Origin of the sequence: Pseudoruegeria sp. HB172150, assembly GCF_013184805.1 — a bacterium.
GTDB lineage: Bacteria > Pseudomonadota > Alphaproteobacteria > Rhodobacterales > Rhodobacteraceae > Psychromarinibacter.
Window position 1 is genome coordinate 110,394 of the sequence record NZ_JAATNG010000005.1, and the last position, 111,725, is coordinate 222,118.

The 111,725-nt window shown below is 61.9% G+C and carries 116 protein-coding genes and 2 tRNA genes (1 of these 118 only partly in view); 64 read left to right on the forward strand and 54 right to left on the reverse strand.

The window, feature by feature from the left end:
- On the forward strand, positions 1-440 hold the 3' portion of the coding sequence (locus HCO70_RS19200; protein WP_172299214.1) for a hypothetical protein. It extends 298 nt beyond the left edge of the window; 440 of the gene's 738 nt are visible here — the last part of the coding sequence; its start codon lies beyond the left edge, outside the window; it ends in the stop codon at positions 438-440.
- A 10-nt stretch (positions 441-450) separates the two neighbouring features.
- Here HCO70_RS19200 and HCO70_RS19205 read toward each other — a convergent pair whose 3' ends face one another.
- Positions 451-1,248: an MBL fold metallo-hydrolase gene (locus tag HCO70_RS19205; protein ID WP_172299216.1), complete on the reverse strand. Its 798-nt coding sequence runs from the start codon at positions 1,246-1,248 to the stop codon at positions 451-453.
- Positions 1,249-1,449: 201 nt separating this feature from the next.
- On the opposite strand from HCO70_RS19205, the gene HCO70_RS19210 reads away from it, so the two are divergent.
- The gene (locus HCO70_RS19210; RefSeq protein ID WP_172299218.1) at positions 1,450-2,379 is read left to right on the forward strand and encodes a LysR family transcriptional regulator; all 930 of its coding nucleotides are present in this window, start codon (positions 1,450-1,452) and stop codon (positions 2,377-2,379) included.
- Between the two features lie 25 nt (positions 2,380-2,404).
- Here the strand turns inward: HCO70_RS19210 and HCO70_RS19215 are convergent, their stop codons facing one another.
- The 13 genes from HCO70_RS19215 to HCO70_RS19270 form a co-directional block, all read right to left on the reverse strand.
- Positions 2,405-3,286, reverse strand: a complete 882-nt coding sequence (locus tag HCO70_RS19215) for a TauD/TfdA family dioxygenase (protein WP_172299220.1) — start codon at positions 3,284-3,286, stop codon at positions 2,405-2,407.
- A gap of 19 nt (positions 3,287-3,305) precedes the next feature.
- Positions 3,306-3,779, reverse strand: coding sequence for an FAD-dependent oxidoreductase (locus HCO70_RS24645; RefSeq protein ID WP_371742271.1), 474 nt, complete (start codon positions 3,777-3,779; stop codon positions 3,306-3,308).
- Positions 3,776-4,621, reverse strand: a complete 846-nt coding sequence (locus HCO70_RS24650; protein WP_216665522.1) for an FAD-dependent oxidoreductase — start codon at positions 4,619-4,621, stop codon at positions 3,776-3,778. The genes HCO70_RS24645 and HCO70_RS24650 overlap by 4 nt, the downstream gene beginning before the upstream one ends.
- Before the next feature lie 52 nt (positions 4,622-4,673).
- Positions 4,674-6,557 carry a TRAP transporter fused permease subunit gene (locus HCO70_RS19225; protein ID WP_172299222.1) on the reverse strand — a complete coding sequence of 628 codons (1,884 nt, stop codon included), beginning with the start codon at positions 6,555-6,557 and terminating at the stop codon, positions 4,674-4,676.
- A 197-nt stretch (positions 6,558-6,754) separates the two neighbouring features.
- The gene (locus tag HCO70_RS19230) at positions 6,755-7,960 is read right to left on the reverse strand and encodes a TAXI family TRAP transporter solute-binding subunit (RefSeq protein ID WP_172299224.1); all 1,206 of its coding nucleotides are present in this window, start codon (positions 7,958-7,960) and stop codon (positions 6,755-6,757) included.
- Positions 7,961-8,056: 96 nt separating this feature from the next.
- Positions 8,057-8,497 (reverse strand): aconitase X swivel domain-containing protein, encoded by a 441-nt coding sequence (locus HCO70_RS19235; protein WP_371742272.1) that lies wholly within the window; start codon positions 8,495-8,497, stop codon positions 8,057-8,059.
- A complete protein-coding gene (locus HCO70_RS19240; RefSeq protein WP_172299228.1) occupies positions 8,494-9,768 on the reverse strand; it encodes an aconitase X catalytic domain-containing protein in 1,275 nt (424 codons plus the stop codon). The genes HCO70_RS19235 and HCO70_RS19240 overlap by 4 nt, the downstream gene beginning before the upstream one ends.
- A gap of 151 nt (positions 9,769-9,919) precedes the next feature.
- The gene (locus HCO70_RS19245; RefSeq protein WP_172299230.1) at positions 9,920-10,672 is read right to left on the reverse strand and encodes an ATP-binding cassette domain-containing protein; all 753 of its coding nucleotides are present in this window, start codon (positions 10,670-10,672) and stop codon (positions 9,920-9,922) included.
- Entirely contained in the window at positions 10,669-11,532 is an 864-nt protein-coding gene (locus tag HCO70_RS19250; RefSeq protein WP_172298995.1) for an ATP-binding cassette domain-containing protein, read from the reverse strand. Before HCO70_RS19250 ends, HCO70_RS19245 begins: the two co-directional genes overlap by 4 nt.
- Positions 11,529-12,461 (reverse strand): ABC transporter permease, encoded by a 933-nt coding sequence (locus HCO70_RS19255; protein ID WP_172299232.1) that lies wholly within the window; start codon positions 12,459-12,461, stop codon positions 11,529-11,531. The genes HCO70_RS19250 and HCO70_RS19255 overlap by 4 nt, the downstream gene beginning before the upstream one ends.
- On the reverse strand, positions 12,458-13,480 hold the full coding sequence (locus HCO70_RS19260; protein ID WP_172299670.1) for an ABC transporter permease: 1,023 nt from the start codon (positions 13,478-13,480) through the stop codon (positions 12,458-12,460). The genes HCO70_RS19255 and HCO70_RS19260 overlap by 4 nt, the downstream gene beginning before the upstream one ends.
- 36 nt (positions 13,481-13,516) lie before the next feature.
- A complete protein-coding gene (locus tag HCO70_RS19265; RefSeq protein WP_172299234.1) occupies positions 13,517-15,118 on the reverse strand; it encodes an ABC transporter substrate-binding protein in 1,602 nt (533 codons plus the stop codon).
- Between the two features lie 69 nt (positions 15,119-15,187).
- Positions 15,188-16,258 carry a dipeptidase gene (locus HCO70_RS19270; protein WP_172299236.1) on the reverse strand — a complete coding sequence of 357 codons (1,071 nt, stop codon included), beginning with the start codon at positions 16,256-16,258 and terminating at the stop codon, positions 15,188-15,190.
- 407 nt (positions 16,259-16,665) lie between these two features.
- Between HCO70_RS19270 and dctP the strand changes: the two genes are divergently transcribed.
- The 8 genes from dctP to HCO70_RS19310 all read left to right on the forward strand — a co-directional run bounded on the left by dctP (position 16,666) and on the right by HCO70_RS19310 (position 26,256).
- The gene (dctP, locus tag HCO70_RS19275; RefSeq protein ID WP_172299238.1) at positions 16,666-17,763 is read left to right on the forward strand and encodes a TRAP transporter substrate-binding protein DctP; all 1,098 of its coding nucleotides are present in this window, start codon (positions 16,666-16,668) and stop codon (positions 17,761-17,763) included.
- Between the two features lie 95 nt (positions 17,764-17,858).
- A complete protein-coding gene (locus HCO70_RS19280) occupies positions 17,859-19,253 on the forward strand; it encodes a TRAP transporter small permease subunit (protein WP_172299240.1) in 1,395 nt (464 codons plus the stop codon).
- A gap of 1 nt (position 19,254) precedes the next feature.
- Positions 19,255-20,610 (forward strand): TRAP transporter large permease subunit, encoded by a 1,356-nt coding sequence (locus HCO70_RS19285; RefSeq protein ID WP_172299242.1) that lies wholly within the window; start codon positions 19,255-19,257, stop codon positions 20,608-20,610.
- A gap of 152 nt (positions 20,611-20,762) precedes the next feature.
- On the forward strand, positions 20,763-21,674 hold the full coding sequence (locus tag HCO70_RS19290; RefSeq protein WP_216665523.1) for a GlxA family transcriptional regulator: 912 nt from the start codon (positions 20,763-20,765) through the stop codon (positions 21,672-21,674).
- Between the two features lie 85 nt (positions 21,675-21,759).
- Positions 21,760-23,067, forward strand: a complete 1,308-nt coding sequence (locus HCO70_RS19295; protein WP_172299246.1) for a Xaa-Pro peptidase family protein — start codon at positions 21,760-21,762, stop codon at positions 23,065-23,067.
- A gap of 41 nt (positions 23,068-23,108) precedes the next feature.
- Positions 23,109-23,750, forward strand: a complete 642-nt coding sequence (locus HCO70_RS19300; protein WP_216665524.1) for an isochorismatase family protein — start codon at positions 23,109-23,111, stop codon at positions 23,748-23,750.
- A 45-nt stretch (positions 23,751-23,795) separates the two neighbouring features.
- On the forward strand, positions 23,796-25,436 hold the full coding sequence (locus HCO70_RS19305; RefSeq protein WP_172299250.1) for an ABC transporter substrate-binding protein: 1,641 nt from the start codon (positions 23,796-23,798) through the stop codon (positions 25,434-25,436).
- A gap of 4 nt (positions 25,437-25,440) precedes the next feature.
- Positions 25,441-26,256: an alpha/beta hydrolase gene (locus tag HCO70_RS19310; protein WP_172299252.1), complete on the forward strand. Its 816-nt coding sequence runs from the start codon at positions 25,441-25,443 to the stop codon at positions 26,254-26,256.
- Positions 26,257-26,280: 24 nt separating this feature from the next.
- On the opposite strand, the gene rfbA is transcribed toward HCO70_RS19310, so the two are convergent.
- From rfbA to HCO70_RS19325, 3 genes are all read right to left on the reverse strand, one after another.
- Positions 26,281-27,150: a glucose-1-phosphate thymidylyltransferase RfbA gene (gene rfbA / locus HCO70_RS19315; protein ID WP_172299254.1), complete on the reverse strand. Its 870-nt coding sequence runs from the start codon at positions 27,148-27,150 to the stop codon at positions 26,281-26,283.
- A gap of 290 nt (positions 27,151-27,440) precedes the next feature.
- The gene (locus tag HCO70_RS19320) at positions 27,441-27,581 is read right to left on the reverse strand and encodes a hypothetical protein (protein ID WP_172299256.1); all 141 of its coding nucleotides are present in this window, start codon (positions 27,579-27,581) and stop codon (positions 27,441-27,443) included.
- A gap of 483 nt (positions 27,582-28,064) precedes the next feature.
- A complete protein-coding gene (locus tag HCO70_RS19325) occupies positions 28,065-28,862 on the reverse strand; it encodes an alpha/beta hydrolase (protein ID WP_172299258.1) in 798 nt (265 codons plus the stop codon).
- A gap of 221 nt (positions 28,863-29,083) precedes the next feature.
- Here HCO70_RS19325 and HCO70_RS19330 point away from each other — a divergent pair, with 221 nt between their 5' ends.
- From HCO70_RS19330 to HCO70_RS19350, 5 genes are read left to right on the forward strand one after another with little or no spacing between them, the layout of a single operon-like run.
- Complete coding sequence (locus tag HCO70_RS19330) at positions 29,084-30,217, forward strand: ABC transporter substrate-binding protein (protein WP_172299260.1); 1,134 nt, start codon at positions 29,084-29,086, stop codon at positions 30,215-30,217.
- A 48-nt stretch (positions 30,218-30,265) separates the two neighbouring features.
- Complete coding sequence (locus HCO70_RS19335; protein WP_172299262.1) at positions 30,266-31,186, forward strand: branched-chain amino acid ABC transporter permease; 921 nt, start codon at positions 30,266-30,268, stop codon at positions 31,184-31,186.
- Positions 31,183-32,166 (forward strand): branched-chain amino acid ABC transporter permease, encoded by a 984-nt coding sequence (locus HCO70_RS19340; protein ID WP_172299264.1) that lies wholly within the window; start codon positions 31,183-31,185, stop codon positions 32,164-32,166. Before HCO70_RS19335 ends, HCO70_RS19340 begins: the two co-directional genes overlap by 4 nt.
- A complete protein-coding gene (locus HCO70_RS19345; protein ID WP_172299266.1) occupies positions 32,159-32,908 on the forward strand; it encodes an ABC transporter ATP-binding protein in 750 nt (249 codons plus the stop codon). The genes HCO70_RS19340 and HCO70_RS19345 overlap by 8 nt, the downstream gene beginning before the upstream one ends.
- A complete protein-coding gene (locus tag HCO70_RS19350) occupies positions 32,905-33,591 on the forward strand; it encodes an ABC transporter ATP-binding protein (RefSeq protein WP_172299268.1) in 687 nt (228 codons plus the stop codon). The genes HCO70_RS19345 and HCO70_RS19350 overlap by 4 nt, the downstream gene beginning before the upstream one ends.
- A gap of 10 nt (positions 33,592-33,601) precedes the next feature.
- Here HCO70_RS19350 and HCO70_RS19355 read toward each other — a convergent pair whose 3' ends face one another.
- Positions 33,602-33,976, reverse strand: coding sequence for a glycine zipper family protein (locus tag HCO70_RS19355; RefSeq protein ID WP_172299270.1), 375 nt, complete (start codon positions 33,974-33,976; stop codon positions 33,602-33,604).
- A 529-nt stretch (positions 33,977-34,505) separates the two neighbouring features.
- On the opposite strand from HCO70_RS19355, the gene HCO70_RS19360 reads away from it, so the two are divergent.
- From HCO70_RS19360 to HCO70_RS19370, 3 genes are all read left to right on the forward strand, one after another.
- Positions 34,506-37,442: a PKD domain-containing protein gene (locus tag HCO70_RS19360; RefSeq protein WP_172299271.1), complete on the forward strand. Its 2,937-nt coding sequence runs from the start codon at positions 34,506-34,508 to the stop codon at positions 37,440-37,442.
- A 327-nt stretch (positions 37,443-37,769) separates the two neighbouring features.
- Positions 37,770-38,777 (forward strand): SGNH/GDSL hydrolase family protein, encoded by a 1,008-nt coding sequence (locus tag HCO70_RS19365; protein ID WP_172299273.1) that lies wholly within the window; start codon positions 37,770-37,772, stop codon positions 38,775-38,777.
- Positions 38,774-39,844 (forward strand): acyltransferase, encoded by a 1,071-nt coding sequence (locus tag HCO70_RS19370; RefSeq protein ID WP_172299275.1) that lies wholly within the window; start codon positions 38,774-38,776, stop codon positions 39,842-39,844. Before HCO70_RS19365 ends, HCO70_RS19370 begins: the two co-directional genes overlap by 4 nt.
- 165 nt (positions 39,845-40,009) lie before the next feature.
- Here the strand turns inward: HCO70_RS19370 and HCO70_RS19375 are convergent.
- Positions 40,010-40,085 (reverse strand) — tRNA-Ala (locus tag HCO70_RS19375).
- A 75-nt stretch (positions 40,086-40,160) separates the two neighbouring features.
- Complete coding sequence (locus HCO70_RS19380) at positions 40,161-40,484, reverse strand: TIGR02300 family protein (RefSeq protein WP_172299277.1); 324 nt, start codon at positions 40,482-40,484, stop codon at positions 40,161-40,163.
- A gap of 157 nt (positions 40,485-40,641) precedes the next feature.
- On the opposite strand from HCO70_RS19380, the gene HCO70_RS19385 reads away from it, so the two are divergent.
- Genes HCO70_RS19385 through HCO70_RS19395 form a run of 3 tightly spaced genes read left to right on the forward strand, consistent with a single transcriptional unit; the run spans position 40,642 to position 42,564 of the window.
- Positions 40,642-41,334 (forward strand): M48 family metallopeptidase, encoded by a 693-nt coding sequence (locus HCO70_RS19385; RefSeq protein ID WP_172299279.1) that lies wholly within the window; start codon positions 40,642-40,644, stop codon positions 41,332-41,334.
- Positions 41,335-41,365: 31 nt separating this feature from the next.
- Positions 41,366-42,019, forward strand: a complete 654-nt coding sequence (locus HCO70_RS19390; RefSeq protein ID WP_172299281.1) for a GntR family transcriptional regulator — start codon at positions 41,366-41,368, stop codon at positions 42,017-42,019.
- Positions 42,016-42,564, forward strand: coding sequence for a dihydrofolate reductase family protein (locus tag HCO70_RS19395; protein WP_172299283.1), 549 nt, complete (start codon positions 42,016-42,018; stop codon positions 42,562-42,564). The genes HCO70_RS19390 and HCO70_RS19395 overlap by 4 nt, the downstream gene beginning before the upstream one ends.
- Here HCO70_RS19395 and HCO70_RS19400 read toward each other — a convergent pair.
- The 15 genes from HCO70_RS19400 to sucC all read right to left on the reverse strand — a co-directional run bounded on the left by HCO70_RS19400 (position 42,549) and on the right by sucC (position 55,446).
- Positions 42,549-43,244 (reverse strand): DUF4336 domain-containing protein, encoded by a 696-nt coding sequence (locus HCO70_RS19400; RefSeq protein ID WP_172299285.1) that lies wholly within the window; start codon positions 43,242-43,244, stop codon positions 42,549-42,551. The genes HCO70_RS19395 and HCO70_RS19400 overlap by 16 nt on opposite strands.
- Positions 43,241-43,585 carry an SH3 domain-containing protein gene (locus HCO70_RS19405; protein ID WP_172299287.1) on the reverse strand — a complete coding sequence of 115 codons (345 nt, stop codon included), beginning with the start codon at positions 43,583-43,585 and terminating at the stop codon, positions 43,241-43,243. Before HCO70_RS19405 ends, HCO70_RS19400 begins: the two co-directional genes overlap by 4 nt.
- Complete coding sequence (lpdA, locus tag HCO70_RS19410) at positions 43,585-44,973, reverse strand: dihydrolipoyl dehydrogenase (RefSeq protein ID WP_172299289.1); 1,389 nt, start codon at positions 44,971-44,973, stop codon at positions 43,585-43,587. Before lpdA ends, HCO70_RS19405 begins: the two co-directional genes overlap by 1 nt.
- Before the next feature lie 127 nt (positions 44,974-45,100).
- The gene (locus HCO70_RS19415) at positions 45,101-45,511 is read right to left on the reverse strand and encodes an MAPEG family protein (protein ID WP_172299291.1); all 411 of its coding nucleotides are present in this window, start codon (positions 45,509-45,511) and stop codon (positions 45,101-45,103) included.
- 40 nt (positions 45,512-45,551) lie between these two features.
- Positions 45,552-45,941, reverse strand: a complete 390-nt coding sequence (locus HCO70_RS19420) for an MAPEG family protein (RefSeq protein WP_172299293.1) — start codon at positions 45,939-45,941, stop codon at positions 45,552-45,554.
- Between the two features lie 104 nt (positions 45,942-46,045).
- Entirely contained in the window at positions 46,046-46,309 is a 264-nt protein-coding gene (locus HCO70_RS19425; protein WP_172299295.1) for a hypothetical protein, read from the reverse strand.
- Between the two features lie 48 nt (positions 46,310-46,357).
- Positions 46,358-46,714, reverse strand: coding sequence for a hypothetical protein (locus HCO70_RS19430; RefSeq protein ID WP_172299297.1), 357 nt, complete (start codon positions 46,712-46,714; stop codon positions 46,358-46,360).
- A 12-nt stretch (positions 46,715-46,726) separates the two neighbouring features.
- Positions 46,727-48,280, reverse strand: a complete 1,554-nt coding sequence (gene odhB, locus HCO70_RS19435) for a 2-oxoglutarate dehydrogenase complex dihydrolipoyllysine-residue succinyltransferase (protein WP_172299299.1) — start codon at positions 48,278-48,280, stop codon at positions 46,727-46,729.
- 9 nt (positions 48,281-48,289) lie between these two features.
- Positions 48,290-51,244 (reverse strand): 2-oxoglutarate dehydrogenase E1 component, encoded by a 2,955-nt coding sequence (locus HCO70_RS19440; protein WP_172299301.1) that lies wholly within the window; start codon positions 51,242-51,244, stop codon positions 48,290-48,292.
- Positions 51,245-51,354: 110 nt separating this feature from the next.
- The gene (locus HCO70_RS19445; protein ID WP_172299303.1) at positions 51,355-51,885 is read right to left on the reverse strand and encodes a DUF805 domain-containing protein; all 531 of its coding nucleotides are present in this window, start codon (positions 51,883-51,885) and stop codon (positions 51,355-51,357) included.
- Entirely contained in the window at positions 51,882-52,397 is a 516-nt protein-coding gene (locus HCO70_RS19450; protein ID WP_172299305.1) for a DUF805 domain-containing protein, read from the reverse strand. Before HCO70_RS19450 ends, HCO70_RS19445 begins: the two co-directional genes overlap by 4 nt.
- Before the next feature lie 4 nt (positions 52,398-52,401).
- On the reverse strand, positions 52,402-53,283 hold the full coding sequence (gene sucD / locus HCO70_RS19455) for a succinate--CoA ligase subunit alpha (RefSeq protein ID WP_172299307.1): 882 nt from the start codon (positions 53,281-53,283) through the stop codon (positions 52,402-52,404).
- Between the two features lie 15 nt (positions 53,284-53,298).
- The gene (locus tag HCO70_RS19460; protein WP_172299309.1) at positions 53,299-53,784 is read right to left on the reverse strand and encodes a hypothetical protein; all 486 of its coding nucleotides are present in this window, start codon (positions 53,782-53,784) and stop codon (positions 53,299-53,301) included.
- Positions 53,785-53,819: 35 nt separating this feature from the next.
- Positions 53,820-54,155 (reverse strand): hypothetical protein, encoded by a 336-nt coding sequence (locus tag HCO70_RS19465; protein WP_172299311.1) that lies wholly within the window; start codon positions 54,153-54,155, stop codon positions 53,820-53,822.
- 97 nt (positions 54,156-54,252) lie between these two features.
- Positions 54,253-55,446 carry an ADP-forming succinate--CoA ligase subunit beta gene (gene sucC, locus HCO70_RS19470; protein WP_172299313.1) on the reverse strand — a complete coding sequence of 398 codons (1,194 nt, stop codon included), beginning with the start codon at positions 55,444-55,446 and terminating at the stop codon, positions 54,253-54,255.
- A gap of 321 nt (positions 55,447-55,767) precedes the next feature.
- On the opposite strand from sucC, the gene HCO70_RS19475 reads away from it, so the two are divergent.
- Entirely contained in the window at positions 55,768-57,135 is a 1,368-nt protein-coding gene (locus tag HCO70_RS19475; protein WP_172299315.1) for an alpha/beta hydrolase, read from the forward strand.
- 10 nt (positions 57,136-57,145) lie between these two features.
- On the opposite strand, the gene HCO70_RS19480 is transcribed toward HCO70_RS19475, so the two are convergent.
- Entirely contained in the window at positions 57,146-57,940 is a 795-nt protein-coding gene (locus tag HCO70_RS19480) for an alpha/beta fold hydrolase (RefSeq protein ID WP_216665525.1), read from the reverse strand.
- 61 nt (positions 57,941-58,001) lie between these two features.
- The gene (gene mdh / locus HCO70_RS19485) at positions 58,002-58,964 is read right to left on the reverse strand and encodes a malate dehydrogenase (RefSeq protein ID WP_172299317.1); all 963 of its coding nucleotides are present in this window, start codon (positions 58,962-58,964) and stop codon (positions 58,002-58,004) included.
- A gap of 165 nt (positions 58,965-59,129) precedes the next feature.
- Between mdh and HCO70_RS19490 the strand changes: the two genes are divergently transcribed.
- Positions 59,130-59,882 (forward strand): sulfite exporter TauE/SafE family protein, encoded by a 753-nt coding sequence (locus HCO70_RS19490; RefSeq protein ID WP_172299319.1) that lies wholly within the window; start codon positions 59,130-59,132, stop codon positions 59,880-59,882.
- Between the two features lie 7 nt (positions 59,883-59,889).
- Here the strand turns inward: HCO70_RS19490 and HCO70_RS19495 are convergent, their stop codons facing one another.
- The gene (locus HCO70_RS19495) at positions 59,890-60,204 is read right to left on the reverse strand and encodes a hypothetical protein (RefSeq protein ID WP_172299321.1); all 315 of its coding nucleotides are present in this window, start codon (positions 60,202-60,204) and stop codon (positions 59,890-59,892) included.
- A gap of 320 nt (positions 60,205-60,524) precedes the next feature.
- On the opposite strand from HCO70_RS19495, the gene HCO70_RS19500 reads away from it, so the two are divergent.
- The 15 genes from HCO70_RS19500 (at position 60,525) to HCO70_RS19570 (ending at position 71,184) form a co-directional block, all read left to right on the forward strand.
- Positions 60,525-61,385: a CoA ester lyase gene (locus HCO70_RS19500; protein WP_172299323.1), complete on the forward strand. Its 861-nt coding sequence runs from the start codon at positions 60,525-60,527 to the stop codon at positions 61,383-61,385.
- Positions 61,382-61,942 (forward strand): NnrU family protein, encoded by a 561-nt coding sequence (locus tag HCO70_RS19505; RefSeq protein ID WP_172299325.1) that lies wholly within the window; start codon positions 61,382-61,384, stop codon positions 61,940-61,942. The genes HCO70_RS19500 and HCO70_RS19505 overlap by 4 nt, the downstream gene beginning before the upstream one ends.
- 8 nt (positions 61,943-61,950) lie before the next feature.
- The gene (locus HCO70_RS19510) at positions 61,951-62,154 is read left to right on the forward strand and encodes a DUF1737 domain-containing protein (protein ID WP_172299327.1); all 204 of its coding nucleotides are present in this window, start codon (positions 61,951-61,953) and stop codon (positions 62,152-62,154) included.
- A 2-nt stretch (positions 62,155-62,156) separates the two neighbouring features.
- Positions 62,157-63,185 carry a MaoC family dehydratase gene (locus HCO70_RS19515; protein ID WP_172299329.1) on the forward strand — a complete coding sequence of 343 codons (1,029 nt, stop codon included), beginning with the start codon at positions 62,157-62,159 and terminating at the stop codon, positions 63,183-63,185.
- A gap of 154 nt (positions 63,186-63,339) precedes the next feature.
- Complete coding sequence (locus tag HCO70_RS19520; RefSeq protein WP_172299331.1) at positions 63,340-64,083, forward strand: DUF4344 domain-containing metallopeptidase; 744 nt, start codon at positions 63,340-63,342, stop codon at positions 64,081-64,083.
- A gap of 210 nt (positions 64,084-64,293) precedes the next feature.
- A complete protein-coding gene (gene sdhC, locus HCO70_RS19525) occupies positions 64,294-64,683 on the forward strand; it encodes a succinate dehydrogenase, cytochrome b556 subunit (protein ID WP_172299333.1) in 390 nt (129 codons plus the stop codon).
- A gap of 11 nt (positions 64,684-64,694) precedes the next feature.
- Positions 64,695-65,066 (forward strand): succinate dehydrogenase, hydrophobic membrane anchor protein, encoded by a 372-nt coding sequence (gene sdhD, locus HCO70_RS19530; RefSeq protein ID WP_172299335.1) that lies wholly within the window; start codon positions 64,695-64,697, stop codon positions 65,064-65,066.
- A 10-nt stretch (positions 65,067-65,076) separates the two neighbouring features.
- Positions 65,077-66,885: a succinate dehydrogenase flavoprotein subunit gene (gene sdhA / locus HCO70_RS19535; protein ID WP_172299337.1), complete on the forward strand. Its 1,809-nt coding sequence runs from the start codon at positions 65,077-65,079 to the stop codon at positions 66,883-66,885.
- Positions 66,886-66,972: 87 nt separating this feature from the next.
- Positions 66,973-67,677, forward strand: coding sequence for an FkbM family methyltransferase (locus HCO70_RS19540; RefSeq protein ID WP_172299339.1), 705 nt, complete (start codon positions 66,973-66,975; stop codon positions 67,675-67,677).
- On the forward strand, positions 67,674-67,994 hold the full coding sequence (locus HCO70_RS19545) for a hypothetical protein (RefSeq protein WP_172299341.1): 321 nt from the start codon (positions 67,674-67,676) through the stop codon (positions 67,992-67,994). The genes HCO70_RS19540 and HCO70_RS19545 overlap by 4 nt, the downstream gene beginning before the upstream one ends.
- Positions 67,991-68,800, forward strand: coding sequence for a hypothetical protein (locus HCO70_RS19550; protein ID WP_172299343.1), 810 nt, complete (start codon positions 67,991-67,993; stop codon positions 68,798-68,800). Before HCO70_RS19545 ends, HCO70_RS19550 begins: the two co-directional genes overlap by 4 nt.
- Positions 68,801-68,899: 99 nt before the next feature.
- Positions 68,900-69,682: a succinate dehydrogenase iron-sulfur subunit gene (locus tag HCO70_RS19555; RefSeq protein ID WP_172299345.1), complete on the forward strand. Its 783-nt coding sequence runs from the start codon at positions 68,900-68,902 to the stop codon at positions 69,680-69,682.
- A gap of 7 nt (positions 69,683-69,689) precedes the next feature.
- Positions 69,690-69,881: a hypothetical protein gene (locus tag HCO70_RS19560; RefSeq protein ID WP_172299347.1), complete on the forward strand. Its 192-nt coding sequence runs from the start codon at positions 69,690-69,692 to the stop codon at positions 69,879-69,881.
- Between the two features lie 163 nt (positions 69,882-70,044).
- Positions 70,045-70,269: a hypothetical protein gene (locus HCO70_RS19565; protein ID WP_216665526.1), complete on the forward strand. Its 225-nt coding sequence runs from the start codon at positions 70,045-70,047 to the stop codon at positions 70,267-70,269.
- Between the two features lie 72 nt (positions 70,270-70,341).
- Positions 70,342-71,184, forward strand: coding sequence for a DUF1989 domain-containing protein (locus HCO70_RS19570; RefSeq protein ID WP_172299351.1), 843 nt, complete (start codon positions 70,342-70,344; stop codon positions 71,182-71,184).
- Positions 71,185-71,199: 15 nt separating this feature from the next.
- On the opposite strand, the gene HCO70_RS19575 is transcribed toward HCO70_RS19570, so the two are convergent.
- The 3 genes from HCO70_RS19575 to deoD form a co-directional block, all read right to left on the reverse strand.
- The gene (locus tag HCO70_RS19575) at positions 71,200-72,318 is read right to left on the reverse strand and encodes a PAS domain-containing protein (RefSeq protein WP_172299353.1); all 1,119 of its coding nucleotides are present in this window, start codon (positions 72,316-72,318) and stop codon (positions 71,200-71,202) included.
- 113 nt (positions 72,319-72,431) lie between these two features.
- Positions 72,432-73,145, reverse strand: coding sequence for a Crp/Fnr family transcriptional regulator (locus tag HCO70_RS19580; protein ID WP_216665527.1), 714 nt, complete (start codon positions 73,143-73,145; stop codon positions 72,432-72,434).
- A gap of 204 nt (positions 73,146-73,349) precedes the next feature.
- A complete protein-coding gene (deoD, locus tag HCO70_RS19585; RefSeq protein ID WP_172299357.1) occupies positions 73,350-74,054 on the reverse strand; it encodes a purine-nucleoside phosphorylase in 705 nt (234 codons plus the stop codon).
- A 77-nt stretch (positions 74,055-74,131) separates the two neighbouring features.
- Between deoD and HCO70_RS19590 the strand changes: the two genes are divergently transcribed.
- Together HCO70_RS19590 and HCO70_RS19595 are read left to right on the forward strand one after the other, a co-directional pair.
- Positions 74,132-74,545: an excalibur calcium-binding domain-containing protein gene (locus HCO70_RS19590; protein ID WP_216665528.1), complete on the forward strand. Its 414-nt coding sequence runs from the start codon at positions 74,132-74,134 to the stop codon at positions 74,543-74,545.
- 177 nt (positions 74,546-74,722) lie between these two features.
- Positions 74,723-75,661 (forward strand): hypothetical protein, encoded by a 939-nt coding sequence (locus tag HCO70_RS19595; protein ID WP_172299361.1) that lies wholly within the window; start codon positions 74,723-74,725, stop codon positions 75,659-75,661.
- Between the two features lie 152 nt (positions 75,662-75,813).
- Here HCO70_RS19595 and HCO70_RS19600 read toward each other — a convergent pair whose 3' ends face one another.
- Complete coding sequence (locus HCO70_RS19600; RefSeq protein WP_172299363.1) at positions 75,814-76,152, reverse strand: hypothetical protein; 339 nt, start codon at positions 76,150-76,152, stop codon at positions 75,814-75,816.
- Positions 76,153-76,370: 218 nt separating this feature from the next.
- Between HCO70_RS19600 and HCO70_RS19605 the strand changes: the two genes are divergently transcribed.
- Complete coding sequence (locus tag HCO70_RS19605) at positions 76,371-76,643, forward strand: GlsB/YeaQ/YmgE family stress response membrane protein (protein ID WP_172299365.1); 273 nt, start codon at positions 76,371-76,373, stop codon at positions 76,641-76,643.
- Positions 76,644-76,683: 40 nt separating this feature from the next.
- Here the strand turns inward: HCO70_RS19605 and HCO70_RS19610 are convergent, their stop codons facing one another.
- Positions 76,684-76,956 (reverse strand): hypothetical protein, encoded by a 273-nt coding sequence (locus HCO70_RS19610; protein WP_172299366.1) that lies wholly within the window; start codon positions 76,954-76,956, stop codon positions 76,684-76,686.
- Positions 76,957-77,820: 864 nt separating this feature from the next.
- On the opposite strand from HCO70_RS19610, the gene HCO70_RS24655 reads away from it, so the two are divergent.
- Complete coding sequence (locus HCO70_RS24655) at positions 77,821-78,093, forward strand: hypothetical protein (protein WP_216665529.1); 273 nt, start codon at positions 77,821-77,823, stop codon at positions 78,091-78,093.
- A 6-nt stretch (positions 78,094-78,099) separates the two neighbouring features.
- Here the strand turns inward: HCO70_RS24655 and uvrB are convergent, their stop codons facing one another.
- Entirely contained in the window at positions 78,100-80,295 is a 2,196-nt protein-coding gene (uvrB, locus tag HCO70_RS19615) for an excinuclease ABC subunit UvrB (RefSeq protein ID WP_172299368.1), read from the reverse strand.
- 412 nt (positions 80,296-80,707) lie between these two features.
- Here uvrB and HCO70_RS19620 point away from each other — a divergent pair, with 412 nt between their 5' ends.
- Together HCO70_RS19620 and HCO70_RS19625 are read left to right on the forward strand one after the other, a co-directional pair.
- Entirely contained in the window at positions 80,708-81,019 is a 312-nt protein-coding gene (locus tag HCO70_RS19620; protein ID WP_172299370.1) for an ETC complex I subunit, read from the forward strand.
- A gap of 55 nt (positions 81,020-81,074) precedes the next feature.
- A tRNA-Arg gene (locus HCO70_RS19625) sits at positions 81,075-81,151 on the forward strand.
- A 38-nt stretch (positions 81,152-81,189) separates the two neighbouring features.
- On the opposite strand, the gene HCO70_RS19630 is transcribed toward HCO70_RS19625, so the two are convergent.
- The 6 genes from HCO70_RS19630 to HCO70_RS19655 form a co-directional block, all read right to left on the reverse strand.
- Complete coding sequence (locus HCO70_RS19630) at positions 81,190-81,750, reverse strand: DUF3833 domain-containing protein (RefSeq protein WP_172299372.1); 561 nt, start codon at positions 81,748-81,750, stop codon at positions 81,190-81,192.
- Between the two features lie 3 nt (positions 81,751-81,753).
- Positions 81,754-82,971 (reverse strand): MFS transporter, encoded by a 1,218-nt coding sequence (locus tag HCO70_RS19635; protein WP_172299674.1) that lies wholly within the window; start codon positions 82,969-82,971, stop codon positions 81,754-81,756.
- A gap of 81 nt (positions 82,972-83,052) precedes the next feature.
- A complete protein-coding gene (locus HCO70_RS19640; protein ID WP_172299374.1) occupies positions 83,053-84,213 on the reverse strand; it encodes a cyclopropane-fatty-acyl-phospholipid synthase family protein in 1,161 nt (386 codons plus the stop codon).
- Complete coding sequence (locus HCO70_RS19645) at positions 84,161-85,489, reverse strand: NAD(P)/FAD-dependent oxidoreductase (RefSeq protein WP_172299376.1); 1,329 nt, start codon at positions 85,487-85,489, stop codon at positions 84,161-84,163. The genes HCO70_RS19640 and HCO70_RS19645 overlap by 53 nt, the downstream gene beginning before the upstream one ends.
- Positions 85,490-85,566: 77 nt before the next feature.
- Complete coding sequence (locus HCO70_RS19650; RefSeq protein ID WP_172299378.1) at positions 85,567-86,202, reverse strand: ChrR family anti-sigma-E factor; 636 nt, start codon at positions 86,200-86,202, stop codon at positions 85,567-85,569.
- Entirely contained in the window at positions 86,199-86,831 is a 633-nt protein-coding gene (locus HCO70_RS19655; protein ID WP_172299380.1) for a sigma-70 family RNA polymerase sigma factor, read from the reverse strand. The genes HCO70_RS19650 and HCO70_RS19655 overlap by 4 nt, the downstream gene beginning before the upstream one ends.
- Before the next feature lie 86 nt (positions 86,832-86,917).
- Between HCO70_RS19655 and HCO70_RS19660 the strand changes: the two genes are divergently transcribed.
- The 5 genes from HCO70_RS19660 (at position 86,918) to HCO70_RS19680 (ending at position 91,422) form a co-directional block, all read left to right on the forward strand.
- Positions 86,918-87,685 carry a DUF1365 domain-containing protein gene (locus HCO70_RS19660; protein ID WP_172299382.1) on the forward strand — a complete coding sequence of 256 codons (768 nt, stop codon included), beginning with the start codon at positions 86,918-86,920 and terminating at the stop codon, positions 87,683-87,685.
- The gene (locus tag HCO70_RS19665; protein WP_172299384.1) at positions 87,682-88,416 is read left to right on the forward strand and encodes an SDR family oxidoreductase; all 735 of its coding nucleotides are present in this window, start codon (positions 87,682-87,684) and stop codon (positions 88,414-88,416) included. The genes HCO70_RS19660 and HCO70_RS19665 overlap by 4 nt, the downstream gene beginning before the upstream one ends.
- 331 nt (positions 88,417-88,747) lie before the next feature.
- A complete protein-coding gene (locus HCO70_RS19670; RefSeq protein ID WP_216665530.1) occupies positions 88,748-89,146 on the forward strand; it encodes a TadE/TadG family type IV pilus assembly protein in 399 nt (132 codons plus the stop codon).
- A 9-nt stretch (positions 89,147-89,155) separates the two neighbouring features.
- Positions 89,156-90,472 (forward strand): pilus assembly protein TadG-related protein, encoded by a 1,317-nt coding sequence (locus tag HCO70_RS19675; RefSeq protein WP_172299388.1) that lies wholly within the window; start codon positions 89,156-89,158, stop codon positions 90,470-90,472.
- A gap of 242 nt (positions 90,473-90,714) precedes the next feature.
- Positions 90,715-91,422 carry a hypothetical protein gene (locus HCO70_RS19680; RefSeq protein WP_216665531.1) on the forward strand — a complete coding sequence of 236 codons (708 nt, stop codon included), beginning with the start codon at positions 90,715-90,717 and terminating at the stop codon, positions 91,420-91,422.
- Here the strand turns inward: HCO70_RS19680 and HCO70_RS19685 are convergent.
- Positions 91,401-91,697, reverse strand: a complete 297-nt coding sequence (locus tag HCO70_RS19685) for a hypothetical protein (RefSeq protein WP_172299390.1) — start codon at positions 91,695-91,697, stop codon at positions 91,401-91,403. The two genes, HCO70_RS19680 and HCO70_RS19685, sit on opposite strands and share 22 nt — an antisense overlap.
- A 4-nt stretch (positions 91,698-91,701) precedes the next feature.
- Here HCO70_RS19685 and HCO70_RS19690 point away from each other — a divergent pair, with 4 nt between their 5' ends.
- The 14 genes from HCO70_RS19690 (at position 91,702) to HCO70_RS19755 (ending at position 106,977) form a co-directional block, all read left to right on the forward strand.
- The gene (locus HCO70_RS19690; RefSeq protein ID WP_172299392.1) at positions 91,702-92,490 is read left to right on the forward strand and encodes a creatininase family protein; all 789 of its coding nucleotides are present in this window, start codon (positions 91,702-91,704) and stop codon (positions 92,488-92,490) included.
- Entirely contained in the window at positions 92,487-93,776 is a 1,290-nt protein-coding gene (locus HCO70_RS19695; protein ID WP_253913387.1) for an amidohydrolase family protein, read from the forward strand. Before HCO70_RS19690 ends, HCO70_RS19695 begins: the two co-directional genes overlap by 4 nt.
- Complete coding sequence (locus HCO70_RS19700; protein ID WP_172299394.1) at positions 93,773-95,158, forward strand: FAD-binding oxidoreductase; 1,386 nt, start codon at positions 93,773-93,775, stop codon at positions 95,156-95,158. Before HCO70_RS19695 ends, HCO70_RS19700 begins: the two co-directional genes overlap by 4 nt.
- Before the next feature lie 13 nt (positions 95,159-95,171).
- Positions 95,172-95,753: an NAD(P)H-dependent oxidoreductase gene (locus tag HCO70_RS19705; protein WP_172299396.1), complete on the forward strand. Its 582-nt coding sequence runs from the start codon at positions 95,172-95,174 to the stop codon at positions 95,751-95,753.
- 22 nt (positions 95,754-95,775) lie between these two features.
- Positions 95,776-96,546 carry an ABC transporter ATP-binding protein gene (locus HCO70_RS19710; protein ID WP_253913388.1) on the forward strand — a complete coding sequence of 257 codons (771 nt, stop codon included), beginning with the start codon at positions 95,776-95,778 and terminating at the stop codon, positions 96,544-96,546.
- 3 nt (positions 96,547-96,549) lie between these two features.
- A complete protein-coding gene (locus HCO70_RS19715; RefSeq protein WP_172299398.1) occupies positions 96,550-97,416 on the forward strand; it encodes an ABC transporter permease in 867 nt (288 codons plus the stop codon).
- 54 nt (positions 97,417-97,470) lie between these two features.
- Complete coding sequence (locus HCO70_RS19720; RefSeq protein WP_253913389.1) at positions 97,471-98,628, forward strand: hypothetical protein; 1,158 nt, start codon at positions 97,471-97,473, stop codon at positions 98,626-98,628.
- Between the two features lie 8 nt (positions 98,629-98,636).
- Positions 98,637-99,497, forward strand: coding sequence for a bifunctional 5,10-methylenetetrahydrofolate dehydrogenase/5,10-methenyltetrahydrofolate cyclohydrolase (locus HCO70_RS19725; RefSeq protein WP_172299400.1), 861 nt, complete (start codon positions 98,637-98,639; stop codon positions 99,495-99,497).
- Positions 99,490-100,272, forward strand: a complete 783-nt coding sequence (locus HCO70_RS19730; protein WP_172299402.1) for an IclR family transcriptional regulator — start codon at positions 99,490-99,492, stop codon at positions 100,270-100,272. The genes HCO70_RS19725 and HCO70_RS19730 overlap by 8 nt, the downstream gene beginning before the upstream one ends.
- Complete coding sequence (locus HCO70_RS19735) at positions 100,269-101,171, forward strand: bifunctional 5,10-methylenetetrahydrofolate dehydrogenase/5,10-methenyltetrahydrofolate cyclohydrolase (protein WP_172299404.1); 903 nt, start codon at positions 100,269-100,271, stop codon at positions 101,169-101,171. Before HCO70_RS19730 ends, HCO70_RS19735 begins: the two co-directional genes overlap by 4 nt.
- A complete protein-coding gene (locus HCO70_RS19740) occupies positions 101,168-101,782 on the forward strand; it encodes a nuclear transport factor 2 family protein (protein WP_172299406.1) in 615 nt (204 codons plus the stop codon). The genes HCO70_RS19735 and HCO70_RS19740 overlap by 4 nt, the downstream gene beginning before the upstream one ends.
- 678 nt (positions 101,783-102,460) lie before the next feature.
- Complete coding sequence (locus HCO70_RS19745; protein ID WP_172299408.1) at positions 102,461-104,785, forward strand: ATP-binding protein; 2,325 nt, start codon at positions 102,461-102,463, stop codon at positions 104,783-104,785.
- Between the two features lie 129 nt (positions 104,786-104,914).
- Entirely contained in the window at positions 104,915-106,582 is a 1,668-nt protein-coding gene (locus HCO70_RS19750) for an ATP-binding protein (RefSeq protein ID WP_172299410.1), read from the forward strand.
- A gap of 20 nt (positions 106,583-106,602) precedes the next feature.
- A complete protein-coding gene (locus HCO70_RS19755) occupies positions 106,603-106,977 on the forward strand; it encodes a response regulator (protein ID WP_216665532.1) in 375 nt (124 codons plus the stop codon).
- Positions 106,978-106,982: 5 nt separating this feature from the next.
- Here HCO70_RS19755 and HCO70_RS19760 read toward each other — a convergent pair whose 3' ends face one another.
- Positions 106,983-107,339 carry an Hpt domain-containing protein gene (locus HCO70_RS19760; RefSeq protein ID WP_172299412.1) on the reverse strand — a complete coding sequence of 119 codons (357 nt, stop codon included), beginning with the start codon at positions 107,337-107,339 and terminating at the stop codon, positions 106,983-106,985.
- A 10-nt stretch (positions 107,340-107,349) separates the two neighbouring features.
- Entirely contained in the window at positions 107,350-108,330 is a 981-nt protein-coding gene (locus HCO70_RS19765) for a response regulator (protein WP_172299414.1), read from the reverse strand.
- Between the two features lie 294 nt (positions 108,331-108,624).
- On the opposite strand from HCO70_RS19765, the gene HCO70_RS19770 reads away from it, so the two are divergent.
- Entirely contained in the window at positions 108,625-109,440 is an 816-nt protein-coding gene (locus HCO70_RS19770; RefSeq protein ID WP_216665533.1) for a hypothetical protein, read from the forward strand.
- 282 nt (positions 109,441-109,722) lie between these two features.
- Here HCO70_RS19770 and HCO70_RS19775 read toward each other — a convergent pair whose 3' ends face one another.
- Complete coding sequence (locus tag HCO70_RS19775; protein WP_253913390.1) at positions 109,723-111,582, reverse strand: ABC transporter ATP-binding protein; 1,860 nt, start codon at positions 111,580-111,582, stop codon at positions 109,723-109,725.
- Positions 111,583-111,725: the final 143 nt, after the last annotated feature.

Here is a 111,725-nt window from a genome sequence, read left to right on the forward strand (position 1 = left end):
ATATTGGCATTTTGCGGCATGGCCCGGGTGGGCGGATGATCGAGGACGGTGCCGAAGGTGCCTATCGCGAGGTCTGGGCGCTGGAGGGGCGCGGTCCTTACGAGCACGGCACCTGGTCCAACGGTGAACGGGCCTGCCGGATCACCTGGGGACCATCAGATTTCCTGCTAGCCTTCGGGACAATCGGAGCGCCAGACAGCCTGCCGTTGCGGCAGGCGTTGGAGGCGGGCGAACGGCCGGAGGCAGAGCTCGCTGCGTTTTTCGATGCGGAGTACACGCTGGGGTACTGGGACGGGGATGTCGGTGTGGCGCAGCTGTCGACCAACCCATTGCGGGAGGGCCATGCGGTGCTGTCGCGTAGGGATCTGAATGGCGCGCGGATGGTGCTAGGCCGCCGCGATTTCTTCGGCGTGGAGGTGGGGGACGTCTGGATGCGGTAACACATCCCGGTCAGATCAGCCCGCGGGTATCCCAGAGCGACAGGTAGTCGTCGCAGATCTCGATCATGCGCTTGCGCCCGAAGGCGTCGTCATGGCCGCCGTGAACCACCTGGACCGGCATCTCGCGCAGGCGGCGGAGCGTGTCGGCATATGCAGGGAGGTCGAAATTCCGACCCTCCCACAAAAGAGGGCCATCGTAGATCGCGTCGGCACTGAACAGAGTTCCGCTTTCTTCGTGCCATAGCCCGACCTGGTCCGCGCAGTGGCCGGGGAGGTGGATGATCTCTGTCTGCCAGTCGCCAAGGTCGATCACGTCGCCGTCCGAGACGGTCGCGGTCCCAGTGGCACCCTTGAATTTGTAGGTGGCAGGGTCGTAGCCGTCATATGGCACCGCGTCGATCAGGAGCGGCCAGAGCGGTGTGTAGCCGGCCTTGACGAAGTTCTCGACGAGGCGCGCCGGCAGGTCCGAGGAATTGAGTGAATAGGCGGGTGGTTCTGCGAGTTCTTCGGTGCCAAGGGTGTGGACGAGCCGGATGTCGAACTCCTGTACCGCACCGAAATGATCGACATGGGTGTGGGTGGTCAGGCAGATCAGCGGCTTGGCGTTGTCGGCGCGCAGGCTTTCGATGAAGGGCCGGAGCGGGGCGACGCCCATGCCGGTGTCGATGATCAGGTCCTTATCGCTGCCCTCCACCAGGTACATGTTCGCCGAGAAGATCGGGTGGACATGCGGTTCTGTTATCAGTGTGATCCGTTCGTCGAGGCGCCGGGAGACGTACCAGGTTTCGGCGACGGGCAGGTTGGTCATGCGGGGCTCCCTCGTCGTGGATCTGTGGGAAGTCATTCCACTCTGGGGTCCGATACTCAATGGAATTGGGGGTCGGTACATCGGGTTTCAAAAGCGTGGGCAAAGGACAGGCGAGCTTTTCCGCGTCTGCCCGTATACGGGCAATTGCGTGTGGGAAGGGTGCTGTGCCTTGGTGAATTACCGTCCTATACTGCACTGACAATGGCGAACTTTCTGAATATCCAGGCTTTCCTGATCACCGCACGAACTGGCAGTTTTTCTGCCGCCGCAAGAGCTATCGGGGTCGCACCTTCGGTCGTAACCAAACGTGTCGGACGGTTTGAGGATGAAATCGGCGCGAAGCTTTTTGTACGATCCACTCGCAAGCTGACGCTGACTCGTGAAGCGGAAGAGTTGCGTCCGCGGCTGCAGTTGTTGCTGTCGCAGCTTGATGACGTGCTCAAAGGCGCCCACTCGGACCGTGCGCTGCGCGGACATCTTCGTATCAAGGCACCGACGACGATTGGAACGCTGTTTGCGGGACCGGCAATCGCCTGTTTTCAGGCGGCTCATCCGGATATCACCGTCGACCTCATGTTGATCGACGGCTCGGTAAACCCGTTGGAAGAAGGCTTCGACATGGCACTTGGCGCGCTGCCGCAGTCCTATGCAAGTGTGACGGAGTTTCCGCTGTGCCCCTATCCGCGCGTTGTCGTTGCTTCGACGGAATATCTGAAGAAGCACGGAACACCTCAGGCACCTGGCGATTTGGTAGAACATCGCTGTGTCGCGTACGTTGCGGTTGGTTTGACTTGGCATTTTGAAAGCCCGAGCGGACCGGTTTCGGTCGAGGTCAATTCGGTAATGACCGTGAATGACAGTAGGCTGTTGCTGTTCGCGGCACGGCAGAGCCTGGGCATCGCGGTGGTTCCCGAATTCATGGCGCGCGAGGAGATCGAGCGTGGGACGCTTCAGGCGCTGATGCCGGACTTTCCGATTTCGCCTCTCTGGTTCAAGGCGATGGTCCCGCGCAACAAACTGCACCGGCCTGAGGTCATGGCCCTTTTGGAGCATCTAAAGGCGGATTTCGCAGAACCGCCTTGGCAGCGCGGCTTGCGGCCGCGGTTAGAAGCAGTCGGACCGGAGGGCTGACCCTCCGATCCGTGGGAGTTGCACCTTAGCTCGCCAAGCGAAGTTCGGGCGCTTTGTCGTCCAATGTGGTGGTACGGCGCAGTTCCCGGGGTTCGTCCAGGTCGAAGGCCCGGCCGCGATGCAGCGTCGCACGGTTGTCCCAGATCATCGTGTCGCCGACCTGCCACTCGTGGAGGTAGGTGAACTCGCCCTTCGTCGCGTGTTCCAGAAGGTCGAGCAACATCATCCGGCCCTCGGGCACCGTCATACCCTCAATGCTGCGGGCGTGGACGCCGATGAACAGGTGCTTTCGGCCGGTCCGCGGGTTCTGTCGGACCACGGGCCAGTAAGCGGGCGCGATGGCGGCTTTCTGTTCCTCATTGTAACTGTCGTCGCCGATCAGGAAGCGAGAATGCAGCGCGTAATGCTCCGCGATCTTATCGTCGAGAAAAGCTTTGGTCCGCTCATCCAGCGCATCATATGCGGCTTTCAAGTCGGCGTACTGTGTCTGCCCGCCCCAGGACGGGTTCCTCACCGAATGCAGCATGGAGTATTTCGCGGCCGGCTTTTGGAACGAAGAATCCGAATGCCACATCTGGTTGGCGATGTTGTTGAGGATCCGCTTGTCGGTGCGGGCGGCAGGCTTGCCGTCTTTCGACAGGTTGGAGATGTCGCCGATCTCGTCATATTTCTGCTTTTCGCCACCCTTGGCGATAACCTTTTTGAAGCCCAGATCGAGCGGGCCGAACTGTCGTGTCCAGGTAAGCTGTTCGTCAACAGTCATTGGCTGATTTCGGATCAGAACCAGCGAATGCTCGTCCATAAGCACGTCGATCTCGTTGATCTGTTTAGCGCTCAGAGGATTCAGCACATCCAGTCCGGCGGTGATCTCTACACCGAAGCCGCCTTCTATCGGTCTCGTTTCCATCGTTCGTCTCCTTTTCAATTCAGGGTGCGACACCATCGGTGCGCGTAAGATTGTCGGATATTCGGCTTTGCAAGGCCCCAATGTCGATCTGCTGGACAGAGCCTGAACCTGCGAGATCGAGCGCGTGAGCGGCGGCCATGCCCTGCGCCATGCAGGGACCCATGACGCGAACCGAGGACAGCACCGTCGGATCGCCGTCGATACATCGGTCCACGGCGGCGAGGTTGTCAGCATCAGGCGAGGTCATTTCGGCGGACGGGATGTAATGGGTGTGCTCCCCGTCGAAGGTTTCCCAGACGAAGCCTTCGAGAGCATTGTGAAGTTCGACGGGCCACGCGGTTCGTCCAATGGCGTCCGCATATTTGACCTGATCAATTACCTCGTCGGTGGTGATGTGATGCTTGGCCTTGATCCAGCGGGTCTGACGGACTCCGGGGAAGCCGTAAGCGCGCACTTTCATGCTGCCAAGGAATTCCGGGTACTCGGCTTTCAAGATATTATTGCCCCGGTCGACCTGATTCTTGCGATTTGCCCCATCTTCGACGCCTCGATGGGATCGAGGTGCGTTTCTACATGGGTCGTGTTGAGAACGGCGGCATCTTTCCAGGGGAAATAGAATGCGAGCCCCCCCTGGCACAGAAGGCCGTAGTCGGCGGCCTTATCGTCGATGCGTTCCGACCACTCATAACGTGCGGGCGGTTCCGCTTCGGTGTTCAACCCTTCAAAGACGACCTGCTGGCTGCCGTAGAACGCTTCATCCGGCTCGCGGCATTCCAGGCCGGCGAGATAGGCGAGAGCGGCGTCACGGGAGCAATCGGCAAAGCTCTCGGCGCGGATGGTGACATCACCATATCGCGTGACCAGATTTACCGACTGAAGGCTGCGGCCATCGGTTTCCACGTCGCGGAGAATGGCTCCGGTGATCGGGACCACTCCGGCGTCATCCAGCGAGGTCTCGATCCAGCGCGAAAGCGCAATCTCGTTGTAGTGCACCACAGTTGTCATCGGCCCATAGCGGTAATAACAGGCGTCGCGCTTCTCAAGATCATCGAGCATCTCGTCCACGATGCCGAAAGTGAAACGGTGGCCAGGCGTGCCGTTGCGGTACAGTCCGCAGAAGGTGCCGATGATCGAATTCACTGCTTGTCCACCTAACGTTGGAAGGCTGTCGACGATCGCAACCGACTTGCCGAGCCTCGCGGCTTCCAGCCCAGTGGCTGTTCCAGAAATGCTTGCGCCGACCACACAAAGGTCGACCTCCAACTCGTGATGCAGGATCTCGCCGGAATGTCGAACAACGGTGGTAGCCGGGTTGATCGGACGACCGTAGGACATAATTGTTCCCTCTAGTCTTTCGGTTCGATGCTTGCGCCTGTCGGCAAGTGCCTTACTCGCCGACGGCTGGCTGTGGGATAGGGCTCGTTTTCGGCCCGAACTTCATCGACAAGGCGATGATGGCGGCTGCGGCAATGAGTCCAACAAGAGTGGAGATCCACTCGGGGAATCCGATCAGTAGACCAGCGGCAAAGAGCGGTAACCGCGCCCAGTGTCCAAGGCGACCGACCTTATAGAGAATCCCTTCCGACGCGGCAGCGATCAGGATCACTGCAAGGACATTCAACGCGGTCCAGATCACGGTCAGGTACCACGACCCCTGCAGGATGAGCGCCGGCTCGAACAGAAAGAAGATCGGCACGAAATACAGAACGACCCCAAGCCGCGCGGCGTGCATGCTGGTTTTTATCGGGTCGCTCTCACTGATCCGCGAAGCAAGGAAGGCGGCCAAGGCAACTGGCGGAGTGATGGCGGCGAGCGAAGCGTAGTAGGCGATGAACAGGTGGATAGCGAGTGTGTTCAGCCCGGCGATCTGTTCCAGCGCAGGGGCCAGCGTCAGAGCCAACATCAGGTAGGCGGCAACGATCATGCCGAGCATACCGAAGATGATACAAACGCCAATTCCGACCGCGAGAACGGGCAGAATGGCGTCTCCGCCCATGCGCACAAGGCTGGAGGCTATGACAGGCGCAACTCCGGTTGCCATAAGCCCGCCGAGGATGAAACTGGTTGGCAATAGCAGCGCCCAAGTCTGGCTGAGCAGTTTGGTGATCTGAAACAGGATCTCCGATACCTTTGTAAGCCTGCCGCGGAGCCTTGGGCTGAGCGCGGTCAGTACGATCAGCAGAGCCGAGGCGTAGAACGGCGTCAGCCTCTCCCAACGCATCACGACAAGCCCCCAAACGAGGAAGCCGAGGACGACTAGGAAAGGCCAGCCTTCCTTCAGCGTTTCGTGGACCTTGGGAAGATTCTCGCGTGGGATGCCCTGCAGGCCCTTGCGCGCAGCGAATCCGTCGACATGACAGTAGAGGCCGAAATAGTAGAGCAGCGACGGAATGATCGCTGCCAGCACGATGACCCGGTACTCGGTGTTGGTGAAGTCGGCCATGATGAACGCCACCGCCCCCATGACCGGAGGCATCAACATTCCTCCGGTAGATGCACAAGCCTCCAACGCGCCTGCGTAATGGCCAGGGAAGCCGGCCCTTTTCATTGATGGGATAGTAACCGAACCAGTGGAAACGACGTTGCCGAAGATAGAGCCGGAGAGTGAACCGAAAAACCCGGATGCCAGCACGCTGACCTTGGCAGGGCCACCGCGAGCAGTACCCATCATTGCGAGAGCAAGTTTCAGGAAGAAGTCTGCCGCACCAGTTGCGACCATCAGCGCGGCGAGGAAAAGGAACCCAATGATCGTCTCGCCGACGACACGGGTGACCACGCCCAGCATCGCATCACCGGAAAAGACATCAAATGCCACGGTCCGCTGCCAGGTCGCTGGCGGGCCCCAGAAGATGCCCGGCATGTAGTAGGCGTAGACGGGGTAGAGCGCGAGCGCGGTGACAATGAACAAGAAGACGTAGCCGCCTGAGCGGCGCGCGGCGTCAAGTACCAGAACGAAAATGCCGACCGCGATGGCAATCTGCCACCATTCGCGCGCCGGCACCCAGGTGCCGAAGACAAGACTGCGCGAATGGTAGGCCATGAGCAGCGTTAGCGCCGCAATCGCAATGGCGGGCGCGTAGCTTGCCCAGGTGACGCGGGATTCGCCGCTCCAGGCCGGCAATAAAAGGAAAGCCACCGGCAGGTAGCAGAACATCAGCAGGAAGTAATAGGTGAAGTCCAACAGAGGCACGAGCGTGAAGATGTAGACCACCGCCAGAACGACGCCGCCTGCCGATAGAGCAAGGACAAGCAGCCTGACCAGCAGCGGCATCGTCATGAAGCGAACCCAGGTGCGGTCGACATAGCCCGCTTCGACCTCGCTGCTAGGCATGGAGTTTGTTTGCGCGTCGCTCATTGGCATTGGTCCTTGGCGCGTGCATTTCAGGATCAGAGAGAGCTCCGGCCCTCGCTAACCGGTGCCGGAAGAGAAATTGCGGGCGGCGAGCGCCCGCCGGAGTGTGCTGCTGGCTAGGGCAGTGCCATCACCAATTCGCCAAAGCTCTTGTCGATTCCATGCTCTGCCTTGTAATCGGACCAAAAGGTGGCCCAGTCCTCGCTTTCGGGCGAGACCTGCAGCCCTTCGGCCTTGCCAGTTTCGACGGCTTCGGCCCAGAGCGCGGCACGATCCTGCGCCAGCTTAACCAGCGCGTCCTGCCGGGTCTGATAGGTGTCGGTCCACAAACTCTTTTCCTCAAGGTAACGGATCGTGCCCTCATGAAGTGGCTGCAAGTGGCCGGCCTTCAGGAATGCAACCATGCTGTCTACGCTCATCATCGGCGCGTGGGTGAAATCTTCCTTGAAGTCCTCGTAGTGCTCGTCGAGCCATTTCGCGAGGTGGTAGACAAACTCCTCATCCTCGTCGGCGCGGACATGGTTCGCCTGGAAGGCGTGGTCCATGTTGAGTCCCAGAGCCGATTCGACGCCCGACACGGTTTCGCCAGGTACATAGCCAGTCATGATGTCCCGATAGCGTTGGTAGGCCTCGGGATCGTATTCCATCGCCGGTAGCGGCAGCCAACGGATGCCATTCGGATTGGCTTCTGCCTCGTAGCTTGTGCCGGACAGCGGCGACGTAAAGGCGACGTCGGCGCGGCCCTCCGAGATGATCTTGGTGTTGGCGCCGTAGTTTCCGACTTCTACGATTTGCACATCGTCGCGCGTCATGCCGTTATAGGCCAGCAGAGCGTCGATACCGGACATTAGAAAACTTGAACTTGTCGCAAGCGCGACGCGGGTATCCGGGCCAATGTCGGAGAAGCTCTGGATATCGCTATCGCCGCGGACCAGGTAACTCCACGGCGTGACCATATTCATGACTGCGACGCGGGTATCGGCAGGGCCACCTTCCTCGACAGAGTAACCTTCGATCCCGTCCATGTGGTCAAAGTAATCCGATGCTTGGAGCATCGAAATGTCGCCTTCGCCGGTGACCAGCCACAGAGCGCGGGAATAGCCATTGGGGGCCGGTAGAACGCGGGCTCGGCTCTCGGTCTGGGCTGAGAACTCTGATGTCCAGGCGACGCCTAGCGAATGGTTCGCGGTACCGACGATGGGCGTTACCACGGTGAAGTATTCGGGCCACTCGTAGCTGTCCTGTGCTTGGGCACCGGTGCCGAGCGCAAGCCCCGCGGTAAATACCGCTGCGGCGATGCACTTTCCGGGGATGTTTCGCATGTATTCCCTCCCATCAGGTTTGGTCGGCGGCCTCCTCGCCACCTTGAACTTGTTGCGGCGGGGCATTGCATGCCTGCTGCATCTGGTTGCAGGGCGTTACCTGCCCCCTTTGGTTATCGTGACAGTACCGGCATCGGCATCGACGGAGACATAGTCACCGGTCTCGATCAGTGCGAACACGTCACCATCGAGATCGGTGATGGCCGGAACACGCGTAACCACAGCGCCGAGAGCAATCTTTGTTGTCATTCTGGTGAAGATCATCGCGGCAGGCGCGGTACCGTTCAGGCGGCACATGTGGAAATAGGCGGACCAGCCGGATGATCCCTTGGCGCCGGGGAAGACAAGGATTTTGCCGGCAAAGCTGATGCCGTTGAGTTCGTGGTGCAGCTCGATCACCGAACCTTCGCGTTCGTTGATGCCGCCCCAGCCGGAGATCGTCTGCCGTGTGACCAGCGCCTCGCCTTCGGCCCTGCCGCCGACAACCTTTCGACCGTGCACGGTGATGACCTTCGGTGTCGTCGCCGTCTGGTTCACGCGACCTTCCCCAGCCATTCGCCCGCGATGGCGGAATCAACACATTGCTGCACCGAACCGAACCAGCCCTGCACCTTGGCGATGGCCGGCAGATAGTGCGCCTGCTTGACACTGTCGGTGGCGATGACGCGAACACCTTGCGGCAGGCGGCGCGAGATCGAGGGACAGGTGTCAGACATGACCACGCCGCCCGCGGCCTCAATCACCTCAGTGTAGCCGGAGCGGTCGGCCATCTGGCGGATCGCGCGCGGGGTGTGGACCCAGAGAGCCGTGTCGGGGTGTATACGCTTGCCGTCCAGCAGTTCAGCAACCAGCGACATTTGCTCGATTGAGTTGTGCGGGCAGCCGAGCATGACGAAGTCGAGCTTGCGATCGGTGGCGTTCTGCAGCCGTTCCCAGGTTCGGTCGCGTTCGGCCCTGCCATAAACGATTGGATCGGGCCGTGCGTTCGCTCCGAAGGCCGCATCGAGCGTCGGTGCTTCGGGCGTGATGCCGGGTATGTGGTACATTTCGACACCGCCGGAAGACGCCGCCGCCGCGCCGAAATGTTTGAGCTTCATAAGATCGGGCTGGTGGGTCAGGCCGTCGAAGGCGGGAATGTTCTCTTCCACCTCGAACCCGGTGAAATAGCCGAGAACGCCCCAGTCGGCCATGTCATCGACATCTGCCTCCACCCGGATCAGTCGGTTGGCAAGGCGGTTTTCCGGGATATGCAGACCCCAGTACGGAATCCGGCCGGTAAGTCCTGCGGCGCCGGTGCTCTCCTTGCCCTCGACGTTGGTCCGGGCGCCCAGTACCGAGTTGCAGTAGATGACGGCGGAACTTTCCATCCAGGCGCAATGTTCACCCTTCACCGGGACATTGCCGACCTGGTACGGCGTGCAGGTGCACATCATGTTGATGCCGCGGCGGCCTAGGTATTTTTCGGATTGCTTCTGCAATTCCGCCAGTCCGGGGTCGACGCCCTGCAGTTCGTAGTTGTCATTGTCGATGCCGGTGATCAGTTGGCAGGTTGGAACCGCCATATGAGGGATGTCGACGACATCGTCGGCGTCGAGGTTCAGTTCCGAGAACACCCGGTCGAACCCATCGTCTGCCATGTGGCGGACCGATGGGGTCGAGGCATTGAACGCACCCGCGACATTTCGGCTTTCCACAAGACGTTCCGCGCCAAGCGCTTCGCCGTAGCGGATCAAGAGGTCCATCGCCCGGGCCCGCGCTTCTCCGTGCGCGCCGTCCCGTAGTGACCTTTCTTGGTCGGTCAGTCGCATCTCTCCTCCCCAAGAGGACGCTGCCTAATTTCTCAGAAAACCTACTGGAGCGGATCTTTCTTGATAACAGTAATGTTTTGCTATCAGCTCTCTCGATTCGAGAAAGGCGAGCGCATATGCACGCAGACTGGTGAACAGGAGGTGCGCCGGCCTAACGAACAGACTGAATACTGCTGTCGAGAAGGTGCCGTGTGTACGGGTGTTGCGCTTTCAGTTTTCGCATCTCCGCGACACCCAACACTTCGACCAATTCTCCCAGTTGCATCACCGCGATGCGGCTGCATAGATGGCCGACGACACCTAGGTCGTGGGAAACCATGATGTAGGTAAGTCCGTGTTCCTCTCTCAGATCGGCGAGGAGGTTCAGGATTTCCGCCTGCACCGAAACGTCGAGCGCCGAGGTGGGTTCGTCCAGAAGCAGGATACGTGGTTCCGGCGCGAGCGCGCGGGCGATAGCAACGCGTTGCCGCTGACCGCCCGACAGTTGGTGTGGATAGCGAAAGCGAAAGCCGGGACCAAGACCGACGTCGCGCAGCAACTTTTCGATCCGTGTGTCCACATCTTTCACACCGTGCAGATGCATCACCTCGGACAACACGCGGTCGACCGTCTGGCGCGGATGGAGCGACGCGTATGGATCCTGAAAAACCATCTGCACGGTTTTGTGGAACTGCCTGCTGCGCTTTAGCCCCAACGGTTCGTTCATTACCCGCATTGAGCCGTCCCAGGACGGGATCAACCCAGCCAAGGCGCGCAATACGGTGGATTTGCCCGATCCGGATTCGCCGACGAGGCCAAAGCTTTCCCCCTCGGCCACGTCGAAACTGACTTGCTTGACGGCATCAGTGCGGCTCGCCCCGTCACCAAACCAGACGTTCAGATCCCTGATCTCGACAGCGTTCACAGAAGGGCACTCACGGAAGGCATCTCGCGCCAGGCCGGATCGCGCTGTAGCACTTCCAGGCGTGGGCGCGGATGGGTCAGGTCGGGAACCGAATTCAGCAGTCCGACCGTGTAGGGGTGTGTTGCCTCGTGCAGCTTCCCGGCCTCGCAGACCTCGACGATGCGGCCGGCATACATGATCATGATGCGGTCGCAGAATTTCGAAACCAGGTTCAGGTCGTGGCTGATGAAGATCAGTCCCATGCCGCGATCAGACACGAGCTTGTCCATAATCTCCAGTACCTGAAGCTGGACACTTACATCCAATGCCGAGGTTGGTTCGTCTGCGATCAAGATCTCGGGCCCCGGAATCAGCATCATGGCAATCATAATGCGCTGGCCCATGCCGCCTGAAACCTCGTGCGGATAAAGATCGAAAACGCGCTCGGGCTCACGGATAGCGACGGCGTCGAGCATATCCACGGCGCGTTTGCGGGCGGTCTGCTTCGAAACCTTTTCGTGCGCTCGCAGAGCTTCTGTGATCTGCTGGCCGACAGTCATGACCGGGTTTAGCGAGAATTTCGGATCTTGCATGATCATGGATGCATGGTGGCCACGAAGCTGCCGCATCCGGATTTCCGAGGCGTTCAAAACGTCCACGCCGTTCATTTCAACCCGGTCAGCCTCGATGAAGCCCGGCTTACGGATCAACTTCAGGACGGCCCGGCCGGTCATTGACTTACCGGAACCCGACTCGCCGACGATACCCAGCCGCTCGCGTCCAAGGCTGAACGAGATGCCGCGAACCGCGTCGAAGATTCCGGAGCGGGTCGGAAACTTGACCCAAAGATTATCGACCTCGAGGAGGTGCTGTTCGCTCACTGCCCGCTCTCCTTCGGGTCCAGCACGTCGCGCAGCCCGTCGCCAAGCAGGTTGAAGGCCAGCGAGATCGCAAAAATGGCGAGGCCCGGAATCGTCGCGACCCACCAGTGGTCGAGTATGTACTTTCGCCCTTCCGAAATCATCGCTCCCCATTCAGGCGAAGGCGGTTGGGCGCCGAGGCCGAGGAAGCCGAGGCCGGCCGCGGTCAGGATGATTCCAGCCATGTCCAACGTCACACGGATCACCAGCGACGATATGCAGAGCGGCCAGATATGTTTGGTGATGATACGCACCGGTCCGGCACCCTGCAGCTGGATCGCATGGATGAAGTCTGTATTGCGGATGGTCAGCGTCTCTGCCCGGGCGATCCGCGCGTAGGGCGGCCATGCCGTCAAGGCAATGGCGAGCACCGCATTCTCGATACCCGCGCCGAGGGCGGCAACGAAGGCAAGTGCCAGGATGAGACGCGGGAAGGCGAGGAAGATATCCGTGATCCGCATCAGGACAACGTCGATCCACCCGCCGGCATAGCCAGCGATGGTTCCGATGATCAGACCGATCAGAGGCGCCACCATGGCGACCAGCAGCACGATATAGATCGAGATGCGGGCGCCGAAGAGCAGTCGCGAGTAGATGTCGCGGCCAAGGCTGTCCGTGCCGAAGAGGTTGCCTTGGAAACCCGGTGGCAGCAGGCGCTGCCCAAGGTCCTGCGCATATGGGTCATGCGTAGCCAGTAGCGGCGCGAAGATTGCGCAGACGATCAGGAACACCAGGATAATAAGTCCGATCATTGCCAGCGTATTCGACCGGAAGGCCAGCCAACCTTGATACCACCCGACCGCGCGGGCCTGCCGGCGAGACGTCGGTTCTTCTGCCAGCAGCCATTCCCGCCAGGTCGGCTTTGTCGAGGGTGAGGTCAGTTCGTTCATTTCGACCTCGGATCGAAGAATCGGTACAGAAGATCAGAGAAGATGTTCAGGCAGACGAAGATTGTCCCGATCACGATAGTGCCGCCCAGAACCGCATTCATGTCATTGGCAAGTAGAGAGACGGTGATGTACTGGCCAATCCCCGGCCAGGCAAAGATGATCTCTGTCAGAACGGATCCTTCCAGCAGGTTCGCATAGGCCAGCGCGATCACCGTGATCAACTGGATACGGATGTTTCGGAAGGCATGGTGCCAGATAACCTTGCGCTCGCTCAGCCCCTTCACGCGGGCGGTAATGATGTACTCCGAGTTCAACTGTTCCAGCATGAACGAGCGGGTCATGCGGCTGATATAGGCCAGGCTGTAGTATCCAAGCAAAGACGCGGGCAGAATAATGTGGCTGAAGGCATCGCGGAATACCTCCCACTCTCCCCGAAGGGTGCTGTCGACCAAAAGCATGCCGGTAATTGGCTCGACGATGCCCTGGTAGAAGATGCCCACACGTCCCGGCCCAGAGACCCAGTTAAGTATTCCGTAAAACAGCAGGAGGCCGACGAGTCCGAGCCAGAAGATCGGCATAGAGTATCCGATAAGGCCTACAAATCGGGCCAGCTGGTCGATCCAGCTGCCGCGGCGAACGGCGGCAAGAACGCCGAGCGGCACGCCCAGGAACACGCCGATCAGCGTGCCGAGTGTGGCGAGTTCCAGTGTCGCGGGGAATACCCGCGCAATATCGTCAGAAACCTGTTGGCCGGTGCGGATCGAAGTGCCGAAGTCGCCCTGTAGAACATTGGCAACATAGATCGCGAACTGGACGATCAGTGGTTTGTCGAGACCGAGATCGTAAAAGACTTCATTGTACTGTTCCTGTGTCGCGCGTTCGCCGATCACGGCGAGAACAGGATCAATCGGCATCACGCGGCCGATCATGAATGTCACGAATAGAAGCCCGAGGATTGTCACGGCCACAGTGACCAGCGTCGAGCCAAGCTTTTTGAGCCAAGGGGGAACGGGCGGCATGCGCCGCCCGTTCGAGATGTTCGCCTGATCAGTCACTTACTTTGTGATCACCCAGTAGGAGACCGCAGTCGTGGCGCCACCGGCGACGAAGTTTTCGACCGTTTCGCCCATCGCGTTCTGTTCGATTTGCTGGAACATGACGCCGAAGGGCGACACTTTCTGATGCTCGGCTTGCAGGTCGAGATACATCTGTTTCCGCGTTTCAGTGTCGTTTTCCTGGACGGCGGCAAGTGTCTTGTCGCTCATTTCGCCCGGATCCCAGGCATTCCGCCAGGCTAACAGCCCTGTTGCACCGGCCTCGTCCGAGTTGTCCGGGTTATAGGCGAAGGTACCGGCGTTGGTGTTCGGGTCCGGATAATCCGGGCCCCAGGCGCCGAGATAGATGTCGTGCTCCCGCGCCCGGTAACGATCGAGTGTCTGGGCGCCGGTGCCAACGATCAGTTCAATGTCACAGCCAAGCTGGCCCCAGGTGTTTTGCAGTGATTGGCCGATATCCATCCGTTCCTGTGCGTCGCGAACCGAGATCGCGATCGGGCCGCAATCTGGATAGCCAGACTCCGCAAGCGCGGCCTTGGCTGCATCCATGTCGTAGCTGAACGGCTTGTCCTCCAGCGCGCCGAGGAAGGTCAGCGGCAGGAAGGCCTGGTGCACAGTGTACTGACCCTTGAGGAATGAGTTCGCCATGCCTTCGTAATCGGTGGCGAATTTCAAAGCCTCGATCACCTTTGGATCGGCCAGCATTTCTTTTTTCTGGTTGGCCGAGAAGTACATCAGGCGGCCGCGCAGTTCGTCGATGACCTTGACGCCTTCGACGTCGTCGAGACCGGCGATGTCTTCGGGGGAAAGGTTCCGCGCCACGTCGATGTCACCACGTTCCAGAAGCAAGCGCTGCGTAGCCGACTCCTGGATGTGCTGAACGATGACCCGTTCCATCGCCGGCGCTTCGCCGCCATAGCTCGGGTTCAGGTCCATCAGGACGCTTTCGTTCGGTTTCCACTCCACGACCTTGTAGGGACCGGAGCCGGCTGTGTTGGTGCGCAACCAGGCATTGCCCATGTCACCGTCGGTCTCGTTGGCCATGACGGTTTCCATGTCGACAATGCCACCGATGGTTGCAGTCAGACAGTTCAGCACGAAGGACAGCGCATATTCTTTGTCCAGCGTGATCTGAAGTGTCATGTCGTCCGTAGCGACGATGGTGTCCTCAACGTTCTCGGGCGTGAAACCGAACTGGGTCAGGATAAACGATGGCGTCTTGTTCAGCAGCACCGCGCGGCGAAGCGAGAACTCGGCGTCCTTCGCGGTCACCGGGTTGCCGGAGGAAAAGACGTGACCTTCGGCCATAGTGAAGGTGATGGTCTTGCCGTCTTCGCTGATTTCCCAGCTTGCAGCGAGTTGCGGGCCAAAGCCGGCGTCAAGGTCCATCGGGTCGAAGTTGACCAGCTTTTCATAGACATTGCGAGATACGTCGGCGCCCGCGAATTCAAAGCTTTCTGCCGGGTCGAAGGTCTTGATGTCGTCGATCCGGTTCGCGATCACCAGCATGTTTGGTGGCGTCTCTGCGAGGGCCGGCGCCATTGGGACCCCTGCCATCAGCGCCGCCACCGCGGCTGCGGTAAAGCATCGCATTTGTTTCATTTCATAAGCTCCCTGTTAGTTGTCAAAACTCGGAAAGTTGCCCGCTTTTCCCAGCGGGCTTTGAACCCATCACTGTCCCCATGTCTTTCGAAGAACACGCAACCAGTTTCCATGTGTCAACTTGGTCATCAGTGCGTCATTTACCCCATGCTCCGCAAGCGCTGCCCGAAGATTGGGCAGGCCTGCGCAATCGCCTATCGGTTTTGGCACAAGCGCACCGTCGAAGTCGGATCCAAGCCCGACACGGTCTTCACCCAAGATTTTTATCAGATGGTCAATGTGACGGAGCATTACGTCAAGCCCGAAATCATCTTCCATTTTGCCGTCTGGACGCAGGAAAGCCGAGGCAAAGTTCAAACCGACCATTCCGTCGCTATCTGCGATCATCTGTAACTGGCGGTCGGTCAGGTTCCTTGCATGCGGACAGACTGTCCAGGCATTTGAGTGGGTGGCGACCAGCGGGGCATCGCTGATCTTGGCCACGTCGTCGACGCCTTTGCCGTTCAGGTGGCTGAGATCGATCATGATCTTAAGGCGGTTGCATTCCCTCACTAGGTCTTTGCCAGCATCGGTCAGCCCGTCGCCGGTATCCGGGTCCGACGGATAGCGGAATGGAACGCCATGGCCAAAGATTGTCGGTCGGCTCCAGACTGGGCCCAGCGAGCGCAGTCCGCGGGCATGAAACTTCTCCAACTCCGAAAGATCGGGGCTAATCGCCTCGGCGCCCTCGATATGCATAACGGCGGCCATGAGGTCGCCTTTAAGCGCGGTTTCTAGTTCTGCGGCGGTGCGACATATGATGATGGCGCCGGCGGTCTCCAGCGCTTCCAGCGCCTCGAACCCGGACAGTGTTACATTCAGCGCCTCGTCGTGAGGCACCATATCCGGCAGCGGAAGGTCGTACTGTGGCTTCTGCATCTCCTCGTAACGGACAGATTTGTCAGCGGGGCTCGGTACGAAAATCGCAAAGAATCCGCCGCCGAATCCGCCCTTGCGGGCACGTGGCAGGTCGATATGGCCATCCTCTAGGCCTCCTACCACGTCCTCGGCACTGACCATTCCGCGGATCAGCCGCAAGACAAGATCGTTATGCCCGTCAAAGACGGGCGGACCGGCAAACTCGATCTCGGACGGTGACATGGAAACCTCATTGCTGACTGGCGGCAAGACCACCGCGCCAAGCTGCGCGACATTTTGGCGGAGTCCAAGCCTTACCTTGCGGGAAATGAGTTGGCGGGTGATTCAGAGCATTTGATGTCTTCTCATCGGGCGTGCCGCCGTATTTCACGGCAGCTTGTTCGCGCAATCTGGGTCGAGAAGCAAAAGGTCACGCAAGACTTGCTCAATTGAAAAAGTATTATAAATTGGTGCCACTTGGGAGGATTTGGGAGCGATACAGCAAGCTGGCGGGTAGGCGAGAACTTGCTGAAACCAATGGATAAACAAGACCAAAAATCGAAGTTTCGGTAGGAAGATGGATATCATTTTCTTTTCCGCCGTAAAGCTACATCGCTGCCAATACCGTCCCGAACAACCGGGAGGAAATAATGAACAAGTTCACTAATCGTCGTACAGCGCTGCGAACTCTTGCAGGCGTGGGCGCTGCAGGTCTTGCTGCGCCGCATATCGCCACAGCGCAGGGCGCGACAACGGCCTGGAAGATCCAGACATCCTGGCCCGGCGGAGCCGGCCTGCAGATCTTCAAGGACTGGTGCGCCACCATCGTCGAGAAAACGGGCGGCGAGTTGGCATTCACACCATTCGGCGCAAACGATGTGGTGGGCGACTTCCAGCTTTACGACGCGGTGAAGAACGGAGTGCTGGATGCGATCAACCCGTTTACCATCTACGGCCAAGGCATTGTGCCGGCGGCAACCTTCCTGACCAGCTATCCGCTGGGTCTGCGCAATCCGCACGAGTTCGACGTTTTCTACTATGGCCTCGGCGGCCTGGAGATCGCGCGCGAACTGTTCGCGGAGCAGGGGATGTACTTTGTCGGTCCCGTCCACCACGGGCCAAACATCATCCATTCCAAGGTGCCGATCCGCTCCATCGACGACTTCCGCGGTCGCAAGATGCGCCTGCCGGGTGGTATGGTTGCAGAAGTGTTCACAGAGATCGGTGCGGAAACCACGGTACTGCCGGGGTCCGAGATTTTCCCGGCGCTGGAGAAGGGCACCATCGACGTGGCTGACTATGTTGGCCCGGCGGTGAACTACGCTCTCGGTTTCAGTCAGGTCACCAGCTACATCTCGATGGGCCCTCCGGGCTTCATGTCGCTGTACCAGCCGGTCGACCTGATGGACATCACCGTTGGCATGGACGCCTGGAACGCTCTGTCGCCGGAAATGCAGCAATTCGTCGAGATGGAGACGCACGTCTATTCCGACCTGCATCACGCCGCGATTCAGGCCGCAGACCAGGAAGCCTGGAAGAAGTTCGAGGAGGACGGGACAGAGGTTACTCGTCTGTCCCAGGACGACGTCGAGCTGATGACCGAAGTCGCCGTGCCGATCTGGTTCAACTACGCCAACCGCGACCCGAACTCGGCGCGGATCTTCCAGATCCAGCTCGATTACATGATGTCGGGTTCGCTGGGCTATGTGACGCCGGACCTTGTGGAAGGCCTGGAGCTGAAGCTCTGACCCACTGACCGATAGAAAAGACAACGGGCCCGTGCAGGACGCGCGGGCCCGTTCACGGATGGACCGGGGGCGAACCCCGGCAGGAAGGGAGAGGTATGCCGAGTCTCGATTTCACTTTGCCGCACTGGGCTTATTGGGTAGGTTTGATCGTCTTTCCGATCTTCGCCATGGCACTCGCGAACAGGCCGAAGCCCGAAGAGAAGCGATATTCTCTTGGACTTGGCTACTTCATCCTGATCACCGGCGGCATTCTCGGGCTGCATCGCTTCTACCTGAAAAGCCTTCTGGGCTTACTCTATATCCCGGTCTTCCTGTGCATCCTCTATGCCAACAGCCAGGGCCATGATGCGCGGTCGGTCGTGTCCGACCTGGCGAATGCTGTCCGGATTGCGGAGCGCACGCTGGAGCGAGAGACGGAGCGGGTGGGAACGGCCGAAGCCGATCTTCCGGCGCTGCGAGAAGAGCTTGAGACCGCGAAAGTGCAGGAGGAGGAAGGCAGCTTCGTTATTCGCCGCGCAGAGCGCAATGTCGAGCGCGCGGAGGCGCGGGTCGAAGAAGGTCGCGTGCTGATCGTGGAGGCACAGGGGAACCTTGAAACTGCGCGGCCGCAGGTCGAGTCGGCACGTGCCGAAATGGCGAAATGGAACAATGTCGCGAAATACGCATTCTGGCTGATCCTAGCCGGGATGGCGCTGGACGCGTTGCTGCTGCCAATGCTGGTGAAACGAGCCAACGACCGGCTGCCGGCTCATGAGGAAATGAGCGAGACCGAGCGTGCATTGGCGGAACTGGAGGCGCGTGAGAGAAAGGACGATGCCGATCACGTCTCTGAAGGCTGGACCGGCTGGATCGACCGGCTGTCGCTGTTCTGCGGCGAGTTCGTCGCCTACTGGGCGGTAATCGCGGTCTTCGTCTATTACTTCGAGGTCATCAGCCGCTATGTCTTCGGAAGTCCGACGAATTGGGCGCACGAGGCAATGTACCTAATGTTTGGCATGCAGTACCTGGTCGCCGGTGCTTATGCGATGCTGACCGAAAGCCACGTACGGGTCGACATCTTTTATGCGCCGATGTCCCGACGCAACAAGGCGTGGGTCGACCTGTTGACATCGGTATTCTTCTTCATCTTCGCCGGAACGCTGTTGGTGACGTCGTGGATCTTCGCCTTCGACGCAATCTCGGTGCCTTCGGGCAATTCGCTGGTCTCGGATTGGGCGCGCGGGCGGATCGGGTTCGGCGAAATGGCTTCTGGCTGGAACATGGCGCAGTGGACCGATCCCAACATCCGATGGGGCGAGATTAGTTTTAACGAGTGGGAGGTGCCGCTCTGGCCGATGAAATGGGTAATGGTGATCGGCGGGCTGCTGCTTGTGCTTCAGGGGATCTCGAAGTTCGCGCAGGATCTTCGCAAGCTGTTTGCGGGGGATGATCCACCGAGCGCCCCCCCCGACCGGCCGGCCTCCGAGGCTGCGATGAGGGAGGCTGCCTGAGATGGGACTTGAGATCGGAATCGAGTGGCTCACGCTCATCATGTTCGGCTCGCTGCTGGTCCTGCTGATGGCAGGGCTTCCGCTAGCTTTTGTCACGGGCGGTCTGGCCTGCGTGTTCCTGTTTGTCCTTGGTGACGAGCGCGCGCTGAACATTGTGCCCAGCCGGATCTTCCCGCTGATGACGAACTATCAGCTCAGCGCGATCCCGCTCTTTATCTTCATGGCTTCGATGCTGGAGAGGGCGGGAATCATCAACGACATGTTCGATGTGATCTACAAAGTCCTCGGCGGGTTGAAGGGCGGGCTAGCGGCGGCGACGATCATCGCATCGACAGTTTTGGCCGCGATGGTCGGTGTGATTGGCGCAGCCGTGGTGACGATGGGAATCATCGCTCTGCCAGCGATGTTGAAGCGCGGTTACGATGCCAAGATCGCGATGGGCTCGATCATGGCTGGCGGAACGCTGGGCATCCTGATCCCGCCGTCGATCCTGGCGATCATCTATGCCGTCGTGGCCGAGCAGTCGGTGGGAGAACTGTTCATCGGGGCGGTTATTCCGGGTCTTCTGCTGTCGGGCATGTACATCCTTTACGTTGTGATCCGCTGTTACATCGACCCGCGAAAAGGCCCGCCGATCCCGGAGGAAGAACGCATCTCGACGCGAGAGAAGATCCAGCTGATGGGCAACATGGCGGCGCCGATCGCGCTGATCATCATCGTTCTGGGCGTGATCTTTTCCGGTGTGGCGACGCCGGTGGAGGCGGCCGGTATCGGAACCTTCGGGGCGATCATCGTGGCTGCGATCCACCGAAAGCTTGACTGGCAGACGCTGCGCGAGGCGTCGCTGACGACGCTGAAGGCCAGCGCGATGGTCATCTGGATCATGTTCGGCGCGACGATCTTTGTCGGGCTTTACGTTCTGGAAGGCGGCCAGCAATTCGTCCAGAACGCATTGGAAGCCACAGGTCTCGGGCCGTGGGGTATCCTGATCATCATGCAAGCCGTGCTTGTCATTCTTGGCATGTTCCTGGACTGGGTTGGCATCCTCCTTCTCTGCGTGCCGATCTTCGTCCCGATCATCAAGGCGATGGGCGCAATGTCCTTCGGGCTTACCGATCCCGAAGACCTCGTGCTGTGGTTCGGCGTACTCTACCTCGTCAACATGCAGATGAGCTTCTTGTCGCCGCCTTTCGGCTATGCGCTGTTTTACCTGCGAGGTGTCGCGCCGCCAGAGATACCGATGGGCGATATTTTCCGCTCTGCGCTACCTTTTCTGGCTCTGCAGATTGTTGGCCTGGTGCTGTGCATGGTGTTCCCAGAAATCATCATCTGGTTGCCGAGGTTGGTTTACGGATGAGCCGTTCGTGCTGATCTGCAGAGCCCACGCTAGGGCCCTGCCGCACTCTTCACGATTGCCAAGCACTTATCGCCGGGCGCAAATGGCTCATGCGCCGAAATCCAGAGTTAGCTCCGATCAGGTATGGCATCGTCCTCTTCAGGAATTTTCCGATGATGGCTTTTTCGGCGTTGGTGGAGCCGTTGCGGGCGGCAAACCAGATCTCCGGTCGGGAGCTCTATTCATGGAACTTAGTTAGCGCCGATGACGCACCTATCCGTGCGTCCAATGGCTTCGAACTGACGCCGACCAGGCGATTTGACCATGATCCTGAAGTGGATCGCGTAGTTGTCTGTTCCGGCGGCGATGCCGAACGGCTCTTCGCGCGGGAGGCCATCGGTTGGATAAGAGGCCAACTGCGCCGCGGAGCCGACATCGGCGCCGTTGCCGACGCGGCCTTCGTGCTGGCACGGGCGGGCCTGCTGGACGGCTACCGCTGTACGCTGCACTGGACCAGCCAGCCGGCATTTTCCGAGACTTTTCCGAAGGTGCTGCTGGAACGGTCGCTGTTCGTCATAGACCGGGACCGGTTCACCTCGCTCGGCGGGGTCGGCAGCCTCGACATGCAGCTGGCGATGATCGAACGCGACTATTCGCTGGAACTCGCGCATGCTGTTGCCGACTGGTTTGCCCATGCCACCCTGCGCACACCCGACGCGCGGCGGCAGATGCCGTTGAACTTGCGGCGCGGTATCCGCAACCGGCTGGTGCTGGCCTGCGTGGCCGAAATCGAGGCGCGGCCGGACATGCCGTTTTCCGTGGCCGAATTGGCCGCAAGACAGCGGGTCTCGCCCGACACGCTGGAACGTGCGTTCCGCATCGAACTCGGGCAGCCGCCCGGTCAGTTCTTCCGCGGCCTCCGCCTGCGCCACGGGCGGTCGTTGATCGAACATTCGGACATGCCGATACGCGAGGTAGCTCTTGCCTGCGGCTACGCCGATCAGGCGGCATTCTCGCGCGCCTTTCGGTCGAAATTCGGGGTCGCGCCCGTCGAAGTCCGCGCCGGAGTCACAGTACTGCGGTAAACTGCAAAACCTTTGCGGGAAACCGCAAATAAGAATCGTGACAACTGCGAGAGAGTCGAAGGAATTCTTCCGAAGGACTCTACGCATGAGCATCGTGGTTTTCGATCCCGACAGAACCGAAGACGTGGACTGGCGCGACCGGATGCGCCACCCGGCCGCCGACGACCCTTCCGGCGGCATGTGGCTGTCCGATACAGAACCGTCCTTTATCGACACCAGGCGCCTGCGCGCCGAACGCCTTGGCCGCCTGCGCGACTGGATGGCGCGTGAAAACTACGGCGCCGTGGTCCTGTTCGACCCCTACAACCAGCGCTACGCCACCGGCAGCCGCAACATGTTCGGCTACTTCCTCCGCAACTCGACGCGATACTTTTTCGTACCTGTCGAAGGGCCGATCGTGCTGTTCGAATACCCGCAAAGCTACCATGTCTCAATGGTGCTCGAGACGGTGGATGAGGCCCGCCCTTCGAAACTGGTCTGGTCCTCGGTCTCCGGCCGCGACAGCGAAACGGTCGATCCCTTTGCCAAGGAGATAGCAGACCTCCTGATAACCCATGGCCAGGACTCGATGAAGGTCGGGATGGACCGCTGCAGCCACATCCAGGCCATGGCGCTTGAACGGCAGGGCTGCGAGGTGATCGACTGCGCCGGTGCGATCCTGACCGAGGTGCGCGCGGTGAAGACATCTGAGGAAATCAAATGCCTGATGGCCTCGATGGCCGGCGCGGAATCCGCTGTCGCCGCGGTTCGTGAAGCAATCAAGCCGGGCGTCAGCGAACAGGAACTGTTTGCCGTGATGTATCACGAGGTGATCCGCCAGGGCGGTGAATTCATCGAAACCCGGCTCTTGACCTCCGGCCAGCGGACCAATCCATGGTTCAACGAGGCGTCGGGCCGCAAGGTTCGCCCCGGCGAACTGGTGGCGCTCGATACCGACACCATCGGCTGTTACGGGTATTTCTCCGACTTCTCCCGCACCTTCCGCTGCGGACCGGGCTCTCCGACGCGCGAACAGAAGGAACTCTACCGCTTCGCCTTCGAACAGGTGCAGTACAATATGGACATTCTGAAGCCCGGCATGGAATTCCGCGAAATCGCTGAAAAAGCGTGGAAGATCCCCGATCGCTTCGTGGAGCAGCGCTATACCTCGGTTATGCACGGTGTCGGCATGCATGGAGAAACGCCGTTTATTGCCCACTCCATGGATTACGAGACTTATGGGCGCGACGGTGTGCTGGAACCGGGCATGTGCCTGTCGGTCGAAAGCTATATCGGTGAGAAGGGCGGCAACGAGGGCGTCAAGCTCGAGGACCAGGTGCTCATCACCGACACCGGTATCGAGCTGATGTCGCGTTTTCCCTACGAGGAAGACTTCCTGTCGGGCGAGTTGTAATGCACTCCGAGTTCGCCCTTCCGCCAGACCGTTTCGCACTCTTGCTGATCGACCTTCAGGAAGAGCATCGGCGCGATATCCGCTATCTAGTTGAGGGCTATGACCGTGTGCTGGACAATTCCGCGCGGCTACTTGCCTCGGCGCGAGGGTCAGGCGTGCCAGTCTTGCACGCAGCCTACGAGCGGGATTTTGGCAGAGTTCCGTTGCGACTGCACGAACCGGTCGGTGACAGCGGTGTGCCTCTGTTTTCAGTCCCGGGTGATCCGATAACCGCGATCTGTCCCGAAGTGGCACCGGAAAAGGACGAATATGTGCTGCGTAAGAACGACATGAGCTGTTTTTGCGAACCTGAGTTCGAAGGGAAGCTGCGAGAGACCGGTGCGGATTGGCTGGTAGTTGCCGGCGTGTGGACCGAAGCCTGCGTTGCCGCCACCGTGCGCGACGCAATGGCTCATGGGTTCCGGGTTGTTTTGGTCAAAGACGCCTGCGGCAGCGGCACCATCGCAATGCATCAAACCGCAATGATGCACATGGCCAACCGACTCTACGGCGGCGCAGTTGCCGCAACCGAAGGCGCGCTTGCCTTACTTACCGGCGAGACCAGGCATGTTTGGCAACTCGTCGGTTCTACACCTTTGAGATTTGAGGCGGAAACCATCGAGTCGGTTTACGACGCAATTTGAACTGGAACCCCTAGGGATAGGGGTCGAAGCGACAGGGAAATAACGATGAAATATATGCTCACAAACCGCAGACTGCACCCGATGGCACAGCCGCTCGCACGGAGTATCAAGGCCGGAAAGCTGTCCCGACGGGAGTTCCTGGCACAGGCTGCAGGCATTGGCCTGACTACAGCGGGTGCCTGTGCGATCGGCGGCCTTCCGCGGCCGGCTATGGCGCAGGGCACCCCTGTGCAAGGCGGCAGCCTGAAAATCGGACAAGTGGTAAAGCCGTTTCGCGACCCGCGCACCTTCGACGGCACCGAAATGGCCAACGTAGCACGACAATGCAACGAGTATCTGGTGCGCTGGACCAGTGACTTCACCTTCGAGCCGCAGCTACTGGAAAGCTGGGAAGCCTCGGACGATGCGATGACGCTGACGCTTCATCTGCGGCGTGGTATCACATGGTCGAACGGCGATGCATTTAACGCCGATGACGTGGTATTCAATTTGATACGATGGTGTGAAAGCGCCGCCGAAGGCAATTCAATGGCCGGCCGGATGGGAGCTCTCGTTGATGCGGCCACCGAGAAGGCGGTGGAAGGTGGCATCGAGAAAGTCGATGACATGACCGTTCGGTTGAACCTGCCAAAGCCGGACGTATCGTTGATCGCCGGAATGGCGGACTATCCGGGAATGATTATGCACCGCTCCTATGATGGATCCGCAGACCCGATGTCGGCTCTCTCGATTACCACCGGTCCTTGTGAATTGCTGGAATACTCTCCTGGCGTCGGCGCGAAAGTCCGGCGAAAAGATGGGGAATGGTGGGGTGGTACCTACTGGCTCGATGAAGTGGAGTGGGTCGATCTCGGCACCGACCCCGCAACGATGATCGCTGCTTTCGAGTCGGAAGAAATCGATGCGAACTACGAAACTCCGACGGAGTTCGTCGAGATACTGACCGCGTCCGAAGCCGAAACCGCCGAGATCGCCACTGGTTCGACCATCGTTGCGCGGATGAATGTCAGCGGCGCGCCCTACAACAACAAGGACTTGCGCCGTGCGGTTCAACTCGCCGTCGACAACGCCTTTGTGCTTGAACTGGGCATGGACAATGCAGGCGAAGTGGCCGCAAACCACCACGTCGGACCAATGCATATCGACTATGCTGACATTGGCCCGGCAAAACAGGATCTGGATGCATCCGCGGAACTGCTCGCGGCGTCCGGCCATGCTGATTCTGAATTGGAAATCATATCCATTGACACCGACTGGCAGGCAAACACCGCGGATGCCATTGCAGCGCAGTTGCGCGACGCTGGGTTCGCGGTGAAGCGGTCGATTCTGCCGGGCAGTACTTTCTGGAATAATTGGTCCGAGTATCCCTTCTCTTTAACCGAATGGAACGGTCGGCCGCTCGGAATCCAAGTGCTGTCGCTCGCCTATCGTTCGGGCGCTGCCTGGAACGAAAGCGCCTATGCCAACCCAGATTTCGATGCGGCATTGGACGAGGCGCTGGCGACGCCGGATCCAGAAGCGCGCAGCGAAGTTATGGCACGGCTGGAAACTATGCTGCGCGAGGATGGGATCCTGATACAGCCGTACTGGCGGTCGATCTATCGCTCGGCGCGCAGCAAGGTAAGGGGTTTCGGCGCTCACCAGGCATTCGAGCAGCACCTCGATACGGTTTGGATCGAGGAATGAACCAATGAGCGGGTCGCCGGACTGGATTTCCGGTGATCCGTCAGAATTGCGCACCTGGCGGAACGCTCAGCCAGATGTGGTTGCGCCTGTGCTGCCGGACGCGGTTCGGATCGAGCCACTCGCCGGCGGTCTCGTGTGTTATCCCGAAGATCCGGATACCGGAGCAGTGCTGCATTTTCACGGTGGCGGCTTCGTGGTCGGGTCTCCGTACACACATCGGTGTGTCGGCGCGTGTATTGCGCAAACGCTGCGTCGTCCGGTTTGGCTATGCCCCTGGCCTCTGGCGCCGGAGCATGTACTGCCCCAGCAGAGCGAAGCCGCGGCACAAAGCTTGCGCGACGCCGTAGATATCTTTGGGTCGGATATCATCCTGTCCGGCGACAGCGCAGGTGCGCTGATGGCGCTTTGGGCATACTCCGCGTCGAACACGGTTATGCGTCATTCGGTCTCTGGAGCACTGTTGCTATATGGCGCGTTTGGTCAAATTCCCGCCACTGGATGCGAAACTGACGGTCTAGGTCCCAATTCTGTTGCAGCCATGTATCAAAAACTCGATCCGAATGGTTTGATGGCAGGGTGTCTCGAGCTTGATCCATTTGCGGAAGGTTTCCCTGTTCCGTGCAATACGATTGTCATCGCTGCACAGGACGACCCGTTGGCCGAGAACTCAGAGAAGTTCTGCATGCGCCACGCCAACAGCAAGCTTCTGGTTGCAAAGGGTTGCGGGCATGGTTTCCTGTCCGCAATTCAACCGTCCCCTGATGCGTTGGAAGCAGTTGAAGGTGCCGCTAGGCTAATTCTCGAATGCGGAACCCAATAGTAATATGCTCAGCTTCGGTCGGCCCTAAAGCAGCCGCGCAAGGTATCGACCATACTCTGTTTTGCCGTACGTTTCCGCGTGTTCGCGGAGTTTGCCGGCGTCAATGTAGCGCATGTAGTAGGCGATCTCTTCGGGGCAACCAGTTTGCATGCCTTGGCGAACCGCCATGGTGCGAACGAAATTGCCAGCGTCAAGCAGGCTGGCATGGGTTCCAGTGTCGAGCCAAGCATAACCACGGCCCATTTTTTGCACTGTCAGAGCGCCTTCCCGCAGATAGGTGTCGAGTAGCGATACAATTTCAAGCTCGCCACGGGCAGACGGCGTGATCTCCTTGGCGCGGTGGGGGGCGTCACCGTCGAGGAAGTAGAGGCCGGTCACGGCGTAGTTGGAGGGCGCAACCTCAGGTTTCTCGACGATTTTTCTGACGTTGCCTGCCGAGTCGAAATCCACCACGCCGTAACGTTCCGGGTCGGAAACGTGGTAGCCGAACACGGTGCCGCCGGACAGTTGTTTATCGGCTGTTGTCAGGATCTCGGGCAAGCCGTGGCCAAAGAAAATGTTATCGCCCAGTACCATAGCAGACGGTGCACCGGCCAAGAAGTCCTCGGCGAGGAGGTATGCTTGCGCCAACCCGTCTGGTGACGGTTGCACGATGTAAGTGAAGGACAGACCCCATTGGCTGCCATCCTTCAAAAGCCGACGAAATTGCTTCTGGTCCTGCACCGTTGTGATGATGGCGATGTCGGTGATGCCAGTCAGCATAAGAACTGAGAGTGGGTAATAGATCATTGGCTTGTCGTAGACCGGCATTAGCTGCTTTGACACACCCAAAGTGATTGGATACAGGCGCGTGCCTGAACCACCGGCGAGGATGATGCCCTTGCGCTTAGACATGAAATGGCTCCGGGTTTGATAGTACAAAGTTGAGATCCGCCATCGGGTAGGGGCGGCGAGGGCCGAGAGGCAAGAAGGTATCCCTTTTCAGCCGGGACTTCGCGGAGGGTATTGCTTGGCTCGGATAGGTCCAGGTTGGAGTGTGCTCCGCCTCAGTGGTGCGGCAGGTTTGATCGGAGATTTCACATGTCAAATCGGCCCAGTTGATATGCGGCGATTCAAGAAAAAGAAAATTGGCGGAAAGTGACGGTTCTGCCGTCGGGTACTTCAAACCTGATGGGTGCATATCGTCATCTGACTGAATACATGAGAATTTCCGGCCGCGTCCACAGCGAACCAAAGCTCTCGCCAAACAATTCGCGATGGTCGCCGAAGCGTTTTGGCGTGACAATCAGGACGCCGTCGAGTGTCGTCTTAGTGAATTCTGTCATTCAGGTCTCCCGTCACGACTGTGCAGCCTGCGCACTGAAATTCGTTGTTTGCCATAGGTACGTAATTTCAAATCCTCTGTCGGACCGGGCCGTGCGGCCTGAGCGGGTAAACACGCAGTGGCAGTTGCGCCGCTCTGGATACGTTCGTCAAGGTCCCGTATCGGATTTAGCCGACTGAACTTCGAGCACACGACAATGACGCTGAAGAGGCTGCTACTGTGCCACTGCAGCAACCGTATTGAAATCAATCGACAGACTGCGGAAATCGAAAAATGGTACGAGTTCGAGTCCGGAGACTGAAAAGACTGATCCTTTCCATATTCTGCACCACAAGCATTTCATGTTGAATTTCGTCAGTGGTGCCTTGCCCATCGACCGTTGGTCCAGAGCCGATAGCATGTACTGCGACGCTCATGTTGGTCTGCTGGATGTAAGGTGACCAGAAGCAACGTGTTTAGAGGCGCACCTAGACTCCAATGCGGATCAATCCAGCAAGCGGCAGCAAAGCGGACTATTCTTATCCCGAAGTCCTTCGATGATATCGAAATGGTGCCGGCCGTCGTCGATCTGAACGATGCAGTTTGGCCAGGCTCCCGCAAGCAAGCGCGACTGCCGCAAGAACTCAGGGCGTTCGGAACTACCAACCCACGCGGTGACCGGTAGGCCGGTAACAGGCTTGTTGCGGACCGCACTCTCGCTTACCGCCACGGTGTCGTCGATCCGCAGCGTCGCGTTCATCTTCGTGTTGCGCAACGGCTCGAGGTCGTGCAGCCCGCTGATCGAGACCACGCCGGTCATCCGCTTCCGGACTTGTCCGGCGAGCGGCGAGTTCTCGCAGGCCATGCGGCTGACGAGATGTCCACCAGCCGAATGGCCCGACAGGCGGATGGGACCAGCTACCCGCTCGGCAGCTGCGGTCACTGCAGCGGCGATCTCCCGAGTTATCTGCGAAATTGACGCGTCCGGTGCCAATGTGTAACTGGGCAACGCCATCGCCCAGCCTGCATCTACCGAGCCTTGCGCCAGTTGGGACCAGGTCGATTTGTCGAACTTCATCCAGTAGCCACCGTGGACAAATACGGCGAGCCCCTTCGGTTCTTCGCCGGGAAGGAAAATGTCGAGATTGTTGCGCGCACCGGGCCCATACCGAAGATCAAGAATTGCGGATGGATGCGATGACCGAAACGCGTCCGCCTCGGTCTGCCATTTCCGCGGGTAGCTGGCGGCATCCAGAATGTGGCCGGAATTGTCATAGGCGTCGTCCCAGTCGAATGTCTTCATGGTCCGCGGCTCCCGTCCGTCCTTCCCTCGCGCCAAACATGCGCGAAACGGCTCGTAGATAACGCAAATGCATCCAGGGACGCAAAACCCTTGCGCGCTCGTGATGTACATCGTGGCAGATTTGGTTATCGATATGGGGATCGATTTGGTTGTCGCATCTCCGGGCGAGACACCCGGCCGGCGGTGAACGTACAAAACACCAACAGACAGGGAGTTATAGAATGTCCGTGAAGACGCTACTTGCTGCCGCAGGGCTTGTTGCCCTTGCTGCCGGAGCCCAGGCCCAGGTGAAGGTGGGAATGATCACTACGCTGTCGGGCGGCGGCGCGAGCCTTGGTATCGACACGCGCGATGGTTTCATGTTGGCGATCGGGATGGCGGGACGTGACGACATCGATGTCATTGTCGAGGACGATCAGCAAAAACCGGACATCGCTGTACAGATCTCCGATAAAATGATCCAGTCCGACAAGGTAGACGTGTTGACCGGAATAGTGTGGTCCAATCTTGCCATGGCCGTGGTCCCATCAGCGACGGCGCAAGGGCTGTTCTACCTTTCAACCAATGCGGCGCCGGCGCAATTGGCGGGCGCCGGGTGCAACCCGAACCACTTCTCGGTGTCGTACCAGAACGACAACCTGCATGAGGCAGCCGGCGCATATACGAAAAGCGCGGGATATACAAAACCGTTCATCCTGGCGCCAAACTATCCAGCGGGACATGACTCGTTGACCGGGTTCAAGCGGTTCTACGACGGCGAATTGGCGGGCGAGATCTATACCGAACTCGGTCAGACCGACTATGCCGCCGAGATCGCGCAGATCCGTGCGTCGGGCGCGGATAGCGTGTTCTTTTTTCTCCCCGGCGGTATGGGGATTTCCTTCCTGAAGCAATACGCAGAATCAGGGGTAGAACTGCCCTTGGTCGGTCCGGCCTTTTCCTTCGATCAGAACATTCTTCAGGCAGTGGGTGACGCCGCCGTGGGCGTGAAGAACACCTCCACCTGGTCCAAAGATCTCGACAACGACGCGAACGCTGCCTTTGTCTCTGCTTACGAAGAAAAATACGGCCGCTTGCCATCGATCTATGCCGCACAGGGGTACGACACAGCAAACCTGCTTCTGTCGGCGATGGACAAGGCTGACATCTCCGATCCCGACGCCTTCCGCACTGCGCTGGAAGACGCTGATTTCGACAGCGTGCGGGGCGATTTCACCTTCGCTTCAAACCACCACCCAATTCAGGACATCTATGTTCGGGAGGTGATCAAGGAAGGCGATATCTACACCAACAAGATCACCGATACTGCGATGGAAGATCGCGACAACGCCTATGTCGGCGAATGCTCGATGTAGCCTGACCGGAGCCCGGCCAAACGCCGGGCTCGAGTCGAGGCAGTTCCCATGACCGCTATTTTGATCGCAGAGCAGGTCCTGAACGGCCTGCAATTCGGTGTCATGCTGTTTCTAATGGCGGCCGGCCTGACCCTGATCTTCGGGGTCATGGGGCTGATCAACCTGGCCCACGGGTCGCTATACATGGTGGGTGCCTTCGCTGCCGCCACAATAGCGGGCGCAACCGGCTCGTTCCTGCTCGCGCTCGCTGCGGCACTGATTTCTGCAGCTTTGGCAGGGGCGCTGGTTGAACTGGTGGTGATACGGCGGCTCTATGACAGGGATCACCTCGACCAAGTGCTCGCAACCTTCGCGCTGATTTTGATCTTTTCGGAGGGCACGCGATGGCTATTCGGATCGTTCCCGCTTTACCTCGACATCCCTGCCTGGTTGTCCGGGCCAGTCATGTTGCCGGGCGGAATCCAGTATCCGCTCTACCGCCTGGCGCTGATCGTGCTGGGCCTTCTGATCGCTTTGGGATTATGGCTGCTGATCTCTCACACACGGATCGGGGTGCAGATCCGCGCCGGTGAGAACGACCGGGAGATGATCGGGGCGCTGGGCGTGAATATCTCGCGGCTTTATACATTGGTCTTTGCTCTGGGCGCCGGGTTGGCGGGCCTAGCTGGTGCGTTAGTTGGCGCGATCCAGTCGGTGCAAGTCGGGATGGGAGAGCCGGTACTGATCCTTGCCTTCGTTGTCATCGTGATCGGAGGGATTGGCTCGATCAAAGGGGCGCTGATCGGCGCGCTTCTGGTCGGGTTGGCCGACACGCTCGGCGGCATTTTCTTACCCGAACTGCTTAAGCTGTTCACCGACCCTGCCAAGGCGACGGCTACAGGGTCGGCATTTGCGTCAATGGCGATCTACATTTTGATGGCGGTGGTGCTGGTCTGGAGGCCCACCGGGCTGTTCGGGGCCAGGGTATGAGCCGTGAGGCTTTGGTCAATAGCGCCGCGCTCCTGCTGCTGGTCGCGGTGCCGGTATGGGCGCTCTGGGCGGACGAACCATTCACAATTACACTGGCGACGCGCGCAGTGATCTTCGCGCTGGCTGCGGCCGGCCTCAACATAGCGCTGGGTTGGGGAGGCATGGTGAGCTTGGGCCACGCGGTCTATTTCGGCCTTGGCGGCTACGCCATGGGAGTTCTGGCCTTTCATGCGCAGAACTACACACCCTTGATGGACTGGCCGTTCACCATAACCGGCACCAAGTCGATGCCGGTTATCTGGCTGGTGGCGATGATCTCTTCCGCCGTCGCGGCGCTTGTCATTGGGCTTCTCGCGCTTCGCACGTCGGGCGTCTATTTCATAATGATAACGCTGGCCTTCGGGCAGATGGTGTTTTTCTTCGCGATCTCCTGGCCCACCTATGGTGGCGAGGACGGGTTGTCGATCTATGTCCGCAATAGTTTTCCGGGGCTAAACACTCTCGTCCCGATCGAATTCTACGGTCTATGCCTCAGTGTGCTCTGCGTCATTCTGTTCCTGAACGCGCGGCTGATCCGTTCACCCTTTGGCTTGGCGCTGAACGCCGCGCGGCAGGTGCCGCACCGGGTCGAAACAGTCGGCATGAACCCGACTCGGCTGAAACTCTCGGCGCTGGTGATCTCAGGCGCAGTAACCGGGTTGGCGGGCGCACTCTTCGCCGATCTAAATCGGTTTGTCAGCCCGACAATGCTGAGCTGGCAGATGTCGGGAGAGATCATGGTTTTCGTTATCATTGGTGGGGTCGGACGCCTGTTCGGCCCAGTCGTCGGCGCCTGCCTCTTTGTGCTGCTGGAGCATTTTCTGGGCGGTGTCAGCGAATACTGGCAGGTTTTCCTCGGTCTGGTCCTGTTGGGCATCGTGCTGTTCGGGCATGGGGGCGTGGTCGGAATGATCGCGGGGCGAGGCAGGACACATGACTGACGACGTCCTTGTCACGCATGATATTACCAAGAGCTTCGGTGCACTAAGGGCGAATGACGGCGTTTCCATCGACCTGAAGCGCGGTGAAGTGCATGCAATCATCGGGCCGAACGGCGCCGGAAAATCAACGCTGATTGCGCAGATTTGCGGCGGGCTGGCGCCCGATTCCGGGACCGTCCATTTCCTCGACCACGATGTGACAGCCGAAACGGTACGGGCTCGCGCAAGGATGGGACTGGCGCGGACCTTCCAAATCTCTGCGCTGGCGATGGAAGACACGGTCCTGCAGAACGCACTGCTGGGAGCTCTGGGTGCGGCGGGGCGGTCATGGCGGATGATGCGAAACGTGCTGAAAGACACCTACCTGTGCGGCGAAGCGTTGGCGGCTCTGGAGCGGGTCGGCCTGGCCGACCAAGCGGCAGCGCGCACAGCAGAACTGAGCCACGGCCAGCGTCGGCAGCTGGAGGTCGCAGTGGCGCTGACTCTGCAGCCGAGAGCCTTCGTCATGGATGAACCGATGGCCGGGCTGGGGAGTGAGGGATCGAAACAGCTGACGGCGCTGTTGGACGAACTGCGCTGGCAGGCGCCGATCCTGCTGGTGGAGCATGACATGGACGCCGTCTTCGCTTTAGCAGACCGGATCAGCGTGCTGGTCTATGGCCGGATCATAGCCACCGGAACCGTAGACGAGATCCGCGCCGATCCTGTAGTCCGCGAAGCCTATTTGGGAGAGGAGGCATGACCCTGCTAACCCTGCAGAATGTCACCGCCACCTACGGCGCCAGCCAGGCCTTGTTCGGCGTAGACCTGGAAATCGGCGAGGGCCAGTCTGTGGGCTTTATGGGCCGAAACGGCATGGGCAAGACCACGACCGTGAAAACGATCTGTCGGATGCTGCCCGCACGCGGCAAGATGCAGTTCGACGGCCAGGACCTCCAGCGGCTGCCTAGTCACCGTGCAGCGCGGCTGGGGATCGGGCTGGTGCCCGAGGGCAGGCGCTGTTTCCCGGATCTGACTGTGGAGGAAAACCTCGGCGCCGCGGCCCGGCGCGGTCATTGGGATCTGTCCAACGTCTACACCTTATTTCCGCGTCTGAAAGAGCGGAGACGACAGGTGGCCGCGTCGCTCTCTGGCGGAGAACAGCAGATGCTGTCCATCGGCCGGGCGCTGACGACCAATCCGCGCCTGTTGATCCTCGACGAGGCGACAGAGGGGCTGGCGCCGATCGTCCGGCAGGAGATCTGGACCGCAATTGCGACGCTGAAGCACGAGACCGGCATGGCCCTGCTGGTGATCGACAAGACGCTCAAGGAGATGCGTGGCGCCTGCGACCGTGCTGTTCTGCTGGAACGGGGTAGGACCGTCTGGGCCGGGCCGATGGACGACCTGACCCTTGAGTTAACAGAGACCTACCTGGGCGTGTAAGCTCACGAGGTCAGCCGACGACGCGATAGCCGCGTCCGCGCATGCAGTTGCGAATGATCGCTTCCTTGTTCGCCTGCTGTTGCAGCGCACCTCCGGCCACACCTGCGGCCGCGCCGATCAGGGCGGCATCACGGACATTAGTACCTTCATTGGCGAAGATCGCCGTTCCGCCACCCGCGACGGCGGCGCCTGTCGCAGCGGCGGCGCCCGTGTTGCTGTCGAATGCGCCCTGTTGCGCGGCGAGGTTCTGGCAAGCGGCCAAATCGGCATTGAAATTCGGGCCGACCGGACCGTCGATCACCGGTGTGTAGTTGGCGCCGGAATTCGCGCAGGCGGCGATCAGCCCGATCAGCGGCAATACGGCAATTGTCTTTGGTCTAAGCATGGTGGTCCCTCTCGGCACTAGTTGTCTACACGGTATGCGGCGCGTCCGGATGCTGCTCCCGCTGTAGGGAAACTAGCATTCCGTCGAGGCAAGGCAACGTTGCCGGAACGCGGCAGGGATGACGCCGGGTAAGTTTATGTTTCGGCACGAAAACTCGACTGTGGGATGTTTGCAACGCCGGTTCATCAACCTGTGCAGATTTGGTGCATGCATTGTGCAGGCGGCCGAAATTTACATAACAAGGTAACTGGCTGAGGCGGTGTTCGCTTGGGGAATCGTGTGCATGTTGTGGGACATGGCCGGCCACAGTCATTCAGGCAGGCAGGGGATACAGGCCATGAGACGACTCTTGAGACGTGTGATTTCGGCAGTGGTTGGTTCGTGTTTGCTTGGTGTACCTTCGGCTGTGTTTGCTTTGGATGGAAGCCTTAATGGCAACGTTGTGCCGAACGGTTTAAGTTGTTCCTTCAGTTACTATAGTGTTGATAATGCAGCCGCCTACGTGTATCTGCCTTATTCAGGCGTCCAAATGGCGGGAGGCGCTTATTGGGCCAACAGTACGTATAACTATAGTGGTTATTCTGATATCAGTTCAGCGGAAATCGAGGCGGCCTGCGGACTGACGTCCGTAACGATCCTGTCGCAAAACGGTGCCGATGCGGCCAGTCTGGCCGCAGAAGACTATCTGGGTATCAAATTCAGTGGCAGCTTGGATGGCGGCACCACATTCCACGAGTGGGAAGTTGCCGTTTCGGGCGTCACTGGCACCACCCTGATCAACACAACAGACTATGTTCCTAACGCAGCGCCCACGGCCGATGCTGGTCCGGACCAGACAGTCGCATCTGCGGCCAACGTGTCACTGGACGGCTCCGGCTCGAGCGACGGTGACAGTGACCCGCTGACCTATGCCTGGACGCAGACCAGCGGAACGACGGTCACCCTGGACGATTCCACGTCCGCCTCTCCGAGCTTCACCGCGCCTACCCTGGCGACCAACGGGTCCGACGAGGATCTCGTGTTCCAGCTTATCGTGAACGACGGCACGGTGGACTCCGCCGCTGACACGGTGACGATCAGCGTGGAGGCGCCCACCAACGTTGCACCGACGGCCGACGCGGGCCCGAACCAGACTGTCGACTCCGGTGAGGCGGTGACACTGGACGGAACCGGTTCTTCCGATCCGGAATCGGACCCGCTGACCTATGCCTGGACGCAGACCAGCGGCACGACGGTCACGCTGGACGATTCCACTGCTGCCTCCCCCGGCTTCACCGCGCCGACCCTACCGATCAACGGGTCCGACGAGGATCTCGTGTTCCAGCTGATCGTGAACGATGGCTTCACGGATTCCGCTGCCGACACGGTGACGATCAGCGTGGAAGCGCCCACCAACGCAGCGCCCACGGCCGATGCTGGTCCGGACCAGACAGTCGCATCTGCGGCCACCGTGTCACTGGACGGCTCCGGCTCGAGCGACGGTGACAGTGACCCGCTAACCTATGCCTGGACGCAGACCAGCGGAACGACGGTCACCCTGGACGATCCGTCGGCCGCCTCGCCCGGCTTCACCGCGCCGACCCTGGCGACGAACGGGTCCGACGAAGACCTTGTGTTCCAGCTGATCGTGAATGACGGCACGGTGGACTCCGCCGCTGACACCGTGACGATCACCGTGGAGGCGCCGGTGTCCCTTGCGCCGACGGCCGATGCGGGCCCGAACCAGACCGTCGCCTCGGAAGCAACGGTCACGCTGGACGGCACCGGTTCGACCGATCCGGAATCTGACCCGCTGACCTACGCGTGGACGCAGACCAGCGGAACGGCGGTGACGCTGGACGATCCCGCCTCCGCCACGCCGGGCTTCACTGCGCCGGCCCTGCCGACCAACGGGTCCGACGAAGACCTTGTGTTCCAGCTGATCGTGAACGACGGCTTCACGGATTCGGCGGCCGATACGGTGACGATCAGCGTGGGCGCCCCTGTCTCCGCCGCGCCGACCGCCGATGCCGGGCCGAACCAGACGGTGGATGCGGGGGCGTCGGTGTCGCTGGACGGCACCGGGTCCACCGACCCCGAGGATGACCCGCTGACCTATGCCTGGACCCAGACCAGCGGCACCGCGGTCACGCTGGACGACCCCTCTGCCGCCACGCCGGTCTTCACCGCGCCGGAGCTCGACTTCAACGCGGACGACATCACGCTTGTCTTCCAGCTGATCGTGAATGACGGCTTCACCGACTCCTCCGCGGACACGGTGACCATCACCGTAGCGGCCCCCACCGACGTCACGAAACCGGAGGTTGTCATCCTCGACGCGCCGGAGCAGATCGTCGACGGGTCTCCGTTCCAGGTGACCGTGCGGTTCAGCGAGGACGTGACCGGCTTCGAGGCGTCGGACCTTACACTCACCGGCGCTTCCGCCACCGGCCTTGCCGGGAGCGGTGCCGAGTATGAGGTGACGATCGATCCGGTCGGCGGCCAGGACGTGACCATCGCGGTTCCGGCCGGCGTCGCAATCGACGCGGCGGGGAACAGCAACACGGCCTCCGCGACCGTCGCGATCATCTATGTGCCCGTCGAGGAAACCGAGAAATTCATCGCAGAGTCGATGGCGGCCCGTGGCCGAGCCCTGATCTCCACGCAGCCGAAACTCGGGCGACTTCTGTCCGGCAACGGCGGCGGATTCGTCGATGCCGGCGTCAGCCAGGGGCGGCAGTTCTTCGATCTCGAAACCTCGACCGATGCGCTGATCTGGCTGCAGGCCACCGGCTACTGGTCGACCTCCGGCGATCTGGACGCGGGCTATTACAACGCGATCCTCGGGGCGAACCTCTATCGTGGCGAAGACATCCGGCTGGGTGTCATGCTGCAGGGCGACCGTTTCGCGGCCGATGATGGCCAGTTCGAGTTCGACGGCAACGGCTGGCTGGTCGGTCCCTACGCGGTCTATCGCCTGCCCACCCATCCGCTGATCTTCTCGGCCTCCTACCTGGAAGGGCGCGCGCAGAACACCGTCTCGGGCCTGGCCGGCGGCGATTTCGAGAGCCGCCGCTCGCTGCTGACCCTCGGCGTCGAGGGCGAGGTCGCGCTGGACGGGATCACCCTGATGCCGCGGCTCGATTACGCGCGGGCCACGGACCGGCATGACGGCTATACCGCGACCGCCGGCGTTCCGGTCTCGGGAGAGAGCGTGACCATCCAGGAAGCGTTGCTCGGGGTGGATTTCGAGATGCCGCTGACGGGGTTCGGGCCGAACCTGATGCTGACCGGCGGTGTCGGCGGGATCTTCTCCCGCGAGGAGACGTCGCTGGGCACCGACGAGAGCTCCCGCGCAAGGCTGGCGCTCGGTCTGGAACAGGTCACCCTCAACGGCAGCGTCATCCATGTCAGCACCTTCGCCGAAGGCCTCGGCGGCGGGCTGGACGCATACGGTGCCGAGCTCAGCTGGCAGTTGAAGTTCTGATCCAAGCCGGGGGTTACAGGCCCCCGGCTTTCGCCATGGGCAAGCAGAGCATCATTTTGTAGGCAGACACTGAACACGTCAGTGAGCATAGGCGAGAGCGACAGGTCCAGTCGCCAAGCGAAGTGAGCTGGACACTTTGGTTACACTTCCGTCTTTACTTTGGATTATCTGTCTGCCTCACCTATTGGCTGAAAAGTCTCCCGACTGCTGAACTCTTTGGCGGGAACTCCCCGAGGGACGTGTAGTCTCGGCAAGAACTCACCAAAAACTGCGCGCCTGGCACGCTATGGTTGTGCTTGTTCCGCAGGGTCATGCTACTTCGCGATCATGCGCCAGTGCCTAGTGTTCCGGGTCTTCTTATCCGTTCTGACCGTCCCCGCGGGGCTGGCAGGACCGTCCCTTGCCGACACGACGGACACGCCGAGCCGCTGGATTGGCGAGGCGGTGGAGCCGGGAGGCCGATTTTCCTGGTCCGGCAGCGGGCCGGTCTTCCTCTTCGAAGGCACCACCCTGTCGGTTACTCTGGAAGATGATGGTAACAACAGCCTGATGGTAGAGCTTGATGGCGAGGCAAAGCGGCTGGACCTGCTGCCTGGGCAGCAGACCTACGATGTCGCCACAGAGCTCACGCCGGGGCCACACAACATCCGCCTGGTGCGCCGGACGGAGCGACCCATCGGACCAACCCGCATGGTTTCCGCAGAGACGGACGGTCGGTTCTTGCCCACGGAGACCCCGGAGCGGCGGATACTGGTCGTCGGAGACTCGATTTCCGCGGGCTACGGCATCGAAGGTGCGAACCAGAAATGCGGCTTTACGCCGAGAACCCAGAACCAATACCTGACCCACGCCGCGGTGGCTGCTCGCCGGCTGGGAGCAGAAGTGTTGACAATGGCCATTTCCGGCATAGGCGTGGCGCGTAACTACAACGGCTCCACGCACCGAACCATGCCCAACCTGATCGTCCGATCGGAGGCAGACGTGATCCTGGTGCATCTGGGTACGAACGATTTCACCGGCGGCCACCGTCCCGCCGATTTCTCCGACCGCTACGCCGAATTGCTCCGCCGGTTGCGGGAATGGAACCCGGGCGCGTTGATCTACACGGCGATTGGCCCGATGCTTGGAACGGAAGACCGCGCCGCAGCCTCCGAGGCCATCGCTCAGGCGGTTGGTCAGCGCGAAGCCGAAGGTGACACAGCCATCCGAACCATCGACTTTCGCGTGCCCGCCGGCGAAGTCGGCTGCAACTGGCATCCGAATGTTCTTGCCCACGAGTACATGGCCGATACCCTTACCGAGGCAATCGCCGACGACCTGGGCTGGAACCAATGAGCGGCGCAACACCGAAGCCCCAGCTTCCCGCACTGCAGATCCTGCGTTTCCTTGCCGCGTTCACAGTAGTGCTGTTCCATGTCGGGAGCGGGCTGGCCTTGGAGTACCCCGGCATCCCGAACCCCTTTGCCTTCGGCTATTTCGGGGTCGACGTGTTTTTCGTCCTTTCCGGATTCATCATGGCCTACGCCACCAACCCCGACCATGGCAGCCTGCATTTTGCTGTGCGCCGGATCGCCCGCATTGTTCCGCTCTACTGGTTTCTGACCCTCGCGCTCGTGGTCGTGGCAATGGCATTGCCTCAGCTCCTGAATTCGACCGAAGTGTCCGCCGAGTCGCTGGCGAAATCGCTTCTGTTCATCCCCTACGAGAAGCCCAGCGGTGCCATGCAACCGATCTTATTTCTGGGCTGGACGCTTTGCTACGAGATGTTCTTTTACGCAATCTATTGCGTAGCCCTGAATGCCGGACGCATGACGATTCCGGTAGTATCGGCCACGCTGTTAGGTGTTGTGGTATATGGCTGGATCTGGCCACCCGACACGCCGCTAGGCCAATTCTACACCGCGCCAATACTGATCGAGTTCATCTTGGGAATGGGCCTTTACTCGGTCTACATTCGCATGAGGCCGGTGCCCACGATCTTTTTGTCCGCCGCATTCGCGTTCGCCGCTGCCAGTCTATACTTCTTGCTCGCCGGGCACAGCAGGTTCATCGCCGTCGGCCTGCCTGCGGCCGCCATAGTCGCCGCCTTCCTCTGTTTGCCCTACAGCAGCGGGCGTGTTACCGGGCAATTGGTGCTTCTGGGCAACGCGTCTTATTCGCTGTACCTTAGTCACCCCTATATTATTCAACTGCCGATCAAGGTTCTCAGCGACCGCTTCAGCCTTCCGGTCACGGCTGTCGCGGCATCGATGGCGGCTGTGGTTGCAATTCTGGTTTCGGTGGCGCTTTTCTTCCTCATCGAGAAACCGGCGCAGCGGGCCATCCTTCGGCGTTTCTCATGGGTATCGGATACCGGCGGGCACCCAGCCCGGCCCGCACAAGGCGCCGGAAATCCTCCATGACGGTCATAGCGCCGCCGCTCGCAGCTGCCAAATGGCAAGAAGCTTCGAGTAGTATTGTGAGTATGCTTCCAGGACGGGCAGTAAAGCGCTAAATGAAATGCTGACATTCCAACGAACTGAAGACACGTTCCAAACATTTAGATCTTCGTTCTGTTTGGAAGGATTTGGTGGAGCCTAGGGGAGTCGAACCCCTGACCTCTTGCATGCCATGCAAGCGCTCTCCCAACTGAGCTAAGGCCCCTTGCGGCGACCCTGGTTCGGATCGCTCGCCGGTCATATGGATTCGCACCCGCCAGTTCAAGCGGAAAATGCGAGATCAGCTGTCGTCGTCTTCCGACGCCACGTCGGCGATGTCGTCGAGCGAGACATCATCGCTATCGTCATCGTCATCGAGGATGTCATCATCCAGATCGACATCGGAGTTGTCGTCATCATCCAGATCGACATCCGAGTCGTCGACAAGCTCCATCTCTTTTTCCTTGTCCGCCTTGTCGGCGATCGCGGTGCGAGACTTGGTGCCGGTATCCAGGCTTACAACCTCACCCGTATAAGGGCTGACGATCGGGTTCTTGTTCAGGTCGTAGAACCGTTTGCCGGTCGTCGGGCAGACCCGCTTGGTCCCCCATTCTTCCTTGGGCATGCGTTTCCTCTTTGCAGCTGGTGCAGCATCTGTTCGAATTGCGGTCCCCTGCCACAAGCTTACGCTGCTGTCAAAGCCTTTCGGCCGGCGATTTTCGCCATGGCCACAAGGCGGCGGCACAGGCTATTCTAAGCGCAAGGCAAGGTGAGACAGCGATATGGGGCAGGCAGTCCTTCCCGGCAACCCTCCGGTGGAAATTACTTTGCGCCGCTCGCGACGGGCGCGGCGGGTGTCGCTGCGCGTTTCGGCGCTGGACGGGCGGGTGACACTGTCGATGCCAGCGGGGATGGACCCGGCCGAGGCGCTGGCTTTCGCCGAAGAAAAATCCGGCTGGATACGCGGTCACCTTGCGAAACAGGAGGCAGGAATCGAGGTAGGCATCGGTGCGCCTCTGATGTTTCGCGGCACGGAGTACACGGTTGTGGCCGGTCCCGTGCGTCGGGCGGAACTGCGCGGCGCAGCGATCATGGTGCCTCAGGCACCGGCAATGGCACCGGCGCGTCTGAAGGCGTTTTTGAGACTGGAAGCAAGGCATCGGCTGCAAGAAGCGTCCGAGCGCTACGGGCACCTTGCCGGGCGCTCGCCAGGTCGGATCACCTTGCGAGATACTCGGTCCCGCTGGGGGTCGTGCACAGCAAACGGCGACCTAAACTATTCCTGGCGGCTGGCGATGGCTCCGCCGGCGGTCCTCGACTATGTTGCCGCGCATGAGGTGGCGCATCTGGTGGAGCTGAACCACTCACCGGCCTACTGGCGGGTAGTGGAACGGATATGCCCCGACTACCGCGCGCCGCGCCGCTGGCTCAAGCAGAACGGCCAGTTACTGCACCGCTACCGTTTCGGCGATTGACCGGCGCGATGATCGTCCGCACGATGAAGATATGCTGATCCAGCCCCGCCCCGGAGAGGCCACGCAACAGGCCGCCCATGACCAGGTGTACCGCCACCTGCGCACGCGCATCATGCATGGCGAACTTGAGCCGGGAACGGCGCTGACCCTGCGCGGGATCGGCAAGGAATACGGCGTGTCGATGACGCCTGCGCGCGAGGCCGTGCGGCGGCTGGCGGCGGAGGGCGCGCTGACGCTGTCCTCTTCAGGTCGGGTGTCGACGCCGGAACTGTCGAACGAGCGGATCGAGGAACTGGCCGCGCTGCGCGCGCTGATCGAGACGGAGCTGGCAAGCCGTGCCCTGCCGCGTGCACATATCGCGCTGATCGACCGGCTGAACGCGATCAACGGCCAGATCGCCGAGGCGGTCGCGAAGCAGGATGCTGTGGCCTATATCCGCACTAACCTGGAGTTCCACCGAACGCTGTATCTGCGGGCGCAGGCGCCGGCGATGCTGGCCCTGGTCGAGACTGTGTGGTTGCAGCTTGGCCCGACGATGCGCAAGCTTTACGGGCGGTTGCAGCGGACCGAGGTACCGCAACAGCACAAGCTGATCGTTGCTGCGCTTAGGGCCGGAGACGAGCCGGGGCTTCGGCTGTCTGTAAGGACCGACGTGACCCAGGGCCTCAGGATGCTGGTGGCATGACAACCGGGCACGTGTTTATCGCGGTATCGCTTGATGGCTATATCGCCCGGCCGGATGGAAGCCTCGACTGGCTGACCGGCGCGCCGGACGGACCGTCCGCGCCCGAGGGCGAGGATTTCGGTTACGCGGCTTTCATCGAGCGGATGGACGGGCTGGTGATGGGGCGCGGGACTTTCGATGTCGTCGCGGGCTTCGACCCGTGGCCCTATGCGATACCCGTGGTCGTCCTGAGCAGCTCGATGCAGAACGATGACGTGCCCGAGGCGCTGCGCGACAAGGTGCGGGTGAAGCAGGGCGCGCCGCGCGAGGTGATGGATGCGCTTGGGCGTGAAGGCTGGACACGGGCCTATATCGATGGCGGCAAGGTGATCCAAAGTTTTCTTCGGGAAGGCCTGATCGAGGACATGGTGATCAGCCGCCTGCCGGTTCTGATCGGGTCAGGGTTGCCGCTATTCGGCGCGGTGGACGGCGATGTCCGGTTGGAGCACGAGGCAACGCGGACCTATCCCGGTGGAATGGTCCAGTCACGTTACGGGGTCGGCTGATCCAGCCAGCTCATCGCTTTGCGGAAGAATTCCTTGCCGCCGGTATCGACCGGAACCGAGTGCGGAAGCAGGATTCGGTCGAACTCCCATGACAGGATGCGGTCGCGGGCCGCGCGTGCGGCGTCTCGGTCGCGGAAGGACATGCGGATGTCCGGAGGGACGCGGCCGCCAGGAGCCATTATGCCGAAGGCGCCCTTGATCATGCGCCAAAGGAAGGGCTCGCGCGTGGGGTCGTGGCGTTGGAGGATGTCGGTGATGATCAGCGTGTCGGAGGGTCGGTGCAGAAAGACCATGTCGTCGATCGCCTTGCTGCCTGCGAAATGGCACTGGTCAATGGTGGCGGCCCAGTCGGGTGGAGCCTCGTCCGTCAAAACCGCATAACAGGCGATGTCCGCGTGTTTGCGCGGAAACAGCGGCGAGACCCAGACTTTTGCGTCCGGCGCCAGCGCGGCCCATTGTTCCGTATAGGCGCCGTGGATCAGGTTCGGCGCGATGATGTGGGCGATGGGGCCGAGTGCGGTGATCTCGGCCACGCGTTCGTCGGTAGGGCTGACGGGGGAGTGAAGCCAGAGCGTGCCATCCGGCAGCCGCACGATGACGCCGCGCGTGTCGAAGGGGATGCCGTGAAAGCGGATGCGGTCGCCGTCCTGGGTCCAGATATCCTTGGCGATCTGTTTCATGATACGTCGTCTTCGTCGAAGCAGGATAGCGGCACCCAGCCGGTCGTGCCATCCGACGAGCGGCAGAGCGCCCAGCCGAGTTGCCGGGCCTGGATGTCGAGTTCGTCACCGGGGGACACCGTCAATTCGCACGTGTCGAAGGCGTGAAGCGCCTGTCCAGGCCCGGGTTCCGTCGTGCTGAGCACTTCAGCCGGAACCCATCCGCCCAGACCATCGGCATTCTCGCACCAGGTCCATCCGGGGAATTCATCGTCTCCGGCTCCGACCGTCACCGTCTCTCCGGCCCTGAGCCTCAGGGCCGGATCGTAGCTTTGTTTCCAGGGTCTTGCGACCCGGACCATCAGGAATGGATCGGTCCGTCGCCGCAGGCCAGCGCCGCTTCGCGCACCGCCTCGGAGAGCGTCGGGTGCGCGTGGCAGGTGCGCGCCACGTCTTCCGCCGCCGCGCCGAATTCCATCGCGACGCAGATCTCGTGGATCAGTTCGCCCGCCTGCGGGCCAATGATATGGGCGCCGAGGATGCGGTCGGATTCCTTGTCGGCGAGGATCTTGACGAAGCCGTCGCCTGCGAAGATGGCCTTGGCGCGGCCGTTGCCCATGAAGGAGAATTTGCCGACCTTGTAAGCGCGGCCATCCTGCTTCAGTTGTTCCTCGCTGGCGCCGACGGCGGCGACTTCGGGCCAGGTGTAGATGACGGATGGAATGACGCCGTAGTTCACGTGACCGGCCTGGCCGGCGATGATCTCGGCACAGGCAAAGCCTTCATCCTCGGCCTTGTGGGCCAGCATCGGGCCGGGGATGCAGTCACCGATGGCGTAAATCCCCTTGATGTTGGTGGCGAAGTGGCTGTCGGTCTTGACTACGCCGCGGTCAGTCATCTCGACGCCCAGTTCTTTCAGGCCCAGACCGTCGGTAAAGGCGCGGCGGCCGGTGGCGACGAGGACAACATCCGCGTCGAGCGTCACCTCGCTGTCGTCGTTCTTCAGCTTGTAGGTGACCTTGGCCTTTGTCTTGGTCGCATCCACGCCCTGCACGGCAGCGCCGAGGATGAACTCGAGCCCTTGTTTCTTCAGTGTTCTCTGGAACACCTTCGATACCTCGGCATCCATGCCGGGTGTGATGGCATCGAGGTACTCGACCACCGTCACCTCGGACCCCAGCCGCTTGTAGACCGAGCCCAACTCCAGCCCGATTACGCCGGCGCCGATGACCACCAGCTTTTTCGGGACCTTGCCGAGTTCCAGCGCGCCGGTAGAGGTGACGACGACCTTCTCGTCGATCTCGACTCCCGGCAGCGAGGACGCTTCGGAGCCCGATGCGATGATGATGTTCTTCGCCTCGTGAACCTCGTCGCCGACCTTGACCTTGCCGGCTTCGGGGATCGAACCCCAGCCCTTGAGCCAGTCGATCTTGTTCTTCTTGAACAGAAACTCGATGCCCTTTGTGTTCTGGCCGATGACGTCATCCTTGTAGGACAGCATCTGTTTCCAGTCGACCGAGGGCGCCTTGCCCTTGAGGCCCATCTTGGCGAAATTATCCTCTGCCTCGTGCAACTGGTGGCTGGCGTGCAAGAGCGCCTTAGACGGGATGCAGCCGACGTTCAGGCAGGTGCCTCCAAGCGTTTCCCGCGCCTCGACACAGGCGGTTTTCAGGCCGAGCTGGGCGCAGCGGATCGCGGCGACATAGCCGCCGGGACCGGCGCCGATTACGATGACGTCATAGCTGGACATGGGGTCTCCTTGGCTTTTTCGGCGGTACGCCGGGTGTAGACAGGGCGTACACGGTTTGTCAGGGCGCGCAAACGGGGCCCAGCCCCTGCGCTGCGGCCTTCTCCGGAATATGTTCGCAGGAAAGGCATCACAGCACCGCGGCGATAAGCATGAGGGTAGTGGCGGCAAAGCCCACGAACCACGCGACAGACCGCCAGGGGGACAGGCCGAAGACGTAGCAGGGGATATAGACGACGCGGGCGGCCAGGTAGATCCAGGCGCAGGCGGCGGTGAAAGCGGTGGACTGTCCGGACAGCGTGACCACCGTCACCGCGATGGTGAGCAGGATCAGCCCCTCGAAATGGTTGTTCATGGCGCGGTGCAGCCGGGCCGTGCGGGGGCTGAGCTGCGAGGCCAGCGTTCCGCCCAGAGCCTCGGGATCGCGGGGACCGAGCGTCTTTTTTGTGCCCAGCTCGAGATTGGCGGGCACGGCCATCAGGCAGACCTGGAACACCTGCAGCAGCGCGGCGAGGGTGAGGGCGGTGAGTTCGGGTGTCACGCGGGCCTCGTTTGGCGGGATATGCGGGGTGCGGCCGTCATCAGAGGGCCAGGAAGTAGAGGAAGAAGATGGCGATCAGTGCGATCAGCCAGACCAGCGTGCGCAGGCCGGTGATACGGAACATGTAGGCCGGGAAATAGATCGTGCGGGCGGCGAGGAAGATCTGCGCCGCGAGGATCGAGTGCGCCGAGGACTGGTCGCGGATCGCGATGACAAGTATAGGCGGCGTTACCAACGCCATGGCGATGACCGAGTTGTTGATCGCCCGGTCCATGCGGCCGAGCATGCCTTCGAGCGAGCGGTTCTCGTCGCGGGAGGACAAGAGGTAGCCCATGTCGAACTGAGTCAGCATGCCGGTGGTCTTCAGGACCAGTACGACGGCCATTAGAAGGCCATAGAGCAACAGGATCGAGAGTTCGTCGTTCAGCACGGGGCGATGCCCTCCGTGGCGATGCGGTCCTCAATATCTAATGCAATCGGTTCGATCCTTGAACAGGCGGCTGGGGCGATCTCGGCATTAGTGTCGGCCATGGGTCAGATCGTCTCCAGAAAATGGTACTCGCCATCCGTGACACCGGCGCGGTCGCCGAGAAGGCGGGCATGGTCGCCGTCCATGTAGGCCTGTGCCTTGTCGTGGTCGTTGACCTCGAGAAGATACCAGACAGTGCGGGGCACGTCGGAATCGCGCCAGACCTGCAGGAGGGTGAGGCCGGCAGTCATCCGGCTCTCGGCATCGCCGTCGAAGGCAGATTTCCAGGTGTCGTAGTTCTGGAAGGCGTTGCGGACTAGGAGTTGCATGGGGCGAGTTCCTGCTTCACTTAGCCTAGGCTTTTCAGTCTTCGTACGTCATTCGCGGACCCGCGTCTTCCACACCAGATAGGCCCACTGGAACAGCCGGAAGATAGGAAGTAGCCAACCCAAAAGGGCAAAGAGAATGAGCCCGCCCGCTCGCCTTCCGCCTCTCAGATCGAAGAATGAGATGCAGAGTACGAACAGCGCCAGACAACCTAACCACAGCCCGATTTCTAACAGGAACTTCTTGCCCGGATGCAGCTTGTGGTAGCTTTGCCATGACTTCCTTCGGTCCTCGTCCTGTTTCTTCCTGCGTTGCTCTCGGCGCTCGCGCCACGCGATCCGTTGGAATGGGCGTGTCGGCGGAAGACCGTCGTAGATCTTTCGTTCTACGCGCGGTTTCTCCGCCACTGAGTCAGGTCCTTATAGATCCATCAGCAGACGCCGCGGATCCTCCAGCGCTTCCTTCACGCGCACAAGGAAGGTCACGGCGCCCTTTCCGTCGACGATCCGGTGATCGTAGCTGAGCGCCAGGTACATCATCGGGCGGGCGACGATGTTGCCGTCGATCACCATCGGCCGCTGCTGGATCTTGTGCATACCAAGAATGCCCGATTGCGGCGGGTTCAGGATCGGCGAGGACATCAGCGAGCCGTAGACGCCACCGTTCGAGATCGTGAAAGTGCCGCCCTGCATGTCGGCCATCGACAATTTGCCGTCACGGGCCTTGATGCCAAGCTCGGCAATCGTTTTCTCGATCTCGGCAAAGGACATCTGGTCGGCGTCGCGCACTACCGGGACAACGAGGCCGGTGGGCGTGCCCACAGCGATGCCCATATGGACGAAGTTCTTGTAGACGACATCCGTCCCGTCGATTTCGGCGTTCACGTCCGGTACTTCCTTGAGCGCGTGGACGCAGGCCTTGGTGAAGAAGGACATGAAGCCGAGTTTGACGCCGTGCTTCTTCTCGAACAGGTCCTTGTACTCGGAGCGCAGCGCCATGACCTCGGTCATGTCGACTTCGTTATAGGTGGTCAGCATCGCCGCGGTGTTCTGTGCGTCTTTCAGGCGACGCGCGATGGTCTGGCGCAGGCGGGTCATGCGGACGCGTTCCTCGCGCGACGCATCCTCTGCCGGGACGGGTGCGCGGGGTGCGGGCTTTGCGGCGGGCGCCTGGGCCGGTGCGGTGGCAGGCTGCGTGGCGGCCTTCAGCACGTCTTCCTTCATGATGCGGCCGTCCTTGCCAGAGCCGGTGACCTGGTCGGGCGACAGGCCCTTTTCCGCCATTAGTTTCTTGGCGGAAGGCGCATCCTCGACATCCTTGCCGGACTTCGATTTCACCTCTTCGGCATATTCGGCGTCCTGTTCGACCTTCTCGGCCGAGGGGCTGGCGGCAGGTGCGGCGCCGCCGGTCGAGAGGATGGCGAGCTTGCCGCCGGCCTCGACGGTTTCGCCTTCACCTTTCAGGATCTCCTGAAGGGTGCCGGCGGCGGGGGCGGGAACCTCGACCGAGACCTTGTCGGTTTCCAGCTCGCACAGCATTTCGTCGGCGGAAACGCTGTCACCCACTTTCTTGAACCAGGTGGCGACGGTGGCCTCGGTGACGCTTTCACCGAGGGTCGGAACTATCACATCGATGGGCTTGCCTCCGCCGCTGTCGCCGCCTTCGGATTTTTTGGCCGGTTCTGGTGCTTCGGCAGCTTCTTCCTTGGCCTCAGTCATTGGCGCGGGGGCGGCATCGCCTTCGGCGATTGTTGCAAGCAGCGCGTCGACGCCGACCGTCTCTCCCTCGGCGGCGACGATCTCGCCAAGTGTGCCGGCGGCGGGCGAGGGAACCTCGACCGTGACCTTGTCGGTTTCCAGTTCGCAGAGCATTTCATCGACCGCCACTGCGTCGCCAGGTTTCTTGAACCAGGTCGCCACAGTGGCTTCGGTAACGCTTTCTCCAAGCGTCGGAACGCGGACTTCGGTGCTCATGTCGGTCTCTTACCCTTCGATTCCCAGCGCGGAGTTCACCAGCGCCTGCTGTTCTGCCTTGTGTTGCGATGCTAGCCCGGTGGCCGGGGAGGCCGAGGCATGGCGGCCGGCATATTGCGGACGGCTGTGCTTGGCGCCGATGCGAGTCAGCACCCATTCGATGTTCGGTTCGATGAACGTCCAGGCGCCCTGATTCTTGGGCTCTTCCTGACACCAGATCACCTCCGCATCCTTGAAGCGTTCGAGCTCCTTGACGAGGCTAAGCGCCGGGAAGGGATAGAATTGTTCCAGACGCATCAGGTAGACGTCATCGATGCCTTCGGCGTCCCGCTTTTCGAGGAGGTCGTAATAGACTTTGCCGGAGGAGATGACGACGCGTTTGATCTTGTCGTCGGGGGCAAGCTGCAGGTCGGAGTGGCCCTTTTCGGCATCGTCCCAAAGCACCCGGTGGAAGGAGCTGCCGGTGGTGAAATCCTCGGCATCCGAGATCGCGAACTTGTGGCGCAAGAGCGACTTTGGTGTCATCAGAACCAACGGCTTGCGGTAGGAGCGGTGCAACTGGCGACGCAGGATGTGGAAATAGTTCGCCGGCGTCGAGCAGTTGGCGACGATCCAGTTATCCTCGGCGCACATCTGCAGGAAGCGTTCGAGGCGGGCAGAGCTATGCTCCGGCCCCTGACCCTCAAAGCCATGAGGCAGCAGCATGACGAGGCCCGACATCCGCAGCCATTTGCGTTCGCCGGACGAGATGAACTGGTCGAACATGATCTGCGCGCCGTTGGCGAAATCGCCGAACTGCGCCTCCCACATCACCAGCGCGTTGGGTTCGGCTAGCGAATAGCCGTATTCGAAGCCCAGCACCGCATATTCCGAAAGCATCGAGTCGATGACCTCGTATTGTGCTTGCCCATCGCGGACATGGTTCAGCGGGTAGAAACGTTCCTCATTCTCTTGGCTGATGAAGCCGGAATGCCGCTGGCTAAAGGTGCCGCGGGTAGAGTCCTGGCCAGCCAGTCGGACCGGATAGCCCTCGGTCAGCAGCGAGCCGAAGGCCAGCGCCTCGGCAGTAGCCCAGTCAAAGCCCTTGCCGGTGCTGAACATCTCGGCCTTTGCTTCCAAAAGCCGTCCGACGGTGCGGTGCAGCGGGAAGCCTTCCGGTGTTGTGGTCAGCGCCTTGCCGACTTGTTCCAGCGTTTCCGGCGCGATGGCGGTTTCGCCCCGCTGGTATTTCTCTCCCTCGCGGTCGAGATGGCTCCAGCGCCCGTCGAGCCAGTCGGCCTTGTTCGGGCGGTATTCCTTACCGGCCTCGAATTCCTCGTTGAGGTGCGCCTGGAACGACGCCTTCAGATCCTCGATCTCTCCCTCGGGGATCAGGCCGTCTTTTACCAACCGGTCAGTGTAAAGAGACAAGGTTGTTTTGTGGCCCTTGATCTTCTTGTACATGATCGGGTTGGTGAACATCGGCTCGTCGCCTTCGTTGTGACCGAAGCGGCGGTAGCAGAAGATGTCGATCACAACGTCCTTGTGGAATTTCTGTCGGAATTCGGTGGCGACCTTGGCGGCGTGAACCACGGCCTCCGGGTCATCGCCGTTGACGTGGAAGATCGGCGCTTCGACCATCAGCGCGATATCGGTCGGGTAGGGGGACGAGCGCGAGAAATGCGGCGCCGTCGTAAAGCCGATCTGGTTGTTTACGACGATATGGATCGTGCCCCCGGTACGGTGGCCGCGCAAGCCTGAGAGGCCGAAGCATTCCGCTACCACGCCCTGACCCGCAAAGGCCGCGTCGCCATGCAGCAGAATCGGCAAAACCGCCGTACGGTCGCGGTCGTTCAACTGGTCCTGCTTGGCGCGGGCCTTGCCGATCACCACGGGGTTCACTGCCTCGAGGTGCGAGGGGTTCGCCGTAAGCGACAGGTGCACGGTGTTGCCGTCGAATTCACGGTCGGAGGAGGCGCCGAGGTGATATTTCACGTCGCCGGAACCATCGACATCCTCGGGCTTGAAGCTGCCGCCCTGGAACTCGTTGAAGATAGCCTTGTAGGGTTTCTGCAACACGTTCGCCAATACGCTCAGCCGGCCACGGTGCGGCATGCCGATGACAATCTCTTTGACGCCGAGATTGCCGCCCCGTTTGATGATCTGTTCCATCGCGGGGATCAGCGCCTCGCCACCATCAAGGCCGAACCGCTTCGTTCCCATATATTTGACGTGCAAGAATTTTTCGAAGCCTTCGGCCTCGACCAGCTTGTTCAGGATCGCGCGGCGGCCTTCGCGGGTGAACTGGATTTCCTTGCCGAAACCTTCGATCCGTTCCTTCAGCCAGGAAGCTTCTTCCGGATTGGAGATGTGCATGTACTGCAGCGCGAAGGTGCCGCAATAGGTGCGCTTCACGATCGCCAGGATCTCGCGCAGAGAGCCGAATTCCAGTCCCAGCACGTTGTCGAGGAAAATCGGACGGTCATAATCGGATTCGGTGAAGCCATACGATTTCGGATCAAGCTCGGGGTGCGGGGTTTCCTCGCGCATGCCGAGCGGATCGAGTTCGGCGACGAGGTGGCCACGGATCCGGTAGGCGCGGATCAGCATCAGCGCGCGCAGGCTGTCCAGTACGGCGCGCTTGATCGCTTCGTCTGAGACCTTGACGCCTTTGTCTTCGGCCTTGGCGGCGATTTTCTTGCCGGCATCCTTCAGCTCTTCCTTGGCCCATTGGCCGTCGAGCGCGGATGTCAGCTCGTCAGACGGTGCCGGCGGCCAGTCAAGTCGTGCCCAACTGGGGCCCGCGGCCTCCTGCTTCACCGCGACTTCGTCGTCGCCCATCTGCTTGAAGAAGTCGGCCCAGGCCGCATCGACCGAGCCCGGGTCGTTGGCATAGCGGGCGTAAAGCTGTTCAAGGTAATCTGCGTTATGCCCCTGTAGGAAGCTGGAGGCATGGAAAAGGTCGTTTGGGCTTTGTTCGGTCATCGGGTTTCACCCTGGGGTTCAGGATTGGGTTGCGTTGGCGGCTGCAGTCGGTCGGAGGGGCGTCCTGGCGGCGTGGACGCAGCTGTTGTGCATATAGGTATTGCGGTTGTTCATTGCGTCACCCGAACCGGTGGCGGGCCCCATTCGTTGGTTTCGGGCTGGGTCGGACGCGACAGCCACCACAGCACCAGAAACGGCGAGAGAAAAAAGACGATTATCGCCAAGATCAGGATCAGGCTGGCGCCACCTTCGAACAGCGTGTCGATTTGGCCGTCGGTAAAAACGCCGAAGCCATGGAACAGGCCGACATAGGTGAAGATCCCGACCATCACGATCAGCGGGTAGAACAGGAAAAGGCCGGAGCGTCCGGTGTCGTGCATGCGGCGCCACCCTGCTGCAATGGACGGTATGAAAGTGGCCAAGCCGAAAAGACCGCCGAGCACAGAGTTGGTCCTGTACTCCGTCTCGCCCGGCCGAATCTCGACTTCGGACATGCCGAACAGGGCAGCATCAATAATGCCGAGCAGGAAGCTGGCGACGAGGATGAACAGGAAGAACCACCAGTACTCCGGGCGCGAGGCGCGGCCCGAGAAGGTGAAATACTTGGAGAAGCAGGTGCGGACCGACTGTGAGAAGGTCATGCGACCGCATCCTGCGTAGGGTTCGGGCCGTGGCGGTTGGGGCCGGGTTCGGATGGAATGGCCATGTGCCCAAAGAGCGAGGCGCCGCTAAGGAGACCGAAGTAGAAGGTCGTCACGATGAACAACGGCGTCACCAGGAGGAGCGGCATAGACACAAGGAACAGCTCGAACCCCGCTCCTGTCGTGGCCCATTTTAAGAAACGGGCATACACCACGAGTTCCAACAAAAAGAGCATCAGTGCGGTCGCGGGCGGCCCGACGTCGCGCGCATCGAAGCCGGCGTCGTTCATCCGCCGCGCGGTGACGGCGGCGAGCGGGACCAGCAGCAATGCGGACAGTGCCAGCCGCTCCGTCCCAAGCGCGGGCCATTCGAGGTGGCGCAGCGCCAACCAGCCGGAGACCGGCAGCAGCAGCCCGAACGGCAGGAAGCCCCAGTACTCGGTTCGCGAGGCGCGACCCGAGAAGGTGAAGCTGTGTCCGAGACAGCGCAATATGGCCGCTGGCATGCGCATCAGGTCATCCGATGGCCTTCAGTACCGCCTCGCCCAGGCCCGCGGGGCTTTCGGCGACGACGATCCCGGCGCATTGCATCGCCTCGATCTTGTCCTCGGCACCGCCCTTGCCGCCGGCGACAATGGCGCCGGCATGGCCCATGCGGCGACCCGGAGGGGCGGTACGGCCGGCGATGAAGCCGGCAGTCGGCTTCCAACGGCCGTTTTTCTTTTCGTCGGCGAGGAACTGGGCGGCCTCTTCCTCGGCGGAGCCGCCGATTTCGCCGATCATGATGATCGCCTCGGTCTCGTCATCGGCAAGGAACCATTCGAGTACGTCAATATGCTCGGTTCCCTTGATGGGGTCACCGCCGATGCCGACGCAGGTCGACTGGCCGAGCCCGACGTCGGTTGTCTGTTTTACAGCCTCGTAGGTCAGGGTGCCCGAGCGGGAAACGACGCCGACCGAGCCGCGTTTGTGGATGTGGCCGGGCATGATGCCAATCTTGCAGGCGTCGGGCGTGATGACACCGGGGCAGTTCGGGCCGATCAGGGTGGTTTTGGAGTTCTCCAGCACCCGTTTGACTTTCATCATATCGAGGACAGGGATGCCCTCGGTAATGCAGACCACAAGCGGGATCTCGGCGTCGATGGCTTCGAGGATCGAATCCGCTGCGAATGGGGGCGGGACGTAGATGACGCTGGCATTGGCGCCGGTCTTTTCGACGGCCTCAAAGCAGGAGTTGAAGACCGGCAGGCCCAGATGCTCCTGCCCGCCCTTGCCGGGGGTCACGCCGCCGACCATCTTGGTGCCGTAGGCGATGGCCTGCTCGGAGTGGAACGTCCCCTGCGAGCCTGTGAAGCCCTGACAGATGACCTTGGTGTTTTCGTCTACGAGGACTGCCATGTCTGTCCCTTTTGCTTACATGTTCAAGATTATGGCGCTGCTGCCGTCATCGACGCATTCGCCGGAATTGCCGGCCTGCGCATAATGGAGCCAGATGAGAGATTGCGGGGCGAAGATCGACAGGCCGTCGCAGGGCGAACCCATGCCGCGCTCCGGGTGGCCTTCCTGGATCATGCCGGGGAAGAGGGTATTGGCGAGGTCGGTGCCCATCGCTTTCGCATCGGCCAGCGGTAAGTCGCGTGACTGGAAAGTGCAGTAAAGCTCCGATGGGGCAGCGATGCCCCAGAGACCGGGGCCGGAGACGTCGTAGGAATCTGCGTCCATTCCGGGGGCGAGCGTGAGCCCGGCGGCCTCGAGCGCGCCGGGGATGTCATCGGGCGTGCGGTAGTTGCGCAGGCACGCCTCCGTTGCCGCGCGCATCAGCTCGGCGGGCGCGGGCGCCTCAGGTTCGAGAGCCGGTTCGGGGGCACCGATCTGGCTCGACTTGCCCTGCGCGGCCACACTGGTAGCAGCCGCCGAAATGGCCAGTGCGCAGATCAGCGACGAGAGGCGACCTCGTCCAGCAGGCGCGTGATCAAGATTGCTCCGCCGGCGATCACCATCGAGCGGCCGATCGTGACGCCAAGGTTCCCCGGCGCGATCTTGCTGACACCGTCGCGCGATTTGCGCGCCGCTCGCTGCATAAAGCCCGGATCCTTCAGATCCTCTAGCGGCGCCGGATCGGGGATCTCCAGCGCGCTCGGCCTGGCGCGCCACAGCAGCGCGCCCGCCGTCAGCAGGCCGGCGGCAATCGCCACCGGCACAATGCGCTCGGTGGCAGGCATGCTCTCGGGCATTTGGGGCTTGGGCAGGGTCGGCAGTTTCATGTCCATTGGCTTGTTCTCCGTTTGAAAGAGAACACGCAGGGACCGCCGCGGGTTCCGCGGCGATCGTTTCCGAACTGTTATGCCGTCTGCCGAAGGGCACGCTTCAGCCCTTGACCGCTTTCACGATCTTCTCGGCGCCGTCCTTCAGGTCGTCCGCCGCGATCACGTTGAGGCCCGAGCCCGCGATGATCTCCTTGCCCTTCTCGACGTTGGTGCCTTCGAGACGGACCACCAGCGGCACCTGCAGGCCCACTTCCTTCACAGCTGCAATCACGCCTTCGGCGATGATATCGCAGCGCATGATGCCGCCGAAGATGTTGACGAGTATGCCCTTCACATTCGGGTCCGAGGTGATGATCTTGAAAGCCTCTGTCACCTTTTCCTTTGTGGCGCCGCCGCCGACGTCCAGGAAGTTTGCCGGTTCGGCGCCGTACAGCTTGATGATGTCCATCGTCGCCATGGCGAGACCGGCGCCGTTTACCATGCAGCCGATTTCACCGTCGAGGGCGATGTAGTTCAGGTCGTGCTTTGAGGCAGCGAGTTCCTTGGGGTCTTCCTCGGTCTCGTCGCGGAGGCCGACGATATCGGGGTGGCGATACAGAGCGTTGCCGTCGAAACCGGCCTTGCAGTCAAGGCATTTCAGATCGCCGCTGTCGGTCACGATCAGCGGATTGATCTCGAGCATTTCCATGTCTTTCTCGACAAAGATCTTGTAGAGCGTGCCCATCAGCGCGGCGCATTGCTTGACCTGCTTGCCCTCCAGCCCAAGCGCGAAGGCGATGCGGCGGCCGTGGAAGCCCTGGTAGCCGACGGCCGGGTCGACGGAGAAGGACAGGATCTTTTCGGGAGTCTTGGCGGCGACCTCCTCGATGTCCATGCCGCCCTCGGTCGAGCAGACGAAGGAGATGCGCGAGGAACCGCGGTCGACCAGCAGCGCGAGGTAAAGCTCGCGTTCGATATCCGAGCCGTCCTCGATATAGACGCGGTTGACCTGCTTGCCGACGGGGCCTGTCTGATGCGTGACCAATGTGCTGCCGAGCATCCGGTTGGCTTCCTGCGCGGCTTCCTCGACTGACTTGGCGAGGCGAACGCCACCCTTTTCACCGGCTTCGGTTTCCTTGAAGTGGCCCTTACCGCGGCCGCCCGCGTGGATCTGCGCCTTCACCACCCAGAGCGGGCCGTCGAGCTCGCCCGCGGCTGTCTTTGCCTCATTGGCGCTCAGCACGACGCGGCCGTCGCTGACCGGAGCCCCGTAGGAGCGCAGCAGCGCCTTTGCCTGGTACTCATGAATGTTCATGAAAGCTGTCCCTTCGCCTGTGACGTTGCCGTTGTCCTTGGCACGATATCGCGGCCACATTAAACAGAAATTACACTTGTTTGCGGGAACAGGCGGGAAAATGCGGGTTTTGTGATCACACGCGAAAATCGTGTGATCACAAATTTGGCGATACGACGCGCCGGCTAATGAGTCGGGGCTGAGTCGGCGCCGTATTCAGTGCAAAGATAGTCACGCGCGAGTCGCCATAACGCCGGCTGCCGCGCCTGCGAAGGTTTCGTTGACCGGTCCCGACCGCCCAGCTATCCCTGCGGGCATTATCCTTCGGTCGGGAGCCGGTCCATGTGGAAGAAGATATTACTCGTTATCGTGGTTCTGGCTGTCGGCATCTCCGCCTATTTCATTATCTACCACCCGCCGGTCCGGCTGATGCCGCCGCCGGTGGTCTTCGAACTCGAAGGCGAACGGATCATCGAAGCGGCGCCGACGCTGGTCGAAGACGACGAGATAGAGATCTTCTACGCCACCAACCGCATGCCCGTCGGCGGATCCTATACTATCGCACCTGACCGGTCGCTGCGGGTCGGTACAGGGACGCTTCGGATCGGCGAAGAGGGCACGACGCTCGACCAGCTCAAGGAATGGACCACCCGGGGCGATTCCGGCGACCGGCCCTATCTGCACCTCGTCGATGTGAACGAGATGGCGGTGCTCGAGGAGGACTCGGACCCTTCGGTCGCGGCAGGCTGGTTCGCACAAATCAATGCCGCCTTGGACGCCAGTCTCGGCAAGGACATCATGATCTTCATCCACGGTGCCAACACGACCGTGGAACGCGCCGCGGGCCATGCCTCTCAGCTGCAGCACTATTCAGGGCGTGAGGCCGTGGTCGTGCTGTTCACCTGGCCGACGATGGAGAACTTTCTGCGCTACTTCCGGGATATTCGGAACGCGTCGGACAGCGCCAAGCACCTCGCCCGGCTGGTCGAGCTGCTTACGAGTCAGACCTCGGCAGAGCGGATCGACATCTTTTCCTACAGCTCGGGCGGTACGGTGGCGAGTGACGGACTGGGCCTGCTGGCGCGCGAGGATGCAGAGGCGGCCGACAAGCTGGGCGAAGTCGTGCATGTGGCACCGGACGCGGACTTCCAGCAGTTCGTCGAGGACCTGAAGCTGTACGCGCCGCTGGCGGACAGCGTAACCACAATTCTGAACCTGGGCGACAGTACACTCAGGCTGGCGCAGGTCATCAACCGGGAATCGCGCGCCGGGCGCCCCGACCTGCGCGAATTGACCGAGGAAGAGGCGGCGTGGATCCTTGAAGCGGCGGACGAGAACCTGCTGGACGTCATACAGATCCGGCCCGAGGACCTGCCCAATGTGACAACGACGTCGCACACCTTCTGGTATGACAGTTCCTGGGTCGGGAACGACCTGATCCTGAACATCATGCTGGGCATTCCGATCGCGAACCGGGTTCTGACAGAAGCGACCGCGCCGAGCGGAACGCGGTACTGGACGTTCCCGCCGGACTATCCCGAGGCATTCGCCGCGGCGCTGGATGCGCTGGCCGCGGAGGTTGGTGGAGCGACCGGCGGTGACGGCGCAGCGGAGACGAATGCGGATAACGCCGCCGGAGAAGCTGAAGACAGCGACGCCACGGAAACTGAAGCCGAAGATGCCGCTCCGGAGGCGCCGGCATCGGAGTAGCCGCCGCCGGTCAGATCCGTTCGCGGATCCGCCGGATCAGCGCGCGCCAGTCGGTAAGTTCGTGGTCGAAGGCGCCGGTCCGCAGAAAGCTGATCACCTGCGCGATGACCATCGGGTTGTTCATCATGAACGTGTGGCTCGTCGGCAGAACGATGTGATCCGTCATGCCTTCGATTTTGGTGCTTTCGACCGAGACGGTGCCATCATCCTTGCCGGGGATCATCGGCGAGAAGACCGGGTTCAGCGAGACGTTCCCAGCGATAATGCCGAGGTCGAAATCGATGGGCGGCAGCAGGTTGACGATGCCGTCGGTGCCAAGCTCGGTGCCTGCCGGGCCGGTCAGGATCTCGAACAGGTCGAGCCGCGAAAGCTTGTCGACCACCTCCGAGCCTTGGTTCGGCGGTGCCAGCATCACGACACGACCCATGTTTTTCGGAGTGTTCAGCGCCAGCCACATGCGGGCAAGGATGCCGCCCATGGAGTGGGTGACGAAATTGACCGTCTCATCGCCGCATTGCTCGACCGCCTCGTCGACGTATCCGAGCAGATCCTCGATACCTGTTTCTCTCGACGGGTAGCCCAGGTTGACGAGGTGGAAGTTCGCGCTTTCGAGCATCTGTTCAAGGACGATCAGCGAGCTGTCGCTGCGACCGAGCCCATGCAGAAGGACGACACATTCACGCTCTGGCTGGGTGTCTTGCGCCATGGCCGGCAGAGTCCAGGTAGCGGCGAGAAGTGCCACGAAAAAAGCCGCCAGGCGCTCTGCGCGTCCGGCGGCCCGTTTTTTCGTCCGTTGGGTGATCATGACGGCCCCCTGTTCACTGGCGCCGCACCGGGCAGCGCCTCACACGGGTCGTTGTATCCCCTCAGGTCAGGCTGTCGTCAATGCCCTTGCAGGCTTCCATCAGGCCCTTCACGGCGTCGACCGACTTGTCGAACATCGCCTGCTCGTCCTTGTTGAGCTTGATGTCGACGATGCGTTCGATGCCGCCCGCGCCGATGATCGACGGCACGCCGACATACATCCCTTTGAGGCCGAACTGACCGTCGCATTGCGCGGCACACGGCAGCAGGCGCTTCTGGTCCTTGAGATAGGCTTCAGCCATCTCAATGGCCGAGGTCGCGGGTGCGTAGAAAGCGGAACCGGTTTTCAGCAGGCCGACGATCTCGGCGCCGCCGTCGCGGGTGCGCTGCACGATCGCGTCGAGCTTGTCCTGCGTGGTCCAGCCCATCGAAACGAGGTCGGGCAGCGGAATGCCGGCGACGGTGGAATATCGGGTCAGCGGGACCATGGTGTCGCCGTGGCCACCGAGGACGAAGGCCGTGACGTCTTTCATCGAAACGTCGAACTCGAGGCTCAGGAAGTGGCGGAAGCGGGCGGAGTCGAGCACGCCGGCCATACCGCAGACCTTGTTCGCGGGCAGGCCCGAGAATTGCTGCAGAGCCCAGACCATCGCATCGAGCGGATTGGTGATGCAGATGACGAAGGCGTCGGGCGCGTTGGCGGCGATGCCCTCGCCGACCGATTTCATGACCTTGAGGTTGATGCCGAGCAGGTCGTCGCGGCTCATGCCCGGCTTGCGCGGCACGCCGGCGGTGACGATGCAGACGGCGGCGCCGGCGATATCGGCGTAATCCTGCGTGCCCTTCAGCTTGGCGTCGAAGCCTTCGGAGGGGCCGGATTCGGCGATGTCGAGCGCCTTGCCCTCGGGGGTGCCTTCGGCGATGTCGAACAGGACGACGTCGCCCAGTTCCTTCATCGCGGCGAGATGCGCGAGCGTCCCGCCGATCTGTCCCGCCCCGATCAGGGCAATTTTCGGTCTGGCCATTTGATGCTGACTCCGGTCCAGTTGACTTTGCCGGGATGCCTAAGCCCTCGGGATGCGCGGTGCAAGGCGGTGGCGCGGAAGGCACAACCGTATGCGACGGAATGCCGAAAAGGCAGCGCGACAGTAACTGGCTGAGAAACAAAGAAAAAGAATTGCGAGAAGGGAATGGAGCTTGATCTGGCCTTTTTCGCGCTGGCGGTTCCGGCGGTGCTGTTCGCGGGTGTTTCTAAGGGCGGCTTCGGCTCTGGCGTGGCCTTTGCCGCGACCCCGATGCTGGCGCTGATTCTTGAACCAGGACAGGCGATTGGCCTGATGCTGCCGCTGTTGATGCTGATGGATCTGGCGCTGCTGCGGCCCTATTGGCGGCAATGGCACTGGGCATCGGCGCGGGCGCTGATGATCGGCTCGGTTCCTGGTGTGGCGCTTGGTGTCGTGCTGTGGCGGGTGGCCGATCCCGATATGTTTCGGCTGCTGATCGGGCTGGTCGCGATTGGTTTCGTCGCGTTTCAAGCGGCAACCGCTTCGGGTTTCCTGCAGTCGCCGGCACGGCCGATGTCAGACGGGGCCGGAATGGGCATGGGCGGTCTTGCCGGGCTGACGAGTTTCATCAGCCATGCAGGGGGTCCGCCCGCTGCGGTCTACCTGCTGTCGCGAAAGCTGGAGAAAACTGAATACCAGGCCACGACGGTGCTGGTGTTTTGGGCGATCAATATCCTGAAGTTTCCGCCCTATGCGGCTCTGGGTATCTTTACCCGGCCTTCGTTGATCGCAGACCTGATCCTGGTACCTGTTGCCTTTGCCGGAGTCGCGCTGGGTGTCTGGCTGCACCGGCGCGTGTCGGGGCGATTGTTCTTCGCCCTGACATATCTGTTCCTGACCTGCGCCGGAGCCAAGTTGATCTGGGACGCGCTGACCTGATCGGCTGCTAAAGTTGCACACCCGCCGGTCTCGGCTCCTCGTCCAGACGCTCAAAAGACTGGCCGGAGGCGACGAGGCAGGTCGTTCCGTCCGGCATGGTCACCGTGATCGTCCAAGTGCCGGTTTCGGTCGATGCGAAGATCTCGACAAGCGCGTTGTTGGCACCCATGCCAACGGATTGCCGGCTTTCACCGTAGCCGTCCGCCAGCCGCTGGACGACGGTTTCCCGGTCGGCGCAATTGCGGCTTTGGGCCGTGGCTTGCTCGACGGCAAGGACGCTGGCGCCGACACCGAGAGAGAGTGCAAGAAACATGCGTTTCATTCTGTCTTTCCCTTTCTCTGCCGGGCGCTTCCCGTCCTGGCCTGCCGCATACCGGCGGTCGGGCGCACCCTTGATTCAAAATATTGCCCGCCCATCGAAACCTGTTGTGCGGTGGTTTGCCTTTCCGGCCCTCCCCGGCTGCGGGCGTGGGAAAAGACTGGGCGCCAAACCCGAAAAAAATGGTTAACGCAGCGCGCGCCGTGCCAGTCAAATAGGTAAATGCCTGAATTGTCGGTACTTCTGCGGCGCGGCACATCGCCCCTTGTCTGGCGCTCGTGGCCGTGGTCGGTTTCTTCAGGTCAGCAACGAAGGCGAGAATCATGCCCGACGCAGCGCGCCCGTACCGCTCGGTTCTCTATATCCCCGGCTCAAAGGAACGCGCGCTGGACAAGGTGCGGGGGTTGAAGGCAGACGCAATCATCTTCGATCTTGAGGATGCCGTTGCCGCTGACGAGAAGGTGAACGCCCGTTCACTGCTGGTGCGGGAGCTGGAAAAGGGCGGTTACGGACAGCGCGGGCGGATCGTGCGGGTGAACGCACTGGATACAGAGTGGGGGCAGGAAGACGTCGCCGCTGTGGTGTCTGCGAAACCGGATGCGATCCTGCTGCCCAAAGTGGGGTCCGCCGCCGATCTGGACGAACTGGCCGGGCTGGCGGGCGATATCGACCTGTGGGCGATGATCGAGACGCCGCTTGGCATTCTGCATGCCGAGGAAATCGCCGCGCACCCGTACCTGACCGGGATGGTGATGGGCACCAATGACCTCGCGAAGGACCTTAATTGCCGGACGCGGCCCGACCGGATGCCGCTGATCACCAGCCTGCAAGTCGCTCTTCTCGCGGCGCGGGCGCATGGGGTGATTATCGTCGACGGGGTTTACAACGCCTTCAAGGACGAGGACGGGCTGCGTGCCGAATGTGAACAGGGCCGCGACATGGGGTTCGACGGCAAGACGCTTATCCATCCGGCGCAGATCGACATCGCGAACGCCGCTTTCGCGCCAAGTGAAGAAGAGATCGACCTTGCGCAGCGCCAGATCGACGCCTTCGAAGCTGCAGAGGCCGAGGGGCAGGGCGTGGCCGTGGTCGACGGACGCATTGTCGAGAACCTTCACGTTGTCACTGCACGCGCTACCCTGGCGCGGGCCGCCGCAATCACAGCCCTGGAGATGGCGCAATGATCCTTCTTGTCCTTGGTATCGCCCTGTGGTGGGCGGCGCACCTGTTCAAACGCCTTGCTCCCGGGCCGCGCGCGGCAATGGAGACGAAGATGGGCAACGGCGCAAAGGGCGTCGTGGCGCTGGCGCTGTTGATCTCTGTCGTGCTCATGGTGATCGGTTTCCGGACCAGCGATTTCATCGACGTCTACTACCCGCCAAGCTGGGGCATTCACCTGAACAACCTGCTGATGCTCATCGCGGTGGTGCTGTTCGGGCTGGGGAATTCCAAGAGCCGGCTGCGCGGTAAGATGCGGCATCCGATGCTGACGGGTATGCTGACTTGGGCGGTGGCGCACCTGCTGGTGAATGGCGACCTTTCGTCAGTACTGCTTTTCGGGCTGCTGGGTGTCTGGGCCATCGTCGAGATGCTGGTGATCAATGGGGCCGAGCGGGATTATTCCTCCTGGGAGGGCGGTAGCCTCGCTGGGGATATCCGGCTGGCGGTCATTACTCTGGTGGTCTTTGCCCTGATCGCTGGGATACATACTTGGCTGGGTTACTACCCCTTCCCGCAATAGAGAGTGACATGAAAGCCTACCGACTGCTTACCGAAGACGACACCTCCGCCTTTTGCCACAAGGTCACGCTGGCGCTGTCGAAGGGGTGGGAGCTATATGGCTCGCCCGCCTATGGGTTCGATGCCGAGACCGGCAAGATGCGCTGCGCGCAGGCGGTGGTGAAGGAGGTTGAGGGCGAATACTCGCCCGACGTGAAGCTGGGGCAGCTTTAGTCATGGCGAAGACCTTTGCCGGGCGGTTCTTCGAGGATTACGCACCGGGACAGGTCATCGAGCATGCGGTGCCGCGGACTTTGTCGGGGGGCGAGCGGGCGCTTTATCACGCGCTCTACCCGGCGCGGCATGCGCTGCAGTCTTCGGACGAGTTCGCGCGGGCCTGCGGGCTGAAGGCCTCGCCTTTCGACGATCTGATCCTGTTTCATACGGTGTTCGGCAAGACGGTGCCGGATGTGTCGCTGAATGCGGTGGCGAACCTTGGGTATGCCGGGGGGCGGTGGCTGGGGCTGGCTTATCCCGGCGATACGCTGACGGCGGTGTCGGAGGTGATCGGGGTCAAGCAGAACTCCAGCGGCAAGTCGGGCGTGGTCTGGGTTCGGACCACGGGGCGGAACCAGCGGGGAGAGGCGGTGCTGGAATACGTCCGCTGGGTGATGGTGCGGAAGCGGGACGTGGAGGCGCCGGCGCCGGAGACGGTGGTGCCGGAGCTGGCTGAGGCTGTGGCGCCCGCGGATCTGGTGGTGCCGGCGGGGCTGGATTTTTCCGCCTATGATTTCGGGCTGGCGGGGGAGCCGCATCGGTGGGGGGATTACGAGGTCGGCGAGAGGATCGACCACGTCGACGGGGTGACCGTCGAGGAGGCCGAGCACATGCTGGCGACGCGGCTGTGGCAGAACACGGCCAAGGTCCATTTCGATGCGACCCAGAGGCCGGACGGGAAGCGGCTGATCTATGGGGGGCACGTGATCTCGCTGGCCAGGGCGCTGAGCTTCAACGGGCTGGCCAATGCCCAGCTGATCGTGGGGCTGAACGGGGGGGCGCATGCCAATCCGTGCTTCGCGGGGGATACGGTGAGGGCCTGGTCGGAGGTGCTGGACAAGGCGGAGACTGGGGCGCCGGGGGTGGGGGCGATACGGCTGCGGCTGGTGGCGACGAAGGGTGAGGCGTTCGGGCTGAAGGGGGCGGACGGGAAGTACCTGCCGGAGGTTCTGCTGGACCTCGATTATTGGGCCCTGATGCCCCTCTGAAAAGGGGCGTCCCCATGGGGACGGGGGGTCAAGTGATTGATTTCAGGCGTGTTAGCGCTAACCTACGTGTGGGGACACACTGCGGCGGGATCGTCCCCGGATACGCCCGGTTCACCCTTGACCGAAAGCCTTGTGCTGCCCTTAATCTTGCAACATGAAACGGCTTCTTGCACTCGTTCTGGCGCTTGGACTGGCGATACCCGCGCAGGCGGCGCGGCTGCGCGACGGGTCGCATGAATACCTGGCCGCCAACCTGCTGGCGATCTTCTATCACGAGTTCGGCCACGCCCTGATCGACATCCTGAAACTGCCGATATTCGGGCAGGAGGAAGACGCCGCAGACGTGTTGTCGGTGTTCATGATCGACGCGCTGTTCGATGGCGAGACGGCAGTGGATATGGCCTATCACACCGCCTACGGTTTCCTTGGCGAGGCCAAGAACAGTTCGGGCGACGAACCCGCCTACTGGGATGTGCACGGGCCGGACCTGCAGCGGTATTATACGTTCGTCTGCCTATTCTATGGCGCCGATCCGGATAACCGCAGGCGCGTTGCCGAAGATCTGGAATTGCCGGATGCAAGGCGCATGACCTGTGTCGATGAATACGAAAAGGCGGCGGAGAGCTGGGGGCCGGTCGTCACGTCGCTGTACGACAACGGGCCGGGGCGCAGTATCCGGTTTCTGACCGATCATCATGTGGACGAGTACGGCCGTTTCACCGCCAAGGTCCTGCAGGAAGAAGTCGACGCGATGAACACCAAGCTATCGCTGCCCAAGCGGATGCTTGTCCGTGTCGAGGAGTGCGGAACCGCCAACGCATTCTATGACGCCAAGACGCGCGAGATCATCATATGCGCCGAATTCGCCCGCTACCTGGCGGATCTGGAACCGCGTTAGGATCGCGGATTCGGGTAACAATGGATTGTGGGAGGCTGAAGGGCGAATTTTGTGATCACGCGCTAAATAGCTGTGATCACAACGCGGGACGGATCGGGAAAAATCTGCCGCGATCAGTGTCCAACCTGCCCCTTTCCCCCGTGACTTGCACGATTTCTTTAGGCTATGGGAGAATGAGCTGATGCTGCACCGCGATATACAGGAGCTGACATGCCAGACATGAAACCCGTGGAACGGCCACTCTCCCCCTTCATGCTGGGGCAGTATTACAGGCTCCAGATGACATCGGTCAGTTCGCTTCTGACGCGGATCACCGGCAACGCGCTGATCGCGCCATTCATCCTTGGTGTCTGGTGGCTGCTGGCCGCGGCGACCGGCCCGGACAGTTTCGCCTGCATCAACTGGCTGGTCACGTCATGGATCGGCGACATCATTTTCGCCCTGTCGTGCTGGGCAGTCTGGTACCACTATCTGGCGGGACTACGGCACTTCGTGTTCGACGCGGGCCGCATGCTGGAGGTCGAAACAGCCGAAAAACTGGGCTGGGGCTGCGTGATAGGCTCTGTCGTCCTGACCATCATCACAATCATCATCGTCTGACGGAGGCCGCCATGCGTTATCTGACCGCCCGCAAGCGCGCCGAAGGCAAAGGCGCTTCGCATACCGGAACCGAGCATCACTGGTACATGACCGTCAGCGGCGCCGGGCTGGCGTTCCTGATGCCGGTTTTCATGTTCATCTTCGGCAGCGCCCTTGGCGGCACGCACGAAGAAGTCGTGGCGACCTTCGGGCGCCCGTTCCCGGCGATCATCACCGGCCTGGTGCTGGTCGTGGGTCTTCAGCATTTCATCAAGGGCTTCACCATGATGATCGAGGACTACACCCAGGGAACCGCTCGCAAGGTGCTTGAGATCCTTGTGATCACACTCTGCTACTTCCTGATGGCCGCGGGTCTCTTCGCGCTGGCCAAACTTGCACTCTGAGGAAAAACACATGGCCGCTTACGACTACGAGACGCATGATTATGACGTCGTGGTGATTGGCGCCGGCGGGTCCGGGCTTCGGGCGACGCTGGGCATGGCCGAGCAGGGGCTGCGCACCGCCTGCGTGACCAAGGTCTTCCCGACCCGCTCTCACACCGTCGCGGCGCAGGGCGGCATCGCCGCCAGCCTCGGCAACATGGGGCCGGACCACTGGCAGTGGCACATGTACGACACCGTGAAGGGGTCGGACTGGCTGGGCGATACCGACGCGATGGAATACCTCGCGCGGTCCGCCCCCGCCGCCGTCTACGAGCTGGAACATTACGGCGTGCCGTTCTCTCGCACCGAGGAAGGCAAGATCTATCAGCGGCCGTTCGGCGGCCACACGACCGAGTTCGGCGAAGGCCCCCCGGTGCAGCGCACCTGCGCCGCCGCCGACCGGACCGGCCATGCGATCCTGCACACTCTGTACGGCCAGTCGCTGAAAAACAACGCCGAGTTCTACATCGAGTATTTCGCGATCGACCTGATCATGTCGGAAGACGGCGTGTGCCAGGGCGTTCTGGCGTGGAAGCTGGACGACGGTACGATGCATGTCTTCAACGCGAAGATGACGGTGCTGGCGACGGGCGGCTACGGCCGCGCCTATTTCTCGGCGACTTCGGCGCATACCTGCACCGGCGACGGCGGCGGGATGGTGGCGCGGGCCGGGCTGCCGCTGCAGGACATGGAGTTCGTGCAGTTCCACCCGACCGGGATTTACGGTTCGGGCTGCCTGATCACCGAGGGCGCGCGCGGCGAGGGCGGCTATCTGACCAATTCGGAAGGCGAGCGGTTCATGGAACGCTATGCTCCGACCTACAAGGACCTTGCGTCGCGCGACGTGGTTTCGCGCTGCATGACGATGGAGATCCGCGAGGGCCGTGGCGTTGGCCCGGACAAGGACCATATCCACCTGCACCTGAACCACCTGCCGCCGGAAACGCTGCATGAACGGCTGCCGGGGATTTCGGAATCGGCGCGCATCTTTGCCGGTGTCGACCTGACGAAAGAGCCGATCCCGGTGCTGCCGACGGTGCATTACAACATGGGCGGCATTCCGACGAACTACTGGGGCGAGGTGCTGAACGCCGATGCAGAGAACCCGGAGCGGATCGCGCCGGGGCTTATGGCGGTTGGCGAGGCGGGCTGCGCCTCTGTCCACGGGGCGAACCGGCTGGGGTCGAACTCGCTGATCGACCTCGTGGTGTTCGGCCGCGCCGCGGCGATCCGCGCCGGCGAGGTGGTCGATGCGGCGGCGTCCCCAGCGGAGGCGAACAAGGCGTCTATCGACAAGGCGCTGGACCGGTTCGACCATTACCGCAACGCCGATGGCGGTACCCCGACGGCGGATCTGCGCGACGAGATGCAGCGCACGATGCAGGCGGATGCGGCGGTGTTCCGCACTGACAAGACGCTCGCCGAGGGTGTCGAGAAGATGTACGCGGTCGCCGACAAGATGGCGGACCTGAAGGTGACGGACCGGTCGCTGGTCTGGAACTCGGACCTGATGGAGACGCTGGAGCTGACCAACCTGATGCCGAACGCGCTGACGACGATCGTCGGGGCCGAAGCGCGGAAGGAGTCGCGCGGAGCGCATGCGCATGAGGATTACCCGGACCGCGACGACAAGACCTGGCGCAAGCACACGCTGAGCTGGGTCGGCGCGGATAACCGGGTGACGCTGGACTACCGGCCGGTGCATCTGGATCCGCTGACGAAGGCGAAGGAAGGCGGTATCGAGCTGAAGAAGATCGCGCCCAAGGCGCGGGTCTACTGACGATGCGCGGGCGGTCGGCAGGCGGGGCCGGGGCAGGGCGGTTGACCGCCCCTGCCGGTGCTTGGCCCGTGGACCGGGGCTAGGGCGATGGTCGCGCCGGAGATCACCGCCGCTTTGCAGTCCGAGGGGCTGAAGCCCGTGCGGATCAAGCATCGCGCGCAGTATCTGCGGCGCTACGGGTTCCGGCCGGATATCGTGGTGGACGTGGGCGTCTATCGCGGGACGGACTGGCTTTACAGTGCGTATGGGGACGCCGATTTCCTGCTGGTCGATCCGCTGGCCGAGACCGAGGCGCTGGTCGCCGCGCGGGCGCCGGCGGACTACGAGTTCCTTCCCGTCGCGCTGGGCGAGGCGGAGGGGGAACTGGTGCTGAACGTGCCGCGCACGAAGACCGGCGGCGGCAATCTGGCGGGGTTCCATGCGCGGATCGACGTGTCGCGGACGTGGTACAGCGAGGCGGAGCCGCGGGTGGTGCCGGTCAGGACACTGGACGCGGTGATGCGCGACCGGCCGGGGAGCGTGGGTCTGAAGATCGATACCGAGGGGCATGAGGTGGCGGTGCTGGCGGGTGCGAAAGAGACGCTGAAGCGGTGCCTGTTCGTGGTGGCCGAGGTTTCTGTGTCGCGCCGGTTCGCGGATACGCCGCTGCCCTCGGCGCTGATCGCGCGGCTGGCGGCGGCGGGGCTGGAACTGCGCGACGTGATCGACATGGCGCCGCCGGAAGGCGACCTGCCGAGGCACATGGACCTGCTGTTCACGCGCTGGGCGGATGCACAGGAGGGGGCGGCATGAGAGTTTGGTCTGTCCGGACCGGTCTGGCGCTGGCGGGTCTGCCCGTTCTGCTGTCTGCCTGCGCGCCCACGCCGATGACGCTGGAGCGCGCCGAGCGGCAGTGCCGCGAAGAGGCGCGGCTTTCGGACGGGGTGGCCGGCAACGTGCGCGTCGGTGTCGGGTCGCGGGGGCCGAGCGCGGGCGGTAGCGTTACCGTGACGAATCGTATCCTTTCGCCGCAAAGCCAGGGCGACTTCATGCAGGAATGCATTGCGCGCACGATGCGCGGGGAACCAAGGCCGACGACAGTGGGCATTACCATCGGGGCGAGCCGGTGACGGTGGCGCCGCAGGAAAAACATATCGTCTTTCATCTCGGTCCAAGGAAGACCGGAACGACGACAATCCAGGCGATGCTGGAGCAGAATGAAGAGATTCTGGCGCCAGACATCGCCGTCTTTCCACGCCACCGGCTGACCTATCGCTGGCGTCTGCGGGCCTCGCATTTCAAGGACGGCCGCACGACGCCGCGCGATCCTTCCGTGCGACGTGCGGCGACACGGGTGGCCCGGCGCATTGCGAGCCTGTCCGCCCGCACAGTGATTATCTCGGACGAGAACCTTGCCGGTTCCGCAGTGGCCAGGCCGCAAGGCGAGACCATGATGGATTGGATCCGGGGCACGATCGAGTTGATCGAGGATGTCTTTGCAGGCTTCCGCCTTAGCTATGTTCTCTACTACCGTGACGAGGACCGATGGTTTCGCAGTTGCTACAATCAGGACGTCAAGAACAAGGCCTGTCCCCTGACCTATGACGACTGGCGCGGCCGCTATCCCGCCGAGATCGGTCTGGAAGCGGCGGCACGCGAATTGGCTGCACGCTTCGACGGCCGCGTCACGGTTGTCCGGATGGAGGACGAGGCGCGCGCCGGCCGGTTGGGAACCGCCGTTCTGGAAGTGGCAGGTGTCGAACGCGAAACCCTGCAACGGATCGTCTTTCCAGCGCCACAGAATGAAAGTCTGGGACCGTCGCTGCTGGAATTCGTCCGGCAACTCAACGGCCTGCCGATGAAGCAGTCACACCGGCAGCGGATCGTCGATCTAGCGAGGGCCCATTCCGACCAATTCGACGGCAGGAGGACCTGACGATGCCAACAATCCCGCCGACGCCATTCCAGGTGTTAAAAGCCACCAGCCGTACGCGCCCGTCCCGGCGCCGCCTCAGCCAAGGGCAAGGAGACTGACATGGTCCAACTCACGCTTCCGAAAAACTCCCGCATCCGGACGGGCAATACCTGGCCGAAGCCCGAGAGCGCGACCAACATCCGCGAGTTCAAGATCTATCGCTGGAACCCCGATGACGGAGAGAACCCGCGCGTCGACACCTATTTCGTCGACATGGACACATGCGGGCCGATGGTTCTGGACGCGCTGATCAAGATCAAGAACGAGATCGACCCGACGCTGACCTTCCGCCGATCCTGCCGCGAGGGGATCTGCGGATCCTGCGCGATGAACATCGACGGGATCAACACGCTGGCCTGCATCTACGGCATGGACGAGATCAGCACGCCGGTGGTCAAGATCTACCCGCTGCCGCACATGTCGGTGGTCAAGGACCTGATCCCGGACCTGACGCATTTCTACGCCCAGCATGCCAGCATCATGCCGTGGCTGGAGACCAAGACGAACCGGCCGCAGAAGGAGTGGCGCCAGTCCATCGAGGACCGCAAGAAGCTGGATGGCCTTTACGAATGCGTGATGTGCGCGTCCTGCTCCACCGCCTGCCCGAGCTACTGGTGGAACTCGGACCGCTACCTTGGCCCCGCCGCGCTGCTGCACGCGTATCGCTGGATCATCGACAGCCGCGACGAGGCCACGGGCGAGCGGCTGGACGATCTGGAAGATCCGTTCAAGCTGTATCGCTGCCACACGATCATGAACTGCGCCAAGACCTGCCCCAAGGGGCTGAACCCGGCGAAGGCGATTGCAGAGATCAAGCGGATGCTGGTGAACCGGGTGGTCTGAGCCCGGTTTGATCCTCTTCCTTTTTCTTGCCATCGGCACTTTCGCCTATCTCTGGTGGAAGTGGCACCACACGACGCTTACCCGGGAATGCCGCTGGCGGCAGGACCGGACGGCGGGTGACTGGTATTGCGTGCATTGCGGCGGGCGCACCGTGACCGACGGCGGAAAACCGCCGAAAATCTGCGTTCGCGGCGCCTGACAGAAGACAATTTCCGGTGGATCCAGCTATTGGTCTGGTATCCCTTACTTGGCGTAAGGCCGACGGATCGGCTACGCCATTACGTATTAAAAAATATGTGGAATTTGAGATGTTTGAGCCAAGACATATGACCCGACATTTTTCGCGCGGGCGTCCCGTGCACGTGAATCACGGCTACGACGAAGAGGCGCTTCGCCTCAAGTGGGGCGCGATCTACGCCCTGTGCCAGCCTTCGGAACTCGACGCAGAGGAACATCGGCTGGATCGGGAGCTACAGGCGCTGGCAGAGCAGGACGACCTGGGCAGCTATGCCCATCGCCTGAACTCCCTGCGGCAGTCGCTTTTGCGGCAGCGGCGCGACACGATGCGGCGCAACCGCGGGCTGTGAGCCCCGCTGGACCTTCGGAGAGACCTCCTGTTTGATCGTCCCGACCCCGGGACGTGACGACAGGAGACGACTATGACCAATGCCCCCGCGGATGCAGCCGCGCGCCGCGCCGTTGCGCCTGTGATCGTTTATCCCGACGACTCGCTTATTCCGGCCGATCTTGCGTCCTATGGCCGGGCACGGGCCACGGCGCGGAAGGTGGAGGAGGTCATGATTGCCCCGCGCGACGGTGGGTGCTTTCGGGTGCGCGCGGGGCAATTCTTTCGCATCAGCTCGGTCGAGGGACCGCAGGTCGGGGACCTGAACCTCTGGGCCGCGGATGATCTGGGCGAGCGGTTCTTTTCCGGCAAGACGCGGGCGCTGCACGGCACGCATGTGTCGACGGGCGACCGGCTGTGGTCCTGTTTGCCGTACCTGCGGCCGATGGCGACCGTGGTGGCGGATACGCTGGACTGGTACGGCGCGGATGCTTTCGGCGGGCGCGTCCATGACGTGATCGGCACGCGCTGCGATCCCTATACGCACCGGCTGCTGGACGGGGGCGAGTATCATCATTGCTGCCATTCGAACCTGTCGCGGGCTTTGGCGGCGGCGACGGGGCTACCGGTGCGGGAGGCGGAGCTGCATGTTCATGACGTGCTGAACGTCTTCATGTGCACCGGGTTCACGCGGGACACGGGGCAGTATTTCATGAAGGCGAGCCCGGTGCGGCCGGGGGATTACATCGAGTTCTTCGCCGAGATCGACCTGCTGGGGGCGCTGTCGGCCTGCCCGGGCGGCGACTGTTCCGCGACGCATTCCAGCGATGCGGCGGCGTGCTATCCGCTGAAGGTGGAGGTGTTCGCGCCGGAGGAACCGCCGGAAGGCTGGGCGCCGCCACAGGTCAACGGGTATTCGCGGGGGCATGGGGTTTAGGCCGCGGTCGCGTGGCTAGTGGTCGTGGCGGTCGGGCGTGGCGCCGGCCGGGTCGAAATCCAGCGTGATGATCGTGCCGCGCTTCGGTCTGGTGACTTCCAGCGTCGCGTCGAGCGACTGGGTCAGCGCCGCGACGATGCTGCCGCCGACGCCGGGTTTCTTGCCGTGGCCGGTGGTGTCGAGCGTGCCCTTGTCCGATTTCGCGCGGTCGTGCTGGCGCTCGATGCTGAGAGCGCCGAAGGGCCAGTCGCTGCCTTCGGGCATGCCGATGCCGTCATCCTCGATCGACAGGCGGATGGTGCCGTCGCTGAGACGGAAGAAGCGGACCTCGACGAAGCCGCTGTCGCGGTCTTCGAAGGCGTGTTCGAGCGCGTTGGTGAGGAATTCCGAAAGCAGAAGGCCGAGCCGCGCCGCGTTGTCGAGGGGCAGGGCGATGTCGTCGCATTCCACGTTCACGCGGATCGCGCCGCGCGCCTGCAGACCCGAGACGACCGAGGCGATGCGGCTGAGATAGGCGCCGGCGGCGATGGATTTCCTGCCGTTGCCGTTTCCTTTCGTCTGCAGGAGTTCCTCGTAGAGCAGGGCCAGCGCCTCGATCCGGCGGCTGACGGCCTTGAGGGAGTCCGGCGTGACCTCGCGCCGGGCCTGGATGCGGATCATGCTGACGATCATCGACAGGTGGTTCTTCACCCGGTGCTGAAGCTCGCGCAGGAGGGCGAGGCTATCATCCTCAGGGTCGTCCTGGCTGACGCTTCCGTTCAGGTCGCGCTGCAGACCGAAATAGGCGCAAAGCTCGCCGTCGGCGTCGTGGATCGGCGCGATCAGGAGCTGGTTGCGGAACGGCGTGCCGTCGGCCCGGTGATTGACGAGGGTGACCTGGAATTCCTTCTCCGAGCGCAGGCCGCTCCTAATCTTTTCTATATCCTGCGGATCGGTGTCAGGCCCCTGCAGGAACCGACAATTGCGACCCAGGGCGAAGTCCCGGCTGTAGAGCGTTGTGGACTGGAACGCGTCGTTCACATAGGTGATCGGATTGTCGTCCAGTCGCGGGTCGGTGATGATGATCGAGAACGGCGAATGGCGGATCGCCGTCTGCAGCATTGTTTCCCCGCCCAGTTCCCCTGGAATCGCCATTTACCTTCACCGTCCCATGCTGCCGGCACGCCATGGGCGACACGCCTTTCGGGATACTAGTTAAGGACCTGGCGGATGCTTGTCGGTACGGTTCCGTACGCAAGCACGGCAAATCAGGTATCTTCAACGCGATCGGGCAAGAGCGAGGCATATGCCTCGCGAACAAGCTGGTAGCATTCGCAGCTTGTCTTTTGCAGACCGCTGCGGTTGCGGATTCTGACCCGGCCGCGCGCGTACTGGATCAGCCCCTGTGCCTGCATTTCCGACGCGGCTTCGGAAACGGTGGCGCGGCGCACGCCCAGCATTTCCGCCAGAAAGTCCTGTGTCAGCCGCATCGAGTCCGACCCGTTGCGGTCGGCCATGGTCAGCAGCCAGCGCGCCAGCCGCTGCTTGGCCAGATGCGCCCCGTTGCATGCGCCGGAGACCATGATCTGGTAGAAGACGGCCTGAACCGTCGAGAGCAAAGAGTTTTCGAAGTCCGGCAGTTCCTGTTTCAGCCGCAGGAATGCCTCGGCCGGCATCTCCAGGGCCCCGCCGCCGAGTTGCACCTCGTTTGTGTTCAACTGCTGCGAATGGCCGAGGATCAGCCCGATCCCAGTACAGGCCTCGCGCCCGATATTCGCCATTTCGATGCTGCTGCCGTCCTTGTAGGTGGCGACTGTCGAGATGACAGCGGTTTCTGGGAAATGGACCGAGGCGGTGTGCTCGCCGACGCGGTCGAGGATCGTGCGTGCTTCAAGGTCCACCCGCTCGCATTCCTGCAGAACAGCTTCGCGGCTCTCTTTCGAAAGGGATCGTAAAACAAGGTTGTTGGTCGCCTGTGCCATATGGATGTAACGCAGCTGCCGCCGCCTTTGTTCACGGCAGGCGTTGGTGATAGCGGGTCAGCCGGCTGCATGCGGGTGCGAAGAGGACGATTTATGCCCGGTCCATAGCCGGGGTCCCGGTTTAACACGGGCGGAGAGGGCTGATCGCAAAACGGCAGGTTTTACTCTTTTTTCAGCCGGTTAACCAATGGGCATGGCGTGGTCCTAGGCGAATGCCGCCTGCAGCGCGACCTCGACCATGTCGCCGAAGGATTTCTCGCGATCGTCGGACGGCAGGTCTTCGCCGGTCAGCAGGTGGTCCGAGATCGTCAGCACCGACAGTGCGCGGGCGCCGTAGCGGGCCGCAAGGGTGTAGAGTTCCGCCGTTTCCATCTCCACCGCCAGCACGCCGTGGCGAACCAGCGCCTCGTTCAGGTCGGGGCGCTCGTCATAGAAGACGTCGGAGCTGTAGATGCCGCCCACGTGATGCGGCATGCCCCGGGCCTCTGCCGCAGCGACGGCAGCGCGCAGCAAACCGAAATCGGCGGAGGGGGCGAAGTTCAACTCGCGGAAGAAGCCCAGCGAGGGCGTCGACAGGCTGGTCGCCGTCATCGCGAACACCAGATCGCGCATCGCCACCGATTCCTGCATCGCTCCGGCGGAGCCGATCCGGATGATGGTTTTCGCGCCGTAATCGCGAATGAGTTCGTTCACGTAAATCGAGAGCGAGGGCATGCCCATGCCGGAGCCGTGGACCGTAACCGGCTGACCCATCCAGGTGCCGGTGTACCCCAGCATCCCGCGCACTTCGTTGACGCAGCGTGGTGCGTCAAGAAACGTGTTGGCCGCCCATTCGGCACGCCGGGGATCGCCCGGCAGAAGGACGGTTTCCGCGATGTCGCCGGGTTCGGCGCCGATATGGATGGTCATGGAGGACTCCCTTTTCTGCCTGGCGAACTTAACGGAGCCGCCCAGAGGACGCCATATTCCGCGGCTAGTCCGATCCCATGGAAATGACCCGTAAGGATCGCCGCCGCGCTCGCCGCGAGGCGCAAGCATTGGAACTGCGCCGCCGTGCGCTGTCGCCGGTGCGGATAGCCTTCAAGCTCGCTTCGGTTCCGGTTGTGGCGGCTTGCGTCACGGTGTCGGTCTATGTCCGGACCTCCGATTATCCGCCGGGCGACGCGATGCGGCACCTTGTTGCGATGTCCGGCTGCCGGGGTGCGGCCGCTGTGGCGCTGGCGCCAGCGATGCGGGGTCACATCGGCTATCACCTGCGAAACGACCCGGATGGCGACGGCATCGCCTGCGGTCCGGCGCGGCGTGGCGAGGCGGCCGTGGCGGCGAACCCGCCGGGTCAGGAAATGCCGGTGTCGGACGCGCCGCGAATGGTCGGCGGCGCGAAGTTCCTTCGCCACTGAGAACCTGATTTTGTTGGGTTTCGACAAGCCTCGGGCGAGAGTTGTCGCTTTCTTGCAACTTGCCGCTGCGTCATAAACTCTATACTCGCTCATGATTTGATGGTGCGAAGTTAACTGGTATCCTATCGCTCAGGTGGCCGGACCCGGCTGCGTGGCGGATGCACAAAGGCGGTCGGAATGACAAAGAAGAAATTAGTTGGCCTAGGATCGGTCGGCGTAGCGTCCATTGGTTTTACGGTAGTTTCCCTGGGGCTCGGCCAGGCGAGCCCTCTGGAAGAAGCGAACCAGGGACTGGTGATGGCCGGGCAATCCTCGGCCCGTTTGGTTTTCGGAAATATTCCACGTGATGTGACGACCGGGATGGCCGGCGTCTCGAGAGATGCGGTGGCTTTCCGCTACTCGGGCAGCGGCATGTCGGGTGGCATCGGCGTTACCGTCTGGGGTGCGATCTCTGGCATGCGGGTGCATGAGGATTTCGACGGCGGCGGCAAGGAAACGGCCTTTGGGGTCGGTTATGACTTTGGCGATGTCGAGGTCGGCGTGGTCAAGAGCTTCTCGGACCACTTCTATTACACGCCCTCCGGCACGGTTTCGACCGAGAGCGACCAGTGGGGCGCCTATGTCGGCTGGGACTTCGGTGCCGACTGGCATGTCGACGGCCTGCTGCTGTTCGGCGATACCGAAGCCGTTTCGGGCAACGTCGCGGAAGGCGACCGCTTTGCCGCCGTGGCCAGCGTCAGCAAGACCCTGATCTACAGCGGGTTCGAGATCGAACCGTTCGCGTCCTTCGCGCATGTGTCCGAGGAATACTCGGCCGGCAGCTTTGGCGGCACAACCGTCGGGGCGCATACGATCAGTTCCTACACCGCGGCACTCGGGTCGAAGGCAACCTATATCGGCGAAGGCATCGTGCATCCTTACGTGAGCCTCGCCGCGGAGTTCACCGGCTATGACGACGGTCTTGGCAGCAGCGGGGATCATTTCTCGCCGCGGTTCGGGGCGGGATTCGAGATCGACGGCTCGATGGCGGACGTTCACGCCGGATATTCCGCCGGCTCGATGATCGACGGTACCTGGGACGAGTCGGTCGGGGTCAGCCTGAGCCTGGATTTCTGAGCTGGCCGCGGTTGATCGGCCGCAGTTTTTGAGCATTGACGGGCGCGCCGGATGGTTTCCGGCGCGCCTTGCTTTTCAGGGGTGCGGCAGGGGCTACGCGATGCGGGCTCCTTCAGAGCAACCAGCGTTAGCTCAAGCCATTAGCGGCTGACTCAGGTAAAGCGGACCAGCAGGACGATCGCGGTGATCGCGCAGAGGATGCCGAGCGCTTCGCGCAGTCCGATCGTCTCGCCGAAAAACACCGCGCCGATGGCGCAGAGGGCGAGCAGACTGAACATCGTGTAGGCGACGCCGGCCTGGGCCAGCGAGATGTGCCGCATGGCGAGGAACCACGCGATGGCCGAGACGGCGTAAAGGACGGTACCGGCGGCGACATGGGGGGAGGGGAGGCCGTGGCCCTTTTCGGCGGCGAGCTTGAGGATGGTGTCGCCGAGGATGACGATCAGGGCACAGGCCAGGGCGAACAGATAGCCGGCTGAATTCTGCAACATGGGGGGCACCTTTCAGGAAATGCACAGGTCTTGGAAATCAGTTTCGAATAATTCCGTAAGGATACCAGAAAACACCCGAAAAGACAACGGAATCGGGATGTTAGGCGACCGCTTGCCTTCGGTGCGGGCAGGCTTGGACAAGTGGTTTGACGCGCTAGGTTTTCTGGAAAGGGAGCGGAAGTGGCACCGTTCCCGGAAAGGCCGATAAGGAGCGAAAGATGGAAGAGTTTCTGGGGGCCCTCGGGACGCTGGCGGTGATCCTGATGGCGGTTGTGGGGTTGCTGGCAGGATGGATTGCCGGCCTGATCGCGGGCAGAAACATGTTGCTTTACATGGTGCTGGGGGTCGTCGGCGCCTTTGTGCTGCCGTTCCTGCTGGCGCTGGCAGGGCTGGGGGCGCTGGCCGCCTACGGGGTGGTGATGATCCTGATCGTGGCGGCGATAGGGGCCGTGTTCGTGCTGCTGGTGGGCAAGCTGCTGTTCGACCGGTAGCAGGCGGGCGGGAGCGGTCCCGCCCGGCCGCAACTTCGGATCAGCCGCCGGTGCCGGGGCGTGCCTCGGTCCGCAGCACGGTGAGGATCTTGCCCCAGCCGTTGTCGGAGTTCGTGACATAGGTGATCGCCACCGCGTCGCCGGGCTGGATGCTGGCGGGCATGGTGACGCTGGCGGGCAGGTACCAGACGGTGTTGTCGGTGAAGGTCAGCTGGTTGGTGGCCGCGTCATAGGCGGCGACGGTTCCGGTGGTCTGGTCCGCGAACGCGGGACCGGCGAGCACCAGCAGGGACGCGGCGAGAATTGCGCGCATGATGTTGTCTCGGAAGAGGGGGTGGCCCTGGGGGAAACCCTTGCGGCGGCCGTGCGGAGCCTCGCGCCCCGGCTGGCGGTGAATATGGGGCAGGTGCCCGAGTCGGACAAGGGGCATGCTTGGCGGCAGGCGGTGGCGGGGCCTCGGTGTTGCTTGCCAGTGTGGAAAAGACCGCGATGCGTGCAAGCACGCACCCTACGGAGGGCGACGCTGGCTGGCTTGATCCGTTTTCGGTTGCGTGGCTGGCTGTCTGGCTGGGCGTGCGCCTGGCGGGATGGCTCGCTGCGACCGAAAGCGGATCTGGCTTGCTTTCGCGTCTTGGGGATGGATAGCGCGGAACCGGGAGGGGTGTAAAGCTGAAAGTGTAGGGAAATCAAGTAGTTGAGTAGTTTTGTCGGGTTTGGGTTTGGAGTGGGTAATCGGGAGTGGGCACTTCGCTTTGACTTGGCCCAATTCATTATACCTTTCTTAGGGATCACCTGTCCCCATGAATGGTTGAGGCAGGTCACTTTCGCCGCGCAAATTGTTGGTCTCTTGCTCGTACTAAAAAACCTCAAAAAGCGTCTCGATTATTGAGCATGGAGGAGTAAGACTTTCAAAAAAAAATTGAAAAAGGGCCGGCATGGACGAGGGAATTCGAAGAATTTTAAATGGAAATCTGGAACGCTTGCCAGTTGGGGCTGTGTTCACTCTGCGCGAACTCATGGGTGAATTATGGCCACCCTACCAAGAGGTTGGAAGGCTACGCGCTTTGGGGAGATGTTTTCACGAGATGGTCGATCGAGGAGAATTTGGGGTAGTTGTGTTCGTCCGCATACGACCAAATGGACGTGAAAACGAGTTCAGAAAGGAAGGGGAACTAAATTGAAGATTGAAGCTGAAGCACGCTACCGAAGAACCGGATTGACCCATAAATTGATCGATAGGGGCTTAAATAATCGCGACATCTGCGTGTCCGAAGACGCAGGTTTGGAAATTGATTTCGCAGTGAATGTCGCTCAGGGGATGACCGGAGACTACAAAATGACTGTGACTCTGACAAACGAGGAGGCTTTGCTAATAGCGCAACGAGCCTTATCCGCGAACTTAGAGGCACGATTAATACGTGAAGGGATCGAATTCGATCCCTTCCTTTAAAATGCGTTAAAGTTTTCGCCGCTTCACATTCCCCCCACGCTGCCCGGCCCGACCCGCTGTGCTCCGCCCCCGCGTTCCGACGGCGGCTTCCGCCGCCGCCTCGACCGCCGACTGGCGCGCAAGGGGGTCGTCGTGAACGGCGAGGTCGACCGCTTCCAGACGCTTGATCTCGTCGCGGAGCCGTGCGGCTTCCTCGAATTCGAGGTTCTCGGCGGCCTTGCGCATTTCGACGCGGAGGCCGTCGAGATGGGCCTGCAGGTTGGCGCCGACGAGGGGCTTGTCGACCTTGGCCGTCACGCGGGACATGTCGGTGTCGCCCTTGTAGAGGCCGGCGAGGACATCCTCGACGTTCTTGCGCACCGTCTCGGGGGTGATGCCGTGTTCCACGTTGTAGGCCATCTGCTTTTCGCGGCGGCGGTTGGTTTCGCCGAGCGCGCGCTCCATCGAGCCGGTGATGCGGTCGGCATACATGATGACGCGGCCATCAGCGTTGCGGGCGGCGCGGCCGATGGTCTGGATCAGCGAGGTCTCTGACCGCAGGAAGCCTTCCTTGTCGGCGTCGAGGATGGCGACGAGGCCGCATTCGGGAATGTCGAGCCCCTCGCGCAGAAGGTTGATGCCGACCAGCACGTCGAAGGCGCCGAGGCGGAGGTCGCGCAGGATCTCGATCCGTTCGAGCGTGTCGATGTCTGAATGCATGTAGCGGACCTTGATGCCCTGCTCGTGCAGGTATTCGGTCAGGTCCTCTGCCATGCGCTTGGTCAGCGTGGTGACGAGGGTGCGGTAGCCGGCATCGGCGACCTTGCGCACCTCATCCAGGAGGTCGTCGACCTGCATCTCGACCGGGCGGATTTCGACCTGCGGGTCTAGGAGGCCGGTGGGGCGGATGACCTGTTCGGTGAAGACGCCGCCGGTCTGTTCCAGTTCCCAGCTGCCGGGGGTGGCGGAGACGTAGACCGACTGCGGGCGCATCGCGTCCCATTCCTCGAATTTGAGGGGGCGGTTGTCCATGCAGGAGGGCAGGCGGAAGCCGTGTTCGGCCAGCGTGAACTTGCGCCGGTAGTCGCCCTTGTACATGCCGCCGATCTGCGGGACCGAGACGTGGGATTCATCGCAGAAGACGAGGGCATCGTCGGGGATGAATTCGAACAGGGTAGGGGGCGGTTCGCCGGGGGCGCGGCCGGTGAGGTAGCGCGAGTAATTCTCGATCCCGTTGCAGACGCCGGTGGCCTCCAGCATCTCGAGGTCGAAGTTCGTGCGCTGTTCGAGGCGCTGCGCCTCCAGCAGCTTGCCCTCGCCGACGAGCTGGTCGAGGCGCTGGCGCAGCTCTTTCTTGATGCCGATAATGGCCTGCTGCATCGTCGGGCGCGGCGTGACGTAGTGCGAGTTGGCGTAGACGCGGATGCGATCGAACGTGTCGGTCTTTTCGCCGGTGAGCGGGTCGAATTCGGTGATCGCCTCCAGCTCCTCACCGAAGAAGGACAGGCGCCAGGCGCGGTCCTCGAGGTGGGCGGGGAAGATTTCGAGGACGTCGCCGCGGACCCGGAACGAGCCGCGCTGGAACGCCTGGTCGTTGCGGCGGTAGGCCTGGGCCACGAGATCGGCCATGACGGCGCGCTGGTCGTAGGACTTGCCTACATGCAGGTCCTGGGTCATCGCGCCGTAGGTTTCGACCGAGCCGATGCCGTAGATGCAGGAGACCGAAGCGACGATGATGACGTCGTCGCGTTCCAGAAGCGCCCGGGTGGCCGAGTGGCGCATCCGGTCGATCTGTTCGTTGATCTGCGATTCCTTTTCTATGTAGGTGTCGGAGCGCGGAACGTAGGCCTCTGGCTGGTAATAGTCGTAATAGGAAACAAAGTACTCGACGGCGTTGTCGGGGAAGAAGCCCTTGAACTCGCCATATAGTTGTGCCGCTAATGTTTTGTTCGGCGCGAGGATGATCGCCGGGCGCTGGGTCTCCTCGATCACCTTGGCCATGGTGTAGGTCTTGCCGGTTCCGGTGGCGCCGAGCAGGACCTGATCGCGTTCGCCGCCTTTGACGCCCGTCGAAAGCTCTGCGATGGCGGTGGGCTGGTCCCCCGCCGGCAGGAATTCCGTCTGCATTATGATGCGCTTACCGCCTTCGAGCTTCTCTCGCTCGCGGACATCCGCAGCGGGCGCGTGCAGAATCGGCATCTGGTCGGGACGGTTGTTGTGCATGGCAGAGAATCCGGGCAGCGGCAGGCTCTACAATTGTACTGCATTCGTTCCGCTTCAACCCCCGACCCCTGACAACATGCAGTCAGCAATCAGGTTGTTCGGGTGCGGAGGATTGCCGGACCGCCGTCTCTATACAGCGAAGAATCGCCGTCGGCGGAGTCTCGCTCAACCCAAGGTTTAATTTTTGTTGCGAGTCGCGCGGCCAGCCCCTACCTTTGTAGGTGCAAGCAGCAGACCAGGCTGCCGGTCGCGCGCGTTGCACCCACCCCACCCCTCATATCGCGCGCGCGACCGGCAGCCTACCCTTCCCCCAAGGATCACAGATGGACATCGCCGCAGATGCGGTGAATTGCGCGGTTGCGCCGGCGGACCGTTCTCTGTCATATCGGCCAGAGACGACAGGAGACCGCCCATGCCCGCGCGCATCTACAAGCCTGCCCGCAATGCGATGCAGTCCGGCACCGCCAAGACCCGCGACTGGGTGCTGGAATATTCCGCCGATCACGCGCGCGAGGTCGATCCGCTGATGGGCTGGACCTCCTCGTCGGACACCCAGGCACAGGTGCGGATCCGGTTCTCCAGCAAGGAAGCGGCTCTGGAATATGCCGAGGAACACGGCATCGACGCCCAGGTCCTGGAGCCGCAGAAGCGCAAGCCCAACATCCGCGCGCGCGGCTATGGCGAAAACTTCGCCACCGACCGGCGCGGGGCGTGGACGCACTGAGACCCGTCATTGCGGCTTGATCTGCGGGGCGCGCTGGCGCAGAAACGCGGCGAGCGGCCCCTTAGCTCAACTGGATAGAGCAGCTGACTTCTAATCAGCAGGTTCCGGGTTCGAGTCCTGGAGGGGTCGCCAGTTGAATCGATTGAAATAGGTGGGCATCGACTCGAACGTTACTCACCGGACGGTGCCGCCGGACGCATGGTGGCGACAAGTTCTCCGACCTTGATGCCGAACTTGCGGAATTCGCTTCGGTTCAGGATCGTGCCATTCTCGGTCAGGTAGAGCCAGTCGTCGACGTCCAGCGTGTGGCCGCCTGAATTCTCAGGCAGAACGATGCGGTATCGCAGATTGATCGTGGCGCCGGAGATCCGGCCGGTGGCCTTGCCGATGATATCGTCCGCTTCGGCGGTGAGGTTGCCGTTCTCTCCCAGCGTCAGGGTCCACTTGCGGGCCTGGGTGGAGCCGTTGGCGTAGGTGAAATCTTCTGTCAGTGTACCGTTTGCGCCGTCCCAGCTGCCTTCCATCCGGGCCACGAACCGGTTCACGGCGCGCCCGGTGGGTCCGAAGATCACCCCTTCGGAGAGGATCGGTCCAGAGAGGTGCTCGGTCACGGAGAATGTGGGCGACGTGTCCGCGTAATTGTCTGCGGACTGGGCGCGGAAGCTGAAGAACAGGTTGCGCGCGGCAATTCCGAGAAGGACGATCAGCAGGATGGCTGTCAGAATTTTCATGGCTCACTCCTCGGTGGGAAGGGTCAGGACAAAGCCGATCGCGACCAGTTTCAGCAGGCAGGGAAGAATGGCGTAAGCGGCGTTAAGGGCGGCAAGGCTTTCGGGCGTGTTCGCCTCCCCCGGGGCGAAGCCGAAGGCGCCGAGTGCCGGGAGGACGAGGAAGGCGGCGAGGGCGAGGCCGAGCTTGCCGGCAACGGACCAGATGCCGAAGCCTTCGCCCGCGTTCAGGCCGGCGCGGGTCAGCGCGATGGAGAACATGGCCGGCAAAAGCACGAGGTCGGCGCCTGTAGCGGCGCCGGAGGCGACGCAGATGACGGCGAAACCCAGGGACGCGCCGGTGGGCAGGAAGGCGGCACCGATGAATCCGGCGACGGCCAGCGGCATCGCGATCAGCAGGGTCGCGCGTGCGCCGATGCGATGGGCGGCCGCGTTCCAGGCCGGAACGCTAAGCCCGGCGGCGAGGAAGAACAGGATGAGGAAGGGTCCGGCGCGGCCCTGCAGTTGCAGGCGGTCTTCGACGAAGAAGACGAACAGGGTAGAGGTGATCGCGACGGGCAGGTTGTTGATCAGGGCGAGGGCCAGCAGGCGCAGCCCGCCGGAACCGGCGAGATCCGGCAGGGACAGGCGGCGGCCGGGTTGCGCGGGGCGCTTCCACAATGGAAGGGTGGCGAGGCCGACAATTACCGAGACGGCGCAGAGCAGGAGACCGAAGGCGGGATACCCGGAACCGTCCGCGCCGATGGCAGCGAGGGCTGACGGTGCGGCGGCGGCGAGCACAACGCCGGCGAGCATGCCCGTTTCGCGCCAGGCGGCAATGGACATCAGCGCGCCCGCCTCGGGCTCGGCGGCGAGAGAGGCGCTGCGGCCGTAGAGAAGGATCATGCCCAGGCTGTAGGCGGAAAAGAGCAGGATGAGCGTGGCGGTCAGGCGAAGCGCGGTGGACTGGCCTGGCTCGATGAAGAAAAGCAGTGGGAAACCCGCCGCGAGGCCGAGTGCCGCCAGCAGGCCGAAGACCGTCTGCGCGCGCGGCCACCGGTCTATCATCCAGCCGATGAACGGGTCCTGCACCAGGTCGACGACGCGGATTGCCAGCAGGATGGTTCCCACCGCGCCCAGCCCCAGCCCCAGTTCCACGGAGGCGAAACGCGGCAGGTGGATATATAGCGGGATACCCGCTGCCGCCAGCATCAGGGCGTACAGGCTGACCCGCAGATTGATCATTGGCGGCGGCGCAGTCTGTGCGCCGCCCGACGGTGCAGTGGCTGCGGCGGTTTTCACCTGCGCGAACCTCGGCCACAGGGTTCAGGCATGGGCCAGTTCCACCTGCACGATGTCGGTATGACCGATCGCGAAAGAGGCGGCGCAGCTTTCAAGGTAATAGCGCCAGTTGCGGAAGAACGCATCGTCATGGCCAAGCGCCCGGATCGCCGGTTTCTTTGCGCACAGCCGATCCGCCCAGATCCGGCAGGTGCGCCCGTAATCCTGCCCGAAAGCGAAACTGTCGTTGACCTTCAGCCCCGCCGCCCGTGCCTGTTCGGCGATGTTGCGGTCGGACAGCAGCATGCCACCCGGGAAGACGTATTTGCGGATGTAGTCGGAGGAGGACCGATAATTGTCGAAGAACGCGTCCGACACGGTGATCGCCTGAACCATCGCGCGGCCGCCTTCGGCCAGACGGTTCTTGAGCGTGGCGAAATACATCGGCCAGTAGCGTTGGCCCACGGCCTCCACCATTTCGATGGAGACGAGGTTGTCGTACCTGCCCCCTGTGTCGCGGTAGTCGCAGAGGCGGATGTCGGCGCGTCCGTCCAGCCGTGCGGCGGCGTAGCCGTGCTGGCTGGGCGAGATGGTGACGCCGGTCACGTTGCGCCCATCCTCGGCGGCATGCTCGGCGAAGCCGCCCCAGCCGCAGCCGATCTCGAGCACGCGCTCGCCTTCGGTCAGGCGTGACAGGATGCGGTCGTTCTTGCGGCGTTGCGCGGTTGACAGGTCGTCGGCCCCGTCCTGGAACAGCGCCGAGGAATAGGTCATGCCGTCGTCCAGCCAGAGCTGATAGAACTCGTTGCCGACATCGTAATGCGCGCGGATGTTCCGCCGCGCGCCGCGCCGGGAATTGGCGCGCAGTAGGGTGTCGATCAGCCGGTTGCGGACGATGTTCAGCATGTTGCCGCTGTCATAGCTGCCCATCCGTTCTCGGTTGCGCATGGCCAGTGTGATCAGCCCCTCGACGGAGGATGTGTCCCAGTACCCCTGGACATAGCTCTCGCCCAGCCCGATCTGGCCGTGAGCCGCGATTGCCGACACGGCCGACCAGTCGCGGATGTCCATGTCCGTTTCCGGTCCGGTGCTGCCGAAGTGATGGATCTCTCCTTCCGGGGTGCGCAGTGTCAGCTGCCCCTCGGAGATCCGCTCACAGGTCTGCAGGAATTCCGATTTCAGCCGGCGGTCTGCGATATGCCGCATCCGTGTCTCCCATTATGGTCTTGGTCCTGATGCCGCGTACGACGCGCATCGCGCTGGCGATGCCGTCCTCGTGAAAGCCGTTTCGATGATAGGCGCCGGCGAACCAGGTGTTGTTGTCGCCCTGCATCCCGCGCAGTCGCTCCTGCGCGCTGAGAGCGGCCGCGTCGAATACTGGATGGGCGAAGGTGGTCTGGTCATAGACGAGGCGTTCGTCGATGGGTCGCGACGGGTTCAGCGTGACGAACAGCGGGTCGATCTCGGGGATGTTTTGCAGTCGGTTCATCCAGTAGGTGACGCCGATCGCCCCCTCCTGCGAGCGGTAGGACCAGCTGGACCAGCAGGCGCGGCGGCGGGGCATCTGCGACGGGTCGCGGTGCAGCACGGCCACGTTCGGCTGGTAGCGGATGCTGCCGAGGGCCTGCCGTTCCGCTGTCGTTGCCGCGGGCCCGAGAATGCCGAGCGCCTGGTCGGAGTGGCAGGCAAAGACGACTTCGTCGAAGCGCTGCGACGGTTCGTTGTCCAGAAACAGTTCGATGCCGAATTCGTCGCGGCTGACATGCGCGGCGCGGGTCGATGTGCTGATCCGGCAGCCGCGGGCGATGAGCGCGGCTTCCAGCCGGCGGACGTATTCGCGGCTGCCGCCTTCGACTGTCCACCACTGGTGCTGCGTCGCACCTGCCAGCAGCGCGTGGTTGCGGAAGAAGCTGACGAGCGGCAGGGCGGGGAAGCAGCCGATTTCCTCGGTCGGGGTCGACCAGATCGCACCGCACATCGGCATCAGGTAGTAGTCCCGGAACCAGCGCCCAAGCTGCAGCTTTGCCACGAGGTCGTCGATGCTCATCCCGTCACGCGCAGTCGCCTCGGCCTTCGCGCCGAACCGCAGGATGTCCCGGATCATGCCAAGGAACCGCGGCCGCGCCAGGTTGCGCCGCTGCGCCGTCAGCGCCCCGAGAGACTTGAAACCATATTCTATGCGGCCACCGTCGATGCTGGCGCCGAAGCTCATCTCGCTTTTGGCAACCGGCACGTCGAGGTCACGGAACAGGCGCGTCAGGTGCGGATAGGTGACATAGTTGAAGACAATGAAGCCGGTGTCGACAGGCTGGTCGCCGTTGACACCTGCCATGACAGTGCGGGCGTGGCCGCCGAGCCTCGGGGCCGCTTCGAACAGCGTCACATCATGTGTGGCCGCCAGTTCATAGGCCGCAGACAGGCCGGAGATTCCTCCGCCGATGATGGCGATGCGTTTACGCGGTAACCGGGTTTCGTCGAACATACGCGCCTCTGTTAAGCAATCGTATGTCTGTTACGGACCGGTCGTGGGGAGCGATCAAAAAAAGATCGGGCTGGCCTTCAGATCTTTAGAAGTGGCTGCAGGATGCGCGGGAGGAAGGCACCGAACCGCAGCGGTGCGTTGGTGGCCGCGAGGCAGATGCAGGGTTCGTCCGGTCCGGCGACGGGCGTGTGTTCTACATCCTCGTCCGCGATCTCCACATCGCCGGCGGCATAGGTCTGCCCGGCGGCCGTGTAGTTGCCCTTGAGGACGAGGGTGAACTCGGGGCCGGAATGGCCGTGGTCGGGCACGGCGCGGCCCTGGGGAATGTAGAGCAGGCGGAGCGATCCGTTGGCGTCGTTCTGCAGGATCGACTGGCGCGCCTTCATGCCGATGGCGGACCATTTCGGGCCTTCAGCGCCGAAGTACTGTGACAAAGGCAGCGGATAGGGCGCCGGGAGGGTCGGCAACGGAACGGGTTCTGCGGGTGTGTCGTCCAGCATGTCCATCACGCCGGTTTTCAGGCCCTGTGACACCGGTTTTCCGGGCAGTTGATCGAGGACTGCGCCGCCGATGGCGATCTGCTCGCGATAGGCGCGCTGGCAGACCGGGCACATCGCCAAGTGCGACGCGACGACCACAGCGAAAGGCTGCGCCAGTTGCCCGGCGGCGAAGGCGGCCAGTGTCGCCTCGTCGATATGATGCCGGATGTTCATGGGGTTCTCAGATGTTTCAGCTCGTGCCGCAGCTTTTCCAGCCCAAGGCGGATGCGCGACTTGATTGTGCCGATGGGGAGGCCGGTAGCTTCGGTCACTTCTCTATGGGTCAGTTCGCCGAGGTATACGCGCTCTATCATCACGCGCTGCGCTTCGGGGAGGCGGCCAAGCGCCTCGCGCAACAGGGCGGATTCCTGCGTCTGACCAAGGTCGTCTGGCTGGGTGCCGGGTTCCGTGTCGGTTTCGTAGAGTTCCGACGGAATGGCGCGCTGTTCCTTGCGGATGATGTCGATCATCCGGTTGCGTGCCACGCGGTAAATCCAGGCCGAAGCGGAGGCCTTGGCGGGATCATACAGATGCGCCTTGCGCCAAATCGTCAGCATCACGTCCTGCAGGATATCGTCGGCCTGCGCGTCGCTCATGCTCGATCGCAAAAGCAGCGCCTTAAGACGCGGTGCGTAATAGTCGAACAGCTGGGAAAACGAGGCCCTGTCGCGCCGGTCGCGCACCGCAAGCAGCAGATCTGTCTGTCGCGCGGCGTCGTCGCCCGGCACGTGCGGTTCCCTCGTCTTTCGCAGGTGCGCCGCATGTTGCGGTTCCTGCAGATGATGATCCACCGTTCCTAGCATGCCGGTTCTACGCTGGGCAAACGCGTGCGGATCAGAATTCGATGAGATTATTTGAGCCGGCTGCGCGGCTGCTACGTATCAGGTGCATGATCGATCACATCCAGGGCCATACCGTTCACGCCCGGCGTGGCGGGCTGAAGAACAGCTTTCGTTATGGCGTCGACTACCTGCTGCTGGATCCGGAGGCGCGGCGCCTGCCGTTCCTGCTGTCGCGCAACCGCTTTAACCTCTGGTCGGTCGAGGACCGGAATCACGGCGGCTCGCGCGGGCATGGCGCGGGTGCCGCTTGGTTTCGCGCGATGCTGGAGTTGCACGGTGCCCCGGCGGATATGAAGATCCTGCTGCTGACCCAGCCGAGTTTCCTGTGGTTCCATTTCAATCCGGTAAGCTTCTGGATTGCATTGCGGGACGACCGGCCCGCCGCCTTCGTCGCAGAGGTGAACAGCACCTTCGGCCAGCGGCATTGTTATTTCTGCGCACATCCCGGTTTCCGCCCGATTGAGCCCGGCGACCGGATCACCGCGGAAAAGCGCATGCATGTCTCGCCATTCCAGACCGTCGCCGGAACCTATAGCTTCCGGTTCTCTTTGAAGGACGATGCCGTCGACATCCGGATCTCCTATGCCAATGGCGCCGAGGGCGTGTTCGCCACACTTGCCGGCCGGCGCAGGCCCGCCACGAACCGGTCGCTGGCTTGGGCGGCGCTGCGGCGGCCGTTCGGCGGGTTGCGGGTGCTGGTGCTGATCCACTGGCAGGCGCTGATCCTGTGCCTGAAGCGGGCGCCATTTCTGAAAAAGCAAAGACCGCCCGAGACGCTGGTGTCGGACAGTTACAGGCTGGAGGCCGGGGAATGACCGTGATCGGGGGCAAGGCGTACTGGCTGATCGGCGCCAGCGAGGGGATGGGGCGCGAAGTTGCAAAACTGCTCGCCTCGGATGGCGCGGAACTGATCCTGTCGGCGCGTAATCGGGAGCGCCTGCAGGAACTGCGGGACGAGCTTGGCATGGGCCGGGTGGTGCCGTTGGATGTGACCGATGCCGACTCGATTGCTGGCGCTGTCGACGAGATCGGCTTGCCCGATGCGCTGATCTACAATGCCGGCGCCTATTATCCGATGCCGACCGATGAGTGGGACAGCGCCAAGGCGCTGACAATGTGCGACGTAAACTTCATGGGCGCGATGCGGGTGCTGGGAGAGGTCGTGCCGAAGTTCGTGGAGCGAGGTTCGGGCGAGGTCACGCTGGTGGGTTCACTGGCCGCCTATCGCGGGTTGCCCAAGTCCATCGGCTACAGTGCCAGCAAGGCCGGGATCGCCAGTCTGGCGGAAACCATGAGACGGGATCTGAAAGGGTCGGGCGTGACGGTTCGGCTGGTCAATCCGGGGTTCATCCGGACGCGGTTGACCGACAAGAACCAGTTCCGCATGCCGATGCTTATGGAGCCGGAGGACGCCGCCGAACGCGTTGTCGCGGCGTTGAAGTCGAGCCGGTTCCGTACCGATTTTCCGGCGCCGTTCTCGTGGCTAATGCGCGGCCTGCGCTGCGTGCCGGACTGGCTGTATTTTGCAGGCGGTGGGCGAGGCTGATCGGCCGGTGGCTGAGGAAGGCGATGCCTTGTGGAAATGGAAAGCAATTCGGAAATTCGGGCGCTTCAATTAAGGTGTTAATAATTTTGACGCCGATTCGTTAAGAATTTCATAAGTTTACCACTTGTATTATAGGTTAAGAAATATAGTTGCTTTGGTGGGAAATATAATTTCAATATTTTATTAACAGAACAATATTACTCAACAATTTGCCTCTCTTTTAGTGTTTGTTGTGCGTTAACGCCACCTGACCGCCACAATCTTCCCGTTGCCTGACCTTGGGGCAAAGTAACGGTTTCGGAGCGCGTAAGTGGTTGTTGCGTTTCATAAGTTGATCGGCATTCGGCCGAGGGCGCGCTTTCGTGACTCGGAAGATGGCACAATATCGGTCGAATACGCGCTTTGGGCACCGGCGATCCTTCTGACTTTCATCTTCATAGCGGACCTGGCCTTTGCGCTGACCCTGAATGCAACGATGTGGCACGGGTCGCGCGACACCGCGCGGGCGCTGTCTATACATCGAATCAACGAGGAGCAGGCGGTTCCATACCTGAAGGAACGGCTGATTGCCCCGGGCCGCGACTATGCATTCGACGTCGAAGTCGATGCACGCGCGGTCACTGTCTCGGTCTCGATCCCGTTTTCCGACGCCGGCGTGACGAACACCATCTCTCGCTACATCAAGGGCAATTTCGTCGCGCGGGTGATGATGTACCGAGAGCCGGCATAGGAGCGCGCGATGACCAGGACCTTCAGACAGGACGACAGCGGTGCGGGAACGATTACAGCGCTGTTCGGCTTCGTTCTGGTGCTGGTTCTTGGCGGTCTGGCGCTGGATGTCAGCAATGCGTGGCGCGTGCGGGAAATCCTGCAATCGACGGCCGAAGCCGCAGCGATCAGCGCCGCTATCGAGGCGACTGAACCACGGGAGGGTCATAGCCCGGCGGCGATCGCGCGCCAGGTGGCGCACAAGGGACTGGCCGCCGCGAACCTGCTTGATGCCTGGCAAACGGACAGTTTTCAACTGGGACGACATAATGAAACGACTGGCGTGTTCGTGGCCGGAGCGGCCGATCCGAATGCGGTAGAGGTGCGTTTGCGGAAGACCTCGGCGCGGAACAGCGAGTTGCCGACATTCCTGCTCATGCTCGTCGGTCACCGGTTCTGGAATGTGCAGGGCTCTGCCATCGCGAAATTTGCGACCACGCCGAAGCTGGGCTGCGACGATCCGCTCCTGTCTGTTCAGGCTCGCGCGGATGCCGGGGCGACCGACGCTTACCTGGGCGTATGCGTCTTCGCCAGCGGGACGGCGGACTATGGTGGAACGCCAGTCTGGCAAACCGACGCTGCCGACACGCTGATCGACGGCATGCTGGCCGAGGCGATTGGGCTGACCGGGGTTGAGACCGACCTGGCGTTGTTGGGCGGCGACCTGAGTGACGTGCTGGACGTTGCGGACTGGTCATCGATCGACGTGGGGCAGCAGATCATCACTGTGGCGGGCGAAGCGTCGGTTGTTCTGGATGCCGAGGATCTGAACCAGATCACGCTGACTGCCGGCGGTGCCTATCGCGTCCGTTGCGACGATTACGAGGTTGCCACGGTGCCGGCAGGCACCCGGCTGGAGAACCTGCTGCTGGTCAGTGAATGCCCGGTGAAGTTCGAGGCGGACGTGTCGGTCGAGGCGAGCCTTATCATCAGCAACCTTCTGGCTCTGATGGATGTGCTGGAGACGGAATTCGTGCAGCCGGACGCGGTGCTGCATTCACCGCCGCCCTGCCTGCCGGGCACCGGGGTGAAGGTGTTTCTTTACGCCGATGTGGACATTGCGGCGCGTGTTCCGGCGCTGGTGTCGGAAGCGTCGCCGCTGGGCCGGTACCTTGATGAAACGGTCACCGCGACCGGCGAGACGATCAGCGACCTGGAGGAGTTCGCGGGCGACCTGTTCAATGCCCTTGCAGATGAGATTTCGGAAACATTGGCAGAGCAGGATCTGTTACCTGTCTGCCTGAATGCACATACAACTCTTTCAGGAGATACAGTAGTCCTTCGTTAATATAATATGAAATTATTTGTCCTTCTCCAGAATAATGGAGGTGGTTTTCTTTTGTTGTTTTACAATAGTTTCAATAACATGCACAAAAGAACAATCTTTTTTCCTTAATTATTCCTAAATCTGAAACTTAATCTGGCTCCACTTCGTAACTATTGATGCAGTAAACAGGAGGAGCTGCTATGCGTAACTTTAGGAATGCAATGATCGTATTTGCCTCGGCAACTATGATCGCTCCGATGGCAATGGCTGCCGGTCTCGGCGTCAAGGCTGATGTCAAGATTGGCGGCATCGAGGCCAATGTGGACGCCAAGGTGGGTGGCGGACGCGGTGTCAGCGCCAGTGCAGATGCCAAGGTCGGCGGCGGTGCCAGCGCCAGCGCTGATGCCAATGTCGGCGGCGGGGACATCAGTGCCGATGCCGATGTGAGCGTCGGCGGTGGCGGAAGCGGCGGCAGCGGTGGAGGAGGATCCGGCGGTGGCGGCAACGGCGGTGGTGGCAACGGCGGCGGTGGCAACGGCGGCGGTGGCTCAGGCGGTGGCGGCAACGGTGGTTCCGGTGGTGGCGGAGGTTCCGGCGGTGGCAATGGAGGAGGCGATTCCAACAGCAACTTCGCCGACGGCAGCAACCGTTCCGACGGCAGCAACAGTTTTGGCAACGGCTCTGTTGTGCGGAACGCCGATGGCAACCGAGATACCGGGATCTCTGGAGCGCATGCATTCCTGGTTGGCATGCCGGTGCTGTCTCAGGACTACAAACTTCTCGGGATCGTCGACCGAATTCAATGGTCGGACGGCCGCAGCGCCGTGGTGCTGATCAAGGTGAACAACGGGCTTGGATTGCGGGCGCGGCGGGCGATGGTGAAACTGAACTCGTCCACCATGCATGACGATCACATCCGGATCGGCCGGACCCGGCAGAGCTTTGTCGATTACGTTGCCAGAAGGTCGTAGACCGGATTCGACCCTGTGCTGACGCGGGCGGCCGGGCAACCGGCCGCCCGTTTCGCATTGCTTCCAGTCGCTTCGGAGCGGGTTTCAAAGGGAGATGATTCTGCATTGACCGGCGTATTGCATCCTCGGGCTGCTGCGAGATTGGGCAGTTGCCCGGCAAAACGGCCGGTACGGGCGGCCCAGGCCATGCCGGATGGCGAATTTCGGTGCAAAGGCTGTTCGAGGCCTTTCAGCGTGGTATCGTATTTTCGAACACTCGCTCGATAATCGGACATACATATGCCCTTCACACCGTGGTCGGACCTTCGGACGACCGACTTCGCGTCTCTTGATCGGGAGCGCTCGGTGGCCCTGCTGCCGGTCGGTGCGACCGAGCAGCACGGGCCGCATCTGCCACTGTCCACGGATACTGTTCTGGCCGAGGAAATGGCGAAGCTGTCGGGGGCGGCGGCGGAGCGGGCCGAGGTGTTGTTGCTGCCGGCCGTGGCGGTGGCGAAATCGGACGAGCATGTCGGTTTCGCCGGGACGCTGACGCTGGACGGGCCGACGCTGCTGGCCGTTCTGGAACAGATCGGCGCGTCGGTGGCGCGTGCCGGGGTCGGGCGGTTCGTCTGCCTGAACGCCCATGGCGGCAACGTGCCAGTGCTGCAACAACTGTGCCGCAGCCTGCGCCTGAAACACGACATGCTGGCGGTGACGGCAGGGTGGATCGGCATGGGCTTTCCCGAAGGTGCGGTGCCGGAACGCGAGCGCGCCGAGGGAATACATGCGGGCCTGGTGGAGACGGCGGCGATGCTGCATTTCCGGCCCGACCTGGTGGACATGTCGAAGGCGGAGCATTTCGTGCCGACCTCCTCGGCGGTGGCCGCGCGAAACGAGGTGCTGCGGATGATGGGATCCGTCACGATGGGATGGCGCAGCGAAGATCTGCACCCGGCCGGTGCTGCAGGCGATGCGCGTGGCGCGACCGCCGAGCTGGGCGCCCGGCTGGCTACGCATTCGGCGGCGCGGTTCGGGAAACTGTTGGACGAAGTGGCCGCAATGGCGCTGCCGGAGGTGTTTGCATGAGTGACCGCAAGGTGATGTCGCACGGTGTGATTGCGGCGGACCTGGTGCTGCGGAACGCGCTGGTGCCGTCGGTGCTATGCCGCGAGATCGGTGGCGGGGCGATTGGCGAAGGTCTGGTCCTGACGGATATCGCGGTGCGGGACGGACATATCGTGGCCGCTGCGCCGAACCAGACGCTTGTGGCGGGCGAGGCGCGCGACCTTGGTGGGCGGATGGTGCTGCCCGGCTTCGTCGATATGCATGTGCACCTGGACAAGGCGTATACGGCTGCGCGGACCGGAGTGTCGCGGATCGGGCTGGCCGAGGCCGTGTCTCTGTCGATGGCAGATGCGCCGAACCGGACGCTGGAGGATCTTCTGGTCCGGATGGATCGGGCCATCCGCGCCGCGTACCGGCTGGGTACGGTGGCGATGCGCACCCATCTGGACAGTATGGCGCCACCCGATGAGAGCCCGGCTTGGGCGGCACTACGGCGGTTGCAGGAAAAATGGCAGGGCCGGATGCGGTTGCAGCCGGTGGCGCTGATGCGGATCGAGCGGGCGGTGGACCGGGATTTCGCCGACCGCTGCCGACAGATCGCGGAGCGCGGTGGATTGGCCGGCGGGTACATCTCGGGCGAAGGTTGCGATCCGGCGATGGTGGACGCGTTTCTGACGCTGGCCGCCGATGCCGGGCTGGACGTGGATTTCCATGTCGATGAGACGCTGGATGCCGGGGCGCGCGGGATCGAGACGGTGCTCGACAGTGCCGAAAAGGTGCGGTTTCCCTGGCGCGTGACCCTGAGCCATTGCTGTTCGCTGGCGGCGATGGAGCAGGGGCGTGCTCTGGCCATCGCGGAACGGATCGCGGCTGCGCAGGCGCATGTGGTCAGCCTGCCGCTGACCAATGCCTACCTGATGGACCGGATGCCCGGAGAAAGCCCGCGGCGGCGCGGGATGACCATTGTGCAGGAGCTTTCGGCACTGGGCGTGCCGGTATGTTTCGCCTCGGACAACGTGCGGGATGCATTCTACCCCTATGGCGCTTTCGACATGCTGGAGATCTTCCGGCAGGCGGTGATGACGTCACAGCTCGAGGCGGATGTGGAGCACTGGATCGCCTCGGTCGCGGCGCGGCCGTCGGAGACGATGCGGCTGGAGTCCGCCAGGACGATTGCGCCGGGGGTGCCGGCGGATCTGGTGATATTCGACGCGCGCGACTGGACCGACCTGCTGTCGCGCGCACATGAGGACCGGCAGGTGCTGCGCGCCGGGGTCGCTCTGGACGCGGAAGGAGAGGCGGCATGAACCTCGACGCGTTCAAGGCGGTATTGGACGGCGTGGCGATGGATGAACGGCCCGCGGTGGTGCGGCAGAAGAGCCGAGATTTCTATTGGTATTCGCCGGTGCTGAAGCGACAGCTCGACGGGTTTACCGGCGATCTGGTGGTGTTGCCGACCAGCGAGGCCGAGGTGGCGCGGGTGCTGGCGGCGGCCTTTGCCCATGACGTGCCGGTGACTGTGCGGGGCGGCGGCACCGGGAATTACGGGCAGGCGATGCCTTTGCAGGGCGGCGTGGTGCTGGACATGTTGCAGGTGGCCGGGATCACCGAGATCGGCGAGACGCATGTGACGGCACGGGCCGGGACGCTGATCGAAGGGATCGAGCGCACGTTGCGGTCGCAGGGCAAGGAGATCCGCCTGTTCCCCTCGACCACGGCGACGGCGACCATCGGCGGGTTCATCGCGGGCGGTTCGAGCGGCGTGGGCGCGATCCGCTGGGGCGGGCTGCGCAACCCGGCGAACATCCGGCGGGTGCGGCTGGTAACAATGGAGGCGAAGCCGCGGGTGATCGACCTGACCGGCGACGACATCCCGAAGGCGGCCCATGCCTATGGTGTGAACGGGGTGATGACCGAGGTGGAACTGCCGGTCGATCCCTGTACCGACTGGGTCGACGTGATGGTGACGGTCGACGATTTTGCCGATGCGAACCTGCTGGCGATTTCGCTAGGCGAGGATGACGGCGTGCTGCTGCGGATGCTTTCGACCTTCCAGCCGCCTATCCCGGAACTGTATTTCCAGCGTTACCGGGCCCATGCCGGAACCGGGCGTGCGGTGTTAGCACTGATGGTGGCCCGGGCGGACCTGCCCGCCTTGGAGGCGCGGGTAGCAGACTGGCCGGGGGCGGAGACCGCATTTCGGGCGGACGGCGCGGATGCGGTCACGCGCCTGCCCGCGCTGTACGAGATGGCGTGGAACCACACGACCTTGCGCGCGATGAAGGTCGATCCATCGCTGACCTACCTGCAGATGATGTTTCCGCGCGAGACCATGACGGAGACCATCGCGGCGCTGGGCGTGCGGTTCGGTGACGAGCTTATGCTGCATTTCGAATTCACGCGGTTTTCCGGAGTGGTGAGCCCGGTGTGTCTGCCGCTGGTGCGGTTCACCTCAGAGGACCGGCTGGAAGAGATCATCCGTATCCTCGAGACCGAGTATCCGGTGACCGTGTTCAACCCGCATCGTGTCACGCTGGAGGAAGGCGGCATGAAGCGAACCGATATCTCGCAGCTGGCTTTCAAGCGGCAGACCGATCCGAAGGGGTTGATGAACCCGGGCAAGATGATTGCCTGGACCGAACCCGACTGGACCCCTGCCAATGGCAGAAACTTCCTGTTTTCCGAATGAGGCCGTTCACCCGATGAAAGTACACGTCATCTATGCCCATCCGCAGGAAAACAGCCTGAACGCGCTGCTGCACAGGACCGTAGTGGAGGGGCTGACAGAAGCGGGGCACGAGGTGGATGACCTGGATCTGTATGCCGACCGTTTCGATCCGGTGCTGACGCGCGAGGACCGAGACATCTATCATGACGTGCCCGCAAACCGGGCCAAGGTCGAGCAATACATCAAGCGGCTCGAGTCCTGCGATGCGCTTGTACTGTGCCATCCCGTGTGGAATTTCGGCTGGCCGGCGATCCTAAAAGGCTATGTCGACCGGGTTTTCCTTCCCGACGTATCCTTCAAGCTGCGCGATGGCGAGATGTCGCCGGGTCTGCAAAACATCCGGAAGTTGGCGACCGTGACGACCTATGGCTCTAAACGTTGGCGGGCATGGTTTCTGGGGGACGCACCGCGTAAGAATGCGACACGGTTCCTGCGGGTGATCTGCCATCCCCGGGTCAAGGTCAGTTACCACGCGCTCTATGACATGAACAATGTGACCCGCGCGGAGACGGAGGCCTACGTGGCACGCGTGCGGCAGGCGATGCTGAAGTTTTGACGCGTAACAGGAGTCCGAGTAGATGAATGCACTTGTTGAACAGTCCGAACCGAGCGTCGAGATCGCGTTGCAGTTCGATGCCGTGTCGATGGAGTTTCCGGATGGAACCATCGCGCTGGACGAGGTGGACCTGACGGTCGAGCGGGGCGAGTTTGTTTCGGTTGTCGGGCCCTCGGGCTGCGGCAAGTCGACCCTGCTGAAACTCGCCTCGGGTCTGGAGACGCATACCGGCGGTGAGATCCACGTGGACCGGTCGCATCTGGGCTACACGTTCCAGGACGCGACGCTGATGCCGTGGCGGACGGTGCTGCCGAATGTCGAACTGCTGATGGAGCTGCGCGGGGTTCCCGCCGAGGAGCGCCGCCGCATAGCGATGGAGCAGATAGCGCTGGTGGGGCTGGAGGGCTTCGAGGACCATTACCCGAAACGGCTGTCAGGCGGAATGAAGATGCGCGCTTCGCTGGCGCGGTCGCTTGCGCTGGAACCCAACGTCTTTATGTTCGACGAGCCGTTCGGGGCGTTGGACGAGATCACCCGCGAACGGCTGAACGACGAGCTGATCGAACTGTATCTGCGCAAAGGGTTCACCGGCCTGTTCATTACCCACTCGATCCCAGAGGCGGTCTACCTGTCGAGCCGCGTTGTAGTAATGAGCCGCCGGCCCGGCCGCATCATCGCCGAGTACGACGTGCCCTTCGAATGGCCGCGTACGCCGGAGCTGCGGTACGACCCGGAATTCACTCGGCTGGCCGGAGAGATCTCGGTCGCTCTGCGCAAAGCGCTAGAAGGATAGGCGATGGCGCTGAAGACCCTGACACGAAGCGCGCGGACACAGACCTACAAGCCGGTTCCGGTCACGCCACCGCCGGGGCCGGTGAAGCGTTTCGTCTCGGCTGTGGTGCCACCGGTTATAATGGGACTGCTGCTGATCGGGCTTTATGCCTGGGTGCGATCGCAGCTGCCGCCGCACCGGCTCTTCCTGATGCCGTCGGCGCAGGGGCTGTGGGAGCAGGCCTTTTCCAAACCGGAGGTATTGCAGGAGCTGTGGGAACGAAGCCTTGTTACGATTTCCATCGCCGTATGCGGGCTGGCGGTATCGATACCGCTGGGTATGGCGATCGGCATTGTGATGTTCCGCTTCCACGTGATGGAGCGGGCGGTATTTCCCTACCTTGTGGCGCTGCAATCCATTCCGATCCTCGCGATCATCCCGCTGATCCAGAGCGCGCTGGGCTTCGGGTTCCTGCCGAAGGTCCTGATCGTGGCGCTCTTCACCTTCTTCGCGGTACCGACCACGCTGCTGCTTGGGTTGAAGAGCCAGGACCCCGGCATCCTGAACCTGTTCCGTCTGCAGGGCGCGGGATGGCGCAAGATGCTGTGGAAGGCGGGGCTGCCATCGGCCGCGCCGGCGCTGTTCGCCGGGTTCCGCATCTCGACCAGCATGGCGATCATCGGCGCGGTGACCTCGGAACTGTTCTTCCTCGCCGGCAAGGGCGGGCTCGGGCAGATGCTGATCAACGCCAAGACCGAGTTCAAGTACGAGCAGATGTATGCCGCGCTCATCGCCTCTTCGGCACTGTCGATCGGGATATTCCTGATCTTCACCTGGGTGGGCAACCTGCTGTTTTCCAGCTGGCACGAGTCGGCCAGCCGCCGGGGATGAAAGGCCCCGTTCCTCTCCTCCACGAAACGAAACACGAAACAACAGGGAACTGACATGACGAAAGGACTGAACCGCGTACTGGCCGGGACGACCGCGTTCCTGGCCGCGCATGCCGCAACTGCCGCTCCGGGCGACTTCGCCAAGGAAAACTACACCACGCCGCTGGCCGATGTGTGCCCGAGCCCGTTCTACATCCAGAAGGACTGGCTGGCGCAGGCGGAGCATGGTGGGCTGTACCAGATGATCGGTGGCGGCGGCACGATGGAGTCGGGCCGCTATACCGGGCCGCTGGGGGCAACCGGGATTGACCTGGTGATCCTGGAGGGCGGCGGTAATATTGGGCTAGGTGACGGCGAGACCGCCTATTCGGCGTTGTTCAACGGCAACTCCAAGGCCGGGGTTGTGCCGCATCTGGGGTTCCAGGAGCTGGATAACGCCTTCATTTTTTCCAAGATGTTCCCGGTGGTTGGCGTCTTCGTACCCTTGGACATAGCGCCCTCGGGGCTGATCTGGGACGAGGGAACCTATCCTGACGGCTTCCATTCGGTCGAGGACCTGAAGGCGTTCGGGGAATCCGGTGGCGGCATGATCTATGTCTCGACCATCACCCGGACCTTCGGACTGTATCTGGTGAATTCCGGCGTGCCGAAGGAGGCCTTCATCGAGGGTTATCGTGGCGACCTGGAGAATTTCGTCACACATAACGGCGAGTGGCTGAACCAGGGTTTCGTGACGACCGAGGTCTACAACCTGTCGCACGGGCTCAACTGGGAAAAGCCGGTGGATGCGGTGACGGTGAACGAACTGGGCTATCCGACGATCACCGGCATGGTCTCTGTCGCGGCGCCGCGCATGGAAGAGCTGGCGCCCTGTCTGGAAAAGATGGTGCCGATCATGCAGCAGGCGGCGGTCGATTACATGAACGACCCGGCTGAGGTGAACCAGCTGATCTATGAGTTCAACGAGGGCGGATACGGCACTAGCTGGTGGAAGACATCGATGGAGCTGAACGAATTTTCGGCAAACGCGCAGAAGGAGCGCGGGATCGTCGGGAACGGCACCAACGATACGATCGGCGACTTCGACATGGAGCGCGTCGAGGAGATGTTCGGGATCGTGAAGCCGTGGCTGGACGAGCGGTCGAACCCCGACGTGGTGCCGGACGACGTGGTGACCAACCGGTTCATAGACCCCACAATCGGTCTGGAGTGATCCGGACAATGGCGCCCGTTCTGCTGGACGGCGACGCCCTGGCTGCCAGCCTGCGCCGCGAGATGGCGCAGGAACTGGCGGCCGATGGCTTGCGCCCGCGGATGGCGACCGTGCTTGTCGGGGATGATCCGGCGAGCCGGTCGTATATCGGGCGCAAGCATTTCGATTGCGACGAGATCGGGATTGATGCCGATCTCGTCGCCTTGCCATCGGATATCGGACCGGAGCGGCTGATGGCCGAGGTGGCGTGTCTGAACGCGGATGCTTCGGTTGACGGGTTCTTCGTGCAGTTTCCGCTGCCGGACGGGTTTGGATACGACGAGTTGGCCGTGGCCGCCGCGATCGATCCGGAAAAGGATATCGACGGGCTGGCGCCGGTGAACCTGGGACGGCTGATGGCGGGGGCAGAAGGGCTGCTGCCCTGCACGCCTGCGGCGATCCTTGCGCTTTTGCGGGGCTATGACGTGCCGCTGGCGGGGCGGCACGTGGTGATCATAGGGCGCGGTCTGCTGGTGGGGCGGCCCCTGGTGATGCTGCTGTCGGCGCAAGGCGTGGATGCCACGGTGAGCCTGCTGAACAGCAGGACGCCGGATCTAGGAGCGTTTACGCGCGCCGCCGACGTGGTGATCGCGGCGGCGGGGGTCCCGGACCTTGTGACTGCAGGAATGCTGCGGCCGGGCGCGGCAGCAGTGGGTGTGGGTATCACCTATGACGATGCGGGGAACATGGTGTCGGACCTTGCAGGCGATGTCACCTCGGTCGCTGGACATGTCACGCCGCCGCACGGCTCTGTCGGGGCGCTGACGCGGGCGATGCTGCTGCGAAATCTTATCACCGCTGCGCGCAGGAGGAGAGCACGCAATGGATGACAGCCAGGCGCTGTTCAAGGACGACAAGGAAATCTCGCTGACCTTCGCAAGGGGGCTCGATCTGATCGAGGCCTTCGCCGGGGCGGAGCGGCGCCTGTCGATTTCGGAACTGTCGGCGAAGACCGGGTTCAACCGCGCGGTGACACGGCGGCTGATCCGAACGCTGGAAAAGAAGGGTTATGCCCGGTCGGACCGAGGGCAGTACGAGCTGACGCCGCACGTGCTGCGCCTGATCCGCGGGTTCATCGAGGGGCGCAGCCTTCCGCAGATCGTGAACCCGATTCTGCGGCGGCTGGCGGACCAGATCGGGGAATCGGTGTCATTCGCGATGCTTGACGAGGCCGAGGCGGTCTATGTCGCACACGCCTACCTGCCGTCGCGTTTTACGCTGAATATGGTGACGGTTGGAACGCGGGCGCCACTGCTGCCGACGGCGGTGGGGCGTGTGATTCTGGCCTACCTGCCGGAGGTAGAGCGGGCGGCGATCATTGCGCGGCTGGCGCCGACTTCGCATACGCCGCAGACCGAGACCGATGTCGGGCGGTTGGAGAAGATTTTTCTGGAGTGCCAGCGGCAGGGGTACTGTCTGTCGGTCAGCGAATATGTCGAGGGTGTCGCGTCTCTGGCAGTGCCGGTTTTCGACGGGATGCGCAGCGTGACCGGGGCGATATCCATTATCTTTCCGACCGGCGGGCAGGATCCGGCGGAGTTCGCTGACCGGATTGCGCGGCAGATGCGGCAGGCGGCAGCGGACCTGGGAGGTGCACTGCAATGAGTCGGACGGCAATCTTCACCGGGTATGAGCTTGCGGCGCGGCTGCTGGCGAGGACCCGGCGCGAGGTTGCTGAGTTGGGCCGGGCGCCGGTTGGCGTGACGCTGCACGACCCGGTGGATGTGGCGGCGGGTGCGTACCTGAGGCGGCAAATGGCGATGGCTCATAAGGTCGGTGTGAGTTTGCGGTCGGAAGAGTATGCCATTGATCCCGAGGGACAAATACGCGCCTTGGCTGCGGTTCCAGGTGTGGATGCGGTTATGGCGCTGACGCCTTTGCCTCGGGCTCTGACGCCGGTCGAGGTTGCCAGACTGATCGGGCCGGAGAAGGATGCCGACGGCCAGCACCCGTTACATGCGGGGGCGCTGCTGTTGGGCGATGGCGCGACGCGGCTGCCGCCGACGGCGCTGGCGGCGTTGCTATGTGCGCGGGAGATCCTTGGTGATCTGCGCGGTGCGGAGGTGGTGCTGGTGGGCGCGTCGCGTCTGATCGGGCGGCCATTGTCGATGCTGCTGGCAGATGCGGGGGCCACGGTGACGCTGTGCCATGCAGAGACGCGCGACCTGGCGGCGCATACCCGCTGCGCCGACCTGATCGTGACGGCGGCGGGGGTGCCGGGGCTGATCGGCCGCGACCATGTTGCTGAAGGCGGATTGGTGCTGGACCTTGCCGTCGTGGGCACCGGGGCCGGGCTGGTCGGGGACGCCGACCTGTCCGCGCTGGACGGGCACGCCGCCCTGATTTCCCACGTACCGGACGGGGTAGGCCCGGTCACCACCGCCTGTCTGATTTCCATAATCGCGGCCGCTGCCGGCTGCGCGCCCTTCTCTCCGGGCGAGGATGTTTGCCCGGGGTTCGAAGATCCTCCCAATGAAAAACGTCCAACAGGAGTCCTCCCATGAAAAAGTCTGTAATATCCCTTGTGCTTACGGCAGCGATGGTGCTGCCGGCCGCCGCCGCTGAAGTGCGCTCCGGCGTTACCTATGACGGCCCGATGGAACCTGAAGGGTCCGACCGCGCCGTGATGCAGGCGCTGATGTTCGATATCGCCACCGCCTGGGCCGCCTGCGACACCGAGGCGATGGAAGGTGCGATCACCGACGACGTGCACTTCTCCTATCCGACCAGCGTGAAGGAAGGCCGCGAAGCGGTGATGGAAGACCTGGCGCTGTTTTGTGACAACGCGACGGATACCAGCATCTATTTTCCGAAGGATGCGTTCTATATCGACGTGGACACCGGCCGCGTTGCCGCCGAGGTACAGTTCCGGACCTTCCAGCGTGGCAGCCGTCAAGTGGTGAACGACGTCTGGGTTGCGCATGTGGCGGACGGCAAGGTGAGCGTGATCAAAGAGTATCTCGACGGCCGGGTGAAGGACCTTCAGGCGCTGGGCGTGCTCACGCTTGAGGAGAGTCCGGAGGTGCTGACGCCATGGCCGCCGCGGACCGAAGAATGGGCCGAGTGCTTCCCAATCGTGAAGGCCGCGCCGATCAACGAGTGCCCGTCGAACTGATACCGGGCCGGCGTGGCGGCAGGTCTGCCGCTGCGCCGCAGTTCCAATGCGCAGGTGGCAGTGCGCAGCGATTGTCGCTGTGGGCTGAACGGGCCGGGAAAAATGGCGAAATCGTTGCGCATTTTTCGCCCTGCGTTGTTCCGGCTGGTTCCGGGCTATCGTGAGGTGGCCCGAACGGTTGAGGTGCGGATTGGCAAGCCCGCTTGTCGTTAAGGCGTTAACTAAATCCTTGTTTGCAAAGGGCTGCGACTAACCGGACCCCCACCGTGACGTCGGGCATGATCCGCAAGTTCTGTTCGGGAAAATTCACAATCCTCGGTTGCCCCAACGTAAATTTTCCCGAAACCGAAACGACCTTCCCAAAACGTCAGGTCGACAGCGCCCGTGCTGTGGCGCGCAATGTATGCGGGTGTGCGACGTTCCGTTTCGATTCGGAGATTTACCAAGTCGCATGAATTACTTGCGCCGCTTCCTCGGGGGAACGGCCAAACACGGTCTGTAGACATGAACTTGAAGACTGCGTTCAGGGGTGGGGGCAGTAACGACGGCAATCGGCGCTTTCCTGGTTTTGCCGAACAGGTGAACTATGTAGCTTCTGGTTGTAATAGAGTGTTTGGCGCGGTCTTTTTGAAAGACCGCGGAGTGCCAAGACAAGATGCGGAACTGGAAAGGAAAAGGATGGCGTTTCTGACCGGACGGAAAGCTCCGATCAGGACCATCCGCGGCCGCATCATATTTCTGGCCTGTGGTCTGACACTGGTCACGACCTATTGGCTGGGCACCTTGATCTACGACAGGACCGAAGCGATCGCGCTGGATTCGACGATCGAGGCGCTGCGCGGCGAGGCGCGGCTGGTGACAGAGCGCGCGACCAAATCGCTGGACCGCGTTTTGAATGATGTGGTCATGCTGAGCCTGCTGCCGGCTGTAGAGGGGATTGCCCGGGCCGAGCGCAGCAACGGCATTGATCCTGCCGACGGCTCTTCGCTGGTCGAGTGGAAGGGACGCATGCAGTCGATCTTTGCGTCGCTACTGGCCAACAGGGACGCCTATTTCCAGATCCGGTTTATCGACGCTTCGGCCGATGGCCGGGAGATCGTGCGCGTGGAACGGCGGGCCGGCGGCGTTGCGGTTGTTCGAGAAACGGAGCTCTCGGGCCATGTGCCGGATGCGTTCTTCCGGCCCGCGCGCGACCTGGAGGAAGGGCAAACCTACCTTTCTCGCGTCACCCTGCAGCATGAATTCGGGGTGCCCAATCCGAAGCGGATTCCGATCGTGAACGCCGTGCAGCCGGTTTTTTACGAGGGTACGTTGCTGGGCATGGTGGTTATCGGCGCGGAGTACGAAGACCTGCTGGCCCGCCCGGTCCTGGCGCCGCATGTCGAACACGACATTCTGGTCTTCAACAATGTCAGAGATGCTTTCGGGCTGCGTGTGGGACAATCCGGGATCGCCTTTCAATCCGGTACTCCGGAACAGGTGCTGGCGGGGTATACCGAGGCGAAGTCCTCTGCGCCGGGGTTCCAGGAGTTTTACCGGGTTGGCGACGATACGATCAGCTACGCTGTCGAGGCTCCGGTCGACGTAGCCGGCCCGTTCGGATCGCTGTTGCTGATCTTGTCCGAGGACTCGGCATCGGTTCTTGGCCCGGTTTATGCGCTGCGGAAAGAGACGCTTGTCCGGGCCGGGCTGATCCTGCTGGTCGCGCTTGTGCTTGGGGTACTGGCAGCCCGCCGGATCGCGCGGCCGTTGGACCAGTTGGCAGATCACGTGACCAGGTTGTCCGATTTCGGCGAACTCGATGCGCTGCCGGTCGATGCGTCGGGCGAAGTCGGTCAGATTGCGCGGTCTTACAAGAGCCTGGCGGAGAACCTGCGGACCTCTCAGAGCCGGGCGGAGGTGGTGCTGGACAACATCGCCGACGGTGTCATCTCGGTCACGACCGACGGGAAGATCCTTGGCGCAAATCCGGCGGCGGCTGAGATCTTTGGCCGGAGCCGCAGCGAACTGGAGTCGATTTCGTTGGCCGATGTTCTGCCGGATATCGTGCTGGACGAGGCGGGGCTTCCGGAGGGGGAATTGCGCAGCCTTGGCCGCGATGTCTATGCCATGCGGACTCGGTGGCAGGCAGCGGGTGGGGCGCTCGAGGATATCGAACTGACCATCGGCAAGCTGCAGGGCGAGCCGTGCGGCAGCCATCGGATCTGGGTGATCCGGAACATCACTGAAGCGGTGCGGATCGAAAGGGCCAAGGAAGAATTCGTGTCGACTGTAAGCCACGAATTGCGGACGCCGCTATCGGTCGTCGTCGGGGCTCTTGGCCTGCTTCATCACACGGCCGGGCGGCAGAAGCTGGATGAAAAAGAGCGGAAGCTGCTGGAATCCGCATCGCGCAACGCGGATCGGTTGTCGCTGTTGATCAATGACGTACTGGATTTCGAGAAGCTGTCTGCCGGGCAGATGGAGTTCGATTTCGATGAAGTCGAGGTTCGGGAGCTGGTGCGCGATGTCGTCAGCCAGCATCAGAGCCTAGCTGAAGAAAAGTCGCTTACGCTCAAACTGGATCTGGATCCGGAACCGGTGGTGTGCCGAATTGATCGTGCGCGCATGACACAGGCCCTGGTGAACCTACTTTCCAATGCGATAAAGTTCTCTCCGCAGAACGAGGCGATCCAATTCCAGGTGCATCGCGACGGCGATGGGCAAGTCCGTATCTCGGTTCGCGATCATGGCCCGGGAATTTCCGAGAGTTTTCGCAAGCGGATCTTTCAGCGGTTCGCTCGTGCCGAGCGCAACGGGAAACCGGGGACGGGTCTGGGGCTGGCGATCACGAAGTCCATCGTCGAGGCGCATGACGGTGACGTTGGATTCGAGACTGAACTTGGAAAAGGCACCGTCTTTCACATTACGCTGCCACTCTATCAGCCGGCGGATGATTGCCCGGCCAGATCCGACGACTTTGGCCCGGGAGACACCGTGGCCGGAGTGCATGGGACGGTGTAACCCGGCTGCCGCAGTTCGCGCCGAAAATGTGACTACTTTTTACGACAAATTGCCTTGGTGGGACCACCAAATTGCCCGGACGCCATGGGAAAGACGGAGGCGAATTAAGAATACCGAGTAATCAGGCCCATGAGTCAGAAGCATTCTCATCCTCTCGTTTCGGCTTGTCCCATTGGAATTGCATTTGCCATCGGCCTGCTGGCCGCAGGTTACGGTGCCGCCGATCCGGACAACCGCCTGGACCTTTTGTTTCTTGCCGCGGCCGGAATGGCGCTGGTCGCCCTGACCTCTATGTTGATCGAGGGTAAACGGAAATGGCGCCTGTCGCAGGAGCGGAACGCTCAGCTTGAACATGAGCGCGTCGCTCTGAACGATCATTGCATCGTGACCCTGACAGATGAGCATCACCGGATTACCTATGCAAACGAAAAGCTTTGCAAGCTGACCGGTTACACCCGCGACGAGCTTTACGGCGCACGACCTATGCTGCTGTATCCGGAAAGCGGCGCTGGTCGTTTCCAGACGATCCGGGAGACTTTGGATGCCGGGAAGTCCTGGGTTGGCGAAACGCCGATGCGATGCCGTGACGGATCAGTCATGTGGACCCACGCGACGATCATTCCTCGGCTCGGACCGAATGGCCAGCTTCTGGGTGCCATATCAGTTCGAACCGACCTGACAGATTCCAAGGTCGGTACCAGCGAGCGGGAGATGTCCGCGGCTCTGAACCAGATCCCGGATATCGTCTATGTCTTCGACTCGCAGACCTATCAGCTTGTCTACATGAACGATCCGGCGCTGCGGCATCTTGGCTGGCACCGGGCAGGCTATCTGTCGCGATCACTGTTCGACGCCAAGCCGTATTTCGAACGCGATGCTTTCGAGACGCTGATCCGTCCGCTGCGGGACGGCATCGCGCGGCGTGTAGAGTACGAGGTCGATATGGACGGGGTGCCGCACGATGCGACGATCCATCTGGTCGCCCCGGAGAACGGACCCGAGCGGCTGGTCCTGATCATGCGCGACGCGCGGGAGCGGCGTGATGTGGAGCGGGCGAAGGATGAGTTCATCTCGACAGTCAGCCACGAACTGCGGTCACCACTGACTTCGATCAAGGGGGCCATGGGGCTGCTTCTGTCCGGCGCGGCCGGCGAAATGCCCGAAAAGGCGCGGGGGATGGTGAAAATCGCTCAGCGCAACGCGGACCGGCTGGTCCTTATCGTAAATGACATCCTGGACTTGGAAAAGATCGCGGCCGGGCGAATGGAGTTCGACCGGAGCCCCGAGAGCCTGGGCGCGCTGATCAACGAGGCGGTTTCGGTGAACGCCGCGGGTGCGGAACGCTTCGACGTGAGGTTCGAGGTGCGAGGTTGCGATCAGGCGGCCTTTGCCCGGCTCGACCAGGCACGAATGATGCAGGTGATGACGAACCTGCTGAGCAATGCGGCCAAGTTTTCCAATCCGGGCGGCAAGGTGCTTGTTACCCTGAAAACGACTCCGACGGGGCACGAGGTTTCGGTGCAGGACTTTGGTGTCGGTATTCCGGCGGAGTCTCTGGCCACCATCTTCGACCGCTTCTCGCAGGCCGATAACCTGTCCGACCGCACCGGGCGAGGCACCGGTCTTGGCCTGAGCATCGTCAAGGCGATCGTCGAGGCACATGACGGAACCGTCCGTGTTGCGAGCCACCTTGGAAAGGGCACGGTGTTTACCGTGACGCTGCCGAAATTGCCCGTCATGCCGGCCAAACCCACTGGAAGCGATGCTTTTGCTGGTGTAACTAGCAGCTTTAGCTGATTTACGAAATTGGGTGTGGTTTGCGGATACTTCATGTTGAAGACGATCCCGATGTGCTGGAGATCGCCGCTCTAGCGTTTGAGTTCGCCGGTGAGGTGGAGTTGCGCCAATGCGCGTCCGGTCAGGATGCTGTTGACGTCCTGAAAGGGGAAGGGTTCGATGTCGTTCTGCTGGACGTGATGATGAACGGCATGGACGGACCGTCGACCCTTAGAGAGCTTCGCCAGACCAAGTATGGTGCCGAGTTGCCGGCGATTTTTATGACCGGTCGGGCCCGTGAAGCGGAAATCCAGGAGTTGCTGGGAGAGGGTGCTGTCGGCGTCATCACGAAGCCGTTCGATCCGGTGACGCTGGTCGACGAGATCAAATCGATCCTGGCGAGCCCGGCAAACTAGCCGGATTAGGCGGCGCCGGTCTCTGTATCGGGTAAGGAGTTATAGACTTGGTCGATCAGCTTCAGCACGCGCTGCAGCTTTTCGTGTAGTTCGGCAAAATTGATCTGAGCTCCGTCGGCATAGGCGACGATCAGGTCCTCTGCCTGGCGCGACATGTCACCGAGATTGCTGAACCCGAGCGTGCCAGCGGTACCGGCAATGCGATGGAGGTTGATCTTGGCGGCGTTCATTGATGGGAAGCGGTAGGCGTCCGGGTCGTCTTCGAGTTCCTGTCTCAGAGAATCGATCACGGCGGCCCGCTCTGGCAGGCACGCCGCGAAACGTTTTCTAACAACCGACAGTCCAGCCTGCAGCGTATTCATCTTTGGCTACCTATGCGGACCGTTTCGACAGGACCGCTCCCAGAGGGCTTTGTTCCATTTCACGGCAAACGGCTTCGACGCTGTCCTGAGCCTGGCTCAGGGCGTTAACCGCCTGTTCGCCGCTTTTCGACAGCAGGCGGATCGGCCGGCCGGCGCAGACGACGAGGTTCATTTCTTCACCGTCGCCGAAATGCAGGTCCATCAGCTTCAGGCACTTATGTACCGAGTCAATGAAGCTATCGAGGTTCGGGCGCCAGCCATCTTCCACCACGCAGGCGAAGGTGCCATAGCCGCAGTAGGAGATCAGCGCCTGGTGGTCCGACAGGCTGTCCGAGATCGCCTCGGCCGTGTCGGTGATCATGCAGACGAAATCGAATGCCTCGGCCTTCTGGTGTAGGCGCTCGACGCCGGCGATCTTGACCGCGAACACCGTCGAGCCGAACAGGGAACGTCGCGACAGCTGGGCCAGATAATTTTCCAGCGCGTGGTATTCGACCACGCCGGGAATGTCGTCGATTTCGACCGGCGCATGCAGTTCATAATGCTCCTGCGACTCGCGGATCTTGCGGGTCGTCTTGGCGGCGAACAGCTTGTCGTTGCGCTTGCGGTTCTCGTTGACCAGCTTTTCCACCATGCGCATGCGGGTGCGAAGTTCGCCAAGTTCGAACGGCTTGGTCAGGTAGTCGCTGGCGCCGGCGGAGAAGGCATCGTCGATGAAGCGCTTCTCGTGCTTGCGGGTGATCATCAGGATCGGGCTGTGCCGGTAGACCGCGATCGAGCGCAGGATCTCGCAGAGTTCGACCCCGTTCATCCCGGGCATCTCAATATCCAGTAGGAAGCAGTCGAACGGAGCGGCTCCGCGCTGGGCTATCTTATCCAAGGCATCCGCCGCGGAGTCTGACTTAACCAGAACGTGTCCACCGATCTGACCGATCAGGACCTCGAGAAGGTCCAGACTAATGGGGTCGTCATCTACTGCCAGAATACGCACTGCCTGCTACCTTCGTCGTCTGTACCGCGCTGTTGGCCATTATAGATCGTTCCATGGCCGGCGGATGGTTGCCGTTTGCTTGTTATAAATTCACCAAAAATGTAGGCTAAAAAGTGGCTAAGGTTAATTTTTTTATTGCTGCTTTCGGGACCGGTTCGCCCTGTTTCATGAAGCACAAATACAACTATAGCGCGTGCTGCAGATGCGAACGGAGGGTACTATCTGCAATTGAATTAACGTTATGTTTACCGCTTATTGCGCGAGAAACCGAATCATATGCGGCAAGCGGGGACAATGCGCGAAGGTGTCATCTATGTGGCTCAGGGCCCGGACTATCTGGATCTGGCGATTCAGTCTGCCGGCTCGTTGAAACGTCACAATCCCGAGATTGCCGCGGAGGTGTTTACGGACCAGCCCTGCGATTCCCCCTGTTTTGACCGGGTGCTTCCGATCCCGGATGGGCCGACTCCGAAACTCGCCTGCCTGCCGGAAAGCCGGTTCCAGCGCACTCTGTATCTTGACTGCGATACGGTTATTCTTGCGCCTCTCGGCGACCTCTTCGACATACTGGAAAGGTTCCCATTGGCGGTGGCGCACGATGTGCGGCGGACGTCCAACCTGATCCGGGAGGGAGGCGACCATGACACTCCCTATGCTTTCCCTCAGTTGAACGGCGGTGTGATCCTTTACCGAGACTCTGCCGAAGTTCGGAGTTTTCTGCTGAATTGGCAGGTACAGTACCGCAAACTGGCCCGCAAACGCGATCAGGTCTCGTTGCGCGATCTGCTGTGGTCCAGTGACTTGCGGTTTTATGTTCTGCCGCCAGAGTTCAACCTGCGCCGGGTGACCATGCTGGATGCATGGGAACCGCTGGACGTTCGCCCGACAATCATGCACTCGCATCGGCTGCTGCAACATATGCGTATGGGCGACGTGCGGTTGAGCACGTTGGCCGAGGTGCTGCCTGCGGAACGTATCGCGCTGGCGGAGGAGTGGGACGCAGTGCTGGGACCGCTAGCAGCGCCCGGCGAGACAGCTGATCCGACGGAACGCTTCAGCATCGCGGAGGCTGGCGAGCGTAGCCCGGCGCAGGGCCCGTCCGACGAGTAACTGCTACTGCTGGAAATAGGGTGGCAGGCGCCTTATCTGGGGGTGGGAACTTGTTCAATATCAATATTATGTAGAAATCTTGTATTCTCGGCGTTGAATGGACCGGTACCTAGAGGGCAAAAAATACAACCTAAGCATGAAAATCTTTCGGTCGCCATACTGAGAACGGCATGATTTTCTGGCAACAATTGTCCGGAAAGCGCAGGCATGTTGCCGTATTCGAAAAAGACGCAGCGTCAACAGGTCTGGGTAGTCGAATCATTTGGGCTGTCAAGCATGGGATCAGCCTTCGATCATGTCGGGTTCCGCGCGCTGTTGTTGCCACATCGCCGCGTAGATTCCACCTTTACGTATCAATTCTGAATGCGGACCGTCCTCGACGATGCGGCCGCGATCCAGCACGACGATCCGGTCGAACTGCGCCAAAGTGGACAGGCGGTGCGCGATGGCTATGACCGTCTTGCCGCGGGTGATCTGCTGCAGGTTTCGCAGGATCTTTGCCTCCAACACGCTATCCAGAGCGGATGTGGCCTCGTCCAGCACCAGGATCGGCGCATCCTTGAGAATGGCCCGCGCGATCGCCAGCCGCTGCCTTTGCCCGCCAGAGAGCGTAACTCCGCGTTCGCCGATATGGGCGTCGTAGCCGCTGTGGCCGTCGGACCCGGACAGTTTCTGGATGAAGTCATGAGCCTCTGCCAGCCTGGCGGCGCGGATCATGTCCGCTTCAGTGGCATCCGGGCTGCCGTAGAGAAGGTTGGTGCGGATCGACCGGTGCAGGAAGGATGGGTCCTGCGCCACCACCGATATTTGGCTGCGCAGGCTTGCCTGGGTCATGCTTTCGATGCACTGGCCGTCGACCTGGATACTGCCGTGGTTCGGACGCTGAAGGCGTAGCAGCAGACGGATCAGCGTGGACTTCCCGGCGCCGGAATGGCCGACGAGGCCGATTTTCTGCCCGCCCGGGATATGCAGGTCGATTTCCTGCAGGCAGCCTTTGGCGCCGCCATGGCCGTGGCTTACCTGCTTGAACGCGATCTCGCCGCGCCGGATTCGGCGCGGGGCGGCGGTTTCCAGATCGGTCAGTTCGTGCGGTACGGAAATTGTCGCCAGTCCGTCCTTGATGATGCCGACATTCTCGAAGATGCGGGTGGCGACGAACATCAGCCAGCCGGTCATCCCGTTGAGCCTGATCGTAAGGGCGGTGGCGGCGGAGACCTGGCCGACGGTGACGCTGCCCTGCATCCATAGCCAGACGGCGGGTCCGACGACGCCGGCGATCATCGCTCCGTTCAGTAGGTTCATTCCCAGTGACAGGTCAGTCATCTCGCGGCGGAAACGCTGGGCTCGGTGCCGGAGTAGGCGCATCTCGGGGAGGAAGTGATCCTGTTCGGTCGAAGTGTCAGCAAACAGCTTGACCGTCTCGATGTTGGAATAGGCGTCGACGACGGCGCCGGAGACGGCGGAGCGGGCGTTTGACCAGTTCTTTGAGGCATGCGCGATGCGGACGGTCTTGTAACGGACATAAAGGATGTACGCCAGGATCCAGATTGCCAGCGGCAGGCCGAGCCGCCAGTCGATCTGCCCTAGCAGGATGACAGCGGATACCGCGTAGACCAAGCCGAACCACAGCGCCTCGAACGTGGAATGGAATATTTCCTCAACCGCTTGGCCGAGCTGCATCACGCGGTTCGACAGCTTGCCTGCCAGTTCGCGCTGAAAGAAGGACATGGATTGTCCAAGCATGTGCCGGTGGGCCTGCCAGCGGACCTGTTCCTGCAGGTTGGAGGCGACAGCCTGATCTAGAAACAGGTGGTGTACCCAGATCAGGACCGGACGGAACATCAGCACGACGAAGAGGGCGATCACCAACTCGACCTTGTGCGTGTCCCAGAACGCGGCAACGCCAGTTTCGGTCATCAGGTCGATGAGCCGGCCGGCGTAAAAAATCAATCCGCATTCAAGCAGCGCCTTGCAGAGGCCCAGCAAGACCATCAGCGGAAGCAGGTGCCGGAACGGGTGGATATGGCTTTTGAGGAAACTCCAGATGGTGCTGGGCGGTGGCCGGTCGTCACCGGCGGCGAACGGGTCCACAAGAGACTCGAAATGCCGGTACATGCGTTGATCGTCTTCCCGCACCACCATAAATTTCTCGATTCGTATTGGCGGCCCCACAAGACCTTCTAGCCCGCGCCTGTTCAAAACCGCAACTTCCGATGGAACCATTGTCCAAAGGGAACAGCGCAGTGCATGCAACCTTTTGCCGAATCGCCACACTTACGTCAAAT

Excerpts from the sequence above, each read along its gene's own strand:
- HCO70_RS19610 (WP_172299366.1), bottom strand. The coding sequence starts at position 76,956 with ATGCGCGCAATTCTCGCCGCGTCCCTGCTGGTGCTCGCCGGTCCCGCG.
- HCO70_RS19465 (WP_172299311.1), bottom strand. The coding sequence starts at position 54,155 with ATGGACATGAAACTGCCGACCCTGCCCAAGCCCCAAATGCCCGAGAGC.
- HCO70_RS19305 (WP_172299250.1), top strand. The coding sequence starts at position 23,796 with ATGAAATATATGCTCACAAACCGCAGACTGCACCCGATGGCACAGCCG.
- HCO70_RS19745 (WP_172299408.1), top strand. The coding sequence starts at position 102,461 with ATGGCGTTTCTGACCGGACGGAAAGCTCCGATCAGGACCATCCGCGGC.
- rfbA (WP_172299254.1), bottom strand. The coding sequence starts at position 27,150 with ATGTCTAAGCGCAAGGGCATCATCCTCGCCGGTGGTTCAGGCACGCGC.
- HCO70_RS19740 (WP_172299406.1), top strand. The coding sequence starts at position 101,168 with ATGAAAAAGTCTGTAATATCCCTTGTGCTTACGGCAGCGATGGTGCTG.
- HCO70_RS19425 (WP_172299295.1), bottom strand. The coding sequence starts at position 46,309 with ATGCAACTCCTAGTCCGCAACGCCTTCCAGAACTACGACACCTGGAAA.
- HCO70_RS19345 (WP_172299266.1), top strand. The coding sequence starts at position 32,159 with ATGACTGACGACGTCCTTGTCACGCATGATATTACCAAGAGCTTCGGT.
- HCO70_RS19390 (WP_172299281.1), top strand. The coding sequence starts at position 41,366 with ATGCTGATCCAGCCCCGCCCCGGAGAGGCCACGCAACAGGCCGCCCAT.
- HCO70_RS19395 (WP_172299283.1), top strand. The coding sequence starts at position 42,016 with ATGACAACCGGGCACGTGTTTATCGCGGTATCGCTTGATGGCTATATC.
- deoD (WP_172299357.1), bottom strand. The coding sequence starts at position 74,054 with ATGACCATCCATATCGGCGCCGAACCCGGCGACATCGCGGAAACCGTC.
- HCO70_RS19700 (WP_172299394.1), top strand. The coding sequence starts at position 93,773 with ATGAACCTCGACGCGTTCAAGGCGGTATTGGACGGCGTGGCGATGGAT.
- HCO70_RS19285 (WP_172299242.1), top strand. The coding sequence starts at position 19,255 with ATGGGACTTGAGATCGGAATCGAGTGGCTCACGCTCATCATGTTCGGC.
- HCO70_RS19290 (WP_216665523.1), top strand. The coding sequence starts at position 20,763 with ATGATGGCTTTTTCGGCGTTGGTGGAGCCGTTGCGGGCGGCAAACCAG.
- HCO70_RS19335 (WP_172299262.1), top strand. The coding sequence starts at position 30,266 with ATGACCGCTATTTTGATCGCAGAGCAGGTCCTGAACGGCCTGCAATTC.
- HCO70_RS19760 (WP_172299412.1), bottom strand. The coding sequence starts at position 107,339 with ATGAATACGCTGCAGGCTGGACTGTCGGTTGTTAGAAAACGTTTCGCG.
- HCO70_RS19450 (WP_172299305.1), bottom strand. The coding sequence starts at position 52,397 with ATGCGCATGCCAGCGGCCATATTGCGCTGTCTCGGACACAGCTTCACC.
- HCO70_RS19360 (WP_172299271.1), top strand. The coding sequence starts at position 34,506 with ATGGCGGGAGGCGCTTATTGGGCCAACAGTACGTATAACTATAGTGGT.
- HCO70_RS19475 (WP_172299315.1), top strand. The coding sequence starts at position 55,768 with ATGTGGAAGAAGATATTACTCGTTATCGTGGTTCTGGCTGTCGGCATC.
- mdh (WP_172299317.1), bottom strand. The coding sequence starts at position 58,964 with ATGGCCAGACCGAAAATTGCCCTGATCGGGGCGGGACAGATCGGCGGG.
- HCO70_RS19680 (WP_216665531.1), top strand. The coding sequence starts at position 90,715 with ATGGCTGCCGGTCTCGGCGTCAAGGCTGATGTCAAGATTGGCGGCATC.
- HCO70_RS19495 (WP_172299321.1), bottom strand. The coding sequence starts at position 60,204 with ATGAAACGCATGTTTCTTGCACTCTCTCTCGGTGTCGGCGCCAGCGTC.
- HCO70_RS19695 (WP_253913387.1), top strand. The coding sequence starts at position 92,487 with ATGAGTGACCGCAAGGTGATGTCGCACGGTGTGATTGCGGCGGACCTG.
- sucD (WP_172299307.1), bottom strand. The coding sequence starts at position 53,283 with ATGGCAGTCCTCGTAGACGAAAACACCAAGGTCATCTGTCAGGGCTTC.
- HCO70_RS19310 (WP_172299252.1), top strand. The coding sequence starts at position 25,441 with ATGAGCGGGTCGCCGGACTGGATTTCCGGTGATCCGTCAGAATTGCGC.
- HCO70_RS19635 (WP_172299674.1), bottom strand. The coding sequence starts at position 82,971 with ATGATCAATCTGCGGGTCAGCCTGTACGCCCTGATGCTGGCGGCAGCG.
- HCO70_RS19355 (WP_172299270.1), bottom strand. The coding sequence starts at position 33,976 with ATGCTTAGACCAAAGACAATTGCCGTATTGCCGCTGATCGGGCTGATC.
- HCO70_RS19225 (WP_172299222.1), bottom strand. The coding sequence starts at position 6,557 with ATGCCGCTGCTGGTCAGGCTGCTTGTCCTTGCTCTATCGGCAGGCGGC.
- HCO70_RS19575 (WP_172299353.1), bottom strand. The coding sequence starts at position 72,318 with ATGGCGATTCCAGGGGAACTGGGCGGGGAAACAATGCTGCAGACGGCG.
- HCO70_RS19645 (WP_172299376.1), bottom strand. The coding sequence starts at position 85,489 with ATGTTCGACGAAACCCGGTTACCGCGTAAACGCATCGCCATCATCGGC.
- HCO70_RS19655 (WP_172299380.1), bottom strand. The coding sequence starts at position 86,831 with ATGCTAGGAACGGTGGATCATCATCTGCAGGAACCGCAACATGCGGCG.
- sdhD (WP_172299335.1), top strand. The coding sequence starts at position 64,695 with ATGCGTTATCTGACCGCCCGCAAGCGCGCCGAAGGCAAAGGCGCTTCG.
- HCO70_RS19715 (WP_172299398.1), top strand. The coding sequence starts at position 96,550 with ATGGCGCTGAAGACCCTGACACGAAGCGCGCGGACACAGACCTACAAG.
- HCO70_RS19325 (WP_172299258.1), bottom strand. The coding sequence starts at position 28,862 with ATGAAGACATTCGACTGGGACGACGCCTATGACAATTCCGGCCACATT.
- sucC (WP_172299313.1), bottom strand. The coding sequence starts at position 55,446 with ATGAACATTCATGAGTACCAGGCAAAGGCGCTGCTGCGCTCCTACGGG.
- HCO70_RS19705 (WP_172299396.1), top strand. The coding sequence starts at position 95,172 with ATGAAAGTACACGTCATCTATGCCCATCCGCAGGAAAACAGCCTGAAC.
- HCO70_RS19640 (WP_172299374.1), bottom strand. The coding sequence starts at position 84,213 with ATGCGGCATATCGCAGACCGCCGGCTGAAATCGGAATTCCTGCAGACC.
- HCO70_RS19445 (WP_172299303.1), bottom strand. The coding sequence starts at position 51,885 with ATGACCTTCTCACAGTCGGTCCGCACCTGCTTCTCCAAGTATTTCACC.
- HCO70_RS19295 (WP_172299246.1), top strand. The coding sequence starts at position 21,760 with ATGAGCATCGTGGTTTTCGATCCCGACAGAACCGAAGACGTGGACTGG.
- HCO70_RS19675 (WP_172299388.1), top strand. The coding sequence starts at position 89,156 with ATGACCAGGACCTTCAGACAGGACGACAGCGGTGCGGGAACGATTACA.
- HCO70_RS24650 (WP_216665522.1), bottom strand. The coding sequence starts at position 4,621 with ATGTCCTACGGTCGTCCGATCAACCCGGCTACCACCGTTGTTCGACAT.
- HCO70_RS19725 (WP_172299400.1), top strand. The coding sequence starts at position 98,637 with ATGGCGCCCGTTCTGCTGGACGGCGACGCCCTGGCTGCCAGCCTGCGC.
- HCO70_RS19515 (WP_172299329.1), top strand. The coding sequence starts at position 62,157 with ATGGCGAAGACCTTTGCCGGGCGGTTCTTCGAGGATTACGCACCGGGA.
- HCO70_RS19620 (WP_172299370.1), top strand. The coding sequence starts at position 80,708 with ATGCCCGCGCGCATCTACAAGCCTGCCCGCAATGCGATGCAGTCCGGC.
- HCO70_RS19385 (WP_172299279.1), top strand. The coding sequence starts at position 40,642 with ATGGGGCAGGCAGTCCTTCCCGGCAACCCTCCGGTGGAAATTACTTTG.
- HCO70_RS19660 (WP_172299382.1), top strand. The coding sequence starts at position 86,918 with ATGATCGATCACATCCAGGGCCATACCGTTCACGCCCGGCGTGGCGGG.
- HCO70_RS19380 (WP_172299277.1), bottom strand. The coding sequence starts at position 40,484 with ATGCCCAAGGAAGAATGGGGGACCAAGCGGGTCTGCCCGACGACCGGC.
- HCO70_RS19520 (WP_172299331.1), top strand. The coding sequence starts at position 63,340 with ATGAAACGGCTTCTTGCACTCGTTCTGGCGCTTGGACTGGCGATACCC.
- HCO70_RS19685 (WP_172299390.1), bottom strand. The coding sequence starts at position 91,697 with ATGTCCGATTATCGAGCGAGTGTTCGAAAATACGATACCACGCTGAAA.
- HCO70_RS19650 (WP_172299378.1), bottom strand. The coding sequence starts at position 86,202 with ATGAACATCCGGCATCATATCGACGAGGCGACACTGGCCGCCTTCGCC.
- HCO70_RS19545 (WP_172299341.1), top strand. The coding sequence starts at position 67,674 with ATGAGAGTTTGGTCTGTCCGGACCGGTCTGGCGCTGGCGGGTCTGCCC.
- HCO70_RS19370 (WP_172299275.1), top strand. The coding sequence starts at position 38,774 with ATGAGCGGCGCAACACCGAAGCCCCAGCTTCCCGCACTGCAGATCCTG.
- HCO70_RS19510 (WP_172299327.1), top strand. The coding sequence starts at position 61,951 with ATGAAAGCCTACCGACTGCTTACCGAAGACGACACCTCCGCCTTTTGC.
- odhB (WP_172299299.1), bottom strand. The coding sequence starts at position 48,280 with ATGAGCACCGAAGTCCGCGTTCCGACGCTTGGAGAAAGCGTTACCGAA.
- HCO70_RS19280 (WP_172299240.1), top strand. The coding sequence starts at position 17,859 with ATGCCGAGTCTCGATTTCACTTTGCCGCACTGGGCTTATTGGGTAGGT.
- HCO70_RS19750 (WP_172299410.1), top strand. The coding sequence starts at position 104,915 with ATGAGTCAGAAGCATTCTCATCCTCTCGTTTCGGCTTGTCCCATTGGA.
- HCO70_RS19350 (WP_172299268.1), top strand. The coding sequence starts at position 32,905 with ATGACCCTGCTAACCCTGCAGAATGTCACCGCCACCTACGGCGCCAGC.
- HCO70_RS19320 (WP_172299256.1), bottom strand. The coding sequence starts at position 27,581 with ATGACAGAATTCACTAAGACGACACTCGACGGCGTCCTGATTGTCACG.
- uvrB (WP_172299368.1), bottom strand. The coding sequence starts at position 80,295 with ATGCACAACAACCGTCCCGACCAGATGCCGATTCTGCACGCGCCCGCT.
- HCO70_RS19710 (WP_253913388.1), top strand. The coding sequence starts at position 95,776 with ATGAATGCACTTGTTGAACAGTCCGAACCGAGCGTCGAGATCGCGTTG.
- HCO70_RS19570 (WP_172299351.1), top strand. The coding sequence starts at position 70,342 with ATGACCAATGCCCCCGCGGATGCAGCCGCGCGCCGCGCCGTTGCGCCT.
- HCO70_RS19210 (WP_172299218.1), top strand. The coding sequence starts at position 1,450 with ATGGCGAACTTTCTGAATATCCAGGCTTTCCTGATCACCGCACGAACT.
- HCO70_RS19265 (WP_172299234.1), bottom strand. The coding sequence starts at position 15,118 with ATGAAACAAATGCGATGCTTTACCGCAGCCGCGGTGGCGGCGCTGATG.
- HCO70_RS19205 (WP_172299216.1), bottom strand. The coding sequence starts at position 1,248 with ATGACCAACCTGCCCGTCGCCGAAACCTGGTACGTCTCCCGGCGCCTC.
- HCO70_RS19505 (WP_172299325.1), top strand. The coding sequence starts at position 61,382 with ATGATCCTTCTTGTCCTTGGTATCGCCCTGTGGTGGGCGGCGCACCTG.
- HCO70_RS19540 (WP_172299339.1), top strand. The coding sequence starts at position 66,973 with ATGGTCGCGCCGGAGATCACCGCCGCTTTGCAGTCCGAGGGGCTGAAG.
- HCO70_RS19720 (WP_253913389.1), top strand. The coding sequence starts at position 97,471 with ATGACGAAAGGACTGAACCGCGTACTGGCCGGGACGACCGCGTTCCTG.
- HCO70_RS19405 (WP_172299287.1), bottom strand. The coding sequence starts at position 43,585 with ATGGTCCGGGTCGCAAGACCCTGGAAACAAAGCTACGATCCGGCCCTG.
- HCO70_RS19340 (WP_172299264.1), top strand. The coding sequence starts at position 31,183 with ATGAGCCGTGAGGCTTTGGTCAATAGCGCCGCGCTCCTGCTGCTGGTC.
- HCO70_RS19440 (WP_172299301.1), bottom strand. The coding sequence starts at position 51,244 with ATGACCGAACAAAGCCCAAACGACCTTTTCCATGCCTCCAGCTTCCTA.
- HCO70_RS19595 (WP_172299361.1), top strand. The coding sequence starts at position 74,723 with ATGACAAAGAAGAAATTAGTTGGCCTAGGATCGGTCGGCGTAGCGTCC.
- HCO70_RS19775 (WP_253913390.1), bottom strand. The coding sequence starts at position 111,582 with ATGGTGGTGCGGGAAGACGATCAACGCATGTACCGGCATTTCGAGTCT.
- HCO70_RS19730 (WP_172299402.1), top strand. The coding sequence starts at position 99,490 with ATGGATGACAGCCAGGCGCTGTTCAAGGACGACAAGGAAATCTCGCTG.
- dctP (WP_172299238.1), top strand. The coding sequence starts at position 16,666 with ATGAACAAGTTCACTAATCGTCGTACAGCGCTGCGAACTCTTGCAGGC.
- HCO70_RS19255 (WP_172299232.1), bottom strand. The coding sequence starts at position 12,461 with ATGAACGAACTGACCTCACCCTCGACAAAGCCGACCTGGCGGGAATGG.
- HCO70_RS19770 (WP_216665533.1), top strand. The coding sequence starts at position 108,625 with ATGCGCGAAGGTGTCATCTATGTGGCTCAGGGCCCGGACTATCTGGAT.
- HCO70_RS19590 (WP_216665528.1), top strand. The coding sequence starts at position 74,132 with ATGGAAATGACCCGTAAGGATCGCCGCCGCGCTCGCCGCGAGGCGCAA.
- HCO70_RS19215 (WP_172299220.1), bottom strand. The coding sequence starts at position 3,286 with ATGGAAACGAGACCGATAGAAGGCGGCTTCGGTGTAGAGATCACCGCC.
- HCO70_RS19665 (WP_172299384.1), top strand. The coding sequence starts at position 87,682 with ATGACCGTGATCGGGGGCAAGGCGTACTGGCTGATCGGCGCCAGCGAG.
- HCO70_RS19270 (WP_172299236.1), bottom strand. The coding sequence starts at position 16,258 with ATGTCACCGTCCGAGATCGAGTTTGCCGGTCCGCCCGTCTTTGACGGG.
- sdhA (WP_172299337.1), top strand. The coding sequence starts at position 65,077 with ATGGCCGCTTACGACTACGAGACGCATGATTATGACGTCGTGGTGATT.
- HCO70_RS19600 (WP_172299363.1), bottom strand. The coding sequence starts at position 76,152 with ATGTTGCAGAATTCAGCCGGCTATCTGTTCGCCCTGGCCTGTGCCCTG.
- HCO70_RS19330 (WP_172299260.1), top strand. The coding sequence starts at position 29,084 with ATGTCCGTGAAGACGCTACTTGCTGCCGCAGGGCTTGTTGCCCTTGCT.
- HCO70_RS19735 (WP_172299404.1), top strand. The coding sequence starts at position 100,269 with ATGAGTCGGACGGCAATCTTCACCGGGTATGAGCTTGCGGCGCGGCTG.
- lpdA (WP_172299289.1), bottom strand. The coding sequence starts at position 44,973 with ATGTCCAGCTATGACGTCATCGTAATCGGCGCCGGTCCCGGCGGCTAT.
- HCO70_RS19500 (WP_172299323.1), top strand. The coding sequence starts at position 60,525 with ATGCCCGACGCAGCGCGCCCGTACCGCTCGGTTCTCTATATCCCCGGC.
- HCO70_RS19365 (WP_172299273.1), top strand. The coding sequence starts at position 37,770 with ATGCGCCAGTGCCTAGTGTTCCGGGTCTTCTTATCCGTTCTGACCGTC.
- HCO70_RS19400 (WP_172299285.1), bottom strand. The coding sequence starts at position 43,244 with ATGAAACAGATCGCCAAGGATATCTGGACCCAGGACGGCGACCGCATC.
- HCO70_RS19230 (WP_172299224.1), bottom strand. The coding sequence starts at position 7,960 with ATGCGAAACATCCCCGGAAAGTGCATCGCCGCAGCGGTATTTACCGCG.
- HCO70_RS19690 (WP_172299392.1), top strand. The coding sequence starts at position 91,702 with ATGCCCTTCACACCGTGGTCGGACCTTCGGACGACCGACTTCGCGTCT.
- HCO70_RS19580 (WP_216665527.1), bottom strand. The coding sequence starts at position 73,145 with ATGGCACAGGCGACCAACAACCTTGTTTTACGATCCCTTTCGAAAGAG.
- HCO70_RS19480 (WP_216665525.1), bottom strand. The coding sequence starts at position 57,940 with ATGATCACCCAACGGACGAAAAAACGGGCCGCCGGACGCGCAGAGCGC.
- HCO70_RS19605 (WP_172299365.1), top strand. The coding sequence starts at position 76,371 with ATGGAAGAGTTTCTGGGGGCCCTCGGGACGCTGGCGGTGATCCTGATG.
- HCO70_RS19630 (WP_172299372.1), bottom strand. The coding sequence starts at position 81,750 with ATGAAAATTCTGACAGCCATCCTGCTGATCGTCCTTCTCGGAATTGCC.
- HCO70_RS19490 (WP_172299319.1), top strand. The coding sequence starts at position 59,130 with ATGGAGCTTGATCTGGCCTTTTTCGCGCTGGCGGTTCCGGCGGTGCTG.
- HCO70_RS19555 (WP_172299345.1), top strand. The coding sequence starts at position 68,900 with ATGGTCCAACTCACGCTTCCGAAAAACTCCCGCATCCGGACGGGCAAT.
- sdhC (WP_172299333.1), top strand. The coding sequence starts at position 64,294 with ATGCCAGACATGAAACCCGTGGAACGGCCACTCTCCCCCTTCATGCTG.
- HCO70_RS19240 (WP_172299228.1), bottom strand. The coding sequence starts at position 9,768 with ATGCGACTGACCGACCAAGAAAGGTCACTACGGGACGGCGCGCACGGA.
- HCO70_RS19260 (WP_172299670.1), bottom strand. The coding sequence starts at position 13,480 with ATGCCGCCCGTTCCCCCTTGGCTCAAAAAGCTTGGCTCGACGCTGGTC.